This is a genomic window from Rhodocyclus tenuis, from assembly GCF_014197755.1.
GTDB lineage: Bacteria > Pseudomonadota > Gammaproteobacteria > Burkholderiales > Rhodocyclaceae > Rhodocyclus > Rhodocyclus tenuis.
In genome coordinates this window covers 1-112,652 of sequence record NZ_JACIGE010000003.1, presented here as the reverse complement: position 1 = coordinate 112,652, position 112,652 = coordinate 1, and the positions used below count along the sequence as shown (strand labels likewise).

At 64.0% G+C, this 112,652-nt stretch carries 108 protein-coding genes and 3 tRNA genes (1 of these 111 running past the window's edge); 59 read left to right on the top strand and 52 right to left on the bottom strand.

The annotated features are described in order from the left end of the window. The 3 genes in view from dxs to GGD90_RS05570 are tightly spaced (at most 30 nt apart) and all read right to left on the bottom strand, a layout consistent with a single transcriptional unit that may run on beyond the window. Window positions 1-109, bottom strand: the beginning of a protein-coding gene (dxs, locus tag GGD90_RS05580) for a 1-deoxy-D-xylulose-5-phosphate synthase (protein WP_153115269.1). It extends 1,781 nt beyond the left edge of the window; 109 of the gene's 1,890 nt are visible here — the first part of the coding sequence; its start codon is at window positions 107-109; its stop codon lies off the left edge, out of view. A 30-nt stretch (window positions 110-139) separates the two neighbouring features. Further along, the gene (locus GGD90_RS05575) at window positions 140-1,072 is read right to left on the bottom strand and encodes a polyprenyl synthetase family protein (protein WP_153115268.1); all 933 of its coding nucleotides are present in this window, start codon (window positions 1,070-1,072) and stop codon (window positions 140-142) included. Continuing rightward, the gene (locus GGD90_RS05570) at window positions 1,072-1,347 is read right to left on the bottom strand and encodes an exodeoxyribonuclease VII small subunit (RefSeq protein ID WP_153115267.1); all 276 of its coding nucleotides are present in this window, start codon (window positions 1,345-1,347) and stop codon (window positions 1,072-1,074) included. Before GGD90_RS05570 ends, GGD90_RS05575 begins: the two co-directional genes overlap by 1 nt. Before the next feature lie 172 nt (window positions 1,348-1,519). On the opposite strand from GGD90_RS05570, the gene GGD90_RS05565 reads away from it, so the two are divergent. From GGD90_RS05565 to GGD90_RS05555, 3 genes are all read left to right on the top strand, one after another. Next, a complete protein-coding gene (locus GGD90_RS05565; RefSeq protein WP_153115266.1) occupies window positions 1,520-2,617 on the top strand; it encodes an aromatic ring-hydroxylating oxygenase subunit alpha in 1,098 nt (365 codons plus the stop codon). A gap of 123 nt (window positions 2,618-2,740) precedes the next feature. Beyond that, window positions 2,741-3,091 carry a SpoIIAA family protein gene (locus GGD90_RS05560; protein WP_153115265.1) on the top strand — a complete coding sequence of 117 codons (351 nt, stop codon included), beginning with the start codon at window positions 2,741-2,743 and terminating at the stop codon, window positions 3,089-3,091. Between the two features lies 1 nt (window position 3,092). Continuing rightward, window positions 3,093-4,007: a sulfurtransferase gene (locus tag GGD90_RS05555; protein ID WP_228273629.1), complete on the top strand. Its 915-nt coding sequence runs from the start codon at window positions 3,093-3,095 to the stop codon at window positions 4,005-4,007. Window positions 4,008-4,083: 76 nt separating this feature from the next. Here the strand turns inward: GGD90_RS05555 and GGD90_RS05550 are convergent, their stop codons facing one another. Together GGD90_RS05550 and queG are read right to left on the bottom strand one after the other, a co-directional pair. Then, window positions 4,084-6,126, bottom strand: a complete 2,043-nt coding sequence (locus tag GGD90_RS05550; RefSeq protein ID WP_153115264.1) for an NADPH-dependent 2,4-dienoyl-CoA reductase — start codon at window positions 6,124-6,126, stop codon at window positions 4,084-4,086. Window positions 6,127-6,176: 50 nt separating this feature from the next. Beyond that, window positions 6,177-7,397, bottom strand: coding sequence for a tRNA epoxyqueuosine(34) reductase QueG (queG, locus tag GGD90_RS05545; RefSeq protein WP_153115263.1), 1,221 nt, complete (start codon window positions 7,395-7,397; stop codon window positions 6,177-6,179). Between queG and tsaE the strand changes: the two genes are divergently transcribed. Both tsaE and GGD90_RS05535 read left to right on the top strand, forming a co-directional pair. Beyond that, entirely contained in the window at window positions 7,392-7,895 is a 504-nt protein-coding gene (gene tsaE, locus GGD90_RS05540; protein ID WP_228273628.1) for a tRNA (adenosine(37)-N6)-threonylcarbamoyltransferase complex ATPase subunit type 1 TsaE, read from the top strand. The genes queG and tsaE overlap by 6 nt on opposite strands. Continuing rightward, entirely contained in the window at window positions 7,850-9,241 is a 1,392-nt protein-coding gene (locus GGD90_RS05535; RefSeq protein WP_153115262.1) for an N-acetylmuramoyl-L-alanine amidase, read from the top strand. The genes tsaE and GGD90_RS05535 overlap by 46 nt, the downstream gene beginning before the upstream one ends. Before the next feature lie 101 nt (window positions 9,242-9,342). Here GGD90_RS05535 and GGD90_RS05530 read toward each other — a convergent pair whose 3' ends face one another. Both GGD90_RS05530 and GGD90_RS05525 read right to left on the bottom strand, forming a co-directional pair. Continuing rightward, window positions 9,343-9,603, bottom strand: coding sequence for a FaeA/PapI family transcriptional regulator (locus tag GGD90_RS05530; protein ID WP_153115261.1), 261 nt, complete (start codon window positions 9,601-9,603; stop codon window positions 9,343-9,345). A gap of 152 nt (window positions 9,604-9,755) precedes the next feature. Beyond that, window positions 9,756-9,831 (bottom strand) — tRNA-Thr (locus tag GGD90_RS05525). A gap of 199 nt (window positions 9,832-10,030) precedes the next feature. Here GGD90_RS05525 and GGD90_RS05520 point away from each other — a divergent pair. The 7 genes from GGD90_RS05520 to GGD90_RS05490 all read left to right on the top strand — a co-directional run bounded on the left by GGD90_RS05520 (window position 10,031) and on the right by GGD90_RS05490 (window position 19,569). Then, window positions 10,031-10,657, top strand: a complete 627-nt coding sequence (locus GGD90_RS05520) for a GspH/FimT family pseudopilin (protein WP_184414961.1) — start codon at window positions 10,031-10,033, stop codon at window positions 10,655-10,657. Then, a complete protein-coding gene (gene pilV / locus GGD90_RS05515) occupies window positions 10,648-11,250 on the top strand; it encodes a type IV pilus modification protein PilV (protein ID WP_228273627.1) in 603 nt (200 codons plus the stop codon). The genes GGD90_RS05520 and pilV overlap by 10 nt, the downstream gene beginning before the upstream one ends. Further along, entirely contained in the window at window positions 11,247-12,470 is a 1,224-nt protein-coding gene (locus GGD90_RS05510) for a PilW family protein (protein ID WP_228273646.1), read from the top strand. Before pilV ends, GGD90_RS05510 begins: the two co-directional genes overlap by 4 nt. A 22-nt stretch (window positions 12,471-12,492) precedes the next feature. Beyond that, window positions 12,493-13,101: a pilus assembly PilX family protein gene (locus tag GGD90_RS05505; protein ID WP_153115257.1), complete on the top strand. Its 609-nt coding sequence runs from the start codon at window positions 12,493-12,495 to the stop codon at window positions 13,099-13,101. 15 nt (window positions 13,102-13,116) lie between these two features. Beyond that, window positions 13,117-18,450 carry a pilus assembly protein gene (locus GGD90_RS05500; RefSeq protein ID WP_153115256.1) on the top strand — a complete coding sequence of 1,778 codons (5,334 nt, stop codon included), beginning with the start codon at window positions 13,117-13,119 and terminating at the stop codon, window positions 18,448-18,450. Between the two features lie 70 nt (window positions 18,451-18,520). Next, window positions 18,521-18,976: a type IV pilin protein gene (locus GGD90_RS05495; protein WP_184414957.1), complete on the top strand. Its 456-nt coding sequence runs from the start codon at window positions 18,521-18,523 to the stop codon at window positions 18,974-18,976. Next, a complete protein-coding gene (locus tag GGD90_RS05490; protein WP_153115254.1) occupies window positions 18,961-19,569 on the top strand; it encodes an energy transducer TonB in 609 nt (202 codons plus the stop codon). Before GGD90_RS05495 ends, GGD90_RS05490 begins: the two co-directional genes overlap by 16 nt. A gap of 34 nt (window positions 19,570-19,603) precedes the next feature. On the opposite strand, the gene ispH is transcribed toward GGD90_RS05490, so the two are convergent. Genes ispH through GGD90_RS05465 form a run of 5 tightly spaced genes read right to left on the bottom strand, consistent with a single transcriptional unit; the run spans window position 19,604 to window position 25,375 of the window. Then, entirely contained in the window at window positions 19,604-20,533 is a 930-nt protein-coding gene (gene ispH / locus GGD90_RS05485) for a 4-hydroxy-3-methylbut-2-enyl diphosphate reductase (RefSeq protein WP_153115253.1), read from the bottom strand. A 34-nt stretch (window positions 20,534-20,567) separates the two neighbouring features. After that, window positions 20,568-21,035 carry an FKBP-type peptidyl-prolyl cis-trans isomerase gene (locus tag GGD90_RS05480; RefSeq protein ID WP_228273626.1) on the bottom strand — a complete coding sequence of 156 codons (468 nt, stop codon included), beginning with the start codon at window positions 21,033-21,035 and terminating at the stop codon, window positions 20,568-20,570. Then, window positions 21,032-21,526 carry a signal peptidase II gene (lspA, locus tag GGD90_RS05475; RefSeq protein ID WP_153115252.1) on the bottom strand — a complete coding sequence of 165 codons (495 nt, stop codon included), beginning with the start codon at window positions 21,524-21,526 and terminating at the stop codon, window positions 21,032-21,034. The genes GGD90_RS05480 and lspA overlap by 4 nt, the downstream gene beginning before the upstream one ends. After that, the gene (ileS, locus tag GGD90_RS05470) at window positions 21,513-24,356 is read right to left on the bottom strand and encodes an isoleucine--tRNA ligase (protein ID WP_153115251.1); all 2,844 of its coding nucleotides are present in this window, start codon (window positions 24,354-24,356) and stop codon (window positions 21,513-21,515) included. Before ileS ends, lspA begins: the two co-directional genes overlap by 14 nt. An 8-nt stretch (window positions 24,357-24,364) precedes the next feature. Further along, window positions 24,365-25,375: a bifunctional riboflavin kinase/FAD synthetase gene (locus GGD90_RS05465; RefSeq protein ID WP_153115250.1), complete on the bottom strand. Its 1,011-nt coding sequence runs from the start codon at window positions 25,373-25,375 to the stop codon at window positions 24,365-24,367. Window positions 25,376-25,536: 161 nt separating this feature from the next. Here GGD90_RS05465 and GGD90_RS05460 point away from each other — a divergent pair, with 161 nt between their 5' ends. The 10 genes from GGD90_RS05460 (at window position 25,537) to GGD90_RS05415 (ending at window position 34,895) form a co-directional block, all read left to right on the top strand. After that, window positions 25,537-26,304, top strand: coding sequence for a 3-hydroxyacyl-CoA dehydrogenase (locus GGD90_RS05460; protein ID WP_153115249.1), 768 nt, complete (start codon window positions 25,537-25,539; stop codon window positions 26,302-26,304). Window positions 26,305-26,474: 170 nt separating this feature from the next. Next, window positions 26,475-28,949, top strand: coding sequence for a heavy metal translocating P-type ATPase (locus GGD90_RS05455; protein WP_153115248.1), 2,475 nt, complete (start codon window positions 26,475-26,477; stop codon window positions 28,947-28,949). A 24-nt stretch (window positions 28,950-28,973) separates the two neighbouring features. After that, entirely contained in the window at window positions 28,974-29,225 is a 252-nt protein-coding gene (gene ccoS, locus GGD90_RS05450; RefSeq protein WP_153115247.1) for a cbb3-type cytochrome oxidase assembly protein CcoS, read from the top strand. A gap of 199 nt (window positions 29,226-29,424) precedes the next feature. Further along, complete coding sequence (gene ccoN, locus GGD90_RS05445) at window positions 29,425-30,852, top strand: cytochrome-c oxidase, cbb3-type subunit I (RefSeq protein WP_153115246.1); 1,428 nt, start codon at window positions 29,425-29,427, stop codon at window positions 30,850-30,852. A gap of 10 nt (window positions 30,853-30,862) precedes the next feature. Beyond that, the gene (ccoO, locus tag GGD90_RS05440) at window positions 30,863-31,480 is read left to right on the top strand and encodes a cytochrome-c oxidase, cbb3-type subunit II (protein WP_200384306.1); all 618 of its coding nucleotides are present in this window, start codon (window positions 30,863-30,865) and stop codon (window positions 31,478-31,480) included. A 4-nt stretch (window positions 31,481-31,484) separates the two neighbouring features. Continuing rightward, window positions 31,485-31,688 (top strand): cbb3-type cytochrome oxidase subunit 3, encoded by a 204-nt coding sequence (locus tag GGD90_RS05435; protein WP_153115245.1) that lies wholly within the window; start codon window positions 31,485-31,487, stop codon window positions 31,686-31,688. Next, window positions 31,685-32,596, top strand: a complete 912-nt coding sequence (gene ccoP, locus GGD90_RS05430) for a cytochrome-c oxidase, cbb3-type subunit III (RefSeq protein ID WP_153115244.1) — start codon at window positions 31,685-31,687, stop codon at window positions 32,594-32,596. The genes GGD90_RS05435 and ccoP overlap by 4 nt, the downstream gene beginning before the upstream one ends. 152 nt (window positions 32,597-32,748) lie before the next feature. Then, window positions 32,749-34,188 (top strand): cytochrome c oxidase accessory protein CcoG, encoded by a 1,440-nt coding sequence (gene ccoG / locus GGD90_RS05425; protein ID WP_153115243.1) that lies wholly within the window; start codon window positions 32,749-32,751, stop codon window positions 34,186-34,188. Continuing rightward, window positions 34,185-34,751: a FixH family protein gene (locus GGD90_RS05420; RefSeq protein WP_153115242.1), complete on the top strand. Its 567-nt coding sequence runs from the start codon at window positions 34,185-34,187 to the stop codon at window positions 34,749-34,751. Before ccoG ends, GGD90_RS05420 begins: the two co-directional genes overlap by 4 nt. Before the next feature lie 3 nt (window positions 34,752-34,754). Beyond that, window positions 34,755-34,895 (top strand): DUF3149 domain-containing protein, encoded by a 141-nt coding sequence (locus GGD90_RS05415; protein ID WP_153115241.1) that lies wholly within the window; start codon window positions 34,755-34,757, stop codon window positions 34,893-34,895. A gap of 68 nt (window positions 34,896-34,963) precedes the next feature. Here GGD90_RS05415 and GGD90_RS05410 read toward each other — a convergent pair whose 3' ends face one another. Next, entirely contained in the window at window positions 34,964-35,563 is a 600-nt protein-coding gene (locus GGD90_RS05410; RefSeq protein WP_153115240.1) for an HNH endonuclease, read from the bottom strand. 217 nt (window positions 35,564-35,780) lie between these two features. Here GGD90_RS05410 and GGD90_RS05405 point away from each other — a divergent pair, with 217 nt between their 5' ends. After that, on the top strand, window positions 35,781-36,488 hold the full coding sequence (locus tag GGD90_RS05405) for an energy transducer TonB (RefSeq protein WP_184414955.1): 708 nt from the start codon (window positions 35,781-35,783) through the stop codon (window positions 36,486-36,488). Between the two features lie 7 nt (window positions 36,489-36,495). Here GGD90_RS05405 and GGD90_RS05400 read toward each other — a convergent pair whose 3' ends face one another. Continuing rightward, window positions 36,496-37,026: an NUDIX hydrolase gene (locus GGD90_RS05400; RefSeq protein WP_153115238.1), complete on the bottom strand. Its 531-nt coding sequence runs from the start codon at window positions 37,024-37,026 to the stop codon at window positions 36,496-36,498. 520 nt (window positions 37,027-37,546) lie between these two features. Between GGD90_RS05400 and motA the strand changes: the two genes are divergently transcribed. The 18 genes from motA (at window position 37,547) to motD (ending at window position 56,360) form a co-directional block, all read left to right on the top strand. Then, the gene (gene motA / locus GGD90_RS05395) at window positions 37,547-38,404 is read left to right on the top strand and encodes a flagellar motor stator protein MotA (RefSeq protein WP_153115237.1); all 858 of its coding nucleotides are present in this window, start codon (window positions 37,547-37,549) and stop codon (window positions 38,402-38,404) included. A 30-nt stretch (window positions 38,405-38,434) separates the two neighbouring features. Further along, window positions 38,435-39,394: a flagellar motor protein MotB gene (gene motB / locus GGD90_RS05390; RefSeq protein ID WP_153115236.1), complete on the top strand. Its 960-nt coding sequence runs from the start codon at window positions 38,435-38,437 to the stop codon at window positions 39,392-39,394. A gap of 114 nt (window positions 39,395-39,508) precedes the next feature. Then, window positions 39,509-40,378 (top strand): CheR family methyltransferase, encoded by an 870-nt coding sequence (locus GGD90_RS05385; RefSeq protein WP_153115235.1) that lies wholly within the window; start codon window positions 39,509-39,511, stop codon window positions 40,376-40,378. Continuing rightward, window positions 40,371-40,985, top strand: a complete 615-nt coding sequence (locus GGD90_RS05380) for a chemotaxis protein CheB (RefSeq protein ID WP_228273625.1) — start codon at window positions 40,371-40,373, stop codon at window positions 40,983-40,985. Before GGD90_RS05385 ends, GGD90_RS05380 begins: the two co-directional genes overlap by 8 nt. A 32-nt stretch (window positions 40,986-41,017) precedes the next feature. Further along, complete coding sequence (locus tag GGD90_RS05375; protein ID WP_153115233.1) at window positions 41,018-41,323, top strand: STAS domain-containing protein; 306 nt, start codon at window positions 41,018-41,020, stop codon at window positions 41,321-41,323. Further along, window positions 41,256-43,106: a methyl-accepting chemotaxis protein gene (locus GGD90_RS05370; protein ID WP_228273624.1), complete on the top strand. Its 1,851-nt coding sequence runs from the start codon at window positions 41,256-41,258 to the stop codon at window positions 43,104-43,106. The genes GGD90_RS05375 and GGD90_RS05370 overlap by 68 nt, the downstream gene beginning before the upstream one ends. Window positions 43,107-43,228: 122 nt before the next feature. Next, window positions 43,229-44,197, top strand: a complete 969-nt coding sequence (locus tag GGD90_RS05365) for a chemotaxis protein (RefSeq protein ID WP_153115232.1) — start codon at window positions 43,229-43,231, stop codon at window positions 44,195-44,197. Between the two features lie 25 nt (window positions 44,198-44,222). Next, entirely contained in the window at window positions 44,223-45,161 is a 939-nt protein-coding gene (locus GGD90_RS05360) for a chemotaxis protein (protein WP_153115449.1), read from the top strand. Window positions 45,162-45,235: 74 nt separating this feature from the next. Continuing rightward, window positions 45,236-45,625 (top strand): chemotaxis response regulator CheY, encoded by a 390-nt coding sequence (gene cheY / locus GGD90_RS05355; RefSeq protein ID WP_153115231.1) that lies wholly within the window; start codon window positions 45,236-45,238, stop codon window positions 45,623-45,625. A 1-nt stretch (window position 45,626) separates the two neighbouring features. After that, window positions 45,627-46,499, top strand: a complete 873-nt coding sequence (gene cheZ / locus GGD90_RS05350; protein ID WP_153115230.1) for a protein phosphatase CheZ — start codon at window positions 45,627-45,629, stop codon at window positions 46,497-46,499. 13 nt (window positions 46,500-46,512) lie between these two features. Further along, window positions 46,513-48,393 carry a chemotaxis protein CheA gene (locus GGD90_RS05345; RefSeq protein ID WP_184414953.1) on the top strand — a complete coding sequence of 627 codons (1,881 nt, stop codon included), beginning with the start codon at window positions 46,513-46,515 and terminating at the stop codon, window positions 48,391-48,393. Between the two features lie 184 nt (window positions 48,394-48,577). Next, entirely contained in the window at window positions 48,578-49,717 is a 1,140-nt protein-coding gene (gene flhB / locus GGD90_RS05340) for a flagellar biosynthesis protein FlhB (protein WP_153115229.1), read from the top strand. Further along, window positions 49,710-51,794, top strand: coding sequence for a flagellar biosynthesis protein FlhA (gene flhA / locus GGD90_RS05335; RefSeq protein WP_153115228.1), 2,085 nt, complete (start codon window positions 49,710-49,712; stop codon window positions 51,792-51,794). Before flhB ends, flhA begins: the two co-directional genes overlap by 8 nt. Then, window positions 51,791-53,131, top strand: coding sequence for a flagellar biosynthesis protein FlhF (gene flhF, locus GGD90_RS05330; protein ID WP_153115227.1), 1,341 nt, complete (start codon window positions 51,791-51,793; stop codon window positions 53,129-53,131). Before flhA ends, flhF begins: the two co-directional genes overlap by 4 nt. Then, window positions 53,124-54,011, top strand: a complete 888-nt coding sequence (locus GGD90_RS05325; RefSeq protein WP_153115226.1) for a nucleotide-binding protein — start codon at window positions 53,124-53,126, stop codon at window positions 54,009-54,011. The genes flhF and GGD90_RS05325 overlap by 8 nt, the downstream gene beginning before the upstream one ends. A gap of 16 nt (window positions 54,012-54,027) precedes the next feature. Continuing rightward, window positions 54,028-54,786: an RNA polymerase sigma factor FliA gene (locus GGD90_RS05320; protein ID WP_153115225.1), complete on the top strand. Its 759-nt coding sequence runs from the start codon at window positions 54,028-54,030 to the stop codon at window positions 54,784-54,786. Beyond that, on the top strand, window positions 54,779-55,519 hold the full coding sequence (locus tag GGD90_RS05315; RefSeq protein ID WP_153115224.1) for a flagellar motor protein: 741 nt from the start codon (window positions 54,779-54,781) through the stop codon (window positions 55,517-55,519). The genes GGD90_RS05320 and GGD90_RS05315 overlap by 8 nt, the downstream gene beginning before the upstream one ends. A 4-nt stretch (window positions 55,520-55,523) precedes the next feature. Further along, window positions 55,524-56,360, top strand: coding sequence for a flagellar motor protein MotD (motD, locus tag GGD90_RS05310; RefSeq protein WP_184414951.1), 837 nt, complete (start codon window positions 55,524-55,526; stop codon window positions 56,358-56,360). 52 nt (window positions 56,361-56,412) lie between these two features. Here the strand turns inward: motD and GGD90_RS05305 are convergent, their stop codons facing one another. The 3 genes from GGD90_RS05305 to flgA form a co-directional block, all read right to left on the bottom strand. Beyond that, a complete protein-coding gene (locus tag GGD90_RS05305) occupies window positions 56,413-56,898 on the bottom strand; it encodes a flagella synthesis protein FlgN (protein WP_325065972.1) in 486 nt (161 codons plus the stop codon). Then, window positions 56,891-57,193 (bottom strand): flagellar biosynthesis anti-sigma factor FlgM, encoded by a 303-nt coding sequence (gene flgM, locus GGD90_RS05300; RefSeq protein WP_153115223.1) that lies wholly within the window; start codon window positions 57,191-57,193, stop codon window positions 56,891-56,893. The genes GGD90_RS05305 and flgM overlap by 8 nt, the downstream gene beginning before the upstream one ends. A gap of 125 nt (window positions 57,194-57,318) precedes the next feature. Further along, a complete protein-coding gene (gene flgA, locus GGD90_RS05295; RefSeq protein WP_265589145.1) occupies window positions 57,319-57,936 on the bottom strand; it encodes a flagellar basal body P-ring formation chaperone FlgA in 618 nt (205 codons plus the stop codon). Window positions 57,937-58,209: 273 nt separating this feature from the next. Here flgA and flgB point away from each other — a divergent pair, with 273 nt between their 5' ends. The 12 genes from flgB (at window position 58,210) to GGD90_RS05235 (ending at window position 69,663) form a co-directional block, all read left to right on the top strand. After that, window positions 58,210-58,830, top strand: coding sequence for a flagellar basal body rod protein FlgB (flgB, locus tag GGD90_RS05290; RefSeq protein ID WP_322741669.1), 621 nt, complete (start codon window positions 58,210-58,212; stop codon window positions 58,828-58,830). Window positions 58,831-58,833: 3 nt separating this feature from the next. Continuing rightward, window positions 58,834-59,238 carry a flagellar basal body rod protein FlgC gene (gene flgC / locus GGD90_RS05285; RefSeq protein WP_153115221.1) on the top strand — a complete coding sequence of 135 codons (405 nt, stop codon included), beginning with the start codon at window positions 58,834-58,836 and terminating at the stop codon, window positions 59,236-59,238. A 21-nt stretch (window positions 59,239-59,259) separates the two neighbouring features. Beyond that, window positions 59,260-59,943: a flagellar hook assembly protein FlgD gene (locus GGD90_RS05280; RefSeq protein WP_153115220.1), complete on the top strand. Its 684-nt coding sequence runs from the start codon at window positions 59,260-59,262 to the stop codon at window positions 59,941-59,943. Window positions 59,944-59,958: 15 nt separating this feature from the next. Then, complete coding sequence (gene flgE / locus GGD90_RS05275) at window positions 59,959-61,299, top strand: flagellar hook protein FlgE (RefSeq protein WP_153115219.1); 1,341 nt, start codon at window positions 59,959-59,961, stop codon at window positions 61,297-61,299. 37 nt (window positions 61,300-61,336) lie between these two features. Beyond that, window positions 61,337-62,080, top strand: a complete 744-nt coding sequence (gene flgF / locus GGD90_RS05270; RefSeq protein WP_153115218.1) for a flagellar basal-body rod protein FlgF — start codon at window positions 61,337-61,339, stop codon at window positions 62,078-62,080. A gap of 29 nt (window positions 62,081-62,109) precedes the next feature. Continuing rightward, complete coding sequence (gene flgG, locus GGD90_RS05265; protein WP_153115217.1) at window positions 62,110-62,892, top strand: flagellar basal-body rod protein FlgG; 783 nt, start codon at window positions 62,110-62,112, stop codon at window positions 62,890-62,892. 10 nt (window positions 62,893-62,902) lie between these two features. Next, window positions 62,903-63,568: a flagellar basal body L-ring protein FlgH gene (locus GGD90_RS05260; protein ID WP_153115216.1), complete on the top strand. Its 666-nt coding sequence runs from the start codon at window positions 62,903-62,905 to the stop codon at window positions 63,566-63,568. A gap of 24 nt (window positions 63,569-63,592) precedes the next feature. Next, window positions 63,593-64,726 (top strand): flagellar basal body P-ring protein FlgI, encoded by a 1,134-nt coding sequence (locus tag GGD90_RS05255; RefSeq protein WP_153115215.1) that lies wholly within the window; start codon window positions 63,593-63,595, stop codon window positions 64,724-64,726. A gap of 40 nt (window positions 64,727-64,766) precedes the next feature. After that, a complete protein-coding gene (gene flgJ / locus GGD90_RS05250) occupies window positions 64,767-65,699 on the top strand; it encodes a flagellar assembly peptidoglycan hydrolase FlgJ (RefSeq protein ID WP_153115214.1) in 933 nt (310 codons plus the stop codon). A gap of 69 nt (window positions 65,700-65,768) precedes the next feature. Beyond that, window positions 65,769-67,838, top strand: coding sequence for a flagellar hook-associated protein FlgK (flgK, locus tag GGD90_RS05245; protein ID WP_153115213.1), 2,070 nt, complete (start codon window positions 65,769-65,771; stop codon window positions 67,836-67,838). Between the two features lie 26 nt (window positions 67,839-67,864). After that, entirely contained in the window at window positions 67,865-69,193 is a 1,329-nt protein-coding gene (gene flgL, locus GGD90_RS05240) for a flagellar hook-associated protein FlgL (protein ID WP_153115212.1), read from the top strand. Beyond that, window positions 69,193-69,663, top strand: coding sequence for a hypothetical protein (locus GGD90_RS05235; protein WP_153115211.1), 471 nt, complete (start codon window positions 69,193-69,195; stop codon window positions 69,661-69,663). Before flgL ends, GGD90_RS05235 begins: the two co-directional genes overlap by 1 nt. A gap of 18 nt (window positions 69,664-69,681) precedes the next feature. On the opposite strand, the gene fliR is transcribed toward GGD90_RS05235, so the two are convergent. The 13 genes from fliR to fliF all read right to left on the bottom strand — a co-directional run bounded on the left by fliR (window position 69,682) and on the right by fliF (window position 80,896). Further along, window positions 69,682-70,464, bottom strand: coding sequence for a flagellar biosynthetic protein FliR (gene fliR, locus GGD90_RS05230; RefSeq protein ID WP_153115210.1), 783 nt, complete (start codon window positions 70,462-70,464; stop codon window positions 69,682-69,684). Between the two features lie 6 nt (window positions 70,465-70,470). Beyond that, the gene (gene fliQ / locus GGD90_RS05225; RefSeq protein ID WP_153115209.1) at window positions 70,471-70,740 is read right to left on the bottom strand and encodes a flagellar biosynthesis protein FliQ; all 270 of its coding nucleotides are present in this window, start codon (window positions 70,738-70,740) and stop codon (window positions 70,471-70,473) included. After that, window positions 70,737-71,528: a flagellar type III secretion system pore protein FliP gene (fliP, locus tag GGD90_RS05220; protein ID WP_153115208.1), complete on the bottom strand. Its 792-nt coding sequence runs from the start codon at window positions 71,526-71,528 to the stop codon at window positions 70,737-70,739. Before fliP ends, fliQ begins: the two co-directional genes overlap by 4 nt. Further along, window positions 71,525-71,902, bottom strand: coding sequence for a flagellar biosynthetic protein FliO (gene fliO / locus GGD90_RS05215; RefSeq protein ID WP_153115444.1), 378 nt, complete (start codon window positions 71,900-71,902; stop codon window positions 71,525-71,527). Before fliO ends, fliP begins: the two co-directional genes overlap by 4 nt. Before the next feature lie 219 nt (window positions 71,903-72,121). Continuing rightward, window positions 72,122-72,538 (bottom strand): flagellar motor switch protein FliN, encoded by a 417-nt coding sequence (gene fliN, locus GGD90_RS05210; RefSeq protein ID WP_153115207.1) that lies wholly within the window; start codon window positions 72,536-72,538, stop codon window positions 72,122-72,124. Beyond that, window positions 72,531-73,532, bottom strand: coding sequence for a flagellar motor switch protein FliM (fliM, locus tag GGD90_RS05205; protein ID WP_153115206.1), 1,002 nt, complete (start codon window positions 73,530-73,532; stop codon window positions 72,531-72,533). Before fliM ends, fliN begins: the two co-directional genes overlap by 8 nt. Before the next feature lie 6 nt (window positions 73,533-73,538). Further along, on the bottom strand, window positions 73,539-74,075 hold the full coding sequence (gene fliL / locus GGD90_RS05200) for a flagellar basal body-associated protein FliL (protein ID WP_153115205.1): 537 nt from the start codon (window positions 74,073-74,075) through the stop codon (window positions 73,539-73,541). 45 nt (window positions 74,076-74,120) lie between these two features. Continuing rightward, window positions 74,121-75,131: a flagellar hook-length control protein FliK gene (locus GGD90_RS05195; protein WP_153115204.1), complete on the bottom strand. Its 1,011-nt coding sequence runs from the start codon at window positions 75,129-75,131 to the stop codon at window positions 74,121-74,123. Between the two features lie 101 nt (window positions 75,132-75,232). Further along, window positions 75,233-75,685, bottom strand: coding sequence for a flagellar export protein FliJ (gene fliJ / locus GGD90_RS05190; RefSeq protein WP_153115203.1), 453 nt, complete (start codon window positions 75,683-75,685; stop codon window positions 75,233-75,235). Window positions 75,686-75,742: 57 nt separating this feature from the next. Continuing rightward, window positions 75,743-77,131 (bottom strand): flagellar protein export ATPase FliI, encoded by a 1,389-nt coding sequence (gene fliI, locus GGD90_RS05185; RefSeq protein ID WP_221227671.1) that lies wholly within the window; start codon window positions 77,129-77,131, stop codon window positions 75,743-75,745. Window positions 77,132-77,421: 290 nt separating this feature from the next. After that, complete coding sequence (gene fliH / locus GGD90_RS05180) at window positions 77,422-77,991, bottom strand: flagellar assembly protein FliH (protein ID WP_153115202.1); 570 nt, start codon at window positions 77,989-77,991, stop codon at window positions 77,422-77,424. Between the two features lie 171 nt (window positions 77,992-78,162). Next, complete coding sequence (gene fliG, locus GGD90_RS05175; RefSeq protein ID WP_153115201.1) at window positions 78,163-79,161, bottom strand: flagellar motor switch protein FliG; 999 nt, start codon at window positions 79,159-79,161, stop codon at window positions 78,163-78,165. Then, window positions 79,151-80,896, bottom strand: coding sequence for a flagellar basal-body MS-ring/collar protein FliF (gene fliF / locus GGD90_RS05170; RefSeq protein WP_153115200.1), 1,746 nt, complete (start codon window positions 80,894-80,896; stop codon window positions 79,151-79,153). Before fliF ends, fliG begins: the two co-directional genes overlap by 11 nt. A gap of 103 nt (window positions 80,897-80,999) precedes the next feature. On the opposite strand from fliF, the gene GGD90_RS05165 reads away from it, so the two are divergent. From GGD90_RS05165 to fliE, 3 genes are read left to right on the top strand one after another with little or no spacing between them, the layout of a single operon-like run. Continuing rightward, window positions 81,000-82,196, top strand: coding sequence for a sensor histidine kinase (locus GGD90_RS05165; RefSeq protein WP_153115199.1), 1,197 nt, complete (start codon window positions 81,000-81,002; stop codon window positions 82,194-82,196). Continuing rightward, window positions 82,193-83,608, top strand: a complete 1,416-nt coding sequence (locus GGD90_RS05160; RefSeq protein ID WP_153115198.1) for a sigma-54-dependent transcriptional regulator — start codon at window positions 82,193-82,195, stop codon at window positions 83,606-83,608. The genes GGD90_RS05165 and GGD90_RS05160 overlap by 4 nt, the downstream gene beginning before the upstream one ends. Before the next feature lie 51 nt (window positions 83,609-83,659). Beyond that, complete coding sequence (gene fliE / locus GGD90_RS05155) at window positions 83,660-83,983, top strand: flagellar hook-basal body complex protein FliE (protein ID WP_153115442.1); 324 nt, start codon at window positions 83,660-83,662, stop codon at window positions 83,981-83,983. Between the two features lie 128 nt (window positions 83,984-84,111). Here fliE and GGD90_RS05150 read toward each other — a convergent pair whose 3' ends face one another. From GGD90_RS05150 to GGD90_RS05050, 21 genes are all read right to left on the bottom strand, one after another. After that, entirely contained in the window at window positions 84,112-84,915 is an 804-nt protein-coding gene (locus GGD90_RS05150; RefSeq protein WP_153115197.1) for a flagellar brake protein, read from the bottom strand. A 93-nt stretch (window positions 84,916-85,008) separates the two neighbouring features. Continuing rightward, on the bottom strand, window positions 85,009-85,326 hold the full coding sequence (locus GGD90_RS05145; protein WP_153115196.1) for an EscU/YscU/HrcU family type III secretion system export apparatus switch protein: 318 nt from the start codon (window positions 85,324-85,326) through the stop codon (window positions 85,009-85,011). After that, a complete protein-coding gene (fliK, locus tag GGD90_RS05140; protein WP_153115195.1) occupies window positions 85,307-86,482 on the bottom strand; it encodes a flagellar hook-length control protein FliK in 1,176 nt (391 codons plus the stop codon). The genes GGD90_RS05145 and fliK overlap by 20 nt, the downstream gene beginning before the upstream one ends. 12 nt (window positions 86,483-86,494) lie before the next feature. After that, the gene (locus GGD90_RS05135; RefSeq protein WP_153115194.1) at window positions 86,495-86,752 is read right to left on the bottom strand and encodes a hypothetical protein; all 258 of its coding nucleotides are present in this window, start codon (window positions 86,750-86,752) and stop codon (window positions 86,495-86,497) included. Between the two features lie 12 nt (window positions 86,753-86,764). Beyond that, window positions 86,765-87,181 (bottom strand): flagellar export chaperone FliS, encoded by a 417-nt coding sequence (gene fliS, locus GGD90_RS05130; protein WP_153115193.1) that lies wholly within the window; start codon window positions 87,179-87,181, stop codon window positions 86,765-86,767. Window positions 87,182-87,184: 3 nt separating this feature from the next. After that, window positions 87,185-88,627, bottom strand: a complete 1,443-nt coding sequence (gene fliD, locus GGD90_RS05125; RefSeq protein ID WP_153115192.1) for a flagellar filament capping protein FliD — start codon at window positions 88,625-88,627, stop codon at window positions 87,185-87,187. 62 nt (window positions 88,628-88,689) lie between these two features. After that, window positions 88,690-89,064, bottom strand: coding sequence for a flagellar protein FlaG (locus tag GGD90_RS05120; protein ID WP_153115191.1), 375 nt, complete (start codon window positions 89,062-89,064; stop codon window positions 88,690-88,692). A 110-nt stretch (window positions 89,065-89,174) separates the two neighbouring features. Further along, entirely contained in the window at window positions 89,175-90,662 is a 1,488-nt protein-coding gene (locus GGD90_RS05115; RefSeq protein ID WP_153115190.1) for a flagellin N-terminal helical domain-containing protein, read from the bottom strand. Between the two features lie 192 nt (window positions 90,663-90,854). Beyond that, window positions 90,855-92,342, bottom strand: a complete 1,488-nt coding sequence (locus GGD90_RS05110; protein ID WP_153115189.1) for a flagellin N-terminal helical domain-containing protein — start codon at window positions 92,340-92,342, stop codon at window positions 90,855-90,857. A 259-nt stretch (window positions 92,343-92,601) separates the two neighbouring features. Continuing rightward, complete coding sequence (locus GGD90_RS05105; RefSeq protein ID WP_153115188.1) at window positions 92,602-97,362, bottom strand: methyltransferase; 4,761 nt, start codon at window positions 97,360-97,362, stop codon at window positions 92,602-92,604. Next, complete coding sequence (locus GGD90_RS05100) at window positions 97,359-97,886, bottom strand: hypothetical protein (protein ID WP_153115187.1); 528 nt, start codon at window positions 97,884-97,886, stop codon at window positions 97,359-97,361. The genes GGD90_RS05105 and GGD90_RS05100 overlap by 4 nt, the downstream gene beginning before the upstream one ends. A 418-nt stretch (window positions 97,887-98,304) precedes the next feature. Further along, a complete protein-coding gene (gene pseI, locus GGD90_RS05095) occupies window positions 98,305-99,354 on the bottom strand; it encodes a pseudaminic acid synthase (RefSeq protein ID WP_153115186.1) in 1,050 nt (349 codons plus the stop codon). Further along, window positions 99,332-99,991: a UDP-glucuronic acid dehydrogenase gene (locus GGD90_RS05090; protein WP_153115185.1), complete on the bottom strand. Its 660-nt coding sequence runs from the start codon at window positions 99,989-99,991 to the stop codon at window positions 99,332-99,334. Before GGD90_RS05090 ends, pseI begins: the two co-directional genes overlap by 23 nt. After that, the gene (pseG, locus tag GGD90_RS05085; RefSeq protein ID WP_153115184.1) at window positions 99,988-101,079 is read right to left on the bottom strand and encodes a UDP-2,4-diacetamido-2,4,6-trideoxy-beta-L-altropyranose hydrolase; all 1,092 of its coding nucleotides are present in this window, start codon (window positions 101,077-101,079) and stop codon (window positions 99,988-99,990) included. Before pseG ends, GGD90_RS05090 begins: the two co-directional genes overlap by 4 nt. Before the next feature lie 6 nt (window positions 101,080-101,085). Further along, on the bottom strand, window positions 101,086-103,113 hold the full coding sequence (locus GGD90_RS05080) for an aminotransferase class III-fold pyridoxal phosphate-dependent enzyme (protein WP_153115183.1): 2,028 nt from the start codon (window positions 103,111-103,113) through the stop codon (window positions 101,086-101,088). Next, entirely contained in the window at window positions 103,110-103,982 is an 873-nt protein-coding gene (locus GGD90_RS05075) for an aldo/keto reductase (RefSeq protein ID WP_153115182.1), read from the bottom strand. Before GGD90_RS05075 ends, GGD90_RS05080 begins: the two co-directional genes overlap by 4 nt. Then, window positions 103,975-104,631, bottom strand: a complete 657-nt coding sequence (locus GGD90_RS05070) for a class I SAM-dependent methyltransferase (protein ID WP_153115181.1) — start codon at window positions 104,629-104,631, stop codon at window positions 103,975-103,977. The genes GGD90_RS05075 and GGD90_RS05070 overlap by 8 nt, the downstream gene beginning before the upstream one ends. 11 nt (window positions 104,632-104,642) lie before the next feature. After that, complete coding sequence (pseC, locus tag GGD90_RS05065; RefSeq protein WP_153115180.1) at window positions 104,643-105,827, bottom strand: UDP-4-amino-4,6-dideoxy-N-acetyl-beta-L-altrosamine transaminase; 1,185 nt, start codon at window positions 105,825-105,827, stop codon at window positions 104,643-104,645. 3 nt (window positions 105,828-105,830) lie between these two features. Continuing rightward, on the bottom strand, window positions 105,831-106,835 hold the full coding sequence (gene pseB / locus GGD90_RS05060; RefSeq protein ID WP_153115179.1) for a UDP-N-acetylglucosamine 4,6-dehydratase (inverting): 1,005 nt from the start codon (window positions 106,833-106,835) through the stop codon (window positions 105,831-105,833). 34 nt (window positions 106,836-106,869) lie between these two features. Beyond that, window positions 106,870-108,111, bottom strand: a complete 1,242-nt coding sequence (locus GGD90_RS05055) for a tetratricopeptide repeat protein (RefSeq protein WP_194258223.1) — start codon at window positions 108,109-108,111, stop codon at window positions 106,870-106,872. Between the two features lie 222 nt (window positions 108,112-108,333). Further along, entirely contained in the window at window positions 108,334-110,130 is a 1,797-nt protein-coding gene (locus GGD90_RS05050) for a GGDEF domain-containing protein (protein WP_153115177.1), read from the bottom strand. 121 nt (window positions 110,131-110,251) lie between these two features. On the opposite strand from GGD90_RS05050, the gene GGD90_RS05045 reads away from it, so the two are divergent. Next, a tRNA-Thr gene (locus GGD90_RS05045) sits at window positions 110,252-110,325 on the top strand. A 247-nt stretch (window positions 110,326-110,572) separates the two neighbouring features. Here the strand turns inward: GGD90_RS05045 and GGD90_RS05040 are convergent. After that, a complete protein-coding gene (locus GGD90_RS05040) occupies window positions 110,573-111,601 on the bottom strand; it encodes an IclR family transcriptional regulator (RefSeq protein WP_228273622.1) in 1,029 nt (342 codons plus the stop codon). An 87-nt stretch (window positions 111,602-111,688) separates the two neighbouring features. On the opposite strand from GGD90_RS05040, the gene GGD90_RS05035 reads away from it, so the two are divergent. Both GGD90_RS05035 and GGD90_RS05030 read left to right on the top strand, forming a co-directional pair. After that, on the top strand, window positions 111,689-112,306 hold the full coding sequence (locus GGD90_RS05035; protein ID WP_153115176.1) for a ParA family protein: 618 nt from the start codon (window positions 111,689-111,691) through the stop codon (window positions 112,304-112,306). Between the two features lie 121 nt (window positions 112,307-112,427). Then, window positions 112,428-112,504, top strand: a tRNA-Met gene (locus GGD90_RS05030). Window positions 112,505-112,652 lie beyond the last annotated feature (148 nt).

Here is a 112,652-nt window from a genome sequence, read left to right as displayed (position 1 = left end):
TGCGCAACTCGTCGGCCAGTTGCGGCAGTTGCCGCCGGTCGAGCTTGCGCAGTGCTGACGGGTCATCGATGCTGTCGAGCAGCGGATAGGTGTTCGTCGTATTTGACATGGCAGTTCCCGGACGCCTCGCCCTGGCGGGCTAAAACTTGCGATGGGTGATGAAATCGGTGAGTGCGATCAGACGATCGGCACCCTGGCCAAAGCCGGACAGCGCTTCGAGTGCGTCGGTGCGCAGGCGTTCGGCGAGGTCGCGCGCGCCGTCGAGACCGAGCAGGCTGACGTAGGTCGGTTTGTCGGCAGCGGCATCCTTGCCGGCGGTCTTGCCAAGCGTTGCCGTGCTCGCCGTGCAGTCGAGAATGTCGTCGACGACCTGAAAAAGGAGGCCGGCACGGCGGGCGTAGCGGTCGAGCGCTGCATATTCGGACTCACTCATCGCCTCGCCGCAGAGCGCACCGAGCAGCGTCGCCGCGCGGATCAGCGCGCCGGTCTTGAGCGCGTGCATCAACTCGAGTTCGGGCTGGTTGAGCGCGTGGCCGACCGAAGCGAGATCGATCGCCTGGCCGCCGGCCATGCCGAGCGAGCCGCTGGCATGTGCCAGCAGCCCGACCATTTCGAGTTGGCGTGCCGCCGTTACCGGTGAATCGTCGTCAGCGCCGAAGGCATCGCCGGCGAGCAGACCGAAGGCCAGCGTCTGCAGGCTGTCGCCGACGAGCAGCGCGGTCGGCTCGTCGAACTCGACGTGACAGGTCGGACGGCCGCGGCGCAGCACGTCGTCGTCCATGCACGGCAGGTCGTCATGCACCAGCGAATAGACGTGGATCATCTCGACCGCGCAGGCGGCGACTTCGAGGCGTTCAGGTGTCGCGCCGGTCAGTTCGCCGGCGGCGCAGGCGAGCAGCGGGCGTACGCGCTTGCCGCCGCCGAGCGTGACGTAACGCATGGCGTCGTGCAGACGCGCCGGAATGGCTTCGCTGGACGGCAGGAAGCGGCCGAGCGCGCTTTCGATGCGCGCCTGGACGTCGTGCATCCAGGCGCCGAATGCGGCCTCTTGGTTTGCGGAATTTGTGCTCATCAGGAGTCTCCGGCGGCTGCGTCGAATTCGCGCAGGGTGCCGTTATCGAGTATCTGGATCCGTCGTTCGGCGTCGGCAAGCTGCCTTTGGCAGCGTTGCAGCAATTCGGCGCCGCGGCGGTAGGCGGTCAGCGATTCCTCAAGCGGCAGCTGCCCGTCTTCCATGCGTGCGACGATTGTTTCGAGCTCGGCGAGCGCCGTTTCGAAGCTCGGACCAGTGTCCGCAGCGGTGGCGGAGGACGCCGCTGCGACGGTTTCGCGTGCGGATTGCGCCATGAATTAAGAACCGGAAGAAACGCGACAAAATAGCCGAAAGGGGGCTTCTGGTCAATTGTAAAGGCGGCTAGAATCGACGCCGCTCCGGGCGCCCGGCAGGCGCCGGCGCTGTTGCCGGACGCATCTCCGGCGGCGTCTGGCGCATGTTTTCTGTCACTGCGGAGACCGCTGCATGTCCGACACTGCCCTCGCTGCCGAACTGGCGGCGACCCGCCCATTGCCGCCCGACTGGTACTCCGACGCCGATCTGTTTGCCCTTGAGCAGCAGCGCTTCTTTGCCGCAGGCCCCGGCTACGTCGGCCACGAACTGATGGTGCCCGAGGTGGGCGACTATCGTACGCTTGAGGCGGTCGATCACTCGCGCCTGCTGCTGCGCCGCGACGACGGCGTCTGGCTGATGTCGAACGTCTGCCGGCATCGCCAGGCGATCATGCTGCAGGGCAACGGCAAGCTGAAGCGTATCGTCTGCCCGATCCACCGCTGGTCGTACGACAGCGACGGCCAACTCGTCGGTGCGCCGCGCTTCAAGGAGAAGCCGTGCCTGGCACTCGAGCGGCAGCGGCTGCAGTCGTGGCAGGGCCTGCTCTTCGCCGGGCCGCGCCCGGTGGCGAAGGATCTCGCCGCGCTCAACGGCGACGTTTTCGACTTTTCCGGCTACCGCCTCGACCGCGTCGTCACGCACGAGTGCAACTACAACTGGAAGACCTTCATCGAGGTTTATCTCGAGGACTATCACGTCGCGCCCTTCCATCCGGGGCTTGGCAACTTCGTCAGTTGTGACGATCTCGCCTGGCAGTTCGGCGAGCGCTTTTCGGTGCAGCGCGTCGGCCTCACGCGTTTCGAGCGCAGCGGCTCGCCGGCCTACGCGCGCTGGCAGCGGGCGGTGCGCGAGGTCCACCAGGGCGCGCTGCCGGCGCAGGGCGCCGTCTGGCTGACGCTGTTCCCGAACGTGATGGTCGAGTGGTATCCGCAGACGCTGGTCGTTTCCTCGCTGATGCCGCAGTCGCCGGGGCGCACGCTCAACATCGTCGAGTTCTACTACCCCGAGGGGATCGTCGCCGACAATCGCGAATTCGTCGAGGCGCAGCAGGCGGCCTACCTGGAAACGGCGACCGAGGACGACGAAATCGGTGAGCGCATGGACCGCGGCCGGCGCGCGCTGGCGCAGGCAGGGCGGCATGAGACCGGCCCCTACCAGTCGCCGCTCGAAGACGGCATGCGCCACTTTCACGAGTATTACCGGCGCGTGCTCGGTCGGCCGGCAGGCTGACCCGCCGGGTGTCGAACGCGCCTGCATGACGGCGCTGGCAGGCGCCAGCGCGCCGCTGACGGGCGTCGCCAGCGGGCGCCGGTGCTACACTTCCTGACCAGAATAACCTCCAGGGAGTGCGCAATGATCCTGACTGACCGCCAGCCACATCGCGTTGAAGTGACCGTTCTCGGCGAATTCGAGTTGGCCGACTTCAAGCAGTTCGAGACCTTGTTCGACGAGGTGCTCGCCGGCGACGCGCCGGTCGACCTCTACTTCGATCTGCGCGGAATGGCCGGCTTTACCGTCGATGTCGCCTGGGAAGAGGTGGTTTTCTCGCGCCAGCACGGCAAAGACTTCCGCCGCATCGCGGTCATCGCCGAGCATCGCTGGGAAGCCTGGGCGGTGTGGCTGACCAAGCTGTCGGCACAGGCCGAACTGCGCGTCTTTGCCGACGAGGAAGGCGCGCGCGGCTGGCTGGCCGGAGCGCTCTGAAGTGAGCGATACCGTGCCCGGTATCGGCGAGCGGGCAGCAGCGCCGGTGTTCACCACGCTCGTCGATGCGGCGACGCTGGCGGCGCACTTGGGTGATCCCGACTGGAAGATCGTCGATTGCCGGCATCGCCTGCACGACACCGGCTACGGCGAGCGCGCCTACGCCGAATCGCATCTGCCTGGTGCCGTTTTCCTGCACCTCGACCGCGACCTTTCGGCGCCGATGAACGGCCGCAACGGCCGGCATCCACTGCCTGATCCGGCGCTGCTGGCGCAGCGGCTGGCCGCTGCCGGTCTTCTTGGCGAGCGCACGCAGGTGGTCGCCTATGACGACGCCGGCGGCATGTTCGCGGCGCGCCTGTGGTGGCTGCTGCGCTGGCTGGGACATGCGCAGGTCGCGGTTCTCGATGGCGGCGTCGACGCCTGGCGCGGCGAGGGGCGACCGTTTTCCTGTGTCGCACCGCTGGCGGCAGACGCCGCCGTTCCGCCCCTGCCTGCGCCGGAAATGCTGCATTCGGCGCTGGTCGACGCGGCGACGATCGAGGCCGGTCTTGAACGCGGCGAGCTATGCCTGATCGACGCGCGCTCGCCCGAGCGTTTCCGTGGCGAAAACGAGACGCTCGATCCGTTCGGTGGCCACATCCCCGGCGCGCGCAACCGCTTCTTCGGCAACAATCTCGATGCCGAGGGCCGCTTCCGCCCGGCCGCCGAACTGCGTGCGGATTTCCTGACGGTGCTTGATGGCGTGCCACCGGAACGCGCGGTGATGTATTGCGGCTCGGGCGTCACCGCCTGCCACAATCTGCTGGCGCTGGAAATTGCCGGCCTCTCGGGTCCGCGGCTCTATCCGGGGTCGTGGAGCGAGTGGTGCACACCCGGCGAAGACGGCCAGCCGCAGCGGCCACTGGCCAGCTGAATCCGTACCGGCAGGCGGCGTTTGCCGCCTGCCGTCAGCAATCCGCTCCCGTTTTTTTCGTGAACGGCGGCGCCGCTCAGAGCGTGGCGCCGGTTTCCGTTCCCTGCTCGATGGCGCGTTTGGCGTCGAGTTCGCTGGCGACGTCGGCGCCGCCGATCAGCGTCAGCGCGACACCGCGTTCCTGCAGTCCGGCTTCGAGTTCGCGCCGCGGTTGCTGACCGGCGCAGACGACGATGCTGTCGACCGGCAGGCACTGACGCTCGCCAGCGACCACGATGTGCAGGCCGGCGTCGTCGATGCGCTCGTAGCTGACTCCCGAGAGCATCTCGACACCGCGCTGCTTGAGCAACGTGCGGCGGATCCAGCCGGTCGTCTTCGCCAGTCCGTCGCCGACCTTGGACGCTTTCCGCTGCAGCAGCCACACCTGCCGCGGCGAGGTCGGCGCCGTTGGCGTGACGAGGCCGCCGCGCTGGGCGAAGCTCGGGTCGATACCCCATTCGTGCTGGAAAGCGCTGAGCGTGTCGGCGGCGTCGTCGGTGTCGGCAGGTGCGTGCGTCAGCAGTTCGGCAACGTCGAAACCGATGCCGCCAGCACCGATGATCGCCACGCGCTTGCCGGCCGGATGACGGCCTTCGATCAGGTCGATATAGCTCGTCACCGACGGGTGTTCGATGCCGGGGATGTCCGGCGTGCGCGGCACGATACCGGTGGCGAGGACGACATGGTCGAAGCCCTCGGCGACAAGCGCCGCGGCGTCGACACGTGCGCCTAGGCGACGCTCGACGCCGGCCTTGGCGAGGCGGCGGTCGAAGTAGCGCAGCGTCTCGGCGAACTCGTCCTTGCCTGGAATCTGCCGCGCCAGATTGAACTGGCCGCCGATGCGCTCGGCGCTGTCGAAGAGCGTCACCCGGTGACCGCGTTCGGCGGCGGTGGCGGCGCAGGCGAGCCCGGCCGGGCCGGCGCCGACGACGGCGATGCGCTTGGCGTCTCGGGTTGGCTCGATCGGCAGCACGGTTTCGTGGCAGGCGAGCGGATTGACCAGACACGAGCAGACGCGGCCGGCGAAGATGTGGTCCAGACATGCCTGGTTGCAGCCGATGCAGGTGTTGATCTCGTCGCTGTGTCCGGCGGCGGCCTTGGCCATGAAGTCGGGGTCGGCGAGGAAGGGGCGCGCCATCGAGACCATGTCGGCGGCGCCAGAAGCGAGTACCTGCTCCGCGGTTTCGGGCGTGTTGATGCGGTTGGTGGCGACCAGCGGGATGCGTACCGCGCCCTGCAGGCGCTGCGTCACCCAGGCGAAGGCGGCGCGCGGCACCATCGTCGCGATGGTCGGGATGCGTGCCTCGTGCCAGCCGATACCGGTGTTGATGATCGTCGCGCCGGCGGCCTCGATCGCCTGCGCCAGCGCGACGATCTCGTCCCAGTTGCTGCCGCCTTCAACCAGATCGAGCATCGACAGGCGGAAGATGATGATGAAGTCGTCGCCAGCGGCGGCGCGCACGCGGCGCACCGCTTCGACGGCGAAGCGGATGCGGTTCTCGAAACTGCCGCCCCAGCGGTCGTCGCGGCGATTGGTCTGCGGCGCGATGAACTGGTTGATCAGGTAGCCTTCGGAGCCCATCACCTCGACGCCATCGTAGCCGGCGAAGCGGGCGAGTACGGCGCAGCGCGCGTAGTCGTCGAGGGTGCGCTCGATGTCTTCCTCGCTCATCGCGCGCGGACGCACCGGCGAGATCGGCGCCTGCAGCGCCGACGGCGCGACAGCACCAGGATGGAAGGCGTAACGGCCGACGTGCAGGATCTGCAGCGCGATCTTGCCGCCTTCGGCGTGCACCGCCTCGGTGACGAGCCGGTGCTTTTCGGCGTGCGCCTCGGTTTCCAGTGCGGCGGCGCCGGGCATGACGACGCCTTCCTGGTTCGGCGCGATGCCGCCGGTGACGATCAGGCCGACACCGCCGCGCGCGCGCGCCGCGTAGAAGGCGGCCATGCGCGCAAAGCCGCCCGGCGCTTCTTCCAGTCCGGTGTGCATCGAGCCCATCAGCGCGCGGTTCTTCAGTGTGGTGAAGCCGAGGTCGAGCGGCGCGAACAGGTGCGGGAAGGGCGCTTGCGGGGCGTTCATGAAAGCAGTCTCCGGATGTTGTTGTCGGTATGGGGGTAAAACGCCGTCGATTATTGCCGCACAGCGGACGGCGGGCAAGGACCGCCGGCGACGCGCTGCGCCTGCTGCGCCAGCGCCCAGGCGACGTGCTCGCGCAGCAGTGGAGAAGGATCGTCGGCGCGCGTCTGCAGCGCGGCGACGATCTGTGGCGTGGCGGCCGAAAGCGGTGCGTTGCCGAGCGCGACGGCGATATTGCGCAGCCAGCGCTGGTGACCGATGCGGCGGATCGGGCTGCCAGCGAGGCGCGCGTCGAAGTCGCTCTCGCTCCAGGCAAAGAGTTCGACCAGCGGCGGCGCGTCGAGCGCGTGGCGCACCGCGAAGTCAGCGTCGCCGAGACGCGCAAAGCGGTTCCACGGGCAGGCGATCTGGCAATCGTCGCAGCCGTAGATGCGCGCACCGATCAGTGGTCGCAGTTCGGGTGGAATCGCCCCATGCAGCTCGATCGTCAGGTAGGAGATGCAGCGCCGCGCGTCGACTTCGTAGGGCGCAACGATGGCGTCGGTCGGGCAGGCGTCGAGGCAGCGCCGGCAGTCGCCGCAGTGCTCGGCGACGGGGGCGTCGGGCGGCAGCGGCAAGGTGGTGTACAACTCGCCGAGGAAGCGCCACGAACCTTCGCGCGTCAGCGACAGGCTGTGCTTGCCGCGCCAGCCGATGCCGGCCAGTCGCGAAAACTCGACTTCCAGCACTGGCGCCGAATCGGCAAAGGCGCGCGCGGCAAAGTGCTCGCGGATTTCGTCACCGACAGCGGCCTGCTCGATTTCATCGCGCAGGCGTTCGGCGAGCTTCTGCAGCCGTCGGCGCAGCGTCTTGTGATAATCGCGGCCGAGCGCGTAGCGCGAGATGTAGCCGAGACTGCCGTCAGTGAGCGCCTGCTCGCACTCGGCGGCGCTTGGCCAGTAGGGCAGGCTCACCGAAATGACCGAACGCAGGCCGGGCAGCAGCGTCTCCGGCGCGCAGCGCAGGCCGACGTTTCTCGCCATATAATCCATGCTGCCGTGGCGGCCGAGTTCCAGCCAGCGCTGGAACGCCGGAATTGCCGCCGAAACGTCGATGCCGGCAATGCCGACGCCGGAAAAACCGAGTTCGCGGCCCCAATCCTTGAGTCGGCGTGCCAGCGCCGCCCAGTCGTAGCCGCCAGCACTGCCGGCGATGGGGGCGATCGCTGCCGACAGCGCCCCTGCCGACGCAACTGCGCCGCTTCCCTTTTCCCTTGTGGAGTCTTCATCGTGCATGGCAGCGATCATAACCAGTCCACCCTGTGCCTGCACTTGCCGGGCGAGGCGTCGACCATCGCCGCCGGCACTGCGCTGGCGGCGGCGCTAAAGCCCGGCCTGAATATCTGGCTGATCGGCGACCTTGGCGCCGGCAAGACGACGCTGGTGCGCGCGGCCTTGCGCGCGCTCGCTTACACGGGGCCGGTGAAGAGCCCGACGTATTCATTGGTTGAACTTTATAAACTTTCGAGCTTATACTTGTATCACTTTGATTTTTATCGCCTCAACCATCCAGAGGAATTCGTCGATGCGGGATTGGGCGAATACTTCACCGACGCTGCCATACGTTTCGTCGAGTGGCCGGACAAGGCTGCGGGCTTTCTGCCGCGCGCCGATCTGCTCGTTCGCCTGCGCCATGCCGGCGACGGACGGGAACTCGAACTTGAGGCCGTCACTGCGGCGGGGCAACAATGTCTGAGCGAGGTGAGCGGCCACTTGCCGGGCGGCGCCGCCTGATCGGCGCCGCCAGCGCGACGTTGCTGCTGCTGGCGACGCCGACGGCGCTGCGCGCTGCGTTGCGCGCGCCGAGCGTGCTCGCCGTGCGCGTCTGGCCGGCGCCCGATTACACGCGCGTCGCCATCGAGTACGACGCGCCGCTCAAGTACTCGCAGTTCCTCGTCAAGAACCCCGACCGTCTGGTCGTCGATCTCGAAGGCGTCGAATTCAACGGCGTTCTCGACAGCCTGTCGCGCAAGGTGGCACCGGACGATCCGAACATCCGCCTGCTGCGCGCCGGTCGCTTCAAGCCCGGCGTCGTGCGTCTGGTGATGGAGCTGAAGAACGAGGTAAGACCGCAGGTTTTCGTGCTGCCGCCGGTCGGCGAGTACGGTTATCGGCTGGTGCTCGACGTCTATCCGGCGACGCCGCCCGACCCGCTGCTGTCGCTGCTCGACGGCAAGGATGGCGAAGTGGGCGCGGGCGGAGGTTCGGGCGGTGACGAGCGCCGGCTACGTGGCGACGGCGAGCCGGATGCACGTGGCGATCAGCGGACGGACTCCCGTCTGGAGTCGAAGCCCGAGCTGCGCGCCGATGCGCGCGCCGAAGCGCGGGTAGAGACGCGCAAGCGTGGTAAGCCGGTGGTCGACCGGTTGGTGACGATCACGCTCGACCCCGGCCACGGTGGCGAAGACCCCGGCGCCGTCGGTCGCGGCGGCAGCTACGAAAAGCACGTCACGCTCGCTGTTGCGCAGCGCCTGAAAGCACGCATCGACAACGAGCCGAACATGCGTGCCGTGCTCACGCGTGATTCCGACTTCTTCGTGCCGCTGCACGTGCGCGTGCAGAAGGCGCGGCGCATCCAGTCCGACCTCTTTGTATCGATCCACGCCGACGCCTTCATCAGGCCTGACGCGCGCGGATCTTCGGTGTTCGTACTGTCAGAGCGCGGCGCCACCAGTTCGGCAGCGCGCTATCTGGCGCAGAAGGAAAACGAGGCCGACCTGATCGGTGGCGTCAATATCGACGTCAAGGACCCGATCCTCGCGCGCACGCTGCTCGATCTGTCGCAGACGGCAACGATCAACGACAGCCTCAAGCTGGGCCGGGCGGTGCTCGGTGAACTCGGCGCCATCAACCGCCTGCACAAGGACAGCGTCGAACAGGCGGGTTTTGCCGTGCTCAAGGCGCCGGACATTCCTTCCATTCTGGTCGAGACGGCGTTCATCTCGAATCCGGAAGAGGAAAAGCGCCTCAACGACGAGGCTTATCAGGACAAGATGGCTGACGCCATCCTTGCGGGGATTCGCAAATACTTTGCGCGCAACCCGCCGCTTGCCAAATCAAAACTGGCGCGGCTCGACTGAAAATATCGGCACTCAGGCAGCGATCAGGCGGGTGGGGGTTTGTCCGGGTCTGCTCGGGGGGAGCTCCGCAGCAGGCAAGCCGGCTGCGGAGCAAGGCAGTTCTAGACGCTGGCCGTCGAAGCGCCGGCTTTCCTGCCCGGTGCAGCGGGCGGGCTGAAACCGGAAACGCGGCAGAGAATGCTCTCGACCGGCTTGCCGTCGGTGAATCGGGTAACGTTGCAGCGGGAAATTTCGCCGCGCGCCGACAGGTCGGACAGCGAAGCGCGCACGTCAGCCAGCGGAATTCCCGTGGCGGCGGCGATTTCGGAGTCGAGCAACTGACCGTGCTTCTTCAGATGTTGGAGAATCGGGGTGGCGTGCATGGCAATCCTTTTCTGGGCGCTGCGCCGATGCGGACACCGGCACAACGTGAGCAACGCGAGCAGCGTTGATGCCTTCGGGAGCAGCGGTCAAACGAGGAACAACAAAAGCAAAAAGGCCAACCCGAAGAATTGGCCTGAATACTTGAAACTCTTGGTGCTGCTGACCGGAATCGAACTGGTGACCTACTGATTACGAATCAGTTGCTCTACCGACTGAGCTACAGCAGCGACGGGCGCGGATTATAGACGAAAGCGCCGCCCGAAACAAGGCTGTTCGCGGCCTGCCCGAGCCGGCTTGTTCCGGCGGGGTCGCCGCAACGGACTGCGCCGCAGCTGGCCGCCATCGCCGCAGCCGGCCATCGGCCAGAAACTGCCGTTCGTCATGCGCTGCTTGTGCCCTTGCGCGCAATTGTCCACCATGAAACCCATGAGAAAAGAGCCTCTTTCCGCGTGTCCCGCCCTTTGGCAGCGGCCGCTTGCGCCAGTGTTCGCGGGGTTTCGCCTTGCCGCCGCCGGCTTCACGCTGATCGAGTTGCTGGTGGTGTGTCTGCTGATCGGCATCTTCGCGATGATCGCGCTGCCGGATTTTTCCGGCATGATCAAGAGCGAGCGACTGGTTGCGCAGAGCAACGATCTGGTCAGTGACATTGCCTTTGCGCGCGCCGAAGCGATGCAAAGAGGCAGGCGGGTGACGTTCTGCCCGTCGTCCGACCAGAGTTCATGTGCTGGCTCTTGGGCGGCAGGCCGGATTGTTTTCCTCGACCTTAACGGCGATGGCAGTCGTGATGCTGCCGCGTCCGCCGGCGAGAACGTATTGCGTGTGCGCGGTGCGCTTCCTGGTGGCAATTCGCTGACCTGGAGCAGTTCGACACAGTTCCTTCAGTTCCGGAGTTCCGGTGTGCCATCGGCAGGTATCTCCCACTCCGCCGCCGCCGAGCAGATGCGCGACACCTTCAAGCTTTGCGACGCAACGGTCGCCAATAGTGGGCGCGAGATCATTGTTTCAGTGCTCGGGCCGATCGAAGTGAAGAGGGAGGGCGTGACGTGTCCCTGACTGCGTTTTCGCGTCGGCCGCTCCGGAGAACGGTACGCGGCTTCTCGCTGATCGAGGTGATGGTGACGATCGTCATCGTCTCTTTCGGCCTGCTCGGCCTGGCTGGCCTGCTGTTTTCGAGCATCACGGCGGGGCAGACGTCGATGTCGCGTACCGTCGCTGTTGACCTTGCCAACGAGATGGGTGACCGCATCCGCGCCAACTGGAAAGCCGTCAAGGATGGCAAGTTCGACGCGGTCGCGGTAAAAAGTGCTGCCGATCTCGCCGCCGCTTGCCCGAAAGCGTGCATGCTCGGGCAATGCACCCCCGCCGACCAGGCGACGCTGGATGTCTGCCTGTGGCAGGCGCAGGTGAGCAAGCAACTGCCGGGCGGGCAGGCCTGCATCATCGCGTCGCCGGATCCGACCCTGACGCCCGATCCCGATCCCTGCAAGCCGGTGAATCCCCTGAATCTGAAGTGCGAAGACACCACCAAGGCTTGCTCTTTCCGGGTCACGGTCCTGTGGAACGAAAACGCATACAGCACCGGGGCTGCCGCCAGTCAGCTCTTTCAGAACGCGCAGACGAGCTATTCGGTGAGTGTCCAGCCATGAATTCCGCAGATTTGCAGAGAGCCCGGCGAGCGTCCGCACAGCGCGGCTTTTCGCTGATCGAGTTGATGGTCGCGGCGATCATCGGCATCGTCATTCTCGGCGTCGTCGCTTCGCTCTACATCGCCAATCGCAAGGTTTTCCAGTTCCAGGAGTCGTATTCGCGGCTGCAGGAAGCCGGGCGCTACACCATGGACGCACTCGGCAGCGACATGCGTGCTGCCAGTTACGCCGGTTGTGGCCCGCTGGCGGAAGCCACCAATCTGTCGAACCTGCTGAATCCGTCTCTGCACGAAGAGATCAGGAACATCATCGCCAAGGATGGTTCCGGCAATCCCTACTGGTGGCTCGATACGGCAAGGATGGTCTGGGGTTATGACGACAACGGCGGGGCGATACCTGCCGAACTCAACGCGACTGTCTCTGACAGTGATGTTCTGGTCGTCAAGTATCGTTCTTCGGCTGGTGAAATCATGATTACCGACCATGACCTTGCCAACAGGCGATTTGCCGTCGCTGCCAACAGCTATCCGAAGGGGACAACTTTAGTCGCATCCGATTGCGCGCATGCAAGCGCGTTTCGTATGTCGAACGTCAGCTCCGGAAGCCCGGCGCTCATCGAGTACAACACCGGTTCATTGCCGGCTGCTCTGGATAACACCGGCGATCAACTTTCGCCGGAAAAGTATGCGGTCGGCGGCTTCATCTCGCCGCTCATCGTCAATGCCTACTACGTCATGGCGTCGAACAGTCCGGCGCTGGTCGATACCCCGGACCCGTGCCCGACGACGGACGCGGCCTTCATCCGCCGGGTGCTGGTTGTCCGCACCTTGTCCGGATCGACCGACGGCAATCTGCTGCCGCCCCGGCCGGTGGCTTGCGACGTGCAGACCTTGCAGGTCCGTTTTGGCGTCGATAACGACGGTGATGTCTCGGCAGACCGGTTCATGAGGGCCGACGAAATCGGCGTCAACAATCAGGCACTTTGGCGCAGGGTCGTCAGCGTGCGGGTTGAGCTATTGGTCGTCAATCCCAAGCTCAACACCGCTGAGTCCGATGTCGTTCAGTGCCTCGACTACAACGGTGGCGGCACGCCCCAAACCTGCCCAAACGCCGCCGACGCAACGGCCGGCGCGGGTTACGGCTATCGCTGGGCCGGGCAGGGGCGCCGCAGCGCCAAGGTGTTCACCTCCACCTACAGTTTGCGCAACCGTGCTTCCTGATCTCTTCGTCCGGACCGACATCATGAAGCGAAGACGCCTCGACCCGCCCATTCAACCTCTGCACAGACGCGAGTCGGGTTTCGTGCTGGTGACGGCACTGATGTTCCTCATCGTGCTGACGGTGCTCGGCCTCAGCATCATGAGTACCAATACGCTTGAGGAGCGCATGGCCGGCTATTTTCGTGACCGGCAGCTGGCGCTCGAATCTGCCGAGGCCGGTTTGCGTGATGCCGAGCGCGACATCTTCAGCGGCTCACGTGCGATCTCCGGAATCATGGGCTTCGAGGCCGGTTGTGCCGACAGCGGCTCCTATCAGGGTTTGTGCCAGCCCAGTACCACAGGGAATCCGATCTGGGTTGATCTTGAGGTCCCCAGTAACTCCGGATACCCCGGCTGGGTTGGCTCGGGTGACGAGAATGCCGCGGTGAAGAGTGTCAAGTACGGTGCCTACTCAAGCGCGCCGCTGCTGGCGAGGGTTGCCAGACAGCCGCGCTACATCATCGAGGCGCTGACGGTTCCGTCCTTCGACCTGGAGCCCGGCAAAAGCTCTTATGTCTACCGCGTCAGCGCTGTCGGCTTCGGTCGGCGCGTTGCGACGCGCGTAGTTTTGCAGGCGCTTTATCTCCCGTAGGCCGAGGAGTACCTCATGACCCGCACTCGCCAGTTTTTTTCGTCGTCGGCCTGGCTGCCGGCCGCCTTTCTCGCCAGCGCGCTCGTCCTGCCGTCCGCCTGGGCAGGTTCGATCAACCTCTCGCAGGAGCCGCTGTTCCTGACACAGAGCCAGTCGCCGCTGGTCATGCTGACGATGGCGCGCGACCACAAGCTGTATTACGAGGCTTACAACGACTATTCCGATCTCGACAGCGACGGCACGCTCGACCTCGTCTACAAGCCGGGCAAGATCGACTACTACGGCTATTTCGACTCGTACAAGTGCTACACCTACGACAGTACGGAGAGCCTTTTCGTCCCGGCGACGCCGACCAACAACCCGGTGTTCACCAAGTCTGACGGCTCGGAAATGAGTACCAGCGAAAAGGTGGTCGAGCGCCTGTCACGCAAAAGATGCACCGGACAGTGGAGTGGCGACTGGCTGAACTATGTCACCACCTCGCGCATGGACGCGCTGCGCAAGGTGCTCTACGGCGGCTATCGTTCTACCGATACCGGCAGCAGGACCGTTCTTGAGCGCGTCTTCGTGCCGCAGGACGCGCACGCCTGGGGCAAGGAGTACAAGAGCATCGCGCGCGATGGTTATGACATACGTAACTTCACGCCGCTATCCTTGCCGTCCTCCGGCAACTACCACCTGTTTGCCAACGTGACGCTGCTGGCCAGTGGCGATACGACGGGCAACGATACGGTCAGCGCACGCAACAGCCCACCGCTGCTGCGCGTGCTCAACAACACCAAGTTCCGCGTCTGGGAATGGCTGTCGATCGAGCGGCCGGTTGCGGGGTCGGAGTGCGCCACCGGCAACAACTCGCGTTCGGCATGTATCTCCAGCGTCGGCGCGACATGGACCGTCGTCAGCAGCAGCAATGTGCTGGGTGGCGGCACGACGCTCTACAGCTACACACACGACCGCGACCATCCGAACAACCGCAGCGAGATGGACGATTTTTTTACCCGAACGACTGGTAAGAGAATCCTCTCCACTCGCAGTGCGGGAACCACGATCACCAGCATCGATTGCAAGGACAATAACTGCGATCTTGATGCGGCAAGCGACGACAATTACGCGGTGGCGATTGTCGGCAACATCGTGATCACGAGCCCGGGCACCTACAGTTTCGCGATTGACGGCGACGATGCTATCGACTTCACGCTCGGAGCGGGGGTTTCCTACAATACGACGACTCGCGCACTGATACTTCCGCCGCCGGTACCCGATCCCAACAATCCGCCGAACACCATGCCCGATCCCTCGCTGCTGACGCTGGGGTGGTACGGCGGCCATGGCTTTTCCGGCGACCAGACGCATAACGCAACGAAGTATCTGGCGGCTGGAAGCTATCCCTTCGTCCTGCGCATGCAGGAGGGCAACGGTGGAGACGGCTATCGACTGAAATATCAGGAAGCCGGATCGACCTCGGCGATCTCCGATTACACCGTTCGCGTCGAGGTGTGCAACCCGGCCAAGCTCGAATCGAACTGCCGCGCCTACGGTTCCAGCCCGGTGGTGTACAAACCGACCGGCCTGCTGCAGCAGTATGGCGAGAACAACGCCATGTATTTCGGGATGATTTCCGGCAGCTACCGCAACAACACGCGCGGCGGCGTGCTGCGCAAGAACGTCGCGTCGATCAACGACGAGATCAACTCCGCCACCGGCGTTCTCACCTCGACCACCGGCATCATCCGGACCATCGACCGCCTGCGCATTACCGATTTCCGCTACAGCAGTCAGGATTATTCCTGCGGCTGGGTCACCACCACGCCGATGACGAACAACCAGTGCAACATGTGGGGCAATCCGCTCGGCGAGATGATTTACGAGGCCACACGCTATTTCGCCGGCAAGGCGACGCCGACCGCATCGTTTGTGGCCAATGTTGCCGATTCGAGTACTTCGGATTCAAAGCTTGAGCTGCCGTTGGCGACATGGGCCGATCCCTATCGCACGTCGGGCGGTTTCCCGCACTGCTCGAAGCCCTATTTCATGGCGATCAGCGATGTCTATCCCTCGTTCGACGCAGACTCGATTCCCGGCAGCAAATTCTGCACTGACGAAACAACGACGACTTATCCCTGCGGCGGCAGCACCTTCGGCTCGGGCGATCTCACCGACTTCAACATGGAGACGCTCGGACAAAGCGTCTGGAACAAGGAGTTCGGTTCTTCGGTGACGAAATCGGTCTTCATCGGCCAATCGGCGGGGAGCTACGACAATGCGCCGACACCGAAAGCGGCAAGCAGCTTCGGCACCCTTCGCGGTCTGTCGCCGTCGGAACCGACGCGGCAGGGAAGTTATTCTGCTGCGATCGCTGCGTACTACGGACACATGAATGATCTGAGCAACACCAACGGTAGCCAGAAAGCCTCGGCCTACGCCATCGCGCTGGCGCCGCCCTTGCCGACGATCGAAGTGCCGATGGGCGAGGCGAGGATCACCATCGTGCCTTTTGCCAAATCGGTTGGCGGCAGCAGCATCAGTGCCGCTGCTACTTCTTTCCAGCCGACCAACCAGATCGTCGACTTCTATATCGACGACATCGCCAATACCAGTGCCGGCGATGCCGATTCGACGGTCAACGGGGGCCGACCCTACTACAAGTTCCGCATCAACTACGAAGACGTCGAGCAAGGCGCCGACCACGACATGGACGCCATCTCGACCTACGAGATCAAGAAACTGGGTGACAACCTCATTTCGGTGTCGGTTTCTTCCGACTACGCGGCCGGCGGCATCATCCAGCACATGGGCTACGTCATTTCCGGCGCCAGGGAGCTGAGTGTCGTCCTCAACAGCACCACCGGCGAAGTGCAGTCGACCTGCGAGATCAGTTCCGGGGCTTCCAATTCGATCTACCTCGACGTGCGCGACAGCGACACCGGTGAGGGCAGCGATCCCGAGTACGGTATTGACACGCGTTACAACGCGTCCGTTGTCTCGCCAAGCAGCTGCACCGTCACCTCGAATGCCTATCCGGCGGGCGGACCGTCTCTTGGACTGTCGCGCACCCGCTACTTCCGCGTCGACACCGCGGCGACGGCAGCGTCGTTGTTGAAGGATCCGCTCTGGTACATGGCCAAGTTCGGCGGCTTCCACGACGACGACACCAGCCCGAACGGCATTCCCGAGGGCGCCGAATGGGATTCCGATGGCGACGGTGTTCCCGACAACTACTTCCTGGTCGTGAATCCGCTGAAGCTCGAGCAGCAGATGGGCGCGGCGCTCGCCAAAATCTCCAAGGATGCGGGCACGGCGGCGGCGCTGGCGACCAACTCGACCAGCCTGCGTTCGACCTCCGTTCTCTACCAGGCGCGTTTTTCCAGCGATGGTTGGGGTGGTGAGGTAAATGCCTATCCGATCCTGCCCGACGGCAGCCTCGGTCAAGCGGCCTGGCGTGCCCAGGACGTGATGTACTCGACGCCTATCGACCCCGCGACCCGCGTCATGCTGACCTACGATCCGGCGGCCGCCAGCGGCAACCACGGCATTCCCTTCCGCTGGGCGAGCATGACCAGCGACGGGGCACTGCAACGCTCTCTCGGCACGCTTTCAGCGAGTGGCAGCCAAGACACCGAGGGCGAGAACCGCCTGCTGTTCCTGCGCGGTGGCGTGCCGACCGGATTCAGGCAGCGTCCCGCTTGCGGCCCGCCGAGTTCTTGCGTGGTCAATTTCCTCGGCGACATCGTCAACTCGGCACTGCAATACGTTGGCGCACCGTCTTTCGGTTACGGACTGACCAGTTACCGCGATTTCTACAACGCGCGCAAGAGCCGGACGCCGATCGTCTATGTCGGCGGCAACGACGGCATGCTGCATGGCTTCGACGCGGCAACGGGCGTAGAAAGGCTGGCCTACGTGCCGAGCATGCTCTATCGCAACGCCAAGCTGTCCAAGCTGACCGCTGCCGACTATGGCAAGGAATCCAATCCGCACGCCTTTTATGTCGACGGTTCGCCAACCGTCGGTGACGTCTGCGATAGCGGCTGCGCCGATGCCGGCGCCTGGAAAACCCTGCTGGTCGGAGGGCTTGGCGGCGGCGGTCAGGGCATCTACGCCCTCGACATCACCGACCCGTCGACTTTCAGCGAGGCCAATGCGGCGAGCCTCGTCAAATGGGAATTCTCCGACAGCAGCGATGCCGCAGCGGCCGATCTCGGCTATACCTACAGCCGGCCGTCGATCGTCCGTCTGTGCACGACACGCGATCCGGATGGGGTGAGTGATCCGCAACCCTGCACGGACTGGCAGTGGGTGGTCGTTTTCGGCAACGGTTACAACAATGACGACGCCGATGGCACCGTCAGTTCGTCGAGCAATGCCCATCTGTTCATCGTCGATGCCTTGACCGGCACCTTGCTGAAAAAACTGACGACGACGGTGGCGGCGACGCCGAACGGACTGGCAACCGCGACGCTTGGCGACATCGACTCCGACGGGATTGCCGATTTCGCCTATGCCGCCGACCTCAACGGCAATATGTGGAAGTTCGATCTGACGACGATCAGCAGCGCAAATGTCGCGTACCGGCTCTATCACGCGCAGACCACGGGAGGTGATAGGCAGGCAATCACCACCATGCCCAAGCTGGTCCGTCATCCGCTGGGCGGCGTGATGGTCCTTTTCGGAACGGGGAAGTACCTCGAAGCGACCGACAAGAACAGCAGCCAGCAACAGACCTTCTACGGCATCTGGGACAAGCGCGACGCGACGGCCGGCGTTTCCTTCTCCAGCCGCAACAACCTGCAGGAGCAGCAGCTGGTCAACTTCTCGACAACCTACGGCGGGGCAATCTATTCGACGACCACCGCCAACGGCGTCGACTGGGACAGCAAGCTGGGCTGGTATCTCGATCTGCTGACCGACGGCAGCAATCCGAGCGAACGCGTCGCCTATGATCCGCAGCTGCTCGGCAGCAATCTGCTCAATGTGCCGACGATCGTTCCTTCGAACGACATCTGCGACTATGGCGGGAGCTCGTGGGACTACATGCTCAGCCCGCTCACCGGCGCCCGGCAGGACTACGATGTATTCACCAATGTTCCGAGAATAGTGATCAACACAGGCATCAGCGTTCCCGCCAGCCGTCGCCAATCGACCGTCGGCATTTCACCGACCGGCACCACGGTGACCATCGGCCGCGGCACGGGTGTTGTCTACAAGGGTGGGTCGGGAGGCGGTGGTGGCAGCGGCGGAGGTGTCGGCGGAGGTTTCGGCGGAGGTGGCGGCACCACCGAGGTTTATGGCATCACCCTGCAGTTCGGCCTTGGACGTCGGCTCTCGTGGCGAGAGCTGGAAACAGACTGATGCGCCAGCGCCCCGGCAGACGCTGGCAAGCTGCGTGTTGGCGGTGCGGTTTTGAATGATCGGAAAGAAAATGCTGCGAAAACCTCGCGAAGCGCGTGCCGCCGGTTTTACTCTCGTCGAACTGGTGGTGACGATCGCCCTCCTCGGAATCATCATGGCCATCGCCGTGCCGCAGTTCAACGAGTACATCCGCGCCTCCAAACGCGCCGATGCGACCGGCGTGCTGACCGAGGCGGGGCAGTTCATGGAGCGCAACTTCAGCAATACCGGCAGCTACCTGAGCGACAGTGCTGGCAACAACATCGCGCTGCCGGCGGGGCTCGCCGTGGCGCCGCGCTCGGCGTCGGCGGGCGAGGCTTACTACAACATCTCCTTCGTCGCGACGCCGACCGATTCGGCCTTCACGCTGCAGGCGGTACCGGTCAATTCGATGAGTGGTGACAGCTGCGGCACGTTCACGCTGACCAATACCGGTGTGCGTGCGGTCAGCGGCAGCCGGCCTCTTGGCGAGTGCTGGAAGAGCTGAGTCCACCGTCGCGCGGCAGGTGGCAGCAGCTTCAACTGGCGCTGCTCGCGTCGCTGGCGCTGCACACCTTCCTGCTGTTGCTCTCGCCGTCGCCGCCGCGCTTCCACTCCTATCCGCCGCCGCTGGCCGTCAATCTGCCCCGGCAGGCACCACCTGCGGCAGCTGAGGATGCCTCTGCCGCCGTCAGCCCGCGACCGGCGGCGCCGGAAGTCGCGCCCAGCGACGAAGTGCCGGCCGATATCGTCGAACTGACCCCGCAGCCGCAGCCGCCTGAGCGTGCCGCACAAACGGCCGTCTACATTCCGGCGGCGCTGCTCGCCGCGCGGCCGGTGCTGGAAAACCCCGAGTGGCTGGATAGCGGCTGGCCGCTGCCGGCGCAGGCGCGCGGCGATGTTGTCGTGGCCCTGCGCATCAGCAAGGACGGCGTCGTCGATGAGGTGCTGGTCGAGGAAGGTGCCGCCAGCGAACTGGCCGACTGGCTCAAGCGCGAGATACCTCTGCGCGCCCGCTTCACCCCGGGGCGCTGGCGCGATGTGCCGGTGGCGAGCGAACTGCGCGTCCGCCTGTCACTCGACGCGGTGGTGCGCCGCTGAGCGGCGCTAGCGTCGCGCGCCCGCGGTCCGGTAATCAGGTTGCTTCGAGCAGATCGCGCGGCAGCGGGAAATTGACGCCCTCGATGATGCCGGGAATGTCCTTCACCGAGTCGGCGCCGAGCGCGATCAGGCGTTCGACGACTTCCCTGACCAGCTTTTCCGGCGCCGAGGCACCAGCGGTGACGCCGACCTGCTGCACGCCATCGAGCCATTCGGCGCGGATGTCGGCGGCGCGATCAACGAGATGCGCGCGAACGCCGCGGCTTTCGGCGACTTCGCGCAGGCGGTTCGAGTTGGAGCTGGTCGGCGAACCGACCACCAGCACCAGATCGCAGGCGTTGGCCAGGCTGCGCACGGCGTCCTGACGGTTCTGCGTGGCGTAGCAGATGTCGTCCTTCTTCGGTCCGATGATCGTCGGGAAGCTCTGCTTGAGCGTGCTCACCACCTGTTCGGCATCATCCACCGACAGTGTGGTCTGCGTCACGTAGGCCAGCGCGTCGGGCTTTCCGACTTTCAGGCTGGCGACGTCGGCAGAGTTTTCCACCAGATACATGCCTTCGGTGGTCTGCCCCATCGTTCCTTCGACTTCCGGGTGGCCGCGGTGGCCGATCATGACGATCTCGCGCCCCTCGCGGCGCATGCGTGCGACTTCCATGTGCACCTTGGTCACCAGCGGGCAGGTCGCGTCAAAAACGCGCAGGCCGCGCGCCTGCGCTTCTTCACGTACCGCCTGTGAGACGCCATGCGCGCTGAAAATCACCGTGCTGTCGGCGGGAACATCGGCGAGTTCGTCGATGAAAACTGCACCTTTTTCGCGCAGCGAGTCGCAGACGAAGCGGTTATGCACTACCTCGTGGCGCACATAGATCGGCGCGCCGAACTTTTCCAGCGCGCGCTCGACGATGGCGATGGCGCGTTCGACGCCGGCACAGAAGCCGCGGGGATTGGCAAGGATGATGTTCATGACTGTTCCTGGTGGTCGGTGGCGCCTGACGGCGTCAGAGAACGCCGATCAGCCGCACTTCGAAGCGGATGGCGCGCCCGGCGAGCGGGTGGTTGAAGTCGAACAGCGCCGTTTCGGCGTCGAGTTCGCGCAGGAAGCCGGCGAAGGCGCCGCTGTCGGGAGCGGAAAATTCGACGAGCGAATTGGGCACGAGTTCGATTTCCGGCGGCAGCGCGCTGCGCGCGATGCGCTCGACGAGTAGCGGATTGTGTTCGCCGAAGGCTTCGGTCGGCGGCAGTTCGAAGACGCGTTCGGCGCCGACCGGCAGGCCGAGCAGACGCGCTTCCAGCGGCGCGGCGAGCTGACCGCTGCCCATCTGCAGCGTTGCCGGCGAGAGGTCGAAGGTGCTGACGAACTCCTCGCCGTCGGCGGCGGCCAGCCGGTAGTGCAGGGTGATGAAGCTGTCGGGCTGGACTGTGGGCGGATTCGCGTCGGCGGTAGGCGGCAGTTCGTTCGTGCTCAAGTGTTTTCCTTGGCCGCGCGATCACGCTGCGGGCGCAGTTGTTCGAGCGCCAGCAGTACGGCGCCGATGGTGATCGCCGAATCGGCGACGTTGAATGCCGGCCAGTAGAAGCCGGCAGCGTGCCACTGGATGAAGTCGACGACGGCACCGAAACGGATGCGGTCGACGACGTTGCCGAGTGCGCCGGCGAGGATCAGCGACAGTGACAGCGACAGACGGAAATCGTCGGCATGCCGGCGCAGGGTGACGACAATCCACGCCGAAATGGCGAAGGCCAGCACGGTGAAGAACCAGCGCTGCCAGCCGCCGGCGTCGGAGAGGAAACTGAACGCCGCGCCTTCGTTGAAGGTGAGCACCCAGTTCCAGAACGGCGCGACATAGACCGTCTCGCCCGGCAGCAGCCTGGCGAGGACGAACCACTTGCTGGCCTGGTCGAGGCCGATGAGGACGGCCGCCAGAATCAGCCAGGGGGTGATCCTAGGCGCAGGCACGCGGCTCCCCCTCGCCGGCGAGATTGGAAACGCAGCGGCCGCACAGTTCGGGATGCTCGGGGTCGCTGCCGACGTCGGCGCGCACGTGCCAGCAGCGTTCGCACTTGGCGTGCGTCAGCGCGCTGACGACGAGGCGTTCGTCGGCGGCGTCGGCCACTTCGCTGAGCACCACCTCCGAGCAGATGAAGACAAAGCGCAGGTCGTCGCCGAGCGAGGCGAGCAGCGCGTACTTCTCGCCGGCGGCGGCGATCGTCACCGATGCCTGCAGCGAGGAGCCGATCTCGCCGGCGATGCGGCGGTCTTCCATCGCCTTCGTCACCTCGCCGCGCCAGGCGCGCAGCTTGCCCCACTTGTCGAGCAGCGCCGCTTCGTCGGCCGGCGCCGGCGCGCGGTGCCAGGTCTGCAGCATCACCGAGTCGCGGTTCGGCGTGTCGTCGCCGGCGGCGAGCACGCTCCACACTTCCTCGCCGGTGAAGCAGAGGATCGGCGCCAGCAGGCGGTTGAGCGTGTGCGCGATGTGCCACAGCGCGCCCTGCGCCGAACGCCGCGCCAGCGACTTGGCGCCGGTCGTGTACAGGCGGTCCTTGAGGATGTCGAGGTAGAAGCCGCCGAGGTCTTCCGAGCAGAAGGTCTGCAGCGACTGGACGACGCGGTGGAACTCGAAGCGCGCGTAGTCGGCTTCGCAGCGCTCGGCGAGTTCGCGCGTCATCGCCAGCGCGTAGCGGTCGATTTCCAGCCAGTCCTCGGCTGCCGGCATGTCGCGGGCGGCGTCGAAGTCGGCGACGTTGGCAAGCAGGAAGCGCAGTGTGTTGCGCAGGCGGCGGTAGGATTCGACGACGCGCTTCAGGATTTCGTCCGAGATCGACAGCTCGCCCGAGTAGTCGGTGGCGGCGACCCACAGGCGCAGGATGTCGGCGCCGAGCGTGTCCGACACCTTCTGCGGCGCGATGACGTTGCCTTTCGACTTCGACATCTTCAGGCCCTTGCCGTCGACGACGAAGCCGTGCGTCAGCAGCGCGTCGTAGGGCGCGCGGCCGTCGATGGCGCAGCCGGTGAGCAAGGAGCTCTGGAACCAGCCGCGATGCTGGTCGGAGCCTTCGAGGTAAAGGTCGGCGGGGTAGGAGAGCTGCTCGGCGTGCGAACCTCGCAGCACGCTCCAGTGCGTGGCGCCCGAGTCGAACCAGACGTCGAGCGTGTCGCTCATCTTGCGGTAGTGCTCGGCCTCGTCGCCGAGCAGTTCGCGTGGATCGAGCGCGAACCAGGCTTCGATGCCGGATTTTTCGACGCGTTTGGCGACTTCCTCGATCAGTTCGGGCGTGCGCGGGTGCGGCTGCGCCGTCTCGCGGTGCAGGAAGAAGGGGATCGGCACGCCCCAGTTGCGCTGGCGCGAGACGCACCAGTCGGGCCGCGTCTTCATCATCGCCTCAAGGCGGGCGCGGCCCCAGGCCGGGAAGAACTGCGTTTCGTCGACGGCGCGGCCGGCGATGTGGCGCAGCGTCGGCGCTTCGCCCTGCGCTTCAGCGTGCGCTCCGCCTTGCGCGCGCTGGTCCATGCCGACGAACCACTGCGTCGTCGCGCGGAAGATGATCGGGCTCTTGTGCCGCCAGCAGTGCGGATAGCTGTGCTTGAGCTTGTCGAGCTTGAGCAGGCGTTCGCGCGCGGCGAGTTCGTCGATCACCAGCGGGTTGGCTTCCCACACCGTCTTGCCGGCGAGTTCGCCGGTCGACAGGGCGGGCGTCGCCGGCAGGAAGCGGCCGTCGTCGCCGACCGGGTTGTTCACCGGCAGGCCATAGACCTTGCCGACCACGTAGTCGTCCATGCCGTGTGCCGGCGCGGTGTGCACGAGGCCGGTACCCGAATCGACGGTGACGTGCGTGCCGCAGATGATCTCGACCTCGCGCGTCTGGAAGGGATGGCGCAGCAGCAGGTGTTCGAGCGCGGCGCCCTTGGCGCTGGCGACGCGCGTGCCGGTGAGGCCGTAACGCGCCAGACAGGCGTCGGCGAGTTCGCGCACGAGGATCAGCGATCCCTTCTCGGTGTCGATCAGCTCGTAGTCGAATTCTGGATGCACGCTGACCGCTTCGTTGGCCGGCAGCGTCCATGGCGTCGTCGTCCAGATGACGGCGAAGGTCGGCCCGCGCAGGTGCGAGAGGCCGAAGGCGTGCGCCGCTTTTTTGGCGTGGTTCGGGTGCAGCTCGAAGGCGACGTCGATCGCCGGCGAATTCTTGTCCTCGTACTCGACTTCGGCTTCGGCCAGCGCCGAACCGCAGTCGAGGCACCAGTTCACCGGTTTGAGGCCCTGATAGAGGTAGCCTTTTTCCAGGATCTTGCCGAGCGCGCGGATTTCGTCGGCCTCGGTCCTGAAGTTCATCGTCAGGTACGGGTTGTCCCACTCGCCGAGCACGCCGAGACGGATGAAGTCCTTCCTCTGCCGCGCCACCTGTTCGCCGGCGTAGGCGCGGCACAGTTCGCGCACGCGGTCGGCGGCGATGTTCTTGCCGTGCAGCTTCTCGATCTGGTGTTCGATCGGCAGTCCGTGGCAGTCCCAGCCGGGCACGTAGGGTGCGTCGAAACCGGCGAGCGTCTTCGAGCGGACGATGATGTCCTTGAGGATCTTGTTCACCGCGTGGCCGATGTGGATGTCACCGTTGGCGTAGGGCGGTCCGTCGTGCAGCACGAAGCGCGGCCGGCCGGCCGACGCGGCGCGGATCTTCTCGTACAGCTTCTGTTCCTGCCAGGCGGCGACCCATTGCGGTTCGCGTTTGGCGAGGTCGCCGCGCATCGGGAACGGTGTGTCGGGCAGGTTGAGCGTTTTCTTGTAGTCGGCCATGGCGATCTTTAGAGGATGGGCGGGCAGAGGGGCGCCGTCGGGGAGTGGCTGGATGTGCTGAATGCGTCCGCGGCGTCCGCAGGGCGGCCGGTCGCGAAAAACTCGCGTGCGGCGGCGATGTCGCGGCCGATCTGCGCACGCAAGGCGTCGAGGCTCGGGAAAGTCATTTCGTCGCGCAGCTTTTTCAGGAAGCGGACGCGCAGATGCGCGCCGTAGATGTCGCGGTCGAAGTCGAACAGATGCGTCTCCAGCAGCGGCCGCGTCTGCCGGTCGGCGCTCGGGCGCACGCCGAGATTGGCGACGCCGGCGAGCGGCGCGCTGCCGGGTCCGCCAAGGCCTTTCACCTCGACCGCGAAAACGCCACGCAGCGGCGGCCGGTCGTGCTTGATCAGGATGTTGGCGGTAGCAAAACCGAGGCGACGGCCGAGCTTCTGACCATGCACGATGCGCCCGTCGATGGCGTAGGGGCGACCGAGCAGGCGTTCGGCGCGATCGAGCTCGCCCTGGTCGAGCGCGTCGCGAACGCCCGAGCTGGAGACGCGTTCGCCGTCGACGACGACGCTGTGCATCGCTTCGACGATAAACCCGTGACGCTCGCCAGCGGCGGCCAGCTGCGCAAAGTCGCCGGCGCGGTCGGCGCCGAAACGGAAGTCGTCGCCGATGATCAGGTGACGTACGCGCAGCGTGTCGATCAGCACACGGCGGATGAAGTCGTCGGCCGAGAGCGCGGCCAGCGCGCCGTTGAAGCGGCCGACGCAGGCGAAGCGCACGCCTTCGGCAGCAATCATCTCGAGCTTTTCGCGCAGCGTGGACAGGCGTGTCGGCGCCGCTTCCGGCGAGAAATATTCGCGCGGATGCGGCTCGAAGGTGAGCGCCGACGGCAGCAGCGAGCGCGCGTGAGCGACCTCGCCGAGGCGCGCGAGCAGCGCGCGATGGCCGAGATGGACGCCGTCGAAATTGCCGATGGTCAGCGCCGTGTCGGCTGGCGCCGGGCGCGAGAATCCGCGGTGGACGAGCATTGGGCGAGTGCCGCCTCGAAAAAAACGTCAAATTATAGCGGGTTGGCGCTGCGCCTGCCGTTTCCGGGCCGGGTGGTGTCTGGCCGGGTACGCCGTCACCGGTTGCGCGCAGAATTTCGCGGTAAGATTTGGCGATCAGACAACACAGGGGAGAGTCGGTAATGCGCATCGAGAATTCGGTATTTGTGGTGACCGGCGGCAGTTCCGGTCTGGGCGCGGGAACCGCGCGCATGCTCGTCGCCGCCGGCGCGCGCGTACTCATCGCCGACGTCAATGTCGAAGCCGGCGAGGCGCTGGCCGCTGAACTTGGCGCTGCTGCGCGTTTCGCGCGTACCGACGTCGCCGATGGCGCCAGCGCCGCCGCTGCGATCGAAGCGGCGCAGACGCAGTTCGGTGGCCTGCACGGGCTGGTCAACTGTGCCGGAATCGCGCCGGCGGAGAAGGTCGTCGGTCGTGACGGCCCGCACCGGCTGGAAAGCTTCGCGCGCGTGATCAACGTCAACCTGATCGGCTCGTTCAACATGCTGCGTCTGGCAGCGGCGGCGATGAGCGGCAATGCGCCGAACGCCGACGGAGAGCGCGGCGTGATCGTCAATACCGCTTCGGTCGCCGCTTACGACGGCCAGATGGGGCAGGCGGCGTACGCCGCGTCGAAGGGCGGCATCGTCGCGCTGACGCTGCCGGCGGCGCGCGATCTGGCGCGCTCGGGAATCCGCGTGATGACCATCGCCCCCGGCATTTTCGAGACGCCGATGCTGCTCGGCATGCCGCCGGAAGTGCAGGAAGCGTTGGGCAAGACCGTTCCTTTCCCGTCGCGCTTGGGCAAGCCCGCCGAATACGCGGCGCTGGTGCGGCACATCGTCGAGAACACGATGCTCAACGGCGAGGTCATCCGCCTCGACGGCGCCATCCGCATGGCGCCGAAGTAAGCCATGTACTTCGGGAGAAGGCAGCGGGCCGCCTGTGCCGCTGCCTTGCGCGCGGCACAGGCGGCCGCGCTCGGCGCCGGTGTTGAAGCAACTGCCGAAGAAGTGCCCGCTGTGCGCGGTGTGGCTGGGCGGGAGGTAGTTCCTGCGGCGCGCGCGTACGGCATCCGGCGATGAGTTCAACACCCTGTTACCACTGCGGCCTGCCGATTCCGCTCGGGGTCGATCTGTCGGTCGGCATCGACGGCGAACGGCGCGCGATGTGCTGCATCGGCTGTCAGGCGGTGGCGCAGTCGATCGTCGATAACGGTCTGGCTGATTATTACCGCCATCGCGACGCGCTGCCCGAGTCGCCGCGCGAGGCCTTGCCGGCGGTGCTTGCCGATCTGCGTCTGTACGATAACGCCGATTTCCAGAAGAGTTTCGTGCGCACGCTCGGCGCCGACGAGCGCGAGGCGGCGCTGCTGCTCGAAGGCATCACCTGCAGCGCCTGCATCTGGCTGAACGAGCAGCATCTGTCGCGCCTGCCCGGCGTGCTCGCCGCCGACATCAATTACGCGACCCGGCGTGCGCGCGTGCGCTGGGACGAGACGCGCATCCACCTCTCCGACATCCTCGCCGCCGTGGCCGCCATCGGCTATCGCGCCTATCCCTACGATCCGGCGCGCAGCGAGGCATTGGCCAGGGAAGAGCGGCGCTCGGCACTATGGCGGGTGTTCGTCGCCGGCTTCGGCATGATGCAGGTGATGATGTACGCCGTGCCGGTGTACTTCGCCGCCGGCGACATGAGCGCCGACATCGAACAGCTGATGCGCTGGGCGAGCTTGGTGCTGACGCTGCCGGTCGTTCTCTACTCGGCGGCGCCGTTCTTCCGCGGCGCCTGGCGCGATCTGCGGCTCGGCCGCGTCGGCATGGACACGCCGGTGGCGATCGGCGTCGGCGTCGCTTTTGCCGCCAGCGTCTGGGCGACGCTGACGGCGTCGGGGCAGGTCTATTTCGACTCGGTGACGATGTTCGTCTTCTTCCTGCTCGGCGGCCGTTTCCTCGAAATGACCGCACGGCAGAAAGCGGTGTCGGTCACCGAGGCGCTGGCGCGGCTGCTGCCGGCCTTTGCCGAGCGTCTGCCGGCCTATCCGGAAGAGCGCGAGCCCGAGCGCACTCAGGTCGGCGATCTCAAGGCCGGCGACGTCGTGCTGGTGCGTGCCGGCGCGACCATTCCGGCCGACGGCCGCGTGCTCGAAGGCGAGAGCGCGGCCGACGAGGCGCTGCTGACGGGCGAGAGCGTGCCGGTGAGCAAACGGCCGGGCGATTCGGTGATCGGCGGCGCGACGAACGTCAGCAGTCCGCTGGTCGTTGCCGTCGAGGCGGTGGGCGAGGCGACACGCCTGTCAGCGATCGTCCGCCTGATGGAGCGCGCGGCCGGCGAGAAGCCGCGTCTGGTCGAACTGGCCGACCGCGTCGCCGGGCGCTTCATCGCCGTCGTGCTGCTGCTGGCGATCGTCACGGCAATCGTGTGGATGCTGGTCGATCCCGATCAGGCCTTGTGGGTCACGGTTTCGGTATTGGTCGTTACCTGCCCCTGCGCCCTGTCGCTGGCGACGCCGCTGGCGCTGACCGCCGCCGGCGGCGCGCTGGCACGCGAGGGGGTGCTGGTGACGCGCGCGCACGCCATTGAAACGCTGGCGCGGGCGACGCACTTCGTTTTCGACAAGACCGGCACGCTGACGCTCGGTCGCATGCGCCTGCTTGAGGTGCTGCCGCTCGGCCGGCTCGACCGCGCCGGCTGTCTGGCGCTGGCTGCGGCGCTGGAACGCGATTCCGAGCATCCGCTGGCGGCCGCCCTGCGCAGTGCCGCGGCGGAAGCTCAGACACCGGCGGCCGGAGCCGCCCCATTTGCTGTGCCGGCCGAACTGCGCAATACGCCGGGCTGCGGCATCGAAGCGATGGTCGACGGCCGCCGCCTGCGGCTGGGGCGGCCGGATTTCGTCGGCGAGCTGCACGGCATGGCCTTGCCGCCCGAGGTTGAGGCGGCAAGTGGTGGCGGCGAAGCGGTGGCGACGCTGATCGCGCTCGGCGACGAGCACGGCTGGCTGGCACTGTTCCGCATCGGTGACGCGCTGCGCCCGCAGGCCGCGGCGCTGATCGCCGATCTGCGCGCGGCGGGCTGCGCGGTGACGCTGGCGACCGGCGACGCGTGGCCGGTGGCGCGTGCGGTGGCGGCCGAACTCGGCATCGACGATGTGCACGCGGCGCTGTCTCCACAGGGCAAGCGCGACCTTGTCGCGGCCTTGCAGGCGCGCGGCGCCGTCGTGGCGATGCTCGGTGACGGTGTGAACGACGCGCCGGTACTGGCGCAGGCGCAGGTGTCGATCGCCATGGGCGAGGGCGCGCCACTGGCGCGAACGCAGGCCGATCTGCTGCTGCTCTCCGGCAATCTCGATCACCTGCGCCAGGGGGTGCGCCTGTCACGGCGCAGCTGGCGCGTCATCCAGCAGAACCTGGCATGGGCGGTGGTCTACAACGCACTGGCCCTGCCGCTGGCGATGGCCGGCATGGTGACACCTTGGTTAGCCGGCATCGGCATGTCGGCGAGCTCTTTGCTGGTCGCGCTCAATTCGCTGCGCCTGCAGGCGCCAGCCCGCAACTGACCCGGGGAATTCGCACCGAACACCATGGAAACCCTCTATCTGCTGATCCCTGTCTCGGTCATCCTCGTCTTTTTCGTCGGGCTGGCCTTCTGGTGGTCGCTGCGCAGCGGCCAGTTCGACGATCTCGACGGTCCGGCGTATCGCGTGCTGATGGACGACGATCGCGGCAAGGAGCAGGGTGCCGGGCCATCGACTGAGTCAGCCGATGCGGCGCCGGCAGCGGCTCCGCCGGCGCCGCCCGACACCGCCGCTGCGCCGTTGGAGCGGCGTCGCTAGTCCCGCCGGGAAGGCGGCCGGCCCGGCCGAGCGAGCACGTCCGCACAATAGAGCGTTTGATCTGTGCAATATTTTGTTTGATCTGTGTCGAGTTCCGTTACGTTGGATTACAATTGGCGCAAACAAAGTCAGACAGTGAATGTCATGTGGATTGCAGTGAGCGAGAATCCGCGTGTCGTTTTTGCAAATGAGGTGTGTCATGGCGGAAGCGCAAGGAACGTACAACTACACGGTCATCAGGCAGTTCTCGGTGATGGCGGTAGTCTGGGGGATCGTAGGCATGCTGGTTGGCGTGGTCATCGCCGCCCAGCTGGTCTGGCCGGAGTTGAATTTCGGCCCCTATTTCACCTTCGGCCGATTGCGACCGCTGCACACCAACGCGGTGATTTTTGCCTTCGGCGGCTGTGCCCTGTTTGCGACGTCCTACTACGTCGTGCAGCGCACCTGCCACGCCCGGCTCTTTGCCGGTCCTCTGGCAGCTTTCACCTTCTGGGGCTGGCAACTGGTGATCGTGCTGGCGGCAATCACCCTGCCGCTGGGAATGACGCAAGGCAAGGAATACGCCGAGCTGGAATGGCCGATTGACCTGCTGATCGCCGTCGTCTGGATTTCCTACGCGGTCGTCTTCTTCGGCACCATCGCCAAACGAACGGTCAGTCACATCTACGTCGCCAACTGGTTCTACGGCGCGTTCATCCTCGCCGTGGCGCTGTTGCACATCTTCAACAGTGCGGCGATCCCGGTCTCGCTGACCAAGTCCTACTCGGCCTACGCCGGCGTGCAGGACGCCATGGTGCAGTGGTGGTACGGGCACAACGCGGTCGGCTTCTTCCTCACCGCCGGCTTCCTCGGGATGATGTACTACTTCGTGCCGAAACAGGCCGGGCGGCCCGTCTATTCGTACCGCCTGTCGGTGGTGCACTTCTGGGCGCTGATCTTCACCTACATGTGGGCGGGTCCGCACCATCTGCACTACACGGCGCTGCCGGACTGGACGCAGTCGGTCGGCATGGTCTTCTCGCTGATCCTGCTGGCACCGTCGTGGGGCGGCATGATCAACGGCATCATGACCCTCTCCGGCGCCTGGCATAAGCTGCGCGACGACCCGATCCTCAAGTTCCTGATCACCTCGCTGTCGTTCTACGGCATGTCGACCTTCGAAGGGCCGATGATGGCGATCAAGACGGTCAACGCGCTGTCGCACTACACCGACTGGACGGTCGGTCACGTGCACTCGGGTGCGCTTGGCTGGGTGGCGATGGTGTCGATCGGTTCGCTCTACTACATGCTGCCGCGCCTCTTCGGCAAGCCGCAGATGCACAGCGTCAAGCTGATCACCGTGCATTTCTGGGTGGCGACGATCGGTGTCGTTCTCTACATCGCTTCGATGTGGATCGCCGGCGTGATGCAGGGCCTGATGTGGCGCGCGGTGAATCCGGACGGCACGCTGACCTACAGCTTTGTCGAGGCAGTCAAGGGCTCATATCCGTTCTGGGCAATCCGCTTCCTCGGTGGTCTGCTCTTCCTCAGCGGCATGCTGATCATGGCCTACAACATGGTGCGCACGATCGTCGGTGGCGAACGCGTCAATGCACCGGTGCTGGTCCCGGCCGCACAGCACGCCTGAGCGGGAGACGATGATGAAACTGACGCACGATTCCATCGAACGCAATGTCGGCCTGCTTTTTGTGCTGACCCTGCTGGTTTTGCTGGTGGGCGGTCTGCTTGAGATCGTTCCACTGTTCTTCCAGAAGTCGACGACGACGCCGGTTCCCGGCCTCAAGCCCTACACGGCGGTACGCCTCACGGGTCGGGATATCTACATCCGCGAGGGCTGCTACAACTGCCACTCGCAGATGATCCGGCCGTTCCGGGCCGAAACCGAGCGCTATGGTCGCTACTCGGTGGCGGGCGAGTTCGTTTATGACCACCCCTTCCAGTGGGGCTCGAAGCGCACCGGTCCCGACCTGCATCGCGTCGGAGGTCGCTATTCCGACGAGTGGCACCGCGCCCACCTGATGAACCCGCGCGATGTCGTTCCGGAATCGAACATGCCGGCCTTCGCTTTCCTTGCCAAGGCTCCAGCCGATGCGTCGGACATCGAGGCGAAGATGCGCTCGCTGCGCGTTGTCGGTGTTCCCTATACCGACGAGGACATCGCCGGTGCGAAGGCGGAACTGGAAGGCAAGACCGAGCTCGAGGTTCTGATTGCCTACCTCCAGGGGCTTGGCCTGGAAATCAAGGACACGCAATAACATCATGGATATCAACGATCTGCGTTCGCTGATGACGGTGTTTTCGCTGTTCACCTTCCTCGGCATTATCTGGTGGGCCTACGGCATGAAGGCCAACAAACGGAATTTCGATGAGGCGGCAATGCTGCCGTTTTCGGAGGAGGCGGTCGATCGGGCCGAGCTCGGCCTCGCCGGTGATGGCAGGGTGAAGGAAGGGAAAGCATCATGAGCGACTTTGTAAACGAGTTCTGGCACTGGTACGTCGTGGTGATCGTGCTGGTCAGCATCATCGGTTGCGCCGTGCTGCTCTGGGCGCAAAGCCTGCACCGTCCGGCGTCGAACAAGGTCGAATCGACCGGCCACGTCTGGGATGAAACGCTACAGGAATACAACAATCCGCTGCCGCGCTGGTGGATGTGGATGTTCTACCTGACGGTGGTCTTCTCGTTGGTTTATCTGGCGCTTTATCCCGGTCTCGGTCATTTTCGTGGTGCGTTGGGCTGGACTTCGGCCGGTCAGCACGAGGCCGAGGTGGCGAAGGTCGACGCGCAGGTCAAGCCGCTGTTCGACAAGTACCAGCAGATGGATTTGCGCGCGGTTGCCGCCGATGCCGAAGCGCTGGAAATGGGCAAGCGCCTGTACCTGACCTACTGCATGCAGTGCCACGGTTCGGACGCGCGCGGCGCCAAGGGTTTTCCCAACCTCGCCGACAAGGATTGGCAGTGGGGCGGCGAGCCTGAACGGATCAAGGAAACCATCCTCGGCGGTCGCTATGGCGTGATGCCGGAACACTCGCAGCTTGGCGAGGAGACGATCCGCAACATCGCCACCTACGTGCGCTCGCTGTCCGGCCTGCCCGGCGACCCGGCGCGTGTTGCCAAGGGTCGCGAAGCATTCAATGCTTCCGATTGCACCGCCTGCCACGGCCCCGACGGGAAGGGTAACCAGATGCTCGGCGCGCCCAACCTGACCGACAAGATCTGGTTGTATGGTGGCTCCGAGGCGACGATCGTCGAGACGATCACCAAGGGTCGCAACAACCAGATGCCGGCCTGGCAGGAGTTTCTCGGCGAAGGCAAGGTGCATCTCCTTGCCGCTTACGTCTATAGCTTGAGCAACACACCCGAAAGGCGTTGAGGAACTGTCTGGCTGCGGGCTCGCGGCCAGATTCGTCTCACCGCGGACAGCTAATTTTTCAGCTGGCAAAATGCCTGAAAGCAAAGACTTCGAACTTTGCCTCAAGCTTGAATATAAGTCTTTAATGAAACACTAAAGCGGACCGACCTGCCATGACTTCCCCGGTCGAAAACTCTGCTGCCGCGACTGCGGCGCAGAAGCCCCAAGCTGTTCCGGTCAATACCGGATCGCTTTACGAAAAACGCCGCAAGATCCAGGTCCGCGAGGTCAGCGGGCGCTTCAACAAGTGGCGCTGGTCGATGTTTTTCCTGACGCAGGCGCTCTTCTATGGCCTGTGCTGGATCGACTGGAATGATCGCCAGGCGGTGCTGTTCCATCTCGTCGAGCGCAAGTTCTACATCTTCGGCATGGTGTTGTGGCCGCAGGATGTGATCTATCTGGCGGTATTGCTGGTGCTCTCCGCGTATGCGCTGTTTCTGGTCACCGCCATCGGCGGCCGGCTGTTCTGTGGCTACGCCTGTCCGCAAACGGTCTATACCGAGATTTTCATGTGGATCGAGCGCCGCATCGAAGGCGATCGCGCTGCCCGCCTCAAACTCGACGCGCAGCCGCTGAGCTTGCGCACGCTGCGCCTGCGCGCGAGCAAGCACCTCGTTTGGCTGTTGCTGGCGTTCTGGACCAGTTTTACCTTCGTTGGCTATTTCACGCCGGTCAAGGAACTTGCCGCCTCGGTGACGACGCTGTCGCTCGGTCCGTGGGAGTGGTTCTGGGTCTTTTTCTACGCCGGTTTCCTCTATATGCAGGCCGGCTTCCTGCGCGAACAGGTGTGCAAGCACATGTGCCCTTACGCCCGCTTCCAGGGCGTCATGTTCGACCCCGATACGCTGATCATCGGCTACGACCCCGAGCGTGGCGAGCCGCGCGGCCCGCGGCGGAAGAATGTCGAAGCGGCGGCGAAGAAGACGGGCGACTGCATCGACTGCAGCCTGTGCGTGCAGGTCTGTCCGACCGGAATCGATATCCGCAATGGCCTGCAGTACGAGTGTATTGCCTGCGCCAAGTGCATCGATGTCTGCGACGAGGTGATGGACAAGGTCGGTTCGCCGCGCGGGTTGATCCGCTATTCGACCGAAAACGCGATGGCGCAGCATTACGGGCCGCGCGAGATCCTGGCGCATCTGATGCGTCCGCGCACCTTGCTTTACGGGGTCATCCTCACCGTCATCATCGCCGGTGCGGCGTGGAGTCTGGCGACGCGCACGCCGCTCAAGGTCGATGTGCTGCGCGACCGCGGTTCGCTGTCGCGCGAGGCCGACGACGGCCGGATCGAGAACGTGTTCACGCTGCAGATCATGAACACCGACGAACAGGCGCATCGTTTTGCGATCAGTGTTGATGGCCTCGACGGCATCGATATCGTCGACGAACGCATCGTCGAAGTCGCGGGTGCTTCCGCGCGCACCCTGCCGCTCACCGTTCGTGTCGAGGCGCCGCCGGGCAAGAAAGGAGCGCAGACGATTCATTTCGAGGTTCGTGCGCAAAACCATGAGGATATTGCCGTGCGTGAAAAAGCGAGTTTCTACCTGCCATGAATACAGCCTGTCGTGCCGCTCTGGCCAGACCCTGGTATCGCGAACGCTGGCCGTGGATTCTTATGGCCGGACCTTTCATTGTCATCGTCGCCGGCTTCATCACCGCCTGGCTGGCAATCCGTAGCAGCGACGGCCTAGTCGATGACGACTATTACAAGCAGGGACTGGCCGTCAGTCAGCGCGTGGAGCGTGATCAGCACGCCCATGACCTGGGGATCAGGGCAGAAATCGTCCTGCAGAGCGCGCAGTCGGCGAGCGAGCCCGAGTTGCGCGTGTTTCTGCGCGGTTTGCCTGCCTACACGCCGCCCAATGAGCTTGCCCTGCGCATCGTGCATCCGACGCGCAGTGGTCTCGACCAGCGCGTCGTCCTGCGTGCGATCGGCAGCGGACTCTACGCCGCGCGTCTGAGCGCTCCGCTCACGGGGCGCTGGCGCTTTGCGCTGGAAGACTCGACCAACGACTGGCGACTGGTCGGCGAATGGAATGTCAGCGCGGAATCTTCCTTGTCTCTGCCGGCGCCGCCGCGCAGTGCGACGCCACCCATCACTTACAAGGGGAAATGAGCCATGGCCTGGGATCTGTTATTCACCAGCGATATAGGGCTGTTCAGCTTGTTCGTCATCGCCTTCACCATCGGCATGTCGGTGTTTTTCGCGCGCTTCTTTCGCAAGAAAATGGATGAGGATGCGGCCAAACCGCCAGGCTGAGCACGCCCTGGTCGCGACAACTGCCCGATGGCGGCAAGATGTTCGCGCCGCGCAATGCGCGCGCGGCTTCAATCGCTGATCAGGCGCGAATCGCCGGGCAGCAGGCTGACGAGGAACTCCATCTGGTCGGCGAGGATGCGCCGGTTGCGCAGGATCATGCCTTCGTAACGTGACGGAATGCAGGGGACGTAGAGCATCAGCATTCCCGCTTCTTCGGGGGTGCGTGCCGCCTTGCGCTGGTTGCACGGCTTGCAGGCGGTAACGACATTGGTCCAGTGATCGCGGCCGCCGCGCGACAACGGTTTGACGTGGTCGCGAGTCAGTGCAGCGGTGTTCTTGTGCGCGCCGCAGTAGCAGCAGATCTGCCGGTCGCGCCGAAAGAGCAGAGTGTTGTCGAGCGAGGGTGGCAAGGGTTCCCAGCCATGCGGGTTGCGCCCGCGCAGCGCGAGAATGCTGCTGATGGTGAGTTGCGAGCGTTCGCCGGTCACCCGCGACCAGCCGCCGCGAAAGGTGAATGCGTAGTTACCAAGATTGCGGTCGACGCGGTCGCTCGCCTGGCAACGGACCGCGTATTGCCAGGAGAGCCAGCCGTGCGGCGCGCCGGTTACATCAACCGCAAGAATCAGCGGGTTCTGTGCGGAGGCGCTGGCAAGATCGGTCATGTTCATCAATATGTCCTTGCGTCCCAGTTTTGAAGACAATCGCGGCAGTGGCGCTCGCACTGGGTATCCGCGAGGATCCGGGGCGCTGCCTGCCACCTCATTCATGCCACCGGGCACAGTCAGCGCTGCGGTATGCTCTCGCCCGGCGGCAGAGTGTTTGCAGGATGCCGCTGACCAATTTCAGACCAAAGCCAGTTCCTTGGACCACAAACGACGCCCTTTGTTGCTGGCACTTTCCGCCTCGCTGATTTTGCACGGCATCGTGTTCGGTGCTTCGGCGTGGCAGCGACCGCCGGTGCAAGCGCTAGCACAGGCGAAGATCAGGCTCGTCGTCAGCCCCGGTGCGGATAACAGGGCTGCGCCGCAGGCAGCGCAGCAGCACGCGCCCAGCCACCGCGTCGTCGAAGCGGCACCGATACCGCCGTCGCCGTCGCCGCCACCGGCTGCGCCGGCCGCTCCGACGCGGCTGGCGACGTCCCTCGCGTCGGCGACGCACGTGCCCGTCCCTGACGCGCATTCAGCTGCGCCGGCAGTAAGCGCCGTCGCGGTACCGGCGGCGGCCGCGGCGCACAGCGTCGGTGATTCATCGCCGAGCGCTGCGGCTGGCGGTGCGCTGGCCCGCGACGGGGCCAGCGCTGACGCCTTGCGCGAATACCGGGTCGCCCTGGCGATTGAGGCAAAGCGCTTCAAGCGCTATCCACCGCTTGCCCGCGAGCGGGGCTGGGAAGGAATTGCCGAGGTATCGGTCAGTGCTGGCAAGCTGACGGAACCCCGCGTCAGTCTCGAACGCTCGAGTGGCTATGCGGTACTCGACGAGCAGACCCTGGAGATGCTGCGTCGTGCCGCTCACGCCACGCCGCTGCCCGAGGCGTTGCGCGGTCGCGATTTTCGTGTGGTGCTGCCGGTACGCTTCAGTCTCGATAGCGACTGAAGCTTGGTCAGCAGTGCAGGTCGTGCTCGTGCAGCAGGAAGCGGCCGGCAGTACGGTCGGCGAAGTAGGCACGCAGCGCGAGCGTGACGCTCTGAAAGGCGATCTCGGACCAAGGGATGTCGGCCTCGGTGAAAAGCGCGCTTTCGAGGCTTTCGGCGCCTGCGCCAAAGTCGCCGTCGACCAGGCGGCCGCGATAGAAAAGATGCACCTGATCGAAGGCGGGAATGCTGATCAGCGAGGCGAGTGCGTCGATCTCGACTCGTGCGCAGGCTTCTTCGCAGGTTTCCCGCACCGCCGCCTGTTGCGTCGTTTCGCCGTTCTCCATGAAGCCCGCCGGCAGTGTCCAGCGGCCATGGCGTGGTTCGATGGCCCGCCGGCAGAGCAGGATGCGTTCGTTCCACTCGGCGATGCAGCCAACAACCAGTTTCGGGTTGCGGTAGTGGATTTCGCCACAGACCGAGCAGACGTGCCGCGGAAAGTTGTCGCCGGGCGGTACAAGAAGAATGAGCGGCGCGCCGCACAGGTTGCAGAATTTCATGGCTGCGAGATGACCGGGGAGTTTCCGTCGCTGATAAGGCAGTCTATACGAAAGCGCGCCGGCCGTCGGCGCGTTAACAGCCAGCCCCGACGCTTTCGCCGGCTGCCATGCACATGTCGCGAACGCCTCGCCGGGTAACGGTTTTCAGCATTTTACGGGCGTTGGCGACGATTGCCGGCGCTTGCTGCAGAGCCCATAATTGCCCGGCCAGTGCGGGGTGAACGCGACATGGCTAATCCGAGACACCGCGAGGGGGGAGTCTCCGAGGGTTGCAGCGCGCTAAAGAAAGAGGCTCTGGCGCCCGTTAGCCGGAATACGTAAAACGCCGGCAGCAGCGTAATTGCGGAGGCGGAGAGGTCGCGGCGACATGCCCGCAGGATGCTCCTTGGGCGGTCGCAGTATCGCCGGACGCGCTTGAGCATGCTTTTTTTGCCGCGTTTCCTGGCATCCCGTTACAATATGGTGGGTAAATCGGGGCGACAGCCGCGGCAGAACAGGCGCCGCATGACGGGGGAACAGAATGCTGTTGATTGTCGGTTATATCGTCATCCTCGCGGCGGCGGTAGGGACCTATGCGGTCCATGGCAGCCTTCTGGCGCTGTGGATGCCGCTCGAGTATGTGGCCATTGTCGGTTTGGCAATAGGTGGCTTCATTGCCGGTAACGGCATGAAGGCCATCAAGGCGACCATTGCCGCATTGCCCAGCCTGTTCAAGGGCTCAAAATTCAACAAGGCGCTCTACGTCGATCTGCTCGCCTTACTCTTCGAAATCCTTGCCAAGGTGCGCAAGGAAGGCTTGATGTCGATCGAGGGCGACGTCGAGAACGCCGAGCAAAGTCCGATTTTCTCGAAGTACCCGTCGATCACGGCTGATCATCACGTGATGGAGTTCATCACCGACTACCTGCGCATGATGGTCGGCGGCAACCTCAATGCGCTCGAGATCGAAAATCTGATGGACATCGAGATCGAGACGCACCACCACGAGGCCGAAGTGCCGGCACATGTGATGACCAAGATGTCCGACGGCCTGCCGGCCTTTGGTATCGTCGTCGCCGTCATGGGCGTGGTCAACGTCATGGGCTCGGTCGGCGAGCCGCCGGCGGTGCTCGGCAAGATGATCGGCGGTGCGCTGGTCGGTACCTTCCTCGGTATTCTCGTGTCCTATGGTTTCCTCGCCCCGATCGCCAGCCAGCTTGAGCAGAAGGCCGAGGAAGGGTCGAAGATCTACCAGTGCATCAAGGTGGTCCTGCTCGCCTCGATGTCCGGTTACGCGCCGCAGGTGGCCGTCGAATTCGGCCGCAAGGTTCTTTACTCGACCGATCGCCCCAGCTTCCGCGAGCTCGAGGACGAACTCAAGGCACGCAAGGGCAAGTAGTCACTGCTGCCGCAAAGCCGGAAAATCTGAATGAGTGACGACGTCCGTCCGATAGTCATCAAGCGCGTCAAGAAGGTCGTCGGTGGCGGCCACGGCGGCGCGTGGAAGATCGCCTACGCCGACTTTGTGACGGCGATGATGGCCTTCTTCCTGCTCATGTGGTTGCTCGGTTCGACGGCGACCGGTGACCTCAAGGGGATTGCCCAATTCTTCAAGAACCCGAGCAAGGTTGCTCTGACCGGTGGCGAGGGCTCGGGCAGTGCGACCAGCATCCTCAAGGGCGGCGGCAAAGATCTGACGCGCAGCGAGGGCGAGGTCAAGAAAGGCGAGATCGAAAACCGCGAGAAGAGCGCCGACATCCGCAACGCCAGCGCGGAGAAATTGCGCCGCGAACTCGAAGAGCGCGACCGCGAACGCCTGAACGAACTCAAGCGCAACATTGAGAAGCTGATCGAGAATAATCCGACCTTGCGTCAGTTCAAGAATCAGTTGCTCATCGATATCACCAGCGAAGGGCTGCGGATCCAGATCGTCGACGAGAAGAACCGTCCGATGTTCGATTCGGGCAGCGCCGAGCTGAAGCCCTATACGCGCATCATCCTGCGTGAAATCGGCAAAGCCCTGAACGAGGTGCCGAACAAGCTCAGTCTGTCCGGGCACACCGATGCCTCACAGTACGCCGGTGGCGACAAGGGATTTTCCAACTGGGAGCTGTCGTCGAATCGTGCCAACGCCTCGCGCCGCGAACTGATCGCCGGTGGAACAGACGACTTCAAGATCCTGCGTGTCGTTGGTCTGGCCTCGACCACGCTCTTCGATCGCAACGACCCGCTGAATGCGGTCAATCGGCGGATCGCCATCGTCGTTCTCAACAAGCGTACGGAAGATACACTGCTGCAGGAAGACGGCCCGGCAACCGCGGTCGAGGTCGGCAGCAGCGGCAGCGGACTTGAAACGCTGCGTCAGTCAGCGCCGGGCCAAGCCAACTGAGTTCTTTTGCGTGTCGGGGCGACGAGCGCCGATTTTCCTGCGTGCTGCCACGAGAGTCAGGAACACGGAGGGAATGACGCTGGGACTCCGATCTTTGTTGTCGACAGGAGCATCATGAGCGAGCACTTTCCGGGACTGGGTGGGTTGCAGATGCCGGCAGGGCAGCGGGAATTCGTTTTTACCGCTGCCGATTTCGAGCGCGTACGCAAGCTCATCTATCAGCACGCCGGCATTGCCTTGTCGCCGGCCAAACAGGACATGGTGTATAGCCGGCTGGCGCGCCGTCTGCGGGCGACCGGGCTGAAGAATTTCGCCGACTATCTGGCACTGCTGGAAAAAGGGGATCGCGGCGAATGGGAAAAATTCGTCAATTCGCTGACGACCAACCTGACTTCGTTCTTCCGCGAGCCGCATCACTTTCCGCTGCTTGCCGATCTGCTGCGGCAAGCGGGCGGCGCCAAGCCCTTGCGCCTCTGGTGCTCGGCTGCCTCGACTGGCGAGGAGCCGTACAGCATGGCGATGACCGTCGTCGAAACTTTCGGCAATTTCGACGCGCCGGTTTCGATCATCGCTTCCGACCTCGATACCAGCGTGCTTGCCACCGCCGAAAAGGGCGTCTATCCGGCTGATCGTGTCGACAAGCTTTCGCCCGAGCGCCTCAAGCGTTTTTTTGTACCGGGCACCGGCAGTCAGGCCGGAAATTTCTGTGTGCGTCCGGAGTTGCGCCGTCTGATCACCTTCCAGCGCATCAACCTGCTTGATGCGACGTGGCCGATACGGCCGCCACTGAACGCGATCTTCTGCCGTAACGTGATGATCTACTTCGACAAGCCGACGCAGTACCGCATCCTGTCGCGCTTCGCGCCCTTGCTCAAGGATGGCGGACTGTTGTTCGCAGGGCATTCGGAGAGTTTTCTGCATGCCGCCGATCTGTTCCGTTCGCTCGGCAAGACTGTCTATTCGCCCGTGCAACGTGGTGGCTAGCGCAGCGTCGGCACCGGCCGCCGACGTCAGCGGGCGCATCTTGTTTGTCGGCGCTTCGACCGGTGGGACCGAAGCCATCAAGCGCTTCCTGATGGGCTTTCCCGCGGACTGCCCGCCGACGCTGATCGTCCAGCACATGCCCGAGTCGTTCACCGGGTCGTTCGCGCGCCGTCTCGACGGCTTGTGCAAAGCCAAGGTGGTCGAGGCGCAAGGTGGTGAGCGGATCATGGCCGGGACGGTTTACATTGCTCCCGGGCATTCACACCTGCTGCTTCGCCGTGTCGCCGGCGCCTTGCAGACCGAATTGCAGCAGACGCCGCCGATCAATCGGCATCGGCCATCGGTCGATGTGCTGTTCGACTCGGCGGCCGTGCTGGTCGGTGGGCAGGCGGTCGGCGTCATCCTTACCGGCATGGGCAAGGACGGCGCTCGCGGCTTGCTGCACATGCGCCGGGCGGGTGCGCAGACCTTCGGACAGGATGAGGCAAGCTGCGTTGTCTATGGCATGCCCCGCGAAGCGGTGGCGCTTGGCGCCGTCCAGGAGGTGGTCCGGCTCGACGAAATGGCGCGTCGGGTGATGACGGTTTTCGGGCGTGCAGTGGTTTAGCGACGCCCTCACTTTCATTGGAGAGCAAGACGATGCAGGCAAGCACTACAAGCGAAAACGGCGAGGTAACGGTTCGCCTCAGCGGCCGTTTCGATTTCAGCGCGCACCGCGCTTTTCGCGACGCCTTCGAGCTGGCGCTGGCTGACGCGCGCGCGCGTTCCTTGACCATTGATCTGGGTGGCGTCGATTACGTCGATAGCTCGGCTCTCGGCATGTTGCTGGTGCTGCGTGAGAAGGCCGATGCCGTTGGCCGCTCGGTGGCGCTGACCAATGCGCGCGGCACGGTCAAGCAGGTGCTCGACATCGCCAATTTCCGCAAACTATTTACCTTCGTCTGAGCAGCAAGACTCAAGCTTCGGCAAAATCTGCCGAAAGCCCGTCAGCGGGCAAGCGATAAAAACAGCAGTTCAAAAGGAGACAGGGATGGCAAGTATCGCGTGGCGGATCCGCATGGCGCTGTTGGTGCAGGTGCTGTTGGCTGCTGCTGCAGTCTGGGCTGGGATGGCACTGACTGACGCCGTGCTGCAGGTCATGGTGATCGTTGTTGGCGTGCTTCTGCTCAGTTCGTTTGCCCTGAGCTGGCTTGTTGAGCGTCCGCTGTCGCTGCGCCTTGCCGCTTTGCGCAAGCTTATCGGCGACATGCGTCTGTCCGGAGATCTTACCCTGCGCGCTTCGGCCCAGGGCAGCGACGAGATTGCCGCCGCCGCGCGCGAATTCAATGCCCTGATCGAGTCATTCCAGACGATCATCGGCAAGGTTTTTTTCAACTCGCTCGAGTTCGCCCGTGCTGCACATCAGTTGATTGAAGAAGCCAATAGTGTCGCCAAGGGCTCCAGTCAGCAACATCACGCAGCGCAGGCGACCGGTTCCTCGATGCATGAGCTGAGTGCGACGCTGCAACAGGTGAGCGACAAGGCCAGCGATACCGCGCAGATCGCCGAGGCCGCCAATGCTTTGTCTGCTGACGGTATGCGGATCGTTCATCAGGCATCGGCCGAGATGGAGAAGATCGCCCGTTCGGTCAGCGAATCGGCTGCCGTCGTTGGCGCGCTGGGCGAGCGCTCACGCGCGATCAGCGGCATTGTGCAGACGATCCGCGAGATTGCCGATCAGACCAATCTGCTGGCACTCAACGCCGCGATCGAGGCGGCGCGCGCGGGTGAGTCCGGCCGCGGCTTCGCGGTGGTCGCTGACGAAGTGCGCAAGCTTGCTGAGCGCACCGCGCGCGCGACTGGTGAAATCAGTGAAATGATCGGCGCCATCCAGGCCGAGACGCAGTCTGCAATCGAGAGCATCAGTGCCGGAAGCGGCCAGGCACAGTCGGGTGCCGATCTGACGCGGCAGGCGGCCGATGCGCTTGGACGGATCAATAACGGCGCCCAGGAAACAATGGACAAGGTCGGCGCAATCGCGGCAGCCGTTGCCCAGCAGAGTCGTGCCGGCGAAGAGATTGCCACGCACGTGAGCAGCATCATGGAGATGGCCCAGGCCAACGAAGCTGCCGCTGAAAAGACCTTCGCCGAAGCCAGTCAACTCGAGTCGCTCGCCGCCAACCTCAAGGAAATCGGCGATGTTTTCCGTCTCGGTCCCGGCGGTGACGAAGCCGTGGCGACGCACTCGCGCATGCCGGCGATGGTGCAGGAGACAGCCAGCGCGATCGGCCGCCTGCTCGATCAGTCGGTCGACAGCGGCAAGATTGCGCTTGATGCCTTGTTCGACGATCGCTACCAGCCGATCGCGAATACCAAACCGCCGAAGTTCAAGACCCGTTTTGACGATTTTACCGACCAGGCGGTGGCACCGATCCAGGAGCGCGTGGTCGAAGGGGCTGCGTGGCTGGTTTATGCCATCTGCTGTGACCGCAAAGGCTATGTGCCGACGCACAACCGGCGCTTTGCGCAGGCGCTCACCGGCGACGAGAAGAAGGACTTCGTCAACAATCGGACCAAGCGGATTTTCGATGATCCCGTTGGGCGCCGCTGCGGCAGTCATGAGTTGCCTTTCCTGCTGCAAACCTACCGGCGTGACACCGGCGAGATCGTGCATGACATTTCGGCGCCGATTTATGTAAAAGGAAGGCACTGGGGTGGTTTTCGCATTGGCTACCGGACCAGCGTCTAGCGTTTTGCGTGCGCCGACGGGCTATCTGCCGAGGCATTGTCTGGACGAAGGTTTATTTGGATTAAGATGGCTGCATGAAAGGCCGTGTTTGAGCCGAGCTGAGCGCCCAAGGAGATTTGACGATGTCCGAGTTGCTGAAGAGTATTGATGCCAGAACCAAGCTTGCCGGAACGAACAAGCTGGAAATCCTGCTTTTTTCGCTCGGTGTCGACGCGCGCACCGGGCGTCGCGAGACCTTCGGCATCAATGTGTTCAAGGTGCGCGAGGTAATGCGTACGCCGACGATCACGGCGGCACCGGAAATGCCGAATGCCGTCGAAGGGATGGTCAGTTTGCGCGGTGTCTTGGTGCCGGTGGTTGATCTGGCGCGGTACGCCAGAGTGCAGACCGACACGCCGCGCGAGATCATGATCGTCACCGAGTACGCCGGACACACTCAGGGTTTCCTCGTCGAAGGCGTCGATACGATCCTGCGCCTCGACTGGAGCCAGATGAAGGTGCCGCCGGAGATGCTCATCGCCGAGATGGGTGGGCTGGTAACGGCCGTCACCGAGCTTCCCGACGGCAGGCTGGTGATGATGATGGACGTCGAAAAGGTCTTGTCGGAAACGACCAACTACGATGACGACTTTGTCTACCGTTCGATTACGCCGCTGGAAAAACCCGATCTCACGGTTTTTTATGCCGACGATTCGGTGGTCGCGAGAAAACAGATCGAGCGCACGCTATCGGCGATGGGCGTCCGTTCGGTCGCGGCGGTGAATGGTCGGCAGGCGTGGGAAGAACTGCAGAAAATGGCGGATTACGCCAAGTCGGTCGGTCGCAAAGCCTCGGACGTGATCAGTCTGGTACTGACCGACATCGAAATGCCTGAAATGGACGGTTATATCCTGACGCGCATGATCAAGGGCGATCCGCGCTTTGCCGGCATCCCGGTAATCATGCACTCATCGCTGTCGGGCATGTCCAACCAGCAACTCGGCAAGTCGGTCGGTGTTGACGAATACGTTGCCAAGTTCGAGCCGCAGCGGCTGTCGGAAACACTGGCCCGTCGCTTGCTCGGCACAGCGGCTGTCGCGCAACCTGACTGAACCGGACCACCTCGCGGAGTCAATGATGGATATGGCGGAAAAGAAAAACCTGCTTGAAAGTGTGGATGCCCGGACCGGGCTCGCAGGTTCCAACAAGATGGAGATCCTGCTCTTCTCGCTGGGTACGCGCGAGACCTTCGGGATAAACGTGTTCAAGGTGCGCGAAGTCGGCCGCACGCCGCGCATTACGCGTACGCCGAACATGCCGCGCGGAGTCGAGGGACTGATTTCCCTGCGCGGCAATGTCATTCCGGTGCTGTCGTTGTCCTCGTTCCTTGAGCTTGAAGGCGTACCCCCGGGCCTCGGCAACAGCATGATGGTCGCTGAATACTCGAAGCGTACGCTCGGCTTCCTGGTGCATGAAGTCGACCGGATCATCCGCGTCGATTGGGAGAAGGTGAAAGCGCCGGAAACGCTGCTGTCCGCCAATCAGGGGCTGATCACCGCGGTCATCGAACTCGATGGCGGCCGACTGGTTTCGATCCTCGATGTTGAGCAGGTGCTTGCCAATGCCTTTGGCGAGGCGGTCATCATTGATATTCCGCCGGCGCGGATATCCGAGGAAGTCAGCCTTTTCTTCGTCGACGACTCGGTCGTTGCCCGGCGCAAGATTGCCGAGGTGCTCGACCGTCTGGGCGTCAAGCACAAGCACGCCAACAACGGCGCCGAAGCCTGGGTACGCCTGCAGGCGATTGCCGCGCATTCGCAACAGGTCGGTACGGCGCTGCGTGACGAGATACGGCTGATTCTGGTCGATGCCGAAATGCCCGAGATGGACGGCTATGTGCTCACCAAGAACATCAAGGCCGACTCGCGCTTCGAAGGCGTGCCGGTTGTAATGCACTCATCGCTGTCGTCTGAAGCCAACCGGGCAATGGGCAAAGCCGTCGGCGTTGATGCCTACGTTGCCAAGTTCGACGCCGAAGTGCTCGCCGACACCTTGCGCCCGATGCTTGAACGCTGATAAACATGCAAATCGCCCGGCAACCACGGAACGGTGCCGGGCGCTGATACCTGTAAAGAAAACTGGAGCAAAGAATGGCTGATCCGAAAATGAGGTTTCTGGTGGTCGACGATTTTTCGACGATGCGCCGGATCGTCCGCAACCTTCTCAAGGAGTTGGGCTATGCCAACGTCGAAGAGGCCGAAGACGGTGCGATAGCGCTGCAGAAACTCCTGAACGGTGGTTTCGAGTTTGTCGTCACCGACTGGAACATGCCGAATATGGATGGTCTGACCCTGCTGCAGAAGATCCGCGCCAATCCGACACTCAAGCATCTGCCCGTGTTGATGATTACCGCCGAAGCCAAGAAGGAAAACATCATCGCCGCGGCGCAGGCCGGCGCCAGTGGCTACATCGTCAAACCTTTCACCGCCGCGACACTCTCCGAAAAGTTGCAGAAGATCTTCGACAAAATGGGGGCTTGAGATGAGTTCGCCCAACATGTCCGGCGATTCGAACGACCTTGAGGCACTGTTCGACAGTATTGCCTTCGGTGCGCCGCCGGCGCCGCCACCGCCGCCCAAACCTGCCGCTGCGCCTGCCGGATCATCATTGCTGCAGCAGGCACGCGAAGGTGTCGGCGACGATTCCGATGATCTGCAGGCATTGTTTGATTCGGTGGCCAGCGAGTGTGCGGCTGTGTCTGATGCAGGGGGGGCTGCGCCAGAAGGCGACGATTCCGGATTGAGCTCGCAGGAGAAGGTGTTCAACCAGGTCGGTCAGATGGCGCGCAAGTTGCACGACACGCTTTCCGAACTGGGCTATGACAAGCTGCTTGAGAAGACCGTCTCGGAGTTGCCTGATGCCAAGGATCGCCTTGCCTACATCGCCAACCTGACCGAGCAAGCCGCTTGCCGCGTACTCAATGCCACCGACGTCGCCAATCCGATCCAGGAAGAGCTGGAGGCTTCGGCAGCGGCTTTTGCCCTGCGCTGGGATGCGGCATTCGCCAATAATGTTTCTGTTGCCGATTTTCGCGTGCTTGCCCTCGAAACGCGCGAGTTCATGAAGGTCGGCATTCCGCAACGCAGTGCCGCGACGCGTGCGCAGTTGCTGGAAATCATGATGGCGCAGGATTTCCAGGATCTGACCGGGCAAGTGATCAAGAAAGTCATTTCCCTGGCGCAGGATCTGGAGGCACAGCTGATGGGCCTGTTGATCGACACGATTCCCGAAGATCGGCGCAAGGAGACATCGCCCGGTCTGCTCAACGGGCCGGTGATCAACGCCAGCGGTCGTTCCGATGTTGTCGGTAGCCAACAGCAGGTCGACGATCTGCTTGATAGCTTGGGTTTCTAGTCAGGAGGCCGGGATGAGCGATTTCGGGGGTATGGAAGATCTGCTGCAGGATTTCCTGCAGGAGGCGCACGATCTGCTTTCGGACGTGGATAACAAGCTTGTTGATCTTGAGCGCGAGCCCGACGACAAGCGACTGCTGAACGATATTTTCCGGGGCTTTCACACCATCAAGGGCGGCGCGGGCTTTCTCAATGCTGCCGAGCTGGTGACCCTTTGCCACCTCACGGAGAACCTGTTCGATCGCCTGCGCAACGGCGAAATGACGCTGTCGCCCGAATTGATGGACACCATCATGGCTGCGACCAAGGGTGTGCGCGAGATGTTCGGTGAACTTGGGCAGGGCGCGCAGCCGCGCGCCGCGGAAGATCAGGTGCTGGCCGCGTTGCGCTCTGCTCTGGAAGGTGAACATGCGCCGGCTGCTGCTGCGACGCCGCCGGCGGTGCAGGCGCCGCCCGCACCGCCGGCGGCGGGTGGGGAGCCGGACTGGCAACAGTTGCTTGGTGCCGTCACCGGCCAGCCGGCGGCGGCTGCCTCGGAAGTGATCACGGCTGCCGAAGCCGCGCAGATGTCGCCGCAATATCCTCCTGAAGGTCGCCGAGTTACCGACAAGCCGGCGCTTGCCGCTGCCAGTCCGGCCGGTGGCCGGCGAACCGAAGAACGTGCAGCCGTTCGCGAGAACACCATTCGCGTCGATACGGCGCGGCTTGACCAGGTGCTCAATCTTTCGGGCGAAATCGGCCTGACCAAGAATCGCCTGACCAGCCTGCGCGTCGACATCCTGGCCGGCAAGACCGACGCCGACACCTTGCACGCACTTGACCAGGCTGTCAGTCAGCTTGATCTGCTGGTCTCCGACCTGCAGAACTCGGTGATGAAGACGCGCATGCAGCCGATCGGCAGGCTGTTCCAGAAGTATCCGCGTATCGCCCGCGACCTTGCCCGGCAGCTTGGCAAGGACGTCGAACTGGTACTCGCCGGCGAGGAAACCGAAGTCGACAAGACGATGGTTGAGGATCTGGCCGACCCGCTGATCCACCTGATCCGCAATGCCGTCGATCATGGCGTCGAATCCTCGCTCGAGCGTCAGGCGGCGGGCAAACCGGTGAAGAGCGTCGTCCGTCTGGAAGCGCGTCAGGAGGGCGATCACATTGTCCTCATCGTCGCCGACGATGGCCGCGGCATGAATGCCGAGCGTATCCGCGCGAAGGCGATCGAAAAGCGGCTGATCACCGAAGAAGAAGCGAGTACCTTCGACGAGCGGCAGAGCCTCAACCTGATCTTCCTGCCCGGTTTCTCGACGAAGACGCAGGTGTCGGACGTCTCCGGGCGCGGCGTCGGCATGGATGTCGTCAAGACCAATATCCAGAAGCTCAACGGCTCGATTGAAATTCGTTCCGAGCCCGGCAAGGGGTCAGTGTTCATCATCTCGCTGCCGCTGACGCTGGCAATCCTGCCGGTGCTGCTGGTGCTGCTCGGCGACCAGCCGTTTGCGCTGCCGCTGTCGATGGTGCGCGAGATCCTGCCGATCGAGCGCGACAAGCTGCAGGAAGTCGGTGGCAAGCGCACGCTGGTCGTGCGCGGCGAGATTCTGCCGGTGATCGCGCTGTCGCGCCTGCTCGGCTGGCCGCAGGATCAGGAGCCCGAGTTCGGGGTGTTGATGCAGACCACCGAACGCAGCTTCATCCTCTCGGTCGACAGCTTTGCCGGTCGCGACGACGCGGTGATCAAGTCGCTGGATGATTTCCGTCCGCGCGGTGTTGCCGGGGTAACGACGCTGTCGAATGGGCAGATCGTGCTCATCCTCGACATGAAGGAATTGCTCTCCGATCTCGGTTCGCATATCGATGCCGACGGGCGTGGCGGCCAGATCAGATCGCTCGAACTTTCGTTCTAGACGCCAATCGCCGGGTTCCGGCACAAAAGCAACGGGGGGCTTAAAGCCCCCCGTTGCTTTTGTGCGTTTGCGACAGATGTTGCGTTCCTGCTACTATTCGAGAAATGATCTAAAAAACATCTCATACCCCTTTAATTTTTAGAGATTTTTTTTATAATAAGCCGGAATTTCCCGGGACCCGTCGATGGCCGAAGATAGCGATCTCGAACGAACAGAACCCGCGTCAGCCAGACGGCTGGAGCAGGCACGCGAAAAAGGCCAGGTGCCCCGCTCGCGCGAGATCGGCGCTTTTCTCGTTTTGATCGTTGCCGCAGGGATGTTCTGGTCGATCGGCCCGTGGTTGATGCAGCGCTCCATGGCACTTGTGCGTCACGGCCTGACGCTTGAGTCGCCCCTGTTGCACGAGCCGCAGCGTATGGCCGTGCGCCTCTCCGAATTGTCGCTCGACGGGCTTTTCGCCATTTCGCCCCTGTTGGCCGCATTGGCGGTGGCGGCGTTGATCTCGCCATTCTTTCTCGGCTCCTGGGTCTTTTCGACGCAGTCGCTGGTGCCCGACCTGACGCGGCTGGATCCGATCAAGGGGCTTGGCCGCGTCATTTCCTGGTCCGGCATCGTCGAGTTATTCAAGGCGTTGGCCAAGGCCGGACTGATTGCCGGTGTTGCTGCCTGGGTCATCTGGAGCGAGCGCGGGCAGATCTTCGCGCTCTATGGACAGTCGGTCGAGAGCGGTCTGGCCGGAGCCGGTGAACTCATTGTTTTCAGCTTCTTCGCCGTGGTCGCCGGGATGCTGCTGATCGTCGCCATCGACGTCCCCTTCCAGCTCTGGCAGTACTACGACAAGCTCAAGATGAGCAAGGAAGAGGTCAAGCAGGAATACAAGGAGATGGAAGGCGATCCGCAGATCAAGGCGCGCGTCCGTGCCATGCAGCGCGAAGCCGCGCGCCGGCGGATGATGGGTGCGGTGCCCACTGCCGATGTCGTCGTCACCAATCCGACGCACTTCGCCATCGCCCTCAACTACCGCGCCGGCATGAGTGCACCCAAAGTCGTTGCCAAGGGGCGCGGCGAGATCGCCCTGAAAATCCGCGAGCTCGGTGCTGCCAACGGAGTGCCGTTGCTTGAAGCGCCGCCGCTGGCTCGCGCCCTGTACAAACATGTCGAACTGGAGCAGGAAATTCCTTCTGCGCTCTATGCGGCGGTTGCCGAAGTGCTGGCCTACGTTCACCAGCTGTCGCAGTGGCGGCAGGGCGCCGGCAAGTATCCGGTGGCGCCGCGCGAGATTGCCGTTCCGTCAGAACTGATGACGGAGGCGGCGTATGGCTGAGGCGGTGATGAAGCTGCAAAACCTGTTCGCCCGCATCGGCCTGCGTCAGCTGGCCGGTCCGGTGCTGATCCTGCTCATCCTGTCGATGCTGGTGCTGCCGCTGCCACCGTTTGCGCTCGACATCCTGTTCACCTTCAATATCGCCATTTCGATCATCGTCATGCTGGTGGCGCTGTCGGTCACCAAGCCGCTCGAGTTCTCGATCTTCCCGACGATCCTGCTGGTGACGACGCTGCTTCGCCTGTCACTGAACGTGGCGTCGACGCGTGTCGTGCTGCTCGAAGGGCATACCGGCCCGGGCGCTGCCGGCAAGGTGATTGAAGCTTTCGGCAGCTTCCTGATCGGTGGCAACTACGCCGTCGGTCTGGTCGTCTTCCTGATCCTGGTGGTCATCAACTTCGTCGTGATCACCAAGGGCGCCGGGCGTGTCGCCGAAGTCGGTGCGCGCTTCACCCTCGATGCCATGCCGGGCAAGCAGATGGCGATCGATGCCGACCTCAACGCCGGATTGATCGGTGAAGACGATGCGCGCCGTCGCCGCGCAGTGATTTCGCAGGAAGCCGATTTCTACGGCTCGATGGACGGCGCGTCGAAGTTCGTTCGCGGTGACGCCATCGCCGGCATCATCATCATGCTGATCAACGTCATCGGTGGTCTCGTCGTCGGTGTCCTGCAGCACAATCTCGACATCGGTACCGCGGCACGCAACTACACGCTGCTGACCATCGGTGACGGCCTGGTTGCGCAGATTCCGGCACTGATCGTCTCGATCGCCGCCGGTATGGTCGTTACCCGCGTCGGTGACGACGAGGACCTGTCACAGCAATTCGTCAGCCAACTGTTCAGCAAACCGCTGGTCATCGGTCTGACCGCGTCGATCATCGGCTTGCTCGGACTGATTCCGGGGATGCCGAATCTGGTTTTCCTGATGCTCGCCGGGGCGCTTGGCGCGCTGGCCTGGCAGTTGAACAAGCGCCAGCAGGTGCGCCAGCCCGACGTCGTCGCCGTTGCGCCAGCGCCGCCACCGGAAGCGCAGGAGGCCAGCTGGGCCGACGTCGCGCCGCTCGACGTACTCGGCCTGGAAGTCGGTTACCGCCTGATCCCGCTGGTCGACAAGGCGCAGGACGGAGAATTGCTGCGGCGCATCCGCGGCATCCGCAAGAAGTTTGCGCAGGAAGTCGGCTATCTGGTGACGCCGGTGCATATCCGCGACAACCTCGAACTGAAGCCGAACGCCTACCGCATCCTGCTCAAGGGGGTCGATATCGGTCAGGGCGAAGCTTTCCCCGGCAATCTGCTGGCCATCAACCCCGGCCGCGTGGCCGGCACGCTGCCCGGCGTGAGCACGCGCGACCCGGCTTTCGGCCTGCCGGCGACATGGATCGAGCCGGCCTTGCGCGACCAGGCCCAGGCGTACGGCTACACGGTGGTCGATGCCAGCACCGTCGTCGCTACCCACCTCAACCATCTGATCCTGTCGCACGCTGCCGAACTGCTCGGGCGCCAGGAAACGCAGGCGCTGCTCGACCATCTGGCGAAGGAAATGCCGAAACTCACCGAGGAACTGGTGCCGAAGGCGCTGGCCCTGGGAACCTTGCAGAAGGTGCTGCAGAACCTTCTCGACGAAGGCGTGCATATCCGCGACATGCGCACCATCGCCGAAGCGCTGGCCGAGCACGCGCCACGCAACAACGACGCCGAGCAACTGACCGCCCAGGTGCGCATTGCCTTGGGTCGCTCGATCGTGCAGCAGCTCTACCCGGGCGGCGCCGAGATGCAGGTGATGTCGCTCGATCCGCAGCTCGAACGCGTACTCCTGCAGGCGGTTTCGGGTAGCGGCGAAAGCGCTGCCATCGAACCCGGTCTCGCCGACACGCTGGTGCGCGAGACCGTTGCCGCTGCGCGCCGGCAGGAAGAACTCGGCCTGCCGCCGGTACTCCTCGTCCCTTCCAACCTGCGCTCGCTGCTGTCGCGTTTCCTGCGGCGTGCCGTTACCCAGCTCAAGGTCCTCGCCCACAGCGAAGTCCCTGAAAGCAGAACCATCAAGGTCACCTCGATCATCGGAGGTCGAGTATGAACGTCAGAAAATTCATCGCCGCGTCCGCGCGCGACGCACTGCGCACCGTCAAGGAAACACTGGGTCCGGATGCGATCATCCTCTCCAACCGCAGCGCGCCGGGAGGCGTCGAGATCATGGCGGTCGCCGCGCGCGATATTGGCATGCTGGCGCCAGCGAATGCGCGCGAAGAGATTGTCGTGCCCGCTGATGACTATACCGTCCGTCTGTCCGGCAAGGCTCCTGTCGCCACGCCGGCTGCTGCTCCCGCAGCGCGCCCGGCGCCGGCCGTTGCCTCAGCCGCACGCGCCACGCCAGCGCGGACCGAGGTGCCGCTCGCACCGCGGCCGATGCCGCGCGTCGATCCGCCGCAGAAAGCGCCTGAGCGCGAGGCCGAGGTGGTGCCGATGGGGGTGATGGACGAAATCCGCGCGTTGCGGCGCATCGTCGAACAGCATCTGGCCGGTTTCGCCTGGGGCGAAAGCGCGCGTTCCGAACCGGTGAAAACCGAAGTGCTGCGGCAACTGCTCGATGCCGGCTTCTCGCCGCAGCTGGCGCGCGAACTGCTCGCCGAACTGCCGCCGTCCTACGATGCCGGTCAGGCGCTGGGATGGGTGCGTGGCGTCGCCGATCGCGCCTTGCTGACGATCGGCGACGGCGCCGACATCGTCGACCGCGGCGGCGTGTTCGCGCTGGTCGGACCGACCGGCGTCGGCAAGACGACCACCACCGCCAAGCTGGCTGCGCGCTGCGTGCTGCGCCACGGCGCTTCGCGTGTCGCTTTGGTGACGACCGACGGTTACCGGATCGGTGCCCACGAACAGTTGCGCATCTACGGGCGCATTCTCGGGGTGCCGGTACATGTGGTGAAGGACGCCGCCGACCTGAAGCAGACCTTGAACGAACTCTCGCACAAGCACATGGTGTTGATCGACACCATGGGCATGAGTCAGCGCGACCGCCTGGTCGGCGAGCAGGTGGCGATGTTTGCCGAAACCGCGGTGCAGCGCATCCTGTTGCTGCCCGCCACCGGGCGCGGCGACACCCTCGACGATGTGGTGCGTGCCTACAATGGCCCCGACCTGGCCGGCAGCATCCTGACCAAGCTGGACGAAGCCGCCAGCCTTGCCGCTTCGCTCGATGTCGTCATCCGCCATCGTCTGTGCCTGCACTACGTTTCGAATGGCCAGCGGGTGCCGGAAGACCTGCATCTGCCCAATCGTCCCTACCTGTTGCACCGCGCCTTCAAGGACGCGCCGGAAGCATCGCCGCATCGTTTTGCCGGCGTCGAGCCGGGCTTGATGATGGCGAACAGCGCCGGCGCGCCGGTGGCGGCTTCCGGAGGTCGTCGTGGCTGAGCGTGCAGGCGATCAGGCGGCCGGTCTGCGCCGCCTGTTCGGTCGCGAGCGCATGCGCATCGTCACCTTCGCTGCCGGCAGTGTCGGCGTCGGCAAGAGCGTCACCGTCGCCAACCTCGCCGCGGCGCTGGCGCGCCAGGGCAAGGAGACGCTGATCATCGACGAGAATGCCGATGATCAGGTCGCGGCGCTTTTCGGCAGTGTTGGCCGTCACGATCTGCAGGAAGTGCTCGACCGCCGGCGCAAGCTCGCCGACACGCTGCTGACACTGGCGCCCGGCGTTCGCCTGCTGCGCGCCGAGCGTGCCATGCGCAGTCTGGCCGGACTCGCCGATGCTCAGCGTGACGCCCTGCTGGAAAGCATCGGTGGCATGGAACGTCCGGCCGACGTCATCCTCATCGATGCTTCGTCGTCCTACCCGCGCGGTTTTTCACCGCTCGCGCTGGCTGCCGACGAGACGGTGATGGTGCTTGCGCCGACCTCAAGCGCCATTACCGAAGCCTACGCCCTGATCAAGAAACTGAGTCTTGGCTTCGCCCGCCGTCGTTTTCGCCTGCTCGTCAACAAGGTGCGCGGTGCCGACGAGGCCGAGGCGATCCACGCCAACATCGCGCATGTGACACAGAGTCGGGGACTGGCGCGTACCGAATTCGCCGGGCATGTGCCGCTCGACGAGCATCTGCGCCAGGCCGAGCGCCTCTGTCAGCCGGTGACCGCACTCTTTCCCGACGCGCCGGCAGCGGCAGCTTTTCGCCAGTTGGCCGGCGATCTGCTGTGCTGGCCGCAACCCGACGGGGATGACGGCGGCTTCGAACATTTCGTGCAGCAGCTGATACACTTGAGCCAACGCATCGACTGCACCGCCATCCACGCGCGCTAGCGCCGGACGCTCAAGAATGTACAACGCCGCCGGTCAACTGGATTCCGACCAGCTGGTGCAGCGCTTTGCACCGCTCGTCAAACGCATCGCCTATCACTTGATGGCGCGTCTGCCGTCAAGCGTGCAGGTTGATGATCTGGTGCAGAACGGCATGCTCGGGCTGCTGGACGCTATCAACCGCTTCGAGACCGGCTTTGGCGCGCAGTTCGAGACTTACGCGGCACAACGCATCCGCGGCGCGATGCTCGACGGATTGCGCGAGAATGACTGGTTGCCGCGCAGCCTGCGCCGCGATTTCCGGAGAGTCGAAGCGGCGATCAGCCAGCTTGAGCAACAGAATGGGCGTGCTCCGAGCGAAAGCGAGCTGGCCGTTGCACTCGACCTGTCGCTCGCCGATTACCAGAAAATGCTGCAGGACGCGCGCGGCCATCAGCTGATCTATTTTGAGGACATGATCGAGGATGCCGGTGAGGACTTCCTTGATCGCCACATCACCGACGAAAAAAGCGATCCGCTGCAGCTGCTTGAGGAGCAGAAGCTGAATGAGGCGCTGGTCGAAGGAATTCAGTCCTTGCCCGAGCGCGAAAAGCTGATGATGGCGCTCTATTACGAGCAGGATCTCAACCTGCGGGAAATCGGAGAGGTCATGGGGGTTACCGAGTCACGCGTCTGCCAGCTGCACAGTCAGGCTGTTGCGCGCCTGCGCGCCCGTCTGTTCGGCGATTCCGCGAAGAAGGTAAGCAAGGGCGGACGGAAGGGGGCGCGTCGTGGATAAGGTCAGCATTCTCGGTCTGCTCATCGGCGTCATCGCCATTCTCGGCGGACAGGTACTGGAAGGCGGCCATGTCGGCTCGCTGGCGCAACCGACCGCAGCGCTGATCGTCATCGGCGGTACGCTCGGTGCCCTGCTGCTGCAGAGCCGTCTGGTGGTTTTCAAGCGCGCCATGCGCATGCTCAAGTGGGTCTGGGTGCCACCGGTCATCGATCATCTGCAAGTGATCAAGCAGGTCACCGCCTGGAGCCAGGTTTCACGGCGTGAGGGTTTGCTCGCGCTGGAAAACCTCACCATCCAGGTCAAGGACGAATTCACGCGCAAGGGGCTGCAACTCCTCGTTGATGGTGCCGAGCCGGCGCGTCTGCGCGAGGTGATGGAAGTCGAAATCACCACCTACGAGGACGAGTTGCGCCAGGGCGCCAAGGTCTGGGAGGCGGCTGGCGGCTATTCGCCGACGATCGGCATCATCGGTGCCGTGATGGGGCTGATCCACGTCATGGAAAACCTCACGGATCCCTCGAAACTCGGCGCCGGCATCGCGGTGGCCTTCGTCGCGACGATCTACGGCGTCGGGCTGGCCAATCTGGTCTATCTGCCGATTGCCAACAAGTTGCGTGCGCATATCGGTCGCCTGGTCGCGCAACGCGAGATGATCGTTGATGGACTGGTCGGCATCGCCAACGGCGACAATCCGCGCATCATTGAAAGCCGCCTGCGCGGCTATTTCTCCTGAGATCATGGCGCGCCGCAAGCTCGTCGAAGAGCCGGACAACCACGAACGCTGGATGGTGTCCTATGCCGACTTCGTCACCCTGTTGTTTGCCTTTTTCGTCGTGATGTATGCGATCTCGTCGCTCAACGAGAGTAAGTACCGTGTGCTCAGCGACTCGATCGTCAACGCCTTCCGCAACGTCTCGGTGACGCCGAGCGGACAAACCATGGTCATCGTGCCGGCGCCGCTCTCCCCCCCTTCACCGGCGACACAGGTGCCCAGTGAGGAGGATCGGAAGAAGGGCGAGCTCCGCCAGCAGCAGCGCGACAAGATGCGCAATATCGCACAGGACATCCTCAGGGTGATGGCGCCGCTGATCCAGCAAGGCAAGGTGCGCGTGCTTGAAACCAGCCGTGGCGTGACCATCGAAATCAACGACAGCATCCTGTTTTCACCGGGTCAGGCGCAGCTGCAACAGCCATCGGTGAAGGCCTTGCGTGCCATCGCCGAGGTGCTGGTCGACACCGAGTTTCCGATCATCATCGAGGGGCATACCGACAATGTGCCGATCAGCACGCCGCAATTTCCGTCGAACTGGGAGCTCTCGGCGGTGCGTGCGACGACGGTACTGCGGCTGTTTTCCGATGTCGGTGTAACGGCCGACCGGCTGACGGCAATTGGCTACGGCGAGACGCGCCCGGTCGAGCCCAATCTTCTTGCCGACGGACGCGCGCGCAACCGGCGCGTCTCGATCCTCATCGAGTCGGCGATTCCTGAAACGGGAACCGAGGTAAAGCTTGATGGCAGGACGCTCGCGCCCTCAGCAGCGGCGAGTTCTGGCGGGCCTGCCGACAAGCCTTGACGATCAAGGCGGCAGCCGACTGGGGCAATGATTGGTGAATGCCCTGCGCTGCTTAAACGGCGTCGCGCAGGCGGCCACCGCCCGACATTGAGGTTTGACCGTCGGGGCCGTATAGCTGCAAGGGTCGCGATGCACCGAGCAGTGCTTCAAGCGCCTCGGAATTGTGTTGAACGCGCAAGCGGATCAACTCGCCATTAAGACGGTTGAGTTCGCGGGCTTCAGCCGCCAGAGCAAGAAGCGACGACCAACTCTCGCGCACCGCCTTGTCTTCGGCATGGGCGCTCAGCCAAGCATCAATGCCGGGGCGGTCATTGGCGAAAGAGTGCGCCACCAGGTAAGCATTTCGCGTGGCGGCACAGGCGCTCAGGGTGTTGGCGACGACCGTCTTGCGCTCAACGATCTCGGGCAAGGCATCAGTGTCGCCGTCACTGAGAATTCGTTGCTCAAGCAGGAGCAACTCGACAAACGCGCGAACGGCTGCCAGTTCGGAATCAATGACGGACGCCAGTTCCTTGGGCGAATTCATCGGTTCAGCCACGGCGCTCCGCAGCAACCAGTTCACGAGCACTGTCGATCAGGCGGCCGGCGATAGCCTCGGCGTTGATGGTGAAACGACCTTCGGCAATTGCCTGGCGGATTTCGGCAATTTTCGCGCTATTGACCGGAGACCCCTCGGTCGATGCGCTCATTTGCGCGGCCAATCCGCTCAGGCGCACAGCACCTGCGTCTGGCGCCGCACCGGGAGCCGGCTTGCCAGCGGTGGAACTGGCACGGCTGCGCGTCTCGCTGGTGGCATAGCTGCCAGTGGACGGTAGTTGGCGTTCGACTTTCACGATGGTTTCCCCTGCGTTTCTCTATGTGTCTCTATCGACCATCCGGACTGCAACTTTAGCCCAATTTTTCAGGCAATCAATGCTTCCGCGCAATCTGGTGGAGCGATGTGCTGCAAAGGCTTGCATCAATACGACACTTCGACGGTTCCGTCGGCGCGCGCGACGCCGCTGACGGTCTGGCCGCCGCTCGTACGCACCTGCACTACCTGGCCGGCAGCGGCGTTGTTGAGGGCGCGTCCGTCGCTGCTGACGCTGAAGCCGGAGCCGCGATAGAGCAGTTTGACGTTTTGCCCCTGTTGCACAGCCAGCGGTGCGAGCAGCAGGTCGCTGCGCAGCGGCTGTCCCGCGCCGATACTCGATTTCGGTGTTTTGCCGATGGCTTGCGCGGCGTCGGTGACGATGCTTGTCGGCAGGCTGCCGAGGTTGCCCTGGCGCTCAACGATATCGCCGGGGCCAATCGGCTGGCCACCGGCAAGCGGTCGTGCGCTGATGAAATAGCTGCCGCTGATGCTGACTTCGACCGGCAGATAAACGGTCCATGTCGCCGGCCCAAGGCAGCGTACGCCGACCGTTGCCTTCCCCCACAGGCGCGCGCCGCCAGGCAGGAAGGGCTCGTAAGCGTTGCAGGCAGCGAGTTGCGTACGTGGGTCGAGGGCGCCGATGCGATAGCTGGTCTTGCCCGGTAATCCGCGTGTCTGCGTGCGCAGATAATCATCCACCGTCGCGAACAGCGCATCGGGCACCTGTGCCTGGAGCAGAGTCGTGCCTCCGAGCAGAGCGAGGCATAGCGTCAAACCGGCCGCGCGCGGGCGCCTGCGCCGGCAAGTTGTCCCGGCCAGCATGGCCGGGCGGCTTCCGGCGAGGAGTTGGGTAAGACGCCGCAGGCGGCGAAAACAGCACGAAGTCATCTTGCCATTGTGCCCGATCCGCTGCCGAAACCGAAGCCGCCCCCGCGCCTTGAGGGTATTTCCGCGGGCTGCAACGGCCACCGGGGGGCGACGCGCCCTTGATCCCGGTTGCTCGCGCGTGCCGCGGTTCCGCCGCTGCGCCTGCTGCTCCCGGTTGCCCGGCAAGCGCCCAGCCGCGGCAATTATTGCCGTTTTGCCGCACTGCAGGTGACGACGGACGGCCAGATCGACGGATGCGCTATGGATGTGTGCCGATTTCGCCGGTGGCACGCCTCTTGCAATTCCCGTCACGAAGTCTCCGATCCGCAGATGGAACACCTCGCCATGACCAGTAAACTCGACCAGGCATTCTCCTTTCAGCAGCAGGCGCTGGGTCTGCGCGCCTATCGGCAGCAGGTGCTGGCGGCGAACATCGCCAACTCGGATACGCCGAACTACAAGGCGCGTGATTTCGATTTTGCCGCTGTGCTCAAGGACACGCTCGCCGGCCGCAATACCGATCCGCTGTCGCTGTCGCTGACCTCGGCCAGGCACATTCCCGCCAGCGCCGCCAACGAGCCGGCGCGCCTGATGTACCGCAAGGAGCTGCAATCGAGCGTGGACGGCAACACGGTCGACATGGATGTCGAACGCGCGCAATTTTCGGAAAATTCGACTTACTACGAGGCCGGGCTGACCTTCATCACCGGCCGCGTCAAGTCACTGTTGTCGGCGATTCAGGGGCAATAAGCGATGAGCATGTTCAACGTGTTCCACATCGCCGGCGGTGCGCTTACCGCGCAGTCGATGCGCCTGAACACCGTCGCCAGCAATCTGGCCAACGCCGACAGCGCTGTCAGTTCAGACGGCAAGCCCTACCGCGCCAAGCAGGTGGTGTTTGAAGCGATCCCGGTCAAGGGTCTGGAAGCGCAGGGCGTACGCGTCAAGCAGGTAGTCGAGGATGCCAGTCCGCCACGCCTCGTTTATGACCCGCGCAACCCCGCGGCCGACGACAAGGGTTATGTCGCCATGCCCAATGTCAGCGTCGTCGACGAGATGGTGAACATGATTTCCGCATCGCGCTCGTACCAGAACAACGTCGAAGTGATGAATACCGCCAAGCAGCTTCTGCTGCGCACATTAACGATCGGCCAGTAAGCCGCAGCGAAGGAGATAGAAATGGCTTCCGTATCATCGACCAGCAGCAGTTCTCTTGCCGAGACCTATGCCGCCCTCAACGGCAGCAGTTCGACCTCCAAGAAGTCGGACATGGAGGCCGCGCAGGACCGCTTCCTTACCCTGCTGGTGACCCAGTTGCAAAATCAGGATCCGCTCAATCCGCTGGACAACTCCGAAGTGACGACGCAGTTGGCGCAGATCAATACGGTGACCGGTATCGAGAAGCTCAATTCGACGCTGACCGAACTGTTCGACATCTACGACCAGGGCCAGTCGATGCAGGCGGCGGGAATGATCGGCAAGAACGTGCTGGTCGAGGGCAAGAACATCGCCCTGTCCGAAGGCGCGGCGGTGGCCGGTATCGACCTGGCCAAGTCGGCCGACAAGGTGACGGTGAGCGTGCTCGACTCTTCCGGCAACATCGTCTACCAGGAAGACCTCGGCAGCCGCAAGGCCGGCTCCTTTGTTTTCGGCTGGGACGGCAGCACGACGTCGGGCGGCACGAAGGCGAAAGACGGCAATTACACGTTCAAGGTCGAAGCGACCACTGCCGGCACCGCGGTGGGCGCCACCGCGCTGCAACTTGGTTACGTCTATGCGGTTGTCCGCAACAGTTCCGGTTTTACGCTCGATCTTGGTAGTGCCGGGAACGTGGCGTATTCGGCGGTCAAGCAGATTCTCTAGTTTCGGGAGCAGAAAATGGCATTTCAACAAGGTTTGAGCGGACTCAACGCCTCGTCGCGGGCGCTTGATGTGATCGGCAACAACGTCGCTAACTCCAGTACCGTTGGCTTCAAGGCGGCTGATGCGCACTTTGCCGACATCTACGCCGCCTCGCTCGCCGGTGGCTCCGCCTTGCAGATCGGTATCGGCACCACGCTCGCGGCGGTCACCCAGCAGTTCACGCAGGGCAATATTTCGACGACCAACAATCCGCTCGACCTCGCCATCAACGGCAACGGCTTTTTCTGCCTGAGCAAGAACGGCGTGAACTATTACACGCGCAATGGCCAGTTCCACCTTGACAGCACCGGCAAGCTCGTCAACGACCAGAATCTGCAGTTGAGGGGCTATCAGGCACTACCCGATGGCACCATCTCGTCGGCCGATGCGACCGAGCTGCAGCTGACCCCCGATCTGCTCAAGCTGACACCGGTCGCCACCGGTTCCGGCCTCTCGGGAACCGGGGTCGAGATGAGCCTCAACCTGGACTCGCGCGACGACGTGACGACCTGGGTGGCGCCGGCTGCCGCGACGCCCGCTGGCACGGTGGTGACGATCGACCCGGCTAACTACAACTTCTCGCGTGGCGTCACCATTTACGATTCCCTGGGCAACCCGCACGCGCAGACCTTCTATTTCGTGAAGAACGCGACTGCGGGCTCGTGGTCGATGTACGGCAACGTCGACGGCAAGATGCCGGCAGCAGGCGATACGCCGAATCTCACCACCGGAATCCCGCTCACCTTCAATTCCAACGGTACGCTGGCGACGGTCAATGGTGTTGCCGTCGATCCGACGACCGGTGCGGCGACGCCACTGGCGATGACGCTGTCGCTGGCGGCCGCCGACAACCTGGGCGGTGCGACCTCGCCGCTGACGCCGGTGCCGCTCAACCTGACCGGAACGACGCAGTACGGCTCAGCCTTCTCGACCGACCGCCTGACGCAGGATGGCTACAGTGCCGGTACGCTGGCCGGGCTGAGCGTCACCGGCGAAGGCATCATCCAGGGCAACTACACCAACGGGCAGACGCGCAACATCGCCCAGGTGGCGCTTGCTGCGTTCCAGAACCCGAACGGACTGGCCAACGTCGGCGGCAACAAGTGGGTTGAGACCGCCGCCTCCGGGCAGCCCGCCACCGGCAAGCCGGAGACCGGTCAGCTGGGGGCCATCCAGTCGAACGCGGTCGAGGACTCGAATACCGATCTCACGACCGAGCTGGTCAAGATGATTACCCAGCAGCGCAACTATCAGGCGAACGCGCAGACCATCAAGACGCAGGATTCGATCATGCAGACGCTGATCAACATGCGTTGATTGAATACCGGGCAAGCGACGAGCAAACGAGACCACCATGGACCGCCTGATCTACACGGCAATGACCGGTGCCAAGCACGCCTTCCTGCAGCAGGCAGGCGTTGCCCAGAATCTGGCGAACGTGTCCACCATCGGCTATCGCGCCATGGAGCACAAGTTCCGCGCCGTGCCGGTGCTCGGCGAGGGAATGCCGACGCGGGCCTTTGTCGTCGATGCCTCGGTTGCCGACGTGTTCGAGCAGGGGCCGCTGATGGCCACCGGGCGTCCGCTCGATGTCGCAGTGAAGGGCACCGGCTGGATCAGCGTGCAAGGGCCGGACGGCAACGAGGCTTACACGCGTGCCGGCAACCTGCAGGTCAGTGCCAATGGCCAGTTGCAGACGGCCGGCGGACTGCCCGTACTCGGTGAAAGCGGCACGATCACGCTGCCACCGGACAACAGCATCACCATTGCGCCGGATGGCACCGTCTCGGCAGTACCGCTTTTCGGCGCGCCGAACAACGTCAATGCGGTCGGTCGAATCAAGCTCGTCAACCCGCCGGAAAACCAGCTGGTGCGTGGCGGGGACGGCCTTTTCCGGCAGAAGAGCGGGCTGCCTGCCGACGCTGACCCAGCCGTCCGTCTGGCGACCGAGTCGCTGGAAGGCAGCAACGTCAATTCCGTCGATGCGATGGTGAACATGATCAGCGTCGCGCGGCAGTTCGAAATGCAGATCAAGATGTTGCAGACCGCCGATTCCGACGCGCGCGCCGCGACCCAGATTCTCTCGATCAGCCGCTAGCCGAATCAGTACAACAGGACCTCAAGACCATGATCCGCTCCCTCTGGATCGCCCGCACGGGCCTCGACGCGCAGCAGACGCAGATGGACGTCATCGCCAACAATCTGGCGAACGTCAGCACCAACGGTTTCAAGCGCGCCCGCGGCGTCTTCGAGGATCTGCTCTACCAGACGATCCGCCAGCCCGGCGCACAGTCATCGCAGCAGACGCAGATTCCCAACGGACTGCAGCTCGGCACCGGCGCACGGCCGGTATCAACCGCGCGCATCCATACCCAGGGCTCGCTGCAGCAGACCGGCAACGACCTTGACGTGGCCATCGACGGTGCCGGCTTCTTCCAGATCCTGTTGCCTGACGGCACGATTGCCTACACGCGCGACGGTTCGTTCCAGAAGGATAATCAGGGGCAGATCGTCACCGCCAACGGCTATCCGGTGCAGCCGAACATCACCATCCCGGCCGACGCCTTGACGGTGACCATCGCCAAGGACGGCATCGTTACCGTCACCCAGCCGGGGGCTACTGCGGCGACGCAGATCGGCTCCTTGCAGATTGCCACCTTCATCAACGTCGGCGGTTTGCAGAGCATCGGTGAAAACCTCTTTCTCGAAACCGCTTCCAGCGGCACGCCGACACCGAACACGCCGGGAGCCAATGGCGCCGGGGTGTTCAACCAGCGCTACGTGGAAACCTCGAACGTCAACGTCGCCGAGGAACTGGTGACCATGATCCAGACGCAGCGCGCCTACGAACTGAATTCGAAGGTGGTGTCGACCTCCGACGCCATGCTCGCGCGTCTGACGCAACTGTAAAGGAGCTGGCATGAACAGGCCGACGACTTTCCTCCTGCTGGCGACACTTGCCCTTGCCGCGTGCACAACGGTGCCGCCGACCAACGTGCATCAGCCGATGTCGGCGCGGCCGGCCTCGCGCGGCGAGGTCATCGCGGCCAACGGCGGCATCTTCCAGTCCGGTGCGGTGCGGCCGCTGTTCGAGGACCGTCGCGCGCGCTACGTTGGCGATACGCTGACGATCAACATCACCGAAAACACCTCGGCGTCGAGCAAGGCCAACACCAAGACCGAGCGCACCGGCAACATCAACGCATCTGTCGGCCCGGTGACCGGGTTGCCGGTCAAATCCCTGCAGGGACTCGGCGTCACGGCGAGCGATACCAACAACTTTGAAGGCAAGGGCAACGCCGCCGCCAACAATGTGTTCACCGGTTCGCTCACGGTGACGGTCATTGAGGTATTGCCTAACGGCAACCTGCTCGTTTCCGGCGAAAAACAGGTCGGCATCGGCTATGGTCAGGAGTACATCCGCCTCTCCGGCGTCGTCAATCCGCTGTTCATCACTTCGGCCAATGCCATCAGCTCAGGGCAGGTCGCCGACGCGCGCATCGAGTACAAGGAGTCCGGCGTGATCAGCGAAGCGCAGGTCATGGGTTGGCTGGCACGATTCTTCCTTAATGTTATGCCGTTCTGATCCAGCAATGAACGGGTGCGCAAAATGGGTGGTCTGGCGGTTCGCAGCGGCAAGTTCCTGATCCACGCGGCAATAATTGCCTTCGCCGGCTTGCCGCTCCTGTGCGCGCCGGCTTTTGCCGAGCGCATCAAGGATCTCGCCTCGGTCGAGGGTGTGCGCAACAACCAGCTGATCGGCTACGGACTCGTCGCCGGCCTCGATGGCAGCGGCGATCAGACGACGCAAACGCCATTCACCACGCAGAGCATCGTCAACATGCTCTCGCAACTTGGCGTGACCTTGCCCGCAGGGCAATCGCTGCAGCTGAAGAATGTCGCGGCGGTAATGGTCACCGCCAGCCTTCCGGCTTTCGCCAAGCCGGGTCAGCAGATCGACGTCACGGTGTCGTCGCTCGGTAACGCCAAGAGCCTGCGTGGCGGCACGCTGCTGATGACGCCGCTGAAAGGCGCCGACGGGCAGATTTACGCGATGGCGCAGGGCAGTATCCTGGTCAGCGGTGCCGGCGCTTCGTCGGGCGCGAGCAAGGTCACGGTGAACCATCTCTCGGCCGGGCGCATCGCCGGCGGTGCGACGGTCGAACGCGCCGTGCCGACGCCGCTCGGGCAGGGCCCGTTTGTGCATTACGAGATGAGCGACACGGACTTCGGCACCGCCCAGCGCGTCGTCGAAGCGATCAACCGCGACAGCGGCGCCGGTACGGCGCAGGCGGTCGATGGCCGCGTCATCCGCGTGCGTGCGCCGGAAGAGCCCGCGGCGCGCGTTGCCTTCATGGGGCGTATCGAGAACCTCGACGTGCGTCCGATGCAGTTGCCGGCCCGCGTGGTGATCAATCCGCGTACCGGCTCGGTGGTGATGAACCAGAAAGTGACGATCGATCCCTGCGCTGTCGCGCACGGCAATCTGTCGGTGGTGGTCAGCAACGATCAGAACGTCAGCCAGCCGAACGCCTTTTCGCAAGGGCAGACGACGACAAGCAATCAGGCCGATATCCAGATCAAGCAGGACGGTGGTGCGCTGATGAACATCAAGGCCGGCGTCAATCTGGCCGACATCGTCAAGGCGCTGAACGCGCTGGGTGCCAATCCGCAGGATCTGCTGGCCATCCTGCAGGCGATGAAGTCAGCCGGTGCCTTGCGTGCCGAACTGGAAGTGATCTGATGACGGCGCCGCTATGCGCTCTTTGCGGCAGGGCGCCGGCATGAAGGCCAGCGACCTCGACGCCAACCGTTTCGTCCTTGATGTCAAGGTGGCGGGTGATCTGCGCAACAAGCTCAAGCAGGATCCGCAGGGCGGCCTCAAGCAGGCGGCGCAGCAGTTCGAGGGAATGCTGCTGCAGATGATGCTGAAGAGCATGCGCGACGCAACGCCGCAGGATGGCGTGCTCGATAGCGACCAGACGCGCTTCTTCACCTCGATCATGGACCAGCAACTGGCGCAGAACCTCTCGGCGCAGGGCAAGCTGGGCTTTGCCAAAATGATCGAGAAGCAGCTCGGACGCGGCATGGCATCGACCGACGCCACTTCGCCGACGACGTCGCAAGTGGACGCCTCGCTGGAAACCCTGCAGCAGGTATTGCTGGCGCGGCAGGCGGCAAAAACTGCCGCGGCGGCTGCCGCCCGCGAGGCGACGGCAACGGCTGATGCCGGTACAACGGCCGGCGGCGACAGCCGTGAGTTCGTCAACAAGATCTGGTCGCAGGCGCAGGCAGCGGCGGCGGCGCTCGGCGTACCGGCACAGTTTCTGGTGGCGCAGGCGGCGCTGGAGAGCGGTTGGGGCAAGAGCGAAATCCGCGCCGCGGATGGTTCGCCGAGCTACAACCTCTTCGGCGTCAAGGCCGGGCGCGGCTGGCAGGGCGCGACGACCGAAGTGCAGACCACCGAATACGTCAACGGCGTCGCCCAGACAAGCCGGGAGAAATTCCGTGTGTACGGGTCGTACGCCGAGGCATTCAACGATTACGCCAGCGTCCTGCGTGGCAGTTCGCGTTTTGCCGGTGTCCTCGGCCAGCAGGATGGCACGCGCTTTGCGTCTGCCTTGCAGGGCGCCGGCTACGCCACCGACCCGATGTACGCCGACAAATTGAGCCGCATCATCAACGGATCGACACTGCGCCAGGCCTTGGTCGGTTAGTCCTCAGGCGCGTTGACCTAAACATTGCGACGTATTTGCCGTTAGCAGACTGGAACCCGAGGTAAAGCCATGAGTACAGGAATCTTCAATATCGGTATCACTGGCATGAATGCCGCCCAACTCGGCTTGATGACGACCGGGCACAACATCTCCAATTCCGATACCCAGGGTTATAACCGGCAGCGGATTATCCAGGCGACGGCGATTGCGCAGTCGACCGGTGCCGGTTTCATCGGTCAGGGAACGACGGTCGTCACCATCTCGCGCAGCTACAACAGCTTCCTGCAGGAACAGATCAGCCGCGCGCAGACGACCTCCAGCGAGCTGGATACCAACTACACGCAACTCACCCAGATCGACAACATGCTGGCGGATACCGATGCCGGCTTGTCGCCCGCGTTGCAGGACTTCTTTTCCGGATTGCAGGAGGTTGCTGCCGATCCCTCGTCGATTTCGGCGCGGCAGACCTTCGTTTCATCGGCGCAGTCGCTGGCGACGCGTTTCCAGACGCTGGAGGCGCGCCTGAGCGAACAGTATGAGGGGGTGAACGAACAGATTTCGAATACCACCGATCTCGTCAATTCCTATGCGCAGCAGATTGCCAAGCTCAATCAGAGCATCATTCTGGCGAAAGCCGGCTCCGGCCAGCCGCCGAACGATCTGCTCGACCAGCGCGACCAGTTGCTGGCCGACCTGAACAAGGAAATCAAGGTCAGTACCGTCACCGAGGCCAACGGCAGCGTTTCCGTGTTTGTCGGTTCGGGCCAGCAACTGGTGATGGGACCGATCGTGAATAAGCTCGACGCGCGCCCTTCCTCTGCCGACAGTGAGCGCCTCACCATCGGGCTCGTCACCGGATCGAACTACCAGGAGCTGCCGGAACGGCTGATCGTTGGCGGCAATCTGGCCGGCTATCTGCGCTTCCGCAGCGACAGCCTCGACGGCGCCGCCAACGCGCTCGGCCAGGTGGCCGCCTCGCTGGCCAACGTGCTCAATACGCAGCAGTCGCTCGGCCAGGATCTGCTCGGGCAGACGGTCGCGAATGTCCCGGGTTTCGCCGCGCAGCTGTTCGTTTTTGATACGACCAACGTGCCGAAGATCATCGCCAACACCAACAACAGCGGTACGGCGACGATCTCGGCAACGGCCGCCACCGCTGCCGGGCAGACCGCCGGCTACCTGGTGAACACCGCGGGCAGCAATCTGTCGACCGAACTGACCGCTTCGGACTATCGGCTGCGTTTTAGCAGTGCAACGACCTTCACGGTTACCCGCCTGTCCGACGGCGTGGCGGTGGCGACCGAAGCCGACCTGACCGGCTCGACGATCAGCTTCGATGGCCTGTCGCTTGATGTGAACATGACCGGCGCGCAGGCCAACGACAGTTTCCTGATCGAGCCGACGCGCGAGGCCGCGCGCAACATATCGGTCAATCCCGCGATCATCAGCGATCCGCGCCTGATCGCCGCGGCAGCGCCGATCAAGTCGGCTGCCAGCAGCGCGAGCAATACCGGCAGTGGCGCCATTACGGCGCCAGTGGTGTCGCAAGGCTATACCATTCCGGCCAGCCCGATTACGCTCAGCTACTCGGCGACAACGGTGCCAGTAAGTTTCTCCGGCTTTCCCGCAGGCTCGACAGTCACCGTCAAGAGCGGCACGACGACCAGTACCTACACGATCACGGCAGCGACCGATCCGGTGCCCTACACTGCCGGAGCAACGGTCAGCTTCAACGGCATCAGCTTCCAGATCAGCGGCGCGCCGGCCAACGGTGATTCATTCACCCTCCAGGCGAATACCGGCGGCGTGTCCGACTCGCGCAATGCGGTGATCATGGGCTCGCTGCAAACGCAGAAGACGATGCTGGGTGACGCCAGCGGCGGCAAGGCCAACTTCCAGGACGTTTATGCACAGCTCGTCTCGGCGGTCGGCAACAAGACGCGCGAGCTGGAGATTACCAGCAGCGCGCAGGCCAGCCTGCTCGAGCAGGCACAGTCGGCGCGCGATTCGCTGTCGGCGGTGAATCTTGATGAAGAGGCGGCCAATCTGCTGCGCTACCAGTACGCCTACCAGGCCTCGGCGAAGATGCTGCAGATCGGCAGCGAGCTGTTTGACACCGTTCTCTCGCTCGGCAACTGAGCTCGACCGAATCAGGAGCAGCAATCATGCGCGTCAGCACCTCCCAGATCTACGATAACGGCATCAGCGGCATTACCAGCAATCAGGCGACGCTGTACAAGACGCAGGCGCAGTTGGCGGCCGGCCGGCGCGTGCTCACGCCATCCGACGACCCGGTTGCCTCGGCGCGGGCACTGGTGGTGACGCAGTCGCTCAACGTCTCCGAACGCTACATCGAGAACCAGACGACAGCGAATTCGTCGCTGGCACTGGTCGAAGGCTATACGCAGTCGGCGGTAAATCTCATCCAGAACGTGCGCGAGCGGCTGGTCGAGGCCGGCAACACCTCGCTGACCAATTCGGATCGCCAGGCGATTGCCACCGAACTCGAGGCGCGCCTGCAGGAGCTGGTCGGTCTGGCCAATTCGCAGGATGGTGCCGGGCGCTACCTCTTTTCCGGCTACATGAGCAGCACTACGCCGTTTTCTACCGATTCGACCGGAAAGATCACCTACAACGGCGATTCCGGCGAACGCCTGCTGCAGGTCGAGGCCACGCGCTTCATGCCGGCCAGTGTCGCCGGCGACGACCTGTTCGTGAATTCGCGCATGGGCAACGGCACCTTCGAAACGCGCACTGGCGGCAATCTCAGCGTCAACGGCGCGCCGCCGCCGGCCTACACCAACAATGGCTACAACACGGGTACCGCGATGGTGACTCCCGGCTCGGTCAGCGATCCCGCGAAATGGGCGTCGGCCAACAATCCCCGCGATTTCATGGTGCGTTTTTCCGTCGCCACGGCGGCCGATGGTACGAAGACGACCACCTATCGACTGTACGACAACCGCAACCCGGCCAATCCGGTTGACATCTCCGGCGCCGCCCAGCCCTACGTGGCCGGTCAGGCCATCGCGCTCGCTGACAACACGGCGGTGCCGGTGGAAGACTATGGCGGTTCGTTCATCGTTAAGGGCGCGCCGAACGATGGCGACAGCTTCACCGTTACGCCGAGTGGCACGCAAAGCCTGTTTGCCACGCTGGAAAACGCCATTGCAGCGCTGAATACACCCGTCGGTACGACCTACACCTCGACGCAACTGGTCAATGACATCGCCGCCGAGTTGAGCAACATCGACCAGAATCTCGACAACGTCAATCGCGTGCAGGCCAAGCTTGGTGCGCGCATGAACGAACTGGACTCGCTGCAGGCAACGTCGGAGAGCGTCAGCGTGCAGTACAAGACGACCATTTCCGGTCTTGTTGATCTCGACTACGCGAAGGCGATTTCCGACTTCGCCAAGCAGCAGACGCAGCTTGAGGCAGCGCAGGCGTCTTACGCCAAGATCATGCAGCTCGGTCTGTTCAACTATCTGTGATGGCCTGCCTGCGCAGCCTGCTCCTGATCGCCGCCGGCGGCCTGCTGGCAGCCTGTAACACGGTCAGCGGCAGCTATCCGCGCAGCCCGCTGATCTCGCAAAGCGCGACGATTCGCCTGACTGAAACTACTTCGCTCTCGTTCGAGGAGCTCTTGGGTGCTGCCGCCGTCGGCGCGGTGATCTACATGGTCTATGACCCGCTGGCACCGAACTGGACGATCGAGGAGCGGCCGCTTGACAAGGAAACCTTCGCGCTCGCCCTGCGCGCCAAGAGTTTCCGCATTGGCGGTGATGGCGAGTCGATGCAGATCTTCAGGCGGCGTGCCGAGCAACTGCAGCGCGAAAAAGGCTACACGGCTTATCGCATCCTCGATTACAGCGAAGGGATCGATTCGGGTACGCCATTCACTCACCGCACCTCGCAGGGAATCATTCAGCTCGTCGGCGCCGGACCGATTCCCGCGCGCTGAGCGCGCCGCGTTGCGGATTCAGGTCGCCGGAACAAAGTAGCCGAGCATTGAGCGCAGGGCGAATTCGAACAGTTGCTGCAGCGGCGCGGCCATATAGGGCAGGCTGAAGAGCAGCACGGCAAAGCCGAGCGCCAGCGTCAGCGGAAAGCCGACGGCAAACAGGTTGAGTTGTGGCGCGGCGCGGGTGAGCACGCCGAGCGCGACGTTGGTGATGAGCAATGCCACCAGCAGCGGCAGCGACAGCAGTACGCCATAGGTGAAAATCACCATGCCGGAATTGGCAATGTTGAGCCAGGAACCGGCTGCCGGCAGCGCCAGCGCCACCGGCAAGGTGGTGAAGCTGTGCGCCAGCGTCGCCAGTACGATCAGATGGCCGTTGATCGAAAGAAAAACCAGCAGCGCCAGCAGGTTGAGAAACTCCGACAGCACCGGCGTCTGGCCGGCGCTCTGCGGGTCGAAGAAGGTGGCGAAGCCAAGCCCCATCTGCATGCCGATCAGGTTGCCTGCCATGTCGATGGCGGAAAATGCCAGGCGCAGCGCGAAACCCATCGCCAGACCGATGAGGACCTGTTGCGCCAGTATCCACAGGCCGGCGCCGGAGGCCGGTTCGATCGGCGGCATCGGCGGCAGCGCCGGCGTCAGGGCGAGCGCAATCGCGATGCCCAGAGCGAGACGTATGCGTCTTGGCATGCCGCGGTTGTTGAACGGTGGCGCGGCTGACAGCAAGGCCAGGATGCGCGCCAGCGGGAAGAAAAAGGCGGCGATCCAGGCGTTGAGTTCGGCGCTGCTGAAGGTGATCATCGCCGCTCAGCCGATGATCTGCGGAATGCTCTCGAACAGGCGGCGCATGTAGTCGACCATCAACTCCAATATCCACGGGCCGGCGAAGATCAGCGTGATGAACATCGCCACCAGCTTCGGGATGAATGACAGCGTTGCCTCGTTGATCTGCGTTGCCGCCTGGAAAACGCTGACGATCAGGCCGACCACCAGTGCCGCCAGCAGCAGTGGTGCCGAGACGATCAGCGTGATTTCGATCGCCTGGCGACCGACATCCATGACCAGTTCGGGCGTCATGTATTGAAGCTCTGCACCAGCGTGCCAAGCACCAGATGCCAGCCGTCGACGAGGACGAACAGCATCAGCTTGAATGGCAATGCGACCATCACCGGCGACATCATCATCATGCCCATCGACATCAGCGCGCTGGCGACGACCATGTCGATGACGAGAAAGGGAATGAAGATCAGGAAGCCGATCTGGAACGCGGTTTTCAGTTCGCTGGTGACAAAAGCCGGCACCAGCACGCGCATCGGAATGTCGTCGGGTTTTTCCAGCTTCGGCGTGTTCGCCATGCTGGCGAAAAGACTGATGTCCGTTTCGCGGGTCTGGCGGAGCATGAAGGCACGCACCGGTACCGCGGCTCGGTCAACGGCCTGGTTGAAGGTGATGCGGTTCTCGGAAAGCGGCTGATAGGCGTCGGTGTACACCTTGTCGAGCACCGGCGACATGATGAAGAAGGTGAGGAACAGCGACAGCCCGACCAGCACCTGGTTCGGCGGCGAACTCTGCGTGCCGAGCGCCTGGCGCAGCAGCGAGAGGACGATGATGATGCGCGTGAAGCTGGTCATCATCAGCAAGGCGGCCGGGATGAAGGTCAGCGCCGTCAGCGTCAGCAGCGTCTGGATCGTCAGCGTGTAGTTCTGGCCGCCGCCGGGCGCCGGCGTGCTGGTGAAGGCCGGCAGGCCACCGGTGCTCTGCGCCGCTGCTGCCAGCGGTAACAGCAATGCCAGCGTGCCGAGCAGGGCCGGCAGGCAGCGCAGCGCGGCCGGTGTCTGCTTGCGCACTGGACAAGCGCTGCTCATGATTTGCGGCCGATCATCTGCGCCAGACGGCTGGCGAAATCACCCTCGGCACCGCTGGTGGCGGGCAATTCACCGCGCGGCAACGTGTGCAGGGTACGCATCTGGCCGGGAGCAAGCCCGACGACAATCCAGGTGTCTTCGATTTCAACGACGACGATGCGCTCGCGCGTGCCGATCATCAGACCGCCAACCATGCGCAATGGGCCGCTGGCGCCGAAGCCGCGCCCGCCGTTGGCGCGGCGCAGCAGGTAGGCGGCAAAGAAGAGTACGCCGATGACGGCGAGCAGGCCGAGCGCGGTTTGCAGGATGGCGCTTGCCGGTACGCCGGGCGCCGCCGGTGTGGCAACCGCTTCGGCAAAGGCCGGCCAAGCCATCAGCTGGAGAGCGGCGGCAACAACGACTGGACGAAAATAGGGAGGCAAGATGGTCGGCCGTGGAAGGAAGGCAGGGCTGAGACCGCAACGACGGCGGGATCCTTGCCCCGCCAGCGGCGGCGACGCAAGTGCTGGCCGCTATCTTAAAGGAAGGCGGAGGCCGGGGGAACTCCGTATTTGCCGGCTGTCCTCAGTCTGAGTGCGTGCGCTGCAGCCGCCTCAACGGCCGAGTTTGCGCATGCGTTCCGAGGGCGTGATGATGTCGGTCAGGCGGATGCCGAACTTGTCGTTCACGACGACGACTTCGCCTTGCGCAATCAGCGTGCCGTTGACCAGAACGCTCATCGGCTCGCCAGCCATTGCGTCGAGTTCGACGACCGAGCCGTGCGCCAGTTGCAGCAGGTTGCGGATGGTGATCTTGGTGCGGCCGAGCTCGACGGTGATCTGGACCGGGATGTCCAGAATCATGTCGAGCTCATTCATCATCGTGCCCTTGCCGCTGGGCTCGCTGAAGGTCTGGAAGATCTGCGCGGGCGCCGGCGTCGGCTCGCTGACCGCCTGTTCGGCCATGGCCGCGGCCCAGTCGTCCTCGCCCACGTTATCGGCGGCGCTACTGTTTTCGTTCTCTTCAGACATGCGTCTCTCCGAGCAGGGAGTCTGCTTCCGCTGCTATGAATCGTTCGACTTTCAGGGCGTACTGGCCATCCTGCTGGCCGTAGCGGCATTCGATCAGCGGCACGTTGTCCACATGTGCGGTAATCACGTCCGGGATCGACACCGGAATGATGTCGCCAGCCCGCATGTTGAGGATCTCGCGTAGCGATACCGTTGCCGTCGCGAGGTTTGCGGTCAGTTCGAGTTCGGCGTCCTTGAGCTGGCGGCGCAGCATCACCACCCAGCGCTTATCGCTCGATAGCTGGTCACTCTGCATCGAGCTGTAGAGCAGGTCGCGGATCGGCTCGATCATCGAATACGGGAAGCAGATGTGCATTTCGGCCGTGGCGCCACTGAACTCCAGCGTGAAGGTCGTCGATACGACGATTTCCGATGGCGTTGCGATGTTGGCGAACTGCGAGTTCATTTCCGAGCGGATGTACTCGAAGGTCAGTTCGTACACCGGCTTCCACGAGCGCTGGTATTCATTGAAGACGACTCCGAGCAGGCCGTGGATGATGCGCTGTTCGGTCGCAGTGAAGTCGCGTCCTTCGACGCGCGTATGGAAGCGCCCATCGCCGCCGAACATGTTGTCGATGACCAGAAAGACCAGATTCGGATCGAAGACGAAGAGCGAGGTGCCGCGCAGGGGTTTGGCAACGACCAGATTGAGATTGGTCGGAACCACCAGATTGCGGATGAACTCGGTGTACTTCTGCACCCGGATCGGTCCGACTGAAACTTCGGTGTTGCGGTGCATGTAGTTGAAGAGACCGATGCGCAGGTAGCGTGCGAAACGTTCGTTGATCAACTCCAGCGTCGGCATGCGGCCGCGGACGATGCGTTCCTGCGTGCCGACGTTATAGGCGCGGACGCCGTTGGTGCCCTCGTCGGCCTGTTCAGGCTCGTCAGCCTCTCCGGTGACGCCCTTGAGCAGGGCGTCAACCTCGTCCTGGGAGAGAAAATCCGAGGCCATGAAGGCTTACTGGATGATGAAGGAGGTAAACAGCACTTCCTTGACCGGGCCGTTTTCGGGCTTCATTCCCGGAGCAAGTACGCTGTTCATCTGGGCTCGTAGTTCGCCGGCAAGCTTTTCCTTGCCTTCCTTGGGCAGCAGTTCGGACGCCTTCTTGTCCGAGAGCAGCAGCATGACCTTGTTGCGCAACTTGGGCATGGACGCCTTCAGGCTGTCACCGGTCTCGATATCGTCGACCTCGACCGAGATCGACAATTGCAGATACTGGTCACCCTGCTCCGGGACGAGGTTTACGGTGAACACTTCAAGTGGCACGAATACCGCTGGCGCTTCCTTCTCGCCCTTTTTCTTCTTGGCCGGCTTGTGCGTTTCGACCGCGGCTTCGTCGTCGCCCTCGGCCTCGGCATCAGCCTTGTGCAGCATGAAAAAGGCAGCTGCGCCGCCAGCGACGAGGACCAGAACGAGCGCGACGATGATGATCAGAAGCTTCTTGCTCTTCTTCGGTGCTGCCTCGCCTTCAGGCTTCACTTCCTTGGTGGCCATTCAGTGACTCTCCATTGGTTTTCTCTCGCGACCGCCCGCGCACGCTCAGGCAAAGGTGTCGACCAGCCCGAGGCCGCTCTGGCTCCCCGTGCTGCGCGCGCTGCCGCGAGTGTCGGCGGCAAGTATAGCTGTATCGTCGCGCCAGCGGGTTGTGCCACCACTGCCTTCATCCGGCGCGGTTTGCTGGCGGAATGACTCGCTGCTGACGTTGGCTTGACCGAGCTCGATACCGACGCCGGCGAGCATTTCACGCAGCTTCGGCAATGCTGTCTCGATCGCGTCACGGACTTCGGCGTTGGGCGAGACAAATACTGCGGTCGCCCCGTCCTTGCTCAGGTTCAACGATATTTCTATCGGCCCCATTTGCGGCGGGTTGAGGGTCAATTGTGCACTTTGCTTGTCGTTGCTGGCGAGCCAGACAACCTTTTGCGCGAAATCTGCTCCCCAAGCGCGGTCGCGCACTGGTGTCGCGACATTCTGTGTCCCGTCGTTGCTCGTCGCGACGGGAGGCGAGTGGCTTGTGCCATGCACCGGCCCGACGTTTGTCGTCGCCGGCGATTCCTTGCCGGCTGCGGCGAAAGACAGCTCGGCACGCAGTGCATCGCCATTCGCCGCGGCAAATTTTGCCGCGCCGGAATCGCTTTCTCCCGCGGCGATTGTCAACAGATCCTTGGCAGTGGCGTCTCCGTCAGCTGTACTGCCCGGCGTGCCAACGCCAGTCGCGATCGGTCCATCCTGGTTTGTCGCCGATTCTCCGCCTGCAGTCGTCAATGCGACGATTTGTGGCGTGATCAGTCCGAGTGTGGCGAGAAACTCGCTACCATCGCTGCTGCCCGCCTCCTCCGTCAGCAGCGCTTCCTCCGCCTGGGCTGGCGGGGTGATGGCCGGCAGTTTGCTGACCAGTCCTTGGCCGAACAGTTGACCGAAGAGGAGTGCGGCGAAGTTGCCGCTGTCGGTCGTGCTGCCGCCTTCTGCAGCCGGATCGGCAATGGCGGGAGGGGATTTACCGGCTGTTGCCGGCTGGCTGACGCTCGGGGTGACGACGGTAATACCCATGATGGTTCCCGGAAAAGGCCTTGTGCTTTCTAAGCAATCCTTGTACCAGAAGCCTGGGTGGTCACCCGATGGGCGCTTGATCTCCGCGGCTGACTGAACGATCAGTCGCTTTCAAGCTTGCTTGCCCCGGGTGAGCGCGCGGCGAATTCATCGAGCTGCTTTTGCTCCTGCCGCGCTTCGCGCACGATTTCGACGGCGCGATGGCGCTCTGACAAGGTATCGAGGGCCTTCAGCTTGACGCGCTGCTCCTGCCACTGCACCTGTCCGGCGGCGGTGCGCGTTTTCTGCAGGCCGACGGCACGCCCTTGCTGTTCGATGGCTTCGTCGATTCGTCCAAGAAAGTCCTGGAAATTGCGCCATTCGGCCGGGCTCAGGCCATTGCCGGCAGCCTGCTGGAAGCGCGTGGCATAGTCGCTGCGGTACTGCTGCAGAAGTTCCAGTTTGCTGCGGGCGTCGTTTTCGGCGGCAATCAGCTGCGCCAGACGGCGTGTGGCATCGTCGGCACGCGTCTGCATCAGCTCAAGAACGGGTTGCAGGGAGAATGGGCGGGTCATTGCGGCGGCCTGATCTAATGCTTCATTCTAGCAGGCGGCCAGGTGCTCTCCGGCGAACTACACCACGTCAAAGAGCTGGGCCAGTTGCTCGAGACTCTCGGCAAAATCAGCGCGCTCGCCGAGGTTTTGCTGCAGGAAGCGTTCAAGCCGGGGATGCATGGTGATCGCCAGATCGAGTTGCGGGTCCGACCCGGCGACATAGGCGCCGACGCTGATCAGGTCGCGTGAGCGTTGATAGCGGGCGCTCAGCTGTTTGAAGCGACGGATGCGTTCGAGGTGCGTCGGCGTCACCAGATTGACCATGGCGCGCGAGATCGACTGTTCGATGTCGATCGCCGGGTAATGCCCGGCATCGGCGAGCAGCCGCGAGAGAACGATGTGGCCGTCGAGGATGGCGCGCGCCGAGTCGGCAATCGGATCCTGCTGGTCGTCGCCCTCGGCGAGAACCGTGTAGAAGGCGGTAATCGAACCGCCACCCTCGGCGCCATTGCCGGCGCGTTCGACCAGTTGCGGCAGGCGCGCGAAGACCGACGGCGGGTAACCGCGCGTGACCGGCGGTTCGCCGATGGCCAGGGCGATTTCGCGCTGCGCCATCGCATAGCGTGTCAGCGAGTCCATGATCAGCAGCACCTGCCGCCCCTGATCGCGAAAATACTCGGCAATCGCCGTCGCGTAGGCGGCGCCTTGCAGGCGCATCAGCGGACTGACGTCGGCCGGTGCGGCGACGACGACCGAGCGTTTCCGCCCTTCCTCGCCGAGAATCTGCTCGATGAATTCCTTGACCTCGCGGCCGCGCTCGCCGATCAGGCCGACGACGATCACTTCGGCGGCGGTATAGCGCGCCATCATGCCGAGCAGCACGCTCTTGCCGACGCCGGAGCCGGCGAACAGCCCCATGCGCTGGCCGCGGCCGACAGTGAGCAGCGCGTTGATCGCGCGCACGCCGACATCGAGCGCCTGTTCGATCGGCGCGCGCGACATCGGATTGATCGGGCGGCTCTGCAGTGGTTGCAATGCCTCGCTGTGCAGCGCGCCGAGGTTGTCGAGCGGCCGGCCGGCGCCGTCGAGAACGCGGCCGAGCAGCGCGTTGCCGACCGGCAGCAGCTTGGCGCGGTCGATCGCACGCCGGCGGAACGAGCGCGGTTGTCCTACCTTGGGCAGCGCCGGCGGTGCCTCCATGGCGACGACGCGCGCACCCGGTGAAAGACCGTAGACATCCTCGGCCGGCATCAGGAACAGGCGTTCGCCGTTGAAACCGACGACCTCAGCCTCGATCGGCGAGCCGCCGGCAGGCAGGATGCGGCAGGAACTGCCGAGCGGCAGCTTCAAACCCGCGGCTTCCATCACCAGGCCGTTGATTCTCGTCAGGTGACCACTCGCGAGCAGCGGGCTGGCCTGCCTCGCCGCATCGCGGCACTGGCGGAGAAAACCGTTCAGGATTGCCAGTCGCTGGTTTTCTTCCGCAGCAGTCGCCGTTGCCGCAGCGCCGTCAGCCTCGGCAGATGGCGCAAACGCGGTGATGGATTCAGCGTCTGCCTGCGGTTCGTCAGCGAGAGTGCCAACGTCTGGCGTGGTGGCTAGCGAGGCCTCACTCAGCGGCACACCGTCGGCTGCGCGAAGCGTATCGGTCGTGTTTGCTGCGGCAGCATGCCTCGCGGGTTCAGCCGGAGCGTCTGCGTCAGATATTGCTTCGCTCGTTTCCCCGGTTCCGGATTCGTCCATCGAACGGCCCCCGTTCAGCGCGGTGGCGCCAGCCAGTCGCTGCGCGCGCCGATGGTGTCGATGACCCGGCGGAAACGACTTTGCAGTGTGGCGTCGACTTCACTGGCGCCGATCTCGATCCGGCAGCCGCCAGCGGTGATCGCCGCGTCCTCGACGATGCGCCAGGCGTTGTGACTGAGTTGCTCGCCGAGATGGCTGCGTACCAGTGCCGCGTCATCGGGGTTGAGGAAGAGCAGTGGATGGCCGTGATGCGCCGGCAGCGTCGCAATCGCCTCGCGTACCACCGGCAGGATCAGCTCGGGCTGGATGCGCAGGCTGTGGCGCAACACCTGACTCGCCAGTTCGACGGCAAGGGTGAGCAACTGGTCGGCGAGTTGCTGGTCGCTCTGCGACAGGGCCTGCGCCAGCTCCTGCATCAGTGCTTCCAGACGGGTGGACTCCTCGCGTCCGCGTGCCACGCCCTCGGCGTAACCCTCGTCGCGGCCGTTCGCGAGTCCCGTTTCGTAGCCGGCTGCGTGGCCGGCGGCATAGCCGCTTTCCTGCGCTTCGCTGTGGATGCGCTCGATTTCCTCGGCGGTCGGCAACTGCAGCGTCGGGTCGTCGACCAGTTCGCCGCCATCGCCTGCCGCTTCTTCGGCGGCGGCGGGGCGGCCGCTTTCAGTTGCGCTTCGCGCTCGGCCTCGTCGAAGGCAGCGACTTCCCAGCGCTGGTAGGCGGTCAGTTTTTCCCGCGGAATGAAGCCGCTCATCGCCGCCTCAGACCATTTCCTCGCCGCCCTTGCCGCCGATCACGATCTGGCCCTCGTCGGCGAGGCGACGAACGATCTTGAGAATTTCCTTCTGCTCGGCTTCGACTTCGGACAGGCGAACCGGGCCGCGTGCTTCGAGGTCTTCGCGCAGCATTTCGGCGGCGCGTTGCGACATGTTCTTGAAGATTTTCTCGCGCAGTTCTTCCGACGCGCCCTTCATCGCCAAGATCAGCGAATCGGACTGGATTTCGCGCAGCAGCAACTGGATGCCGCGGTCATCGATGTCGAGCAGGTTCTCGAAGACGAACATCTCGTCGATGATCTTCTGCGCGAGGTCGGGGTCGTATTCGCGGACCGCGTCGACCACCGTCGTTTCGTTGGCCGTGCCCATGAAGTTGAGGATTTCGGCAACGGTGCGCACGCCGCCCATCGCCGCTTTCTTGACGCTGGCCGAGCCGGAGAGCAGACGCAGCATGACCTCGTTCAGCTCCTTCAGTGCTTCCGGCTGTACGCCCTCGAGCGTGGCGATACGCAGGATGGTGTCGTTGCGCAGGCGCTCGGTGAACAGATTGAGAATCTCGCTGGCGTGGTCGCGTTCCAGATGGACGAGGATGGTGGCGATGATCTGCGGGTGTTCGTTGCGGATCAGATCGGCAACGGTCGGTGCGTCCATCCATTTCAGGCCTTCGATACCGTTGGTGTCGCCACCCTGCAGGATGCGCGAAATCAGGTTCGATGCCTTGTCGTCGCCGAGCGCCTTGGTCAGTATCGAGCGGATGTAGGCATCGGTATCGACATGCACCGCGGCCGACTCGGCAGCCACGCGATGGAATTCTTCCAGCACTTCCTCGACGCGCGCGCGCGGCACCGACTTCAGTGCCGCCATGGCATGGCCGAGGCGTTGCACCTCGCGCGGGCCGAGATGCTTGAGCACCTCGGCGGCGTTGTCTTCGCCCAGCGCGATGAGCAGGATCGCGCTTTTTTCGACTCCGTCGTCAGCTGCCATTGGCGCCTATCCAGTCCTTGATGATGTTGGCGACGACCTTCGGGTCCTGCCTGGCCAGTTCGCGTGCCTCGTCGATCTTCTTCTGCAGTTGCTCGGCGGCACTGAGCTCGATTTCCCCGTCTTCGCCGGCAATGATGTCGATGCCGTCGATGTTGACCGTTTCCGGTTCCGGCGGCGGGAACATCGTCTTCACCAGCGGGCGAACGACACCGAGCAGCAGGTAGGCAATGATGGCGGCGATGGCGGCCCAGAACAGCAACTCCTTGCCCAGCGAAACAACTTCCGGATCCTTCCACAGCGGCAGCTCGTCGGCCTTCTCCGCCAAAGTGAATGGCGCGTTGGCCACCGACAGCGTATCGCCGCGTTCCTGCGTGTAGCCCATTGCCTCGCGCACCAGATCGTTGATCTGCTTGATCTCGGCATCGCCGAGCGGCTTCGTCGTCGGCTTGCCGTCCTTGCCGACGTCCTTGCGATGGTTGATCACCACGGCGGCCGAGAGGCGCTTGATGACGCCGACCGACTGCTTGGTATGGCGTACGGTGCGATCAACCTCGTAGTTGATCGTCGAATCCTTGCGCGTCGAGATCGGCGAACCCGCGTTGTAGATCGGCGCCTGGACGCCGGCGGCGTTGATCTGTCCCGGCGCCTGTTGCCCGGGCGGGACCGCCGTCGTAGCGCCGCTGCCGCCGGCACCGGCAACCGGTGGCGCCGTCAGCGGGGCGGTCGCCGGCACGGGGGGCTGGTTGGTCAGCGCGCCGGGTACGCCCATCGGTGTCGGATTGACGCTGGCCGTTTCGCTGGTTTGCTGGCTGCGGATGGTGATGTCCGGCGGCGTCGTGTTCGGCCGGTTGGTTTCGGCGGTCTGCTCCGATTGCGAGAAGTCGATGTCGGCGGCGACCTGGACGCGCGCGTTGTCCTTGCCGACGATCGGCGTCAGGATGTCCTCGATGCGCTTGATGACGCTCGCTTCGACTTCCTGCACGTACTTGATCTGCGTCGGATCGAGGCCGGCCTCGAGCAGCTTGCTCTTCAGCTGCGAGATCATCGCGCCGGACTGGTCGAGCAGGGTGACGCTGGCCGGTGCCAGTTGCGGCACGCTGGCAGCGACGAGATTCTGGATGCCGGCGATCTGTGCCGGTTCGAGCGCGCGGCCGGGGTACAGGTTGAGCAGCACCGACGCGGAAGGCTTCTGCTCTTCGCGCACGAATACCGAGGGCTTCGGAATCGCCAGGTGCACGCGTGCCGCCTGAACAGCAGCAACCGACTGGATGGTGCGCGCCAGTTCGCCTTCGAGCGCGCGCTGGAAATTGACCTGTTCGGCGAACTGGCTGGTGCCGAACTTCTGGTTTTCCATCAGTTCGAAGCCGACCGAGCCGCCTTTCGGCAGACCCTGCGTGGCCAGGCGCAGCCGCACTTCATGCACTTTTTCGCCGGGCACGAGGATGGCGGTGCCGCTGTCGCTGAAACGGTAGGGAACGTTGAGCTGTTCAAGCGCCGTGATGATCGCGCCGCCGTCGCGCTCGCCGATGTTCGAGAACAGCACGCGGTAGTCGGGCTGGCGCATCCAGATCGCCGATGTGACCAGTAGCGCAAGGATCGCCGCGAGGGTGACGCCGAGCAGGATCTTTTGCGTGCTGGACAGGCGCGCGAGGGCTTCGCGCAGGCGGTCGAGCAGGACGCTTAATTGCCCCGGAGTCGGGGTTTCGCCGGCAGTGCTGTCGGTGGTCGCCGCCATGGGTCAGTCGGTGAGAAAACTCTGAAATTAATCAATCGGGAAGCGAAAGACGCTGAGAATTATTCTACTATTGTAGCTGCTAAAACACGGGATTCTCCTACGAATGAGCGAAGTGGCGCAAAACGCTGCCGGCGAAGCTCCTGCCGGCAAGGCGCAGGAGTTGCAACGCGCCTTTGATGTCTTCAATCAGGTCTCTCTCGAACTTGCCCAGGCCTATGCCGGACTGCAGGCGCGCGTCGAGTCGCTGACTGCCGAACTGGCGACGGCCAACGGCGAGTTGCGGCGGCAATATCAGGAAAAGGAAGCGCTCTCCGAACGGCTGTCGCTGTTGCTCGCGGCATTGCCGGCGGGAGTCGTCGTTCTCGACAGCCGTGACCGCGTCAGCGAGGCCAACCCGGCTGCGCAATCGATGCTCGGTGATGCCTTGCCCGGTGCCGACTGGTCGGCGCTCGCGCATTCCCGCCTAGTGGCGACGGAAGCCCCTGAAGAGTGGCAGGTCGACGCGCGTCGCGTCGCCATCGCCGAAAGCGCGCTCGATTCTGCGGGCGGGAGAATCCTGCTGATTCACGATGTTACCGTTGCCCATCGCCTGAAGGCCGATCTCGAACGCAACCAGCGTCTGGCGGCAATGGGCGAAATGGCGGCGTCGCTGGCGCATCAGTTGCGCACGCCGCTGGCGACGGCGCTGCTCTACAGCGCCAACCTGGCGCAGCCGGAACTGGCCGAGGCAGCACGCCTGCGCTTTGCCGGCAAGGCGACCGTGCAGTTGCGGCGGCTCGAGCGGCTCATCCAGGACGTGCTGCTGTTCGCGCGCGGTGAGAGCATTGGACGTGAGGCGATCGACGCCGCGCCGTGGCTGGCTGAGGCGGCACAGACGCTGGAGCCCCTCTGTGCAGAAAAAGGCGTCGTTCTCTCCGTCGTCGTCGATGACGGCGACTCTATAATCATGGGCGGACGCAAGGCATTGTCGGGAGCCTTGCTCAACCTGCTGGAAAACGCCCTGCAGGCCTGCGAACGTGGCGGCGAGGTCGCCTTGCTGGCAAGTGTCGACGATGGTCGTTTGCGCGTCGCGGTACGCGATACCGGGCCGGGAATCGCGCCGGAAGCGCAGGCGCGTATCTTCGAACCCTTCTTCACGACGCGCGGGCAGGGTACCGGTCTCGGCCTGGCGATTGCCCTCGGTGTCGTGCGTGCGCACGGCGGCACGATCGAGGTGCATTCGGCGCCGGGCGCCGGATCGGAATTCGTCATGTATTTGCCGGCAGGCGTTGCCGCCGGTCTGGAAACGGAAAGAGAATGAGCCAGGGATTGCCGATACTGGTCGTCGAGGACGACAGCAACCTGCGTGAAGCGGTGTGCGATACGCTCGAACTCGCCGGACTGGCGACGATTGCCGCCGATGGTGGCGAGGCAGCGCTGGCAGTGCTTGAGGCGCAGCCTGTCTCGCTGGTGCTCAGCGACGTGCGCATGTTGCCGGTCGATGGCATCACGCTGTTGAAGGAAGTGCGCAGCCGTTTCCCACATCTGCCGGTGGTGCTGATGACCGCCTTCGCCGATGTCGACCGCGCGGTCGAGGCGATGCGCGCCGGTGCTTGCGATTTCCTGCTCAAGCCTTTCGAACCCAAGGCACTGCTCGAGCACGTCGCGCGTTACCGCCTGCCCGAGGCGATCGTCGACCGGCGCGTGGTCGCACAGGATCCGGCCAGCCGTAATCTCTTCGCGCTGGCGGCGCGTGTCGCGCAGACCGATGCGACGGTCTTGCTCACCGGCGAGAGCGGCGTCGGCAAGGAAGTGGTTGCCCGCTACATCCACCAGCAGTCGGCGCGGCGCGAGGGGCCGTTTGTCGCCATCAATTGCGCGGCGATTCCCGACAGCCTGCTTGAAGCCACGCTGTTCGGCTATGAAAAGGGCGCATTTACCGGCGCGCAGACGGCGCAGGCGGGCAAGTTCGAGCAGGCGCAGAACGGCACCCTGCTGCTCGACGAGGTGACCGAAATGCCGCTTGGCCTGCAGGCCAAGCTGTTGCGCGTGCTGCAGGAACGTGAGGTCGAGCGCGTCGGCGGCAAGAAGCCGGTGCCGCTCGACATCCGCATCATCGCCACGTCGAACCGCGACATAGCCGAAGCGGTCGCCCGCGGCGCCTTTCGCGAGGATCTTTTTTACCGTCTCAACGTCTTTCCGCTGCTGATCCCGGCGCTACGCCAACGCCCCGAGGATATCGTTCCACTGGCCCGGCGTTTCCTTGCCGAACATGGCGGACGTCCCGGCTTGCATCTGAGCCCCGCGGCGGAGGCGAGCTTGCGCGCGCGGCGCTGGCCAGGAAACGTGCGCGAGCTGGAAAACGTCATGCAGCGTGCGCTCATTCTCTGTGGGGGCGACTGCATAGAGGCTGACGCCTTGAGTCTGCCAGGCGCCGAGGCGGTTGCCGCGGCAACTCCAGTCATTCCCGCGGTTACGCTCCCCGTAGCGGCGGCGCCCGTGCTGGCGGCAGGTGCGGCGCTGCCTGGAGTTACGGCTGTTTCGGTGCCGGCACCGGAGCTGGCGGCGACGAAAACCGATAACATGCGTGATCTTGAACGCTTGCATATTCTCGAAACGCTGGCGTCCGTCGGTGGTTCGCGTAAACTGGCTGGCGAACGCTTGGGTATGTCGGAACGCACTTTGCGCCACAAACTCAAACAGTATCGGGAAGCGGGCCTGTTCAACGAGTAGCGCTGGCGCGCTTGTTGCATGGTGTCGGGCAACAAGCGTTTGGAGAAGCGTATGGACAGCAAGGGTATCGATCAGATGTTGAGCGTGATGCGCGGCGCCGCTGCGCAGGCGGCCGGTCGTCCCGCCGACGCATCGCCGACCAGTAATGGCGGTGTGGATTTCGCGCAGGTGTTGCAGAACTCGATTGCCCAAGTCAATCAGACGCAGCAGAAGGCCGAAGGCATGGCGGCAAGTTTTGCCGCCGGCGACAGCGACGGCAATATTCAGGATGTGATGATCGCCTTGCAGAAGGCCAACATCTCGTTTCAGGAAATGATCCAGGTGCGCAACAAGCTGGTGACCGCTTATCAGGATGTCATGAACATGCAGGTTTGAGCTTTCGTTCAAGACAAAAGCAAACGGCGCCGATGGCGCCGTTTGCTTTTGGCGGGCAGTGGTGAGGGTCTGCGTTTCAAGCGCACCGCCGCCGCTCCGTGGTCGTGGGCAAGGGTCGATTCCCGCTTCTACTCCAGGCCACTCAAGCGAGCCTTGCGTTCACGTTCGACGCGTGTGATGTAACGCTGCACCATGGTCAGACGGCTGCCTGGCAGATCGATGAATTCGCAGCCGATGCGCAAATAGCGCGCGCCTGTCCGCGTCGTCACCTCAAAGGCGTTGCGTACGCCGAGCGTTGCAGCGAAAACACCTTCGTTGGGCAGGGTGATGCGGCACTCGGAGAAAACAATCCCGCCGGGGAAGAGGTCTTTTTGCGCCAGGGGAACCATCAGACCGACACCTCCACCACTGATGTCGATCAACGCCGAGTCACAACTCATCGCCGTGCCGTCGGCGCGGCGCATCGGAATCACGCATTTGACCGGCGTCGCAAGCGGCGTCGACAAGCGGAAATACTCGCGCCGCTGCAGGCGCAGCAGCGATTCCGGCAAGCCGCCACGGAAGGCAGGACGCCCCTCGAACTGGTCGGCACCAAGCTTGTTCAGCTTGAACTGGATTTTTACCCGGTCGATCGAAGTGGTGAAGATCAGCTTGTTCGCGGCAAGCGCCCGCCGGTTCATCGCTTCGTCACTGCCGACATCGAAAAGAATCCCGGTGCTGTCCGGGGTGATGGCGAGCGGCGTGGTCAGCAGAAACGACTGGCCTTGATCGAAATAGACGGTGGTCATCGCCGCCTTCTGGATCAGCGTACGGATCGCAAAGAGAATTTCGGTGCGCGAGTGCAACAGGAAGCGACTGTAGTCTTCTTCTTGTTCCAGCTCGAAGGGGGGGGCAGGTAGTTCCGGTGGTTGCGGAACGTCGGTCTCTGCCATTTTCGGAATCCTGATGTCGACTGCGAGCGGCGAAGTTTAAAGGAAATTGTCGTGTCGGGAAACGCGCGTTTCCGCGCCTGTGTGCCGAATTTCTCAAGCCATGGGAATTGAGGGAATTCCGGGCGGCGGTGGCATGTCTGTTCCGCCATTTTCGAGGCGGTAGAGCCAGGCGAGCAGTTCGGCGACGGCGACATAGAGTTGTGCCGGAATGCGCTCGTCAAGATCGACCTGGACCAGCAGCGAAACGAGTTCGGGGGATTCGTGCACATAAACACCGTGCGCGCGGGCGCGCGCGATGATCTCCTCGGCGACGAGGCCACGCCCCTTGGCGACGACGCGCGGAGCGGCGTCGGTCTCACGATAGGCGAGGGCGACGGCGCTTTTTACTGCGTCAGGTGCCTTGCCCGGCATCGGTCCTTACCTCGGCTGCATCGGGCTTGCTATCGCCGACGCCGAAAGCGGTTAAAGAAAGTCCGGCACTGTTGAGCTGCTGTTGCAGTTCTGCGACCGCAGCCCGCAGCGTCGCCTGCGTCTCGGCGTCCCCCGCCGCGATATCGAGACGGATGCCGTTGCCGCGCAGGCCGATGCGTGCGTCGATCTCGCCGAGGCGGGGCAGGGTCAGGCGCATCTGCGTGCGCCATTCGGGGGCTTCGTCGTCGATACCGCCACCTTGCTGATCCGGCGAATCATCGCGTCGCGGCTCTTCGGCGATCTGCCAGTTCATCTGCTGGCCGGGCCAGATCTGCCCCTGCCAGTTGAATTGTTGCGTGGCCAGCGAATCGAGTTGCTGGCGGACGATCTGCACGGTTTCCGGAGCGACCTGCGTTGCCGGCGGATTGCTCGCGGCGGGAGCAGCGGTATTGTTGGCCGTGGCGCTGCTCAAGAGGGCTTCGCGTGCGCCGCTGAGGTTGCTTCCGTTGCCGGCGTTGGCAGGGGTAAGCGTGCTGCCGGCCACTTCGCGTGTTGCTGGTGACAGGCGACCCTGCGGCTCGAGCAGCAACTGTTCCTTGTCGACGCGGCCTTCAACCCAGCCTCGCTGATGCGACTCGTAAAACATGCCGCTTTGGCTGATCGCCTGCTTGAGTTGCGGCAGCAGTTCGGCAGCACTCGCCGGTGGCGTGTTGCTCAGCGGCTGTCCACCGTTGAGCGGCAAGGCGGCGCTTCCGCCGCGGCTGCTCTGGGGGCCGCTGAACAAATCAGCGATCAACTGGCCGGTGCGACTAAGGGTGGTTGCTACCGCCTCTTTGCCAGTCGCATCCGTTGCCGCACTGCCTTGACGTGAGACGACGGCCAGCGCCATCTTGCCGTTGTTTTCGACAACTTCGAGTTCAAGCATGTCGCCGCTCTTGGCGGCAAAGGGCAGGGCAAGCGTGACATCGCGCTGGGCGACGATGGCGCGGTAGGTGCCGTTGGGGAGAAGTGCCTGGATCTGCGCCGTGACTCGCTGCCCTGATGTCAGGCCGGACAGCCTGTCGGAGATTTCCTGCGAGGGCGTCGCCGGCGTGACCGGCTTGAGCGCCGGGTCGGTCAGGAGCTGCGTGCGACCGCCGATATCGGCCGGGATCATCGCGTTTTCAGACTATCGTTGTTGCTGCTGACCGGAAAAGCCTTTCAGCAGACGGCCAATATCGTTTTTCAGCCAGCTGGCTTTTTCGTCAATATCCGGGATGAGCGCGAGCGTCTGTTCAAGTACGGCGCGGTCGGCAGGCTGTGCCGGCGGCAGCGCGGCAAGATCGATTGTCCCCGCCAGCGCGGCAGCCGCGTCCCAGTCGCTGTCGTCCGCAAGCTCGCGCAACCGTTGCATGGTCGCGAGTAGGTGTTGGTAGGGGTCTGCCATGTTCAGCCTTGCTCAGCTCTCAGGAGGTTGCTGGATCTGTGCGGGATCGATCTGTCGCCACGCTTCGTGAATCTCGCCCAGCAGAGTCTCGACTTCCTTGAGTACGCCGAGATCGTTTTTCAGGTTGGCCCAGAGCAGTCGTGACACCATGTATTCATAGAGGGCGCCCAGCTGGAGCGCCAGATCGCCGCCCTTGTTTTCATCGAGGCTGGCGCCGAGGCCGTTGGCAATGATATCGATCGCTTTCGAGATCGAACTCCCCTTCAGCGGGATATTGCCTTCCTGCATCGCGAAGCGCGCCGTTTTCAGCGCCGCCGACGCGCCTTCGAACAGCATCAGGATCAGTTGATGCGGATCGGCCTCGTTGACCGAGGTGCCAATGCTGACCTGTTCATAGGCGTTGATCGGCTTGCCAACAAAAGGAAACATGCGTCATTTACTCGATGCTGCACCGGGCAGACTGGCCAGTTGCGTCGTGAGATAGGAACTCGTCTGCTGCATGCTGGCGACGAGCGTGTCAAGCGCAGTGAATTGCGCGCGGTAACGGGCTTCGATCTGCGTCAGACGATTGCTGAGCTGGGTTTGCTGCGTATCCAGCCGCTTGATCATATCGTTCACGCCCTTGGTCGCGGAAGTGATCGAGCCCGAGGTGCCGACCATTTTATCCATCGCCGTGTCGAACGCGGTGCCGATTTTTTCGACAAGCGTGGCGACGCCGTCGAAATCGGCTTCGAGTGCCTTGCTCAGCTTGGTGCTATCGACGGTGAGCTGGCCGGTCTTGTCGAAGGTAACGCCGATGTTGTTCAGCTTCTGGTAGGCGCCACTGCCGCCCGCCGTCGTGCCGAAGACCAGATTGCGCAGCTGTGTCTGCGACGTGCGGAGAATCGCTTGTCCCTGCAGGATGCCGGCCTTATCCGTTTCCGCATCGTAGGCACCAAGCGTGGAAATGGTCGAAGCAGCTTCGTTGAAGCCCTTGACGAACGCGTTGATCGCCGACGTCAGCGAGGTTTTAGTATCTTTGCTGACCGTGATCGTGGTCGGGCTACCTGCCGTGGTCGTTTTGATCAGGGCGATCGAAACGCCGTCGAGAACGTTGTTGACGAGATTGCTGGTGCTGCTTGCGGCGATGCCGTTCAGGGTGAATGCGGCATTGGTAGCCGCCTGGCCGCCCTGGGTGATGTCTTGCGTCATGCTGCCGCTGGCAGCTGCCGGGTCATAGTCGAAGCCGCTCAGCCCTGACAGCTTCATCACGTTGCTGGTGCCCGTGTCGTCGCTGGTGAGGATGAGTTGAGCTCCGGCAGAGCCGGTCACGATGGTTGCGGAAACGCCGGCCTTTGCCGAATTGATCGCGTCGCGCAGTCCGCCGAGCGTCGCATTGCTGCTATCAATCGTGATTTCGTACTTGCGTGCGCCATCGCCGACGAAGGTGCTGCCACTGAGGCTGCCGAGTTCGATGCTCAGCGTGCCGGTGGCAATGGCCGAACTGGCGCTTGTGTAGGGGCTGGGCGAGCCTGTCGATGCCTGCGAGGCAAGGCGCTGATTCTTCGCCAGACTGCTGACTTCCAGTGTGTAGGCGCCGGCGACCGCGCCCTTGCTGGCGGTCACGGTGGCGATCGAGCTGTCGGCGATCTTTGCCGAGAGTGTCGAGTACTTTTCGGCAGCGGTCTGCGTGGACGACGGTTTCAGGCTGGAGGCGGCGCTCTGCAGCGAGGACAGCGCGCTTTTCAGCGAGCCCAGGCCGGAAATACGGGCCTGATAGGAAGCTTCCTTGGTTTGCAGTGCGATCAGCGGTTGCTGCTCGGCGGTCATCAGCTTGGTGAGGAGGCCGGACAGGTCGAGCCCGGATCCTGAGCCTAAGGAAGAAACGCTCGCCATGATAATTCTCCAGTTCAGTGTCTACCGGCAAGATCTGCCGCATTGGCCATTCAAAGCAAGCTTCAGGCCTTGTTCTGAATGAATAGACCCTGCAACTTGTCGAGTGCCTTGGCAATGGTCAGCACCTCTTCCGAGGGGATCTGCCGGACGACTTCGCGAGTCTGCTGGTCGATAACCTTGACCAGCGTCCGTCCTGAGTCCTTGTCGATGGCGAACTCGAGTCCGCTGTTGATCGGTTGCACAAAAGCCTTGATGCTTTCGGTGGCTTCCTGCAGTTGCTCGGGAGTGATCTGTTCAGTAGCCCGTGCCTGCGCTGCAGTGCTGCTCGTGCTGCTGGTCTCGGTGGCCGAAGCGACAACCGTGCTGCGCGTACCGGAGCTCGCCGTTGGCGGTGAAACCTGGCCGGTCGGGATGGCGCCGGTGGGTTGGATATTCATTTTCCTTCTCCTTGGCTTCGAGGGCGAACGGCGCGATAGCCTTTTCTAGCTACCGCGCCGTTCGTCAGGCTCTTCAGCGGGGGTAGCCCCCTAGCCTATAAGACTACTGCTTACTTCAACAGGCTCAGCACGTTTTGCGGCAGCGAGTTGGCTTGCGCCAGCATCGCGGTACCGGCTTGCTGCAGGATCTGCGCACGGGTCAGGCTGGCGGTTTCCGCGGCGAAGTCGGCGTCGCGGATGCGGCTGCGTGCCGAGGACAGGTTCTCCGAGGTGGTGGCCAGCTGCGACACCGTCGATTCGAAGCGGCTTTGCAGCGCACCGAAGGAAGCACGTTGACCATTCACCGCGTTCAATGCCTGATCGACGATGCGGATCGCTTGCGTCGAGTTATCGACAGTGGTCACGTCGAGCGATTGCACGGTCTTCAGCGAAGACGCGGTGACCGCAGCTGCCGCGATTGCTACACCGAAGGTGTTCCCCGTGGTTGTCGCCGTCGAGGACGAGGCAATGGCGAAGGACTTGTCGGAATCGAGAATCACCTGGCCGCCGATGGTGATGCTACCGGAGGTCGATGCCGCCAGGTTGGTGCCGCCGGCGGTGATCGAGCCAGCCGCAGAGGTGCCGGTAGCAGCAGCGATGTTGATGTTGCTGCCGTCGGAGGCGGTGAGTACGACGCCCGTGTTGTCGTCGGTCAGCTTGGCGGTGATGCCGGTCTTCGACGACTGTGCGTTGAACTGGGTGACGGCGTCAGCCAGACCGGCGGCGGTACCCGTTGCGGTCAGGTTGAAGGTGACGGCTTGGGCGGTGGTGTTAGTGCCCATGACGTCGACCGAGTAGGAGCCGGACGCACCGAAGGTCACCGTCGTCTGCGTATAGGCCGAGGCCTTGATGCCGGTTTGCGACTGGGCGTTGATCTTGTCGGAGATGCTCTTGGCCGAGTCGGTGGTCACCAGGTTGACCTGGCCACTACCGGCGGCGCCGCGCAGCGTGAGGACGCCTGATGCGCTGACCACGGTGCCCGAGTTGGCGGTGACGGCAGCACCGGTTGCGCCGGTGGAGGTGGCGCCGGTGGCGTTGCCGATCTGGTTGGTGCCGTAGTTCGTGGTACGGAAGTTGGTCGTCGTCGCGGTGACCGTCTGCAGGGCGTTGGCGCCGACCTGGAAGGTGGCCGAAGCGAAGGAGCCGTCGAGCAGCGTCTTGCCGTTGAACTCGGTTTGCGTCGAGAAACGGTCGAGTTCGGCGACGAGTTGCGTCACTTCCTGGTTGATCGTCTGACGGTCGGACGCGGTATTGGTGGCATTGGCCGACTGCACCGCAAGTTCGCGGACGCGTTGCAGGATGTCGCCCATCTGCGTCAGCGCGCCTTCAGCCGTTTGCGCCAGCGAGACGCCGTCGTTGGCGTTGCGCTGTGCCTGGTCCATGCCGCGGATCTGCGCGGTCATGCGCTGGGAGATGGCCAGGCCGGCAGCATCATCCTTGGCGCTGTTGATCCGCAGGCCGGAAGACAGGCGTTGAAGCGAGGTGTTGAGCGTGTTACCTGACTGGTTCAGGTTGCGTTGCGCGTTCAGCGAGGCAACGTTGGTTTGAATAACTTGCATGATCTTCTCCTTCGGATCGGTTGGTCACAAGCTCACATTTACCTTGTGGTTCATGTGGCGCTTGGAGCATCTAACGGATCGTCGGAGAGGAACTTTAGCGATTTCTTTCGCTGTCTCCCGAAAAGCCGAACCCGCTCGACGAGCGGGTTCGGCGGTGTGCAGGCGTCGCCTTGGCGCGCTCGGGCGGGCGGCTTACTTGAGCAGACTGAGCACGTTCTGCGGCAGTGCGTTGGCTTGCGCGAGCATCGCCGTGCCCGCCTGTTGCAGGATTTGGGCACGCGACAGTTCAGCCGTCTCGGCGGCAAAATCGGTATCGCGGATGCGGCTGCGTGCCGCCGAGAGGTTCTCGGCCGAGGTTTCCAGCTGCGAGATCGAGGCTTCAAAGCGACTCTGCAGCGCGCCGAAGGTGGCGCGTTGTCCATTAAGGGCATTCAGCGCCTGATCGACGATGCGGATTGCCTGCGTGGCATTTGTCACGTTGGTGACATCGAGCGTCTGTACCGACTGCAGGGCCGACGATTGCAGTGCGCCTGCGGTGAGTGCCGTGCCGAAGGTGTTGGCCGTCGTCGTCAGTGTCGACGACGAGCCGATGGCGAAGGACTTGTCGGAGTCGAGAATCAGCTGGCCGCCAATCGTGAGGCTGCCCGACGCCAGCGCGGCAAGCGTGCTGCCGCCCGCCGTGATCGTCCCGGCCGTTGCTGTGACGCTGTTGGCGCCGAGGTTGATGTTGCTGCCGTCGGCCGCAGTGATGACGACGCCGGTGTTGGTGTCGTTCAGTTTTGCGGTGATCCCCGTTTTCGACGATTGGGCGTTGAAGGCCGTGACGGCATCTGCCAGGCCCTGCGCCGTATTGGTTGCTGTCAGGCTGAAGGTGACCGGGACCGAGGCGCCGGTGGCGCTGACGTCGAGCGAGTACGAGCCGGAAGCGCTGAAACTCAGCGTCGTCTCGGTGTAGGCCGAGGCCTTGATGCCAGTCTGCGACTGCGAATTGATCTTCTCGGCGATGCTCTTGGCCGAGTCGGTGGTCACCAGGTCGACCTGGCCGCTGCCGGCGGCGCCGCGCAGCGTGAGCACGCCTGAGGCGCTAACCGCCACGCCCGAATTGGGTCCGGCGGTGGTGCTGGTGATACCCGTGGCAGTGGCGCCGGTAGCGTTGCCGATCTGGTTGGTGCCATAACTCGTCGTGCGGAAGTTCGCGGTCGTCGCGGTAATGTTCTGCATGGCGTTGGCACCGACCTGGAAGGTGGCCGAGGCGAACGAGCCATCGAGCAGGCGCATGCCGTTGAACTCGGTTTGCGTGGCGAAGCGGTCGAGTTCGGCGACCAGTTGCGTCACTTCCTGGTTGATTGCCTGACGGTCCGACGCCGAGTTGGTGGCGTTTGCCGACTGCACGGACAGTTCGCGGATGCGTTGCAGGATGTCGCCCATCTGCGACAGCGCCCCTTCTGCCGTTTGCGCCAGCGAAACGCCGTCGTTGGCGTTGCGCCGCGCCTGATTCATGCCGCGGATCTGTCCGGTCATGCGTTCGGAAATGGCCAGCCCGGCCGCATCATCCTTGGCGCTGTTGATTCTCTGGCCCGAAGACAATCGCTGCAGTGCCGTCGAAAGTGCGCTGCCCGACTTGTTCAGGTTGCGTTGCGCGTTGAGTGAGGCAACGTTGGTTTGTATGACTTGGGGCATGGCAGTCTCCGCAAAACTGGATAGGTGGCCGCAACGATCGGCCGCGAGCCGAATCTTCCGGTGTGCCTTCCTCGAAGCGAGGAGTGTGCCAGCTGAAAAAAGTGCTCAAGTCTGCTGCAATTCTGCCGTTAGCTTGGCGTAATCCGCCTTTCCGGAGCGTATTTTGCGAGAATCGGCCGCCCGGAAAGGCCGCTGGCACGTCGGCAATGAAAAGGGCGGCAAAACTTGCCGCCCTTTTCATTGCGCCGATAGCAGCGATCTAACGCATCGTCCAGGCGTCCAGCCACTCGTCGAGATGCTCCTCGAGCATCCAGTCGCGGGTGACTGCAGCCTTCATTGCATCGCCACGACGCGCCAGTTCATCACGGTCGGACAGGTGTTCGCGGATGGCGCGTAACCAGTGCGTGCGTTTGTTCTTGACGCGTGTGATCGGCAGGTCGCCCTGGTAGGGGACGATGTCGGTGGCGATCACCGGATAGCCGAGGATGCCGTATTCGAGCAGTTTGAGGTTCGACTTGCACTCGTTGAAGTGGCAGAGCTCGAGTGGCGCCAGCGCGAGATCAAGCTGCATGTCGGCGAGTGCGTCGGGATATTCCGCGAAAGGCACTCCGGGGCGGAAGTCGGCGATGAAGGGACGCAGCGCATCGGGGGCGAGGCCCATGAACACCCAGTCGACCTCGTCCGCCAGTTCGCGCACGATGTCCTCGATGATCAAGAGGTCACCGACGTGACTGATCGAGCCGCTCCAGCCGACGCGCGGCTTTTTCCGTTGCTGCCTGGCCGGCGCCAGCCCTTCCCAGCGTGATTTTGGCAGACGATTGGCGACGACGCGGATGTCGCCATTCATCTCGCGCAGCGCTTCTGCCAGTGGCGCGGTCGACACGATCAGCCGGTCGCACACGCCGATGCTGCGGCGCAGCCGCTCCTTGATGTCTTTTGGCGTTTCCTGGTTGTGCGGGTTGTGCTTGGGCAGTTCGAACATCAGGTCGTCAAGTTCAAAGACCAGCGGCTTGCCGTTCACTCGCCGGTAGCGTTCGACGCGAGCGATCTGCTCGTCCATGATTTGCCGCTGCAGCACGACGATGTCGGGGTCAGCGCGCGCGATGTCCACGCTGTCGAAGGTGTAACAGGTGGCGTTCGCTTCCGCACGATGCGCTTCCGTGAGGGCCTTCGCCGGTTCGATGATGCGGTAGTAGCCGCAGCCGCCCAGGTCGGCGTGGAAGGCGAGGATGCGCGGTAGCGGCCGCCATGGAAAGCGCTCGCCGATCAGTTCGCGCCGTTTCTCGTAGGAAAACACCGGCGTCTTGCTCGCCAGTGCCGGATGGTAGGCAGGGTCGTGTCGCAGCAGCGGCAGGTGCCGGAGCAGCAGTTCGTCGCTGAAGGCGAGTACCGGCTCGCGCGGCGCCGCTTCGCTTGTGGCAGTGCGCAGCAGGCTGACAAAGGGGGTCCACAGGCAGCGCAGTCCGGCCGCGGTGACGCGCAGCGTGTAGTCGGCAACGGCCAGCGCCGGTGTGTCCGCGGCGGCGACGTCAAAGCCGCCAGCAGCCTCGAAGACCACCTTCTTGGTCAGCAGGCAACCGTCGGGCAAGGCGGCAAAGCGTTGTACGAGGTGCGCGCGTCCGAGGATTCCCGCCTGCTGGTGCAATGCGCCGGCGAAGGCGTCGGCGGCGCCGTCCTCAATGCCGACGAACAGGCCGCTGGCGAATACCTTGCCGTCAGCACCCAGAATGCGCGGGGCGACGGCAGCAACACCCGCGTCCATGGTCAGTCCGCCCAGTTCTTCGAGCCAGCCATTGGTGGCCGGGTGCAGACGCGGATCAAGGAAGACCAGCAACTCGCCGCGTGCCTGTTCGGCGAGCAGGTTGCTCGCCTGCACGCTGCCTGCCGGCGTGTCGAGGCGGAAGATGCGCAGTTGTGCCGACTGCAGCGCGTCGAGTCCGTCTACGTATTCGCGGATCACCGGGTCGCTCACGCCGTTGTCGAGGATCAACACTTCCCAGCCAAGCGTTGTCGTGCACTCGAGCGTGCGTTCGAGATTCTGCTGGAAAGGCGGCGTCGTCGCGTCGAGGACGAGCAACAGCGATACCGAGGTATCGGCGGCAGGCTGGCGCCGGATGCGGAAGGTTCCGGGCGTCCAGCCATCGTCGATCTGTGCCGGGATCGCCGTGGCGACAAAATGGCGGCCCAGCGCTGCGCGGCGTGATCCGTGCACCTGCGAGAAGGGCAGGTCGCCGTCGTTGCCGCCGGGCGGGCGGTGCAGCAGTGGCTCGGCAAGGTGGGCGAAAGACTCGCTGCCGTGTCGCGCAAGCAGGCGCAGCGCCGCGTCGTAGACCTCGGCGCCGCGCAGATCGGCGGCGAAGCCGCCGCCGCTGAGCAGCGTCGCCCGTTCGAACAGCGTCAGGCCGCTGCTCAGATAGTCCCAGCCGAGCAGCAGCTCCGCGTCGAAATCGGGTTTGAGCTTGAGCTGCGAGGGGATGTTGTTGATCAGTACGCTGTCGTCGCCATAGAGGCAGCGCGCGTCGGGCGTACGCCGGGCGAGTTCGATCAGACGCAGCAATGCGGCCGGTTCGACGACATCACCGGCGTAGAGCGGCGCCACCCAGTCGCTGCCGCTGCGCACGATTTCCTCGTTGATCAGCACGAACGGCGACTGGCCGGCCGGCAACTCACGCCAGCCGATGCGTCCGCCCGGCACGGCCACTCCGTCGGGCGCAGTCTTCGGCGAGACGACAGTGATGCGTGCGCTGCTATAGAGCTGGCGTGCGAGATTGCCGATGGTGGCGGCGATCCGCGTCTCGTCGCCGACGGTGTCGATGAGGAAGAGATGCACTTCCGGCAGCTTCGGCCAGTGGGCAAGATGTTCTTCCCACAGGCGTCCGTCCTGCGGCGTCGGCGCCAGACGTTCGAGCAGCAGCAGGTCCGGCGGCGTTTCGCGGTAGTTTTCGATATCGTCGGTGCGCGCATTGTTACCGGCGACGACATAGAACTGCAGGCTGCACAGTTCGTCGAGTTCGGCGCCTTCGATGGCGTGCAGCGACATCTTGCCCATGTTGATGTCGATCGGACCGGGGCGCGGCTTGTTTTCTTCATAGAAGGCCATCAGTCGCGGGTCGATCGCGTACTGCAGCGTGCGCACGTGGTAACCGGTTTCGTGGAAGAAGCGGCGTACTTCGCGCAGCGTGAAGAAACGGATGTGGGTGATGTCGAGCAGGCCGGAATCCTCGTAGCGCCAGTAGCCGGCAGCCATGTCCTCCATCAGCTTGAGGTTGCGCACGTTGGGGATGCTGGCGATCACCTGCGCGTCCATTGACAGCCAGGGGCGCAGCGCGGTGAGCACCGACCACGGGTCGTACATGTGCTCGAGCACGTCGGCGACGATCACCGTATCGATGCTGCCGGGTTTGACGCCGGCGGCGGCGAAGTCGATTTCCTCGAAGCGGCCGACCAGCACCTGGTCGAGCTGCTTCTTCGCCAGTTCCGCCGCCGAGCGGTTGACCTCGATGCCGATGACGCGCGCGCGCGGGTGCTTCGACTTGATGTAGGCACCGGTGCCGCCAGCGGCGCAGCCGATGTCGAGCGCCAGCCGGATCGGTCGCGGCGACAGGTCGACGAGTTCGCGCCGGACGCCACCGTGATAGCCGGTGGCTGCGGTATCTTCCACCTGCAGCAGAGTCTTCCAGGCAGGCGGTGGCGCCTTGCGGCGCAGTGACGGATCGGGCTCGAAGGGGATCAGGCAGGGTGTGGGCAGGGCAAGCTGGCGCATCAGCGTGGCAACGCGCTCGGTGGCGCAGCCGTCCATGGCGGCATTGAATCGTGGCGCCGCTGCGGCCATCTGTGCAGGGATCTCCGGATCGTCGAGCGTTTTCAGAATCGTGTCGGCAAGCTTGTCTGCCGTTGCCTGGCGCAGCCCGCAGTCACCGGCAAGATACGGGCCGAAAACAAAGGTGCTGTCGGTCAGCAGATTGACGCCGCGCGTCTGCACACAAAGCGCCTCGATCAACAAGCCCGAATCGTTGGCAACGATCAGGTCGGCACCGAGCAGATAGGGCAGCGGTTTCTCCATCGGGATTCCCTGCCCGTCGATGGCATCCTGGACGTAAACGTAGTCCCGGTCACGAATGCCGAGGCGATGAGCAATGCCGCGAACCAGTTTCTCCGCGTGCGTCCCGGCGCCCGGGCGGTCCTTGATGATGTGTTGCGCTTGTTTGCCAAGAGACTTGATGGCGCCAAAGAATGCTTCGGTGACGCGTGTCGGGTTGTCGGCATCTTCAAGCAGAGAGAGGCCGGCAAACCACGTGGTGCCATAGACGATGATCGGTCGGGACGGATCCAGACCGTGTCGGGAACAGATGAAGTCGCGCCAGTAAGCGCGTCGTTCGCGTTCCGCCATCAGCGCATCGAATTGCGGCAGGCCGGTCGCATGCAGTCGGGAGATATCGTAGCCCACGTCAGAGAAAGATGCCTGACTGCCCTCCCCGAATACGGCCATGTGATCGGCCTGCTGATGCTGGTGAATCGAGTAAGGCAAGCCGAGGAACGGATTGTGTTCGAGGTGCAGCGTCGGGATGCCTTTGTGGCGGGCCCACATGCACAACACATTGGAGTGCAGCATCCATTCTTCGTTGAGCACTACCAGTTCGATCGCGTGTTCCGAGGCGACTTCGTCGAGTGCGGCGATCAGTTCGATGGCAGATCCCAGATTGGCACGGGCGTTGCCGAGTGTCAGCTGTCGCGCGTCGTTTTCGGTCTGTGTCGCGGACAGCAGAGGTTTCGCCCAGTCATCCAGTTGCTCGATCAGGCGCGCTTCATGCCGTTTCAGGGCATCGCGCCGCGTCTTTGAAAGAACGTCATCGAGTACGAGGGGGCTGGCATTGGCTGAACGCAATTTGGACAGGTGCTCGGCGCCGAAAAAGCTGCGCGTGGTGATGATTGTTCGTGGCCCGCTCACTTCCAGGTAGCGAAGCAGGACGCCGAGGTTCTTGGGCCACAAGAACGAGATGAGCGCGGGCGTTTTGTTCATTGCGATTCCTGTGCGTTGGATTGGTGTGCCTGACCCGCCACCATTGCCTGCAAGGTCTGGTACATGAAAGCACTGCTCAATGGCGTGCCGCGAAATGCCGGAAAAATGCTGCTGTCTCCAGACTGGCAGGTGTTGTCCAGCGCACTGAGCAGCGATCGGTCAAGTTGCAGTTGCTTGTGCCAGTGCGCAAACCGGGCGGCTAAGGTGTCCGGCAGCCAAGCGAGCTCGATTGCTCCCGAATTTTCTTCCGTGCGCTTGAGAAAACTCTGCCAAAGCATGAACAGGAAGTGTTGGTTCGACGGGTAAGCGAGATGCTCGGCGAGAGCGTCCCGCCACGTCGTCTCGGTGAGCTCGCTTTGTATGCCGTCAGTTTCGAGAAAGCTGAGGAAGGAAGCAAAACGCGGGTCCGACTCACGCCAGCTCAGCCGCTTCTGCTGCAGCGCGGGATAGACGGTCAGCAGGCTTGGCCAGTCGATGCCAAGTGTGGCGTCATCGTTGAAAAGGAAAGTGATCGGGGTAGTCATTGCCTGCGCTTCCTTGGGTAGGGTGTCTGATTAATCACTGCGCTGCTGCGGGCAGAATCATTAGCATCTGTGCATTCTCTGCGCTCCCTGTCGTCAGGAGACGGTGACGGGATCGCAGTCCCTCTGCGCGTGGCTTTCTTGCATTGCTCTGACAGCAAGAATGGCATTCTCCTGACATCCCGGCAACGAATGCTGCGGGTGACATGACTCCCTGTGCAATTCGCCGTCACATATCGAGACCACAGATAACGCTGCTGAGATGATACTGGGCGCGGAACTGCTGGCAACGGAGCAGAATACTCCATCATGTTCGTAGGGCTTTGACTCCTGCTGGCAGGCAAGCGCGCGCTCACTGCCCTCGGCATGAAGCGATCCGGGCTTCGAAGCTCGCGACGAAGCTCTCGTGTTCAAGTGCGCATCACTCGAATGCATCCTGAGTGACGGCGGTGTTCTTGATGATCGGGCGACTCGCTTTGCGTCCAACAATCTGCTCGAGGTGCTTGGGCGGCAGACCGAAGCCCGGGCGCACGCTGCGCACGGCGTCGGCCGTGATCAATTCACCGGCCTGCAGGTCGCGGACGAAATACAGCGAGCGCCGGAACTTGAGGTTGCCCTGTTCGCTCGATTTGCGCGTGTAGTCGACGCGGCCCAGCGCCTCCCAGGCGACGCGCGAACTCCGGCACAGCGCGGCGAACGCGTCCGGTTCCAGCGAGAAACTGTCGTCCGGTCCGCCCGCCGAGCGGTCGAGCGTGAAGTGTTTTTCGATGATGGACGCACCGAGCGCGACGGCGGCGATGGCGGTGCTGTTGTCGAGCGTATGGTCCGACAGCCCGGTGACGAGGCCGAAGCGCGCGATCATGTCGGGGATGGTGCGCAGGTTGTAGTCGGCCGCCGGCGCGGGGTAACCGCTCACACAGTGCAGGATCGCCAGTTCGCGGCAGCCGCCAGCGCGCGCGGCGTCGATGGCCTCGGCAATTTCCTCGGCGTCGGCCATGCCGGTGGAGATGATCATCGGCTTGCCGGTACCGGCAACATAGCGGATCAGCGGCAGGTCGATCGCCTCGAACGACGCGATCTTGTAGGCCGGAGCGTTCAAGTCTTCGAGCAGGTCGACGGCGGTGCTGTCGAAGGGCGAGCTGAAGATGGTGATGCCGAGCCGGCGCGCGTGCGCGAACAGCGGCGCATGCCATTCCCACGGGGTGTGCGCCCACTCATAGAGTTCGTAGAGGGTGCGCCCGGCCCACAGGCCATCCTCGATGCGAAAGTCGGGCAGGTCGCAGTCGAGGGTGATGGTGTCGGGGCGGTAGGTCTGGATCTTGATCGCGTCGGCGCCGGCGGCCTTGGCCTGCTCGATCAGGCGCAGGGCCTGGTCGAGGCTGCCGTTGTGATTGGCCGACATTTCGGCGATCACGAAGGGCTGGCAGTCACTGCCGATGTCGCGGCCGTCAATCCGCAGTGTCGGGGCCATCGATTTTCTCCAGGATGAGTTTGTAGCGGTGGCCGCGCAGGTCGAAGAACGCCGGGAAGCGCTGCGGGTCGGCCACCCGGATCTTATCGAACTGGCTGGCCAGACTGGCGTGCGGATCGACGCGGCTGTCCTCCGGCGTGCGTCGGCGATAGACCATCGCGTCGCTATCGTCAGCTTGCGGCACGGGGTCGATGCGCCCGAAGCCGGCGACGGCAAAATCGATCATCTCGATCTCGGCGGCGAACAGGCGTGCGTTGATTTCGTCCCACAGCGCGTGTTGGGGCACCGGGATCACGAGCTTGCGCCAGATGCGTCCGCTGTCGACGGCGTCTGCGGCCTCGAGCAGGCTGAGCGTGATCGACCCGGCGCCGCCGGCGATCTCCCAGATGTGCGGGCTCCAGCCACGTCCGCGCGGCAGGTCGCTGGCGTGCAGCACGAGGCTTGCGCGATACGCCGCGCGCTCCTCGGCGCGCAGGATCTCGCGGCAGGAAACGAGGAAAAGCAGCTCGCCGCCGGGCAGCTCCGATTTGCGCTGCACGAGGCTGATCGTATGCCGGCCGGCGTTTTCTGCCACCCAGCGTTGCAGGTAGGGCATCACTGGATGGGCGGGATCGCTGCACAGGATCGACAGCTTCATGCCGCGAATCCGCCGAGGTGGCCGGCGACGCGCGCCGTACCGCGGCCGTCGGTGATCGCGGCGGCTTTCTCGCGCATACGGTCGAGGACGGCACCGAGGTCGGCGCGCTGCAGGAATGCCCTCAGTTCGGCGGCGAGCGTCTCCCGCGCGATCGCCTGTGCTGCGCCGGCTGCCTGCAGGGCGTCGGCGATTGGCCGCTGGTTGTCGGCGAGGACGACGAGCAGCGCGGGCAGTCCAAGACAGCAACGCTCCCACGAGGTACTGCCGGCGGCGCCGATGGCGAGATCGCAGTCCGCCATCAGGCTTGCCATGTTCGGCACGTTCACTCGCAGGTCGGTGGCCCAGGGCAGTTGCGCCGCCTGCGCGCGCACTGCGTCTATCGCCGGCGCGTTGCGGCCCATGACTACGGTGATCCGGCAGTCGTCGGGTAAGGTGCAGCCGCGCAGGGCAGCGAGCGCCTCGCCGGTGACGTTGTCCGGGTCCACGCCGCCCATGTTGAGCAGCAGGTGGCCGAGCCGCGCCGGCCGGCGGCGCGCCGGCAGACGCTCGTGCAACGCGGCGAACTCGGGGCGCAGCAGCGCGTGCTGCGGGCCGGCAAGCACCCGGCAGGCAGCGGGAACGCGTCCGGCGTAGTCGGCCGCGCTGCGGCCGAGGTTCTGGTCGAGCAGCAGGTCGCAGTCGTGTGGGCGGTCGGCCAGATCGTCTATGACCATCAGCTCGCGGCAGCGCGGGCGCAGCGCTGCTTCCCAGCGCGCGTCGAGCGCGTAGTGATCGGCGACCAGCCAGTCGACGCGGTCGTCGCCGAGCGCCGCGGTGGTGGCGCGCGCGTCCGCCTGCCAGGTGGCGCCCAGCCAGGCGGCGTGCGCGGGTGGCGGCGTGCCGGCGTCGGCGGCGGCCGGGTCGTAGGGCAGCGCGATGCCGGCGTGGCCGCGCTCGGCGATCAGTCCGAGCAGGTGGCCGGGATGCGCGCGGCAGACGAAGCGACAGCGCGCGCCGTCGCGCCTGAGCCGGTCGGCCAGCGTCAGGCAGCGCATGAGGTGGCCGGTGCCGATCTGCAGCGCGGCGTCGGTGCGGAAGACGACGTCCATCGGACCTCAGTTCAGACGCTTGAAGCCGGCGTGGCAGAGCGGCCCGTTGAGCCGTTGCATGACGTCGTCGCCGTCCTCGCAGGCGCGGATCATCGCGAACACCGGGTCGAGCGCGGCGAAGAATCCGGCGACTATCTCCGGCGTGTGCTCGGTGCAGACGTACGTGCAGTTGCCGGCGAGGTAGCCCTGGCGCAGCATTTCCTGCGTGATCAGCGTCTTGTAGGCGAGCGCCTGCGGGCTCTTGAAGCTGAAGCCGGTGAGCGCCGGCAGGCCCCAGTGCTCGATCGCCAGGCCGTACTTGTCGGCGAGCGCCTGCCAGCCGCCGCGCACAGCGAGGCCGGTGTCGGTGATCGTCGTCCACGACTGCAGGCGTTCCATCACTTCCAGCGTTTTCAGCGCCGCCGTCGGGCCGATGCGCTCGGTCCAGAAGGTGCTGCTGATGAAGGTCGATTGCGCCGCTTCCATGATCTCGCGCCGGCCGATGGTGGCGGTGATGCCGTAGCCGTTGCCGAGCGCCTTGCCGAACATCGCCATGTCCGGTTCGACGCCGTATTTCTTGTGCAGTCCGCCAAAGGTTTCGCGGAAGCCCGAGGTGCATTCGTCGAAGATGAGGACGATGCCGCGCGCGCTGGCGAGTTCGCGCACCTTGTGCAGGAAGTTGTCTTCCGGCCCCTTGTTGCGCACGACCTCCATCTTGATGACGCCGATGTCGTGCGCGTTTACCAGCGCCTCCAGTTCGGCGAAGTTGTTGTAGTTGAAGGGGAACACCGTTCCGCGCAGTTCGCGCGGCACGCCCTTCGGCTCGAGCCCGGGTAGCAGGTGGCCGTCGAGGCTCTTGTCGTCGGCGAGGTTGGCCGAGAGATACCAGTCGTGCCAGCCGTGGTAGCCGCAGATTGCCACCTTGTCGCGTCCCGACGCGGCGCGGGCGATGCGGATGGCGATCGCGTTCGCTTCGCCGCCGGAGCGCGCCAGCCGCACCATGTCGGCCCACGGGTGCAGCTCGACCAGTTTTTCGGCGAGATAGACTTCTTCCGGGCAGTTGAAGGTCGACATGTTGCCGGCGTCGACGGTCTGCCGCACCGCGGCGTCGACCTCCGGGTGGCCGTAGCCGAGGATGTTGGTGCCGATGCCCATGATCGACATGTCGATGTATTCGCGGCCGTCGAGATCCCAGACGCGGCAGCCGCGGGCGCGGCTGAAGTAGGCCGGCCACTGCTCGGGCAGGAACATCTCGGCGCGTTTGGAGAGCAGCATATTGCCGCCGGGAATCACGCGCTTGGCGCGTTTCCAGAGCTTCTGGCCGGTGCCGAGCGCGGCGCCCTCGTTGCGCGCCAGCGCGGCGTTGGCGGCAAACAGTCCGGGCTGTGCCTGCTGCAGCTCGCGCACCTGTTCCCAGCCGAAGTGGCGGTCGGGGGCGAAGTGTGCGAAGACAGCGCAGGCGACCTCGAAGTCGCTGGCTTCGTCGACCGTCCACCGCCAGGCCGACAGGTCGGTATCGTGGCGCAGTGCGGCGGAGCGGAAGCGTCCGGATTCGCGCAGGTAGGGCGTGACGTGCTCGCGGTCGTGCGTGCGCTGCGTTTCGCGGGCGGCGGTTTCCAGCGCCGAGCGGCGGAAGACCTCGATGTCGAGGCCGTCCGGAAAACTCGGCGGGTCGATGTTGCTGAAGTAGTCGACGCCGCTGGCCTTGAAGCGGCGGATGCAGTCGTCGACCAGCGCCGGGTCGACGAGCGGGCAGTCGCCGGTGATGCGCACGACGACGTCAGCGTCGTGTCGCTGCGCGCACGTCAGGTAACGGTCGAGCACGTCGTTCTCGCTGCCTTGTTCGCAGGCGTAGCCGAGCGCGCGCACGTGCTCGACGAGCGGCAGGTTGCGCGCGTCGGTCGAGGTGGCGACGACGATTTCGTCGACCTCGCCGGCTTTCGCCAGTCGCGACAGCAGCACTTCGATCATCGGGGTGCCGCCGATCGGCTTCATCACCTTGTTCGGCAGGCGGGTGGAGCCCATGCGGGCCTGAACGATGGCGACGACCTTCATGACAGTTTCCAGTGAGCGGGGTTGAGCAGATCGGCATCGTCGATGTCCGGCCAGGCGGGCGGCGGAATCGCACCCTCCTCGCTGGCGGCGACGATCTGCCGGAGTTGGGCGACGGAATCGACGCCGACGACGACACGGTCGCTGCCGCCGACCGACAGCGCGTAACGCACGCAGGCCTGCAGCGGACTCAGCCGCGTCGCGCGCAGCCAGTCGTCCCACGCCTGCCAGAGCGGCTGCCAACGGTTGAAATACGCCGGGCGGGCGCTAGCATCCAGCAGCAGCAGACCCTGCAGGAAGGCCGAGCGGGTGTGGACCTCGACGCCGCGCGCGCCCAGCCGCTCGATCCAGCCCGAGCGGAGCAGCCGGTGGTCGAAGAGGCTCAGGGGCGACTGCACCAGATCGGGTTTGCTCATCGCGAACAGCGCGTCGAGTTCGTCGGGCGCATAGATCGAGACGCCGGTCTTCGCGGCGAGCCCGTCGTTCTTCAGGCGCTGCAGGCCGACGATCAGCTCCGGGCCGCTCGTGCCGAGCAACTGTTCGGGGCGGTGCAGCAGTACCGCGTGCACGCGGTCGACGCGCAGGCGGCGCAGCGAGGCCTCGACTTCGGCGACGACCCAGCCGGCGAGGTCGGTGCAGTCGGCCGGGGCCGCCGGCAGCTTGGTGACGATCTTCCAGCCGGCAACGCCGATGGCGCCCAGGCGCGCCTCGCTCTCGCCGTAGGCGATGGCGGTGTCGAGCGTGTCGATGCCGCTCTCAGCCGCAGCCTCGAGGATGCGCGCCACCTCGTCGAGTGCGGGGCGGCCGTCGCGGTTGGCGACGCCGTAGTCGAGGCCGAACTGGACGGTGCCGAGCGCCAGCCGGCTAGGCATGGTCGCCCCCGCGCTTGCGCAGCGTGGAGACGGCGACCCATTCCTGCGGCTCGTCGCAGAAGGCAGTGCCGCCATGGGCGCTGACGCGATGTGCGTAGCAGGTGTAGGCCGGGTGCCAGTCGAACAGCCGGCGGAAATCCATCTTGCGCGAGTGCACGCCCGGCTTGTGGTGATACGGGCGCACCAGCGGCGTTGGCGAATGGAAGTCGTGGATGATCAGCCACGCCGGATCCGCCAGCACGCGGTCTGCTTCCTGCGCGATCCGGAACAGATCCTGCGGGTCGCACAGGTAGAGGCAGAAGCCGAACACCAGCACGTCGAACGCGGCATCGCCATGCGGCAGGGCGTCGGCCGTTCCCTGGCGGGCGGCGACGCCGCGCGCCTGCGCTGTGGCGACGGCCTTCGCCGACGGGTCGAGGCCGTGGACCTCGGCGTCGAGCCGTGCCGCCAGCCACGCCAGCCGACGCCCTTCGCCGCAGCCGACCTCGAGCAGGCGCAGCGGCGGACTGCCGGGCGGGCGCTGGCCGGCGATGTCGAGCACCGTCGCGACGACCGGGTCGGCGGCGTGGTCGATCTGCGCACAGGTGGCACGGTTGCGTTCGAACCAGGCGTCGCCTTCGGAGTGCAGGAATACGTCTTTCTGGCGCATGGCGGCTCCGTTCAGCAAGGGGCGGACGGCGACGCCGCGCCGGCGATGGCGGCGCGCACGGCGGCGATCACCATCTCCTGATCGGCGTCGCTCATTGTCGGGAAGAGAGGCAGGCTGATTGCGTGCGCGTAGTAGCGTTCGGCCTCGGGAAAGTCGCCGCGGCGGAAGCCCAGTCGCCGGTAGTCGGGCTGGGTGTGCACCGGGATGTAATGCACGTTCACGCCGATCCCCTGCGCGCGCAGGGCGGCGAAGAGCGTGGCGCGCGCGGGGCTGCCGGGGGCCTCGCCGACGCGCAGCACGTAAAGGTGCCAGCTCGACGCGCTGTCGGGTGCCTGCCGCGGACACGTCACCGGCAATGGCCGTAGCGCGGCGTCGTAACGCTGCGCCAGTTGGGTGCGCCGGGCGACGTAGTCGTCGAGCCGCCGCAACTGGCTCAATCCGAGCGCGGCCTGCAGGTCGGTCATCCGGTAGTTGAAGCCGAGAGCGATCTGTTCGTAGCTCCAGGCGCCGTCGGGCGCGCCTTCCATCTGCGCCGGATCGCGCGTGATGCCGTGGCTGCGCAGCAGCGCCATGCGTTCGGCCAGCCGCGGATCGTTGGTCGTCGCCATGCCGCCCTCGCCGGTGGTGATGATCTTGACCGGGTGAAAGCTGAACACGGTGATGTCGCTGCAGTCGCAGCCGCCGACCGGCTTGCCGCGGTAGCGCGCGCCGACGGCGTGCGACGCGTCCTCAATGATGGCGAAGCCGTATTCGTCGGCCAGCGCGCGGATGCCGGCCATATCGCAGGGCTGCCCGGCAAAGTGCACCGGCACGACGATCTTCGGCAGGCGTCCGTCGCGACGCGCGTCGGCCAGCTTGGCGGCGAGGACGGGAACCGACAGGTTGTAGGTGTGCGGGTCGATGTCGACGAAGTCGACCTCGGCGCCGCAGTAGCGCGCGCAGTTCGCTGAGGCGACGAAGGTGTTGGGCGAGGTCCACAGCCGGTCGCCGGGGCCGAGCCCGAGCGCCAGACAGGCCAGGTGCAGGGCGGCGGTCGCATTGCAGGTGGCGACAGCGTGCCGGGCGCCGCAGCCGGCGGCGAAGGCTGCTTCGAACTGCGGAACGGCGGGGCCCTGTGTCAGGAAATCCGAGCGCAGGACGGCGACGACGGCCTCAATGTCGTCATCGCTGATGTGCTGGCGGCCGTAGGGGATCATTGACTAGATGTCGTCGGCGCTTCGGTTGAATTCGCCGAGTTCGGCGATCGAAAGAAAGTGGGGGTTCGTTCCCGAGTTGTACTCGAAGCCTTGCGCCACCGGCGTTCCGTCCTCTCCCAGCTTGTTGGTGACGAAGTTGTTGCTGCGCGACGAAAACGTAATGGTCGGGCGCATGACATAGTGATCCGAAAACTCGAGCGTGAGGTGCGAATCGTCGGAAGGGCACATGATTTCGTGCAGCTTTTCGCCGGGGCGAATGCCGATGACTTTGTGTGGCAGACCGGGCGCCATCGCTTCGGCGACATCGACGACCCGCACCGACGGAATCTTGGGTACGAAAATTTCGCCGCCAGCCATCCTTTCGAAGTTCTTGAGCACGAAGTCGACGCCCTGCTGCAGGCTTATCCAGAAGCGCGTCATGCGTGCATCGGTGATCGGCAGTGAGCTTGCGCCTTCCGCAAGAAGCTTGCGGAAAAACGGAACCACCGAACCTCTTGAGCCGACGACGTTGCCATAGCGGACGACCGAAAAACACGTCCGGTGACCACCCGCCATATTATTGGCGGCGACGAAGAGCTTGTCTGAGGCGAGCTTGGTGGCGCCATAGAGATTGATCGGGTTGGCCGCCTTGTCGGTCGACAGTGCCATCACTTTCTGCACGTCGTTGCGCAAGGCCGCATGAATGACGTTCTCGGCGCCGTAGATGTTGGTCTTGATGCACTCGGTCGGGTTGTATTCGGCGGCCGGCACCTGCTTGAGTGCGGCGGCATGGATGACGTAGTCGACGCCTTGCATGGCCTGTACGAGGCGCTCGCGGTCGCGCACGTCGCCGATGAAGTAGCGCATGCAATCGGCGTTGAAGGTCTGCTCCATCTCGTATTGCTTCAGTTCGTCGCGCGAATAGATGATCAGCTTTTTCGGGCGATGACGTTCCAGGATGGTTTTGACGTATTTTTTGCCGAAAGAGCCTGTGCCGCCGGTAATTAGTATCGTCTTGTCGTCGAACATGGTCACGGTTTCCGCTTTGGCTTGTGAGTTTTGCTTATTGCTCGGTTTCGGAGCCCTGAATGGCAGCTAGCAGTTCTTCCCGGATACGCAGCACCAGATCAGGCCAGTTACCCCGTTGCGCCTGACGGAAGAGCTTGAGCGAAGGGTACCAGTGCGAAAGGCTGCCGCCACGTCCCCATCTCCAGTCGCCAGGACTCGCCAGCATCGCCCAGCCGGGCCGGTTCGTCGCGCCGGCCAGATGCAGCGTTGCGGTATCGACCGAGATGACGAGATTCAGATCCTGCAGCAAGGCGGCGGTGTCGGCCATGTCGCCCAGCCAGGGGCGTGCGTCGATGACGCCGGGCAGGGCTGCGAGATCGGCATCGACCTTGGCGCGGTCGCCGTCGTCGGTCTGCAGGCTGACGAACAGCACTTCGTCGAGTTCGAGCAGCGGTGCCAGCATGGTGGCGGGACACGACCGCTCGAGGTCTTGCGCGTGATCGGGATTGCCTGCCCAGCGCAGACCGACGCGTACGCCGCAGTCCTTTTCCGCGAGTAACTCGCGCCACGGCCGGGCAATGTCGCCTGGCGGGGCGAGATACGGCAGGTTCTGCGGAATGCTGGCGATGCGGGTCCGGAAAAGTCCAGGGATGCTCATGATCGGAACATGGAAATCGTGTTCCGGCAGGGTTTCGCCGATGGCAGTGACTTTGCCGATTCCCGGCAGACTGCGCATCAGTCGCACCAATGCCGGCGGACAGGCGATATCGACGCTCAATCCCTGCGCGGCAAGGAAAGGGAGATAGCGAACCATCATCACGCTGTCGCCGAGCCCCTGCTCGCAGAGCACAAGCAGGCGCTGTCCGGCGAGATAGTTACCGTCCCAGGACGGCGAGGCGGGACGTACGACCCTTTCCGGGAAGGCTCGTAGCCGTTCTTCGTAGAAAGGCCAGGCTGTCTCGTAGTCGCCGTAACTGAGTTGGCAGAGCGATGCTTCAAAGCGCAAATCGTGTGCGCCATTCCGCTTTTCCGCTGCGATCAGGAAAGTTCGCGCGGCAAGCTCGAAATCGCCGAGGCGGCGCGAGGCGACTGCGAGATTTTCCCAGAGCACGGAAGACTCGGGCGCGAGAGACAGCGCCCGGCCAAAACACGCGCGAGCGGCGTCGAGTTCCTTGCCTTGCTCCATCAACACCATGCCGAGTGCGTTCAGCAACTGCGGGTCTTCGGCGTGCTCGGCGACGGCGGTTCGGGCAAGGTTCTCCGCTGCGGCAAGCTGGCGCGCGTTGACCAAGGTCATGATCGATGCGAACAAAGCCTGTGGGCCAGACTGCGTCATTCGTGGTGCTCCGTAAAGCCGTTGATCCATATCGGGTGTTGGCCGGCGTATGGTACTCGCGAGTCGCTCGCCGCCTGCGTTCGGATATCTATCGGCCATTCGGCCGAGGACTTCAGGCCTCCATTGGCAGTTGGGTAGCGGCAGCTTCCGGCGCCGTGTGCGGCGGGTCCGGCCCCGTCGGGATCAGGCGGCAACAACCCGGTTCTTCCCCGTTTGCTTGGCCTGGTACATCAGCTCGTCTGCGCGCTTGGTGACGCTCGTCTGCGTGTCGGTTTCCTGCAGTTCGGTGACGCCGGCACTGAAAGTGATGAGCAGCTTGTCGTTGTTGTGCAAGAAAAATCTACGCGTCAACTCCCGCTGCAGGCGTTGCAGTATCTTGGCTGCGGCGTCGAGATCGGTTTCCGGCAGCAGCACGATGAACTCTTCGCCACCTAAACGGGCAATAGTGTCCTGCGGACGCAGGGTTTCGCGGATGACCGTTGCCAAGTGAACCAGTGCGGCATCGCCGGCATCATGCCCCAGCACATCGTTCAGTTTCTTGAAATTATCGATATCGAGCAGCCCGACACAGAGCGGGGCGTGGCGGCGCAGCGCGCGTGCAGCTTCCTTGTCAAACGCGTCTTCCAGTCCGCGGCGATTGAGCGTTCCGGTGAGCTGGTCGTGGCGGACCAGATTGCTCGCGCGGTCGAGTTCCTGCTGCAACTCGTTCACGCGTCGCTCGGCCTCTTCGACACGTGCGCGCGTGCTGCGCAGCTCGTCCTGCGAGCGCTGGGCATTGAGCTGGATGGCGCGCGTCGCGCTCATCACCTCATCGAGAACGCTCTCCAGTTGCGTGATTCCTTCGGCTTGACTGATCCGCTTGGCGCAGGACTCGATCTTGTCGTGGAATTCCGAGGTGGAGTCGGTGAATTCGGCGAGGTGATCGACGAAGCCGGCGATCAGGTTCTTGAGTGCTGTCCGGGCCTCGGTCAGCCCCTGTTTGAGCTGACTCTGCTTGAAAATGACTTCCTTCAGTCGGCGCTCGGCATCGTCGATCGCGCGGATGTTCATCGGTCGGGCGACGATTTCCTGAACGGCGGCGATCTGGCCACTCAGCCAGCGGTCGTCAAGGACGAGTTCACTGACGTTGTCGATCAGCAATTGCAACAGGTGCAACAGGCCCGCGCGCAGTTCGGTCCGGTCTTCTGCGAGCAATTCGAAGCGGAAGGCGAAGCGGCGCAGGTTGTCCTGTAGTTTCTTGAGAGACTTCAGATCGCTGGTGGCACGCGTGCCGGCGGCAAGCGCGCGCGCTTCGGCAGCAAGTTCGGGCGCGTCGCTCAATTGCGTGGCGACGACGCCATCAAGCGTGTAGGCAAAGAGCTCCCGCAACTCGGGCAGCAACTCACTGGCGCGGCTGACGCTTTTTGCATCGGCGGTGATTGCCGCAGCACTGTCGTTACCAGGCTTCTCGTCAGCGCCGATCGTCTGGTCGACCAGCGATCGTTCTTCGCCGCTGCCTTGTGCCTTCCAGGAGCGCATCAGCCCTTGCAAGCGGGAATACAGGTTGTCGTTGTTATTGGCGGCGCTGGCGAGAATGTGTTCAAGGCCCTCGCGTTTGCGCGCCGGGGTCAATCCGGCGTGATGGGTTTCCCACAGGCGAAGGATTTCGCCGATCAGTTCCCCCCATCCCAGGTCGGCACGACTGCTGACGGTCTTGATGAAATCGACGAGAAGCTTGCGCGCCTCATTCCAGTCCTCATTGCGGATGGCCTGATCGAACTGCCGGGCAAGACGTTGCTGCTCGGCCGAATCCTTCGGTAGCGCGCTGAGTAGCGCCTTCAGTTCCTGTGTCGGGAAAACGTCGCTTGCAGCTTGTGCGACGCCGGAGATTTCCTGGTAAATCGTCCGGTAATTGTCCGGCGACGGCGCCATGCGTCGGCTGGCGAGCATGCGCAGCGTTTCGCGGGCAATTTCAGAGGGGTTGGTCAGACTGGGTGGCATGGTTTGCTTGACGTCGGTGACGAATGCATTCTAAAGAGCACGGCACTTTGGCGAAAGCCGCCGTTTGAGGTTTCTGCCGGCTGCAGGGGCTGAGCTATAATGCGCGCCGATTCCAGCAAGTGCCCCCGTAGCATGAAGGTCGTGCAGTTGCCTTGTAAGCATCAGGTCCTGGTTCGATTCCGGGCGGGGGCACCATCAGCTTTTACTGGTCGTTTCGTGTACCCAAAACCCCGCGATCTGGCGGGGTTTTTGTTTGTGGACTTTTCTTACTGGCTCGGCTTGCTGCCGGCGCATCCGCGGTTTTTCTCCGCGTCCTGCATTTGGCCGGCATGCGCCGTTTTCGCGGACGTGCAGGCCTGTCCTGAACGCTAATGGCATCAGGGCTTGCTGGCGGCGGCAAGAGCTGTCAGCCCCTGGTCAAGGTTGGTGGGCTATACGGGTTTCATTGTTTATCCGTTTTGCTGCTGCGTCGTCGCCGGGCAGTGCTGGCGCTGCCGATCTCATCGCTTATCGTCTGTTGCGCAACGCCGGATTCCGCCGTGACACTGGTTTCTGGCGGGGCGGGCGCACCAAGGCGGCGGGAGAGCAGCGCGGCCGCGGCCTTGATGCTTTCCGCGAGGGGGCTGTCCCAAGCGTTGTCGAAGTTGCCCACCGACCCGAGCGAGGTAATGGCGGCGACCATCTTGCCGGTGTGGTCGAATACAGGCGCGCTGAAGCCGTTGATGCCGGGAGTCAGGCTGCCGCTGGCGCGGGCGATCCCGTGCCGGCGGGTTTCCTCGATCAGGGCGTCCAGTTCCTTTTGTACGGTAGCGAGTGGACGCCCGCTTGCTTCTGCTGCAGCGCGGACTTCCTTTTCCAGTTGCCGCTTCACATACGGCGAACGATAGAAAGCGGCAAAAGCGCGGCCGGTCGCCGAACTGGCAAGCGGCAATACGACGCCGGTGCGCAAGGTGACGGTGATCGGCCCACCGGCTTCAATCCAGCGCACACAGGTCGGGCCGTGGTTGCCCCACATCGCCAGCGCCACCGTTTCGCTGATCTGTTCACACAGGTCGTCAAGAATCGGCGCCGCCAGGCGAACCGGGTCAATGCGCGCGAGGCTCGCCAGTCCCAGTTCGAGCGCAAAGCCGCCGAGGTCGTAGCGGCCGGTGTTGGCGTCCTGCTCAACCAGCCCCATGCGCATGAAGCTGACCAGGTAGCGGTGTGCCTTGGCGGCGGCCATGCCGCCGTTTTTTGCCAGATCGCGCAACATCATCGGCCGACCGTTGGCGGCGAGTGCACGCAACAGGCGAACACCTACTTCGATTGACTGAATCCCCTGGCGTGGCTTTGCAAGATCGGTCGTCATAAATCCTCTGCGGCGGGTTTTTGTTTCATGGTCAGGGCAGCGCGAATTGTAGCCAGTGCCGCCCGGGCCAGGCGGGGAATCTTCCGGTATCGAGCTTCTGGCCGCGATCGATGCTTCATGCAAGAATTCACCGAACTCCGTTGTTGCATGGTTCCCTTGTAAATGGGGCGGGCGGCGATAACCATGAGACGAGAAAGACAGGTGGGCTTTATGCGATCAGTGCTTGTTGCCAATCCGAAGGGCGGGGCCGGCAAAACCACGCTGGCAACCAATCTTGCGGGCTACTTCGCCAATGCCGGGCAGCGCGTGAGCCTCTGCGACCTCGACCGGCAACAGTCGGCGCTGCGCTGGATGGCGTTTCGCGACGCGACGCTCGCGCCGGTTGGCGGCTATTACGCCGGCGCGCAAATGCTCTTCTCCTTGCCGCAGGATGTTGACTGGGCGGTCCTCGATGCGCCGGCCGGCTTGCAGGGCTATCAGCTCAATAACTATCTGCGCGCGGTAGATCGCGTCCTCATTCCGATCGTCCCGTCGGTATTCGACATGGCGGCCAGCGAGGACTTTCTCAATACGCTCCGCCAGGAGATGCGCGGCCGCCCGGGGGGCATCGGCATTGCCGCGATGCGCGTCGATCCGCGCACGCGCGCTGCGGCGATGCTGGAGTCCTTTCTCAAGCACTTCGACATCCCGATCGTCGCCTACCTGCGCAACGCTCAGTCCTACGTCAACGTCGCTGCCGCCGGCAAGACCATCTTCGATCCACCGCGTTCGCGTTATCAGCGGGAAAAGGAATCCTGGAATTCCCTCTTGCGCTGGCTCGAATCCTAGGCTATAGTTCGCCCCCTCGTCGCAACGCACTTCCAGCCGCAGCAAGCGCGGCAGCGAAATCAGAAAGTACGGTGTTGACGAGGTGTAGAGAAGCGTAGTATAGTTCCGCTTCTCTGACGGACGCGGGGTGGAGCAGTCTGGCAGCTCGTCGGGCTCATAACCCGAAGGTCACAGGTTCAAATCCTGTCCCCGCAACCAGCTCTTTAAAAACGAGACAATTGATAGGTGTGGGTACTTGTCGAGGTGAGCGGTCTTTCGGGATTGCGCGCTAAAAGATGTAGTGCTCGCACTAGATGTAAAACTGTGATTTTGGGGAGACCCAGAATTGCGACGTCAAGCGAGAGTT

Excerpts from the sequence above, each read along its gene's own strand:
- GGD90_RS05575 (WP_153115268.1), bottom strand. The coding sequence starts at position 1,072 with ATGAGCACAAATTCCGCAAACCAAGAGGCCGCATTCGGCGCCTGGATG.
- GGD90_RS05570 (WP_153115267.1), bottom strand. The coding sequence starts at position 1,347 with ATGGCGCAATCCGCACGCGAAACCGTCGCAGCGGCGTCCTCCGCCACC.
- GGD90_RS05565 (WP_153115266.1), top strand. The coding sequence starts at position 1,520 with ATGTCCGACACTGCCCTCGCTGCCGAACTGGCGGCGACCCGCCCATTG.
- GGD90_RS05560 (WP_153115265.1), top strand. The coding sequence starts at position 2,741 with ATGATCCTGACTGACCGCCAGCCACATCGCGTTGAAGTGACCGTTCTC.
- GGD90_RS05550 (WP_153115264.1), bottom strand. The coding sequence starts at position 6,126 with ATGAACGCCCCGCAAGCGCCCTTCCCGCACCTGTTCGCGCCGCTCGAC.
- queG (WP_153115263.1), bottom strand. The coding sequence starts at position 7,397 with ATGCACGATGAAGACTCCACAAGGGAAAAGGGAAGCGGCGCAGTTGCG.
- GGD90_RS05535 (WP_153115262.1), top strand. The coding sequence starts at position 7,850 with ATGTCTGAGCGAGGTGAGCGGCCACTTGCCGGGCGGCGCCGCCTGATC.
- GGD90_RS05530 (WP_153115261.1), bottom strand. The coding sequence starts at position 9,603 with ATGCACGCCACCCCGATTCTCCAACATCTGAAGAAGCACGGTCAGTTG.
- GGD90_RS05520 (WP_184414961.1), top strand. The coding sequence starts at position 10,031 with ATGAGAAAAGAGCCTCTTTCCGCGTGTCCCGCCCTTTGGCAGCGGCCG.
- GGD90_RS05510 (WP_228273646.1), top strand. The coding sequence starts at position 11,247 with ATGAATTCCGCAGATTTGCAGAGAGCCCGGCGAGCGTCCGCACAGCGC.
- GGD90_RS05505 (WP_153115257.1), top strand. The coding sequence starts at position 12,493 with ATGAAGCGAAGACGCCTCGACCCGCCCATTCAACCTCTGCACAGACGC.
- GGD90_RS05500 (WP_153115256.1), top strand. The coding sequence starts at position 13,117 with ATGACCCGCACTCGCCAGTTTTTTTCGTCGTCGGCCTGGCTGCCGGCC.
- GGD90_RS05495 (WP_184414957.1), top strand. The coding sequence starts at position 18,521 with ATGCTGCGAAAACCTCGCGAAGCGCGTGCCGCCGGTTTTACTCTCGTC.
- ispH (WP_153115253.1), bottom strand. The coding sequence starts at position 20,533 with ATGAACATCATCCTTGCCAATCCCCGCGGCTTCTGTGCCGGCGTCGAA.
- ileS (WP_153115251.1), bottom strand. The coding sequence starts at position 24,356 with ATGGCCGACTACAAGAAAACGCTCAACCTGCCCGACACACCGTTCCCG.
- GGD90_RS05465 (WP_153115250.1), bottom strand. The coding sequence starts at position 25,375 with ATGCTCGTCCACCGCGGATTCTCGCGCCCGGCGCCAGCCGACACGGCG.
- GGD90_RS05460 (WP_153115249.1), top strand. The coding sequence starts at position 25,537 with ATGCGCATCGAGAATTCGGTATTTGTGGTGACCGGCGGCAGTTCCGGT.
- GGD90_RS05455 (WP_153115248.1), top strand. The coding sequence starts at position 26,475 with ATGAGTTCAACACCCTGTTACCACTGCGGCCTGCCGATTCCGCTCGGG.
- ccoS (WP_153115247.1), top strand. The coding sequence starts at position 28,974 with ATGGAAACCCTCTATCTGCTGATCCCTGTCTCGGTCATCCTCGTCTTT.
- ccoN (WP_153115246.1), top strand. The coding sequence starts at position 29,425 with ATGGCGGAAGCGCAAGGAACGTACAACTACACGGTCATCAGGCAGTTC.
- ccoO (WP_200384306.1), top strand. The coding sequence starts at position 30,863 with ATGATGAAACTGACGCACGATTCCATCGAACGCAATGTCGGCCTGCTT.
- GGD90_RS05435 (WP_153115245.1), top strand. The coding sequence starts at position 31,485 with ATGGATATCAACGATCTGCGTTCGCTGATGACGGTGTTTTCGCTGTTC.
- ccoP (WP_153115244.1), top strand. The coding sequence starts at position 31,685 with ATGAGCGACTTTGTAAACGAGTTCTGGCACTGGTACGTCGTGGTGATC.
- ccoG (WP_153115243.1), top strand. The coding sequence starts at position 32,749 with ATGACTTCCCCGGTCGAAAACTCTGCTGCCGCGACTGCGGCGCAGAAG.
- GGD90_RS05420 (WP_153115242.1), top strand. The coding sequence starts at position 34,185 with ATGAATACAGCCTGTCGTGCCGCTCTGGCCAGACCCTGGTATCGCGAA.
- GGD90_RS05415 (WP_153115241.1), top strand. The coding sequence starts at position 34,755 with ATGGCCTGGGATCTGTTATTCACCAGCGATATAGGGCTGTTCAGCTTG.
- GGD90_RS05410 (WP_153115240.1), bottom strand. The coding sequence starts at position 35,563 with ATGAACATGACCGATCTTGCCAGCGCCTCCGCACAGAACCCGCTGATT.
- GGD90_RS05400 (WP_153115238.1), bottom strand. The coding sequence starts at position 37,026 with ATGAAATTCTGCAACCTGTGCGGCGCGCCGCTCATTCTTCTTGTACCG.
- motA (WP_153115237.1), top strand. The coding sequence starts at position 37,547 with ATGCTGTTGATTGTCGGTTATATCGTCATCCTCGCGGCGGCGGTAGGG.
- motB (WP_153115236.1), top strand. The coding sequence starts at position 38,435 with ATGAGTGACGACGTCCGTCCGATAGTCATCAAGCGCGTCAAGAAGGTC.
- GGD90_RS05385 (WP_153115235.1), top strand. The coding sequence starts at position 39,509 with ATGAGCGAGCACTTTCCGGGACTGGGTGGGTTGCAGATGCCGGCAGGG.
- GGD90_RS05375 (WP_153115233.1), top strand. The coding sequence starts at position 41,018 with ATGCAGGCAAGCACTACAAGCGAAAACGGCGAGGTAACGGTTCGCCTC.
- GGD90_RS05370 (WP_228273624.1), top strand. The coding sequence starts at position 41,256 with ATGCGCGCGGCACGGTCAAGCAGGTGCTCGACATCGCCAATTTCCGCA.
- GGD90_RS05365 (WP_153115232.1), top strand. The coding sequence starts at position 43,229 with ATGTCCGAGTTGCTGAAGAGTATTGATGCCAGAACCAAGCTTGCCGGA.
- GGD90_RS05360 (WP_153115449.1), top strand. The coding sequence starts at position 44,223 with ATGGATATGGCGGAAAAGAAAAACCTGCTTGAAAGTGTGGATGCCCGG.
- cheY (WP_153115231.1), top strand. The coding sequence starts at position 45,236 with ATGGCTGATCCGAAAATGAGGTTTCTGGTGGTCGACGATTTTTCGACG.
- cheZ (WP_153115230.1), top strand. The coding sequence starts at position 45,627 with ATGAGTTCGCCCAACATGTCCGGCGATTCGAACGACCTTGAGGCACTG.
- GGD90_RS05345 (WP_184414953.1), top strand. The coding sequence starts at position 46,513 with ATGAGCGATTTCGGGGGTATGGAAGATCTGCTGCAGGATTTCCTGCAG.
- flhB (WP_153115229.1), top strand. The coding sequence starts at position 48,578 with ATGGCCGAAGATAGCGATCTCGAACGAACAGAACCCGCGTCAGCCAGA.
- flhA (WP_153115228.1), top strand. The coding sequence starts at position 49,710 with ATGGCTGAGGCGGTGATGAAGCTGCAAAACCTGTTCGCCCGCATCGGC.
- flhF (WP_153115227.1), top strand. The coding sequence starts at position 51,791 with ATGAACGTCAGAAAATTCATCGCCGCGTCCGCGCGCGACGCACTGCGC.
- GGD90_RS05320 (WP_153115225.1), top strand. The coding sequence starts at position 54,028 with ATGTACAACGCCGCCGGTCAACTGGATTCCGACCAGCTGGTGCAGCGC.
- motD (WP_184414951.1), top strand. The coding sequence starts at position 55,524 with ATGGCGCGCCGCAAGCTCGTCGAAGAGCCGGACAACCACGAACGCTGG.
- flgC (WP_153115221.1), top strand. The coding sequence starts at position 58,834 with ATGAGCATGTTCAACGTGTTCCACATCGCCGGCGGTGCGCTTACCGCG.
- GGD90_RS05280 (WP_153115220.1), top strand. The coding sequence starts at position 59,260 with ATGGCTTCCGTATCATCGACCAGCAGCAGTTCTCTTGCCGAGACCTAT.
- flgE (WP_153115219.1), top strand. The coding sequence starts at position 59,959 with ATGGCATTTCAACAAGGTTTGAGCGGACTCAACGCCTCGTCGCGGGCG.
- flgF (WP_153115218.1), top strand. The coding sequence starts at position 61,337 with ATGGACCGCCTGATCTACACGGCAATGACCGGTGCCAAGCACGCCTTC.
- flgG (WP_153115217.1), top strand. The coding sequence starts at position 62,110 with ATGATCCGCTCCCTCTGGATCGCCCGCACGGGCCTCGACGCGCAGCAG.
- GGD90_RS05260 (WP_153115216.1), top strand. The coding sequence starts at position 62,903 with ATGAACAGGCCGACGACTTTCCTCCTGCTGGCGACACTTGCCCTTGCC.
- GGD90_RS05255 (WP_153115215.1), top strand. The coding sequence starts at position 63,593 with ATGGGTGGTCTGGCGGTTCGCAGCGGCAAGTTCCTGATCCACGCGGCA.
- flgJ (WP_153115214.1), top strand. The coding sequence starts at position 64,767 with ATGAAGGCCAGCGACCTCGACGCCAACCGTTTCGTCCTTGATGTCAAG.
- flgK (WP_153115213.1), top strand. The coding sequence starts at position 65,769 with ATGAGTACAGGAATCTTCAATATCGGTATCACTGGCATGAATGCCGCC.
- flgL (WP_153115212.1), top strand. The coding sequence starts at position 67,865 with ATGCGCGTCAGCACCTCCCAGATCTACGATAACGGCATCAGCGGCATT.
- GGD90_RS05235 (WP_153115211.1), top strand. The coding sequence starts at position 69,193 with ATGGCCTGCCTGCGCAGCCTGCTCCTGATCGCCGCCGGCGGCCTGCTG.
- fliR (WP_153115210.1), bottom strand. The coding sequence starts at position 70,464 with ATGATCACCTTCAGCAGCGCCGAACTCAACGCCTGGATCGCCGCCTTT.
- fliQ (WP_153115209.1), bottom strand. The coding sequence starts at position 70,740 with ATGACGCCCGAACTGGTCATGGATGTCGGTCGCCAGGCGATCGAAATC.
- fliP (WP_153115208.1), bottom strand. The coding sequence starts at position 71,528 with ATGAGCAGCGCTTGTCCAGTGCGCAAGCAGACACCGGCCGCGCTGCGC.
- fliO (WP_153115444.1), bottom strand. The coding sequence starts at position 71,902 with ATGGCTTGGCCGGCCTTTGCCGAAGCGGTTGCCACACCGGCGGCGCCC.
- fliN (WP_153115207.1), bottom strand. The coding sequence starts at position 72,538 with ATGTCTGAAGAGAACGAAAACAGTAGCGCCGCCGATAACGTGGGCGAG.
- fliM (WP_153115206.1), bottom strand. The coding sequence starts at position 73,532 with ATGGCCTCGGATTTTCTCTCCCAGGACGAGGTTGACGCCCTGCTCAAG.
- fliL (WP_153115205.1), bottom strand. The coding sequence starts at position 74,075 with ATGGCCACCAAGGAAGTGAAGCCTGAAGGCGAGGCAGCACCGAAGAAG.
- GGD90_RS05195 (WP_153115204.1), bottom strand. The coding sequence starts at position 75,131 with ATGGGTATTACCGTCGTCACCCCGAGCGTCAGCCAGCCGGCAACAGCC.
- fliJ (WP_153115203.1), bottom strand. The coding sequence starts at position 75,685 with ATGACCCGCCCATTCTCCCTGCAACCCGTTCTTGAGCTGATGCAGACG.
- fliG (WP_153115201.1), bottom strand. The coding sequence starts at position 79,161 with ATGGCAGCTGACGACGGAGTCGAAAAAAGCGCGATCCTGCTCATCGCG.
- fliF (WP_153115200.1), bottom strand. The coding sequence starts at position 80,896 with ATGGCGGCGACCACCGACAGCACTGCCGGCGAAACCCCGACTCCGGGG.
- GGD90_RS05165 (WP_153115199.1), top strand. The coding sequence starts at position 81,000 with ATGAGCGAAGTGGCGCAAAACGCTGCCGGCGAAGCTCCTGCCGGCAAG.
- GGD90_RS05160 (WP_153115198.1), top strand. The coding sequence starts at position 82,193 with ATGAGCCAGGGATTGCCGATACTGGTCGTCGAGGACGACAGCAACCTG.
- fliE (WP_153115442.1), top strand. The coding sequence starts at position 83,660 with ATGGACAGCAAGGGTATCGATCAGATGTTGAGCGTGATGCGCGGCGCC.
- GGD90_RS05150 (WP_153115197.1), bottom strand. The coding sequence starts at position 84,915 with ATGGCAGAGACCGACGTTCCGCAACCACCGGAACTACCTGCCCCCCCC.
- GGD90_RS05145 (WP_153115196.1), bottom strand. The coding sequence starts at position 85,326 with ATGCCGGGCAAGGCACCTGACGCAGTAAAAAGCGCCGTCGCCCTCGCC.
- fliK (WP_153115195.1), bottom strand. The coding sequence starts at position 86,482 with ATGATCCCGGCCGATATCGGCGGTCGCACGCAGCTCCTGACCGACCCG.
- GGD90_RS05135 (WP_153115194.1), bottom strand. The coding sequence starts at position 86,752 with ATGGCAGACCCCTACCAACACCTACTCGCGACCATGCAACGGTTGCGC.
- fliS (WP_153115193.1), bottom strand. The coding sequence starts at position 87,181 with ATGTTTCCTTTTGTTGGCAAGCCGATCAACGCCTATGAACAGGTCAGC.
- fliD (WP_153115192.1), bottom strand. The coding sequence starts at position 88,627 with ATGGCGAGCGTTTCTTCCTTAGGCTCAGGATCCGGGCTCGACCTGTCC.
- GGD90_RS05120 (WP_153115191.1), bottom strand. The coding sequence starts at position 89,064 with ATGAATATCCAACCCACCGGCGCCATCCCGACCGGCCAGGTTTCACCG.
- GGD90_RS05115 (WP_153115190.1), bottom strand. The coding sequence starts at position 90,662 with ATGCAAGTTATTCAAACCAACGTTGCCTCGCTGAACGCGCAACGCAAC.
- GGD90_RS05110 (WP_153115189.1), bottom strand. The coding sequence starts at position 92,342 with ATGCCCCAAGTCATACAAACCAACGTTGCCTCACTCAACGCGCAACGC.
- GGD90_RS05105 (WP_153115188.1), bottom strand. The coding sequence starts at position 97,362 with ATGAACAAAACGCCCGCGCTCATCTCGTTCTTGTGGCCCAAGAACCTC.
- GGD90_RS05100 (WP_153115187.1), bottom strand. The coding sequence starts at position 97,886 with ATGACTACCCCGATCACTTTCCTTTTCAACGATGACGCCACACTTGGC.
- pseI (WP_153115186.1), bottom strand. The coding sequence starts at position 99,354 with ATGGCCCCGACACTGCGGATTGACGGCCGCGACATCGGCAGTGACTGC.
- GGD90_RS05090 (WP_153115185.1), bottom strand. The coding sequence starts at position 99,991 with ATGAAGCTGTCGATCCTGTGCAGCGATCCCGCCCATCCAGTGATGCCC.
- pseG (WP_153115184.1), bottom strand. The coding sequence starts at position 101,079 with ATGGACGTCGTCTTCCGCACCGACGCCGCGCTGCAGATCGGCACCGGC.
- GGD90_RS05080 (WP_153115183.1), bottom strand. The coding sequence starts at position 103,113 with ATGAAGGTCGTCGCCATCGTTCAGGCCCGCATGGGCTCCACCCGCCTG.
- GGD90_RS05075 (WP_153115182.1), bottom strand. The coding sequence starts at position 103,982 with ATGCCTAGCCGGCTGGCGCTCGGCACCGTCCAGTTCGGCCTCGACTAC.
- GGD90_RS05070 (WP_153115181.1), bottom strand. The coding sequence starts at position 104,631 with ATGCGCCAGAAAGACGTATTCCTGCACTCCGAAGGCGACGCCTGGTTC.
- pseC (WP_153115180.1), bottom strand. The coding sequence starts at position 105,827 with ATGATCCCCTACGGCCGCCAGCACATCAGCGATGACGACATTGAGGCC.
- pseB (WP_153115179.1), bottom strand. The coding sequence starts at position 106,835 with ATGTTCGACGACAAGACGATACTAATTACCGGCGGCACAGGCTCTTTC.
- GGD90_RS05055 (WP_194258223.1), bottom strand. The coding sequence starts at position 108,111 with ATGACCTTGGTCAACGCGCGCCAGCTTGCCGCAGCGGAGAACCTTGCC.
- GGD90_RS05050 (WP_153115177.1), bottom strand. The coding sequence starts at position 110,130 with ATGCCACCCAGTCTGACCAACCCCTCTGAAATTGCCCGCGAAACGCTG.
- GGD90_RS05035 (WP_153115176.1), top strand. The coding sequence starts at position 111,689 with ATGCGATCAGTGCTTGTTGCCAATCCGAAGGGCGGGGCCGGCAAAACC.